106 protein-coding genes, 4 tRNA genes and 1 pseudogene (2 of these 111 running past the window's edge) are annotated in these 112688 nt (G+C 62.7%); 61 read left to right on the forward strand and 50 right to left on the reverse strand.

Annotated features, from left to right (window positions below):
* The 10 genes from ubiE to nudB form a co-directional block, all read left to right on the forward strand.
* Window positions 1-155, forward strand: the final stretch of a protein-coding gene (gene ubiE / locus BDD18_RS13605) for a bifunctional demethylmenaquinone methyltransferase/2-methoxy-6-polyprenyl-1,4-benzoquinol methylase UbiE (RefSeq protein ID WP_044399366.1). It extends 577 nt beyond the left edge of the window; 155 of the gene's 732 nt are visible here — the last part of the coding sequence; the start codon falls outside the window, past its left edge; the stop codon is at window positions 153-155.
* Between the two features lie 47 nt (window positions 156-202).
* On the forward strand, window positions 203-1207 hold the full coding sequence (locus tag BDD18_RS13610) for a Tim44 domain-containing protein (protein ID WP_142083727.1): 1005 nt from the start codon (window positions 203-205) through the stop codon (window positions 1205-1207).
* A 41-nt stretch (window positions 1208-1248) separates the two neighbouring features.
* Window positions 1249-1824, forward strand: coding sequence for a hypothetical protein (locus tag BDD18_RS13615; RefSeq protein ID WP_066699164.1), 576 nt, complete (start codon window positions 1249-1251; stop codon window positions 1822-1824).
* Window positions 1821-3386, forward strand: a complete 1566-nt coding sequence (gene ubiB / locus BDD18_RS13620) for a ubiquinone biosynthesis regulatory protein kinase UbiB (RefSeq protein WP_066699153.1) — start codon at window positions 1821-1823, stop codon at window positions 3384-3386. Before BDD18_RS13615 ends, ubiB begins: the two co-directional genes overlap by 4 nt.
* 145 nt (window positions 3387-3531) lie before the next feature.
* Entirely contained in the window at window positions 3532-4983 is a 1452-nt protein-coding gene (locus BDD18_RS13625; protein WP_142083729.1) for a high affinity choline transporter 1, read from the forward strand.
* A 91-nt stretch (window positions 4984-5074) separates the two neighbouring features.
* The gene (locus tag BDD18_RS13630; RefSeq protein ID WP_044399352.1) at window positions 5075-5380 is read left to right on the forward strand and encodes an FmdB family zinc ribbon protein; all 306 of its coding nucleotides are present in this window, start codon (window positions 5075-5077) and stop codon (window positions 5378-5380) included.
* A 9-nt stretch (window positions 5381-5389) separates the two neighbouring features.
* A complete protein-coding gene (locus tag BDD18_RS13635) occupies window positions 5390-6010 on the forward strand; it encodes a DUF502 domain-containing protein (protein ID WP_066788079.1) in 621 nt (206 codons plus the stop codon).
* Window positions 6011-6055: 45 nt separating this feature from the next.
* Window positions 6056-7870, forward strand: a complete 1815-nt coding sequence (aspS, locus tag BDD18_RS13640) for an aspartate--tRNA ligase (protein ID WP_044399346.1) — start codon at window positions 6056-6058, stop codon at window positions 7868-7870.
* A gap of 112 nt (window positions 7871-7982) precedes the next feature.
* Window positions 7983-8807, forward strand: coding sequence for a CsgG/HfaB family protein (locus BDD18_RS13645; protein ID WP_142083731.1), 825 nt, complete (start codon window positions 7983-7985; stop codon window positions 8805-8807).
* Between the two features lie 48 nt (window positions 8808-8855).
* Window positions 8856-9335, forward strand: a complete 480-nt coding sequence (gene nudB, locus BDD18_RS13650; RefSeq protein ID WP_142083733.1) for a dihydroneopterin triphosphate diphosphatase — start codon at window positions 8856-8858, stop codon at window positions 9333-9335.
* Between the two features lie 43 nt (window positions 9336-9378).
* Here the strand turns inward: nudB and BDD18_RS13655 are convergent, their stop codons facing one another.
* Window positions 9379-11163 (reverse strand): tetratricopeptide repeat protein, encoded by a 1785-nt coding sequence (locus BDD18_RS13655; RefSeq protein WP_142083735.1) that lies wholly within the window; start codon window positions 11161-11163, stop codon window positions 9379-9381.
* 123 nt (window positions 11164-11286) lie between these two features.
* Between BDD18_RS13655 and BDD18_RS13660 the strand changes: the two genes are divergently transcribed.
* From BDD18_RS13660 to BDD18_RS13705, 9 genes are all read left to right on the forward strand, one after another.
* Window positions 11287-12024, forward strand: coding sequence for an endonuclease/exonuclease/phosphatase family protein (locus tag BDD18_RS13660; RefSeq protein WP_142083737.1), 738 nt, complete (start codon window positions 11287-11289; stop codon window positions 12022-12024).
* Between the two features lie 38 nt (window positions 12025-12062).
* Window positions 12063-13292 carry a cardiolipin synthase ClsB gene (gene clsB / locus BDD18_RS13665; protein ID WP_142083738.1) on the forward strand — a complete coding sequence of 410 codons (1230 nt, stop codon included), beginning with the start codon at window positions 12063-12065 and terminating at the stop codon, window positions 13290-13292.
* Window positions 13293-13408: 116 nt separating this feature from the next.
* Complete coding sequence (gene folE / locus BDD18_RS13670; RefSeq protein ID WP_142083740.1) at window positions 13409-14137, forward strand: GTP cyclohydrolase I; 729 nt, start codon at window positions 13409-13411, stop codon at window positions 14135-14137.
* A gap of 2 nt (window positions 14138-14139) precedes the next feature.
* Window positions 14140-14562 carry a BLUF domain-containing protein gene (locus BDD18_RS13675; RefSeq protein WP_066692185.1) on the forward strand — a complete coding sequence of 141 codons (423 nt, stop codon included), beginning with the start codon at window positions 14140-14142 and terminating at the stop codon, window positions 14560-14562.
* Window positions 14563-14807: 245 nt separating this feature from the next.
* The gene (locus tag BDD18_RS13685) at window positions 14808-15689 is read left to right on the forward strand and encodes a DMT family transporter (protein ID WP_142083742.1); all 882 of its coding nucleotides are present in this window, start codon (window positions 14808-14810) and stop codon (window positions 15687-15689) included.
* Window positions 15690-15697: 8 nt separating this feature from the next.
* Window positions 15698-16564, forward strand: coding sequence for a DUF429 domain-containing protein (locus BDD18_RS13690; protein WP_420837321.1), 867 nt, complete (start codon window positions 15698-15700; stop codon window positions 16562-16564).
* Window positions 16561-16839: a hypothetical protein gene (locus tag BDD18_RS13695; RefSeq protein ID WP_338071820.1), complete on the forward strand. Its 279-nt coding sequence runs from the start codon at window positions 16561-16563 to the stop codon at window positions 16837-16839. Before BDD18_RS13690 ends, BDD18_RS13695 begins: the two co-directional genes overlap by 4 nt.
* A 214-nt stretch (window positions 16840-17053) precedes the next feature.
* Complete coding sequence (locus tag BDD18_RS13700) at window positions 17054-17701, forward strand: LysE family translocator (protein ID WP_142083746.1); 648 nt, start codon at window positions 17054-17056, stop codon at window positions 17699-17701.
* A 97-nt stretch (window positions 17702-17798) separates the two neighbouring features.
* A complete protein-coding gene (locus BDD18_RS13705; protein WP_142083748.1) occupies window positions 17799-18470 on the forward strand; it encodes a histidine phosphatase family protein in 672 nt (223 codons plus the stop codon).
* Between the two features lie 6 nt (window positions 18471-18476).
* Here BDD18_RS13705 and BDD18_RS13710 read toward each other — a convergent pair whose 3' ends face one another.
* A complete protein-coding gene (locus tag BDD18_RS13710) occupies window positions 18477-19163 on the reverse strand; it encodes an MOSC domain-containing protein (RefSeq protein WP_142083750.1) in 687 nt (228 codons plus the stop codon).
* A 319-nt stretch (window positions 19164-19482) separates the two neighbouring features.
* On the opposite strand from BDD18_RS13710, the gene tnpA (BDD18_RS13715) reads away from it, so the two are divergent.
* Window positions 19483-19914: an IS200/IS605 family transposase gene (gene tnpA / locus BDD18_RS13715; protein ID WP_026437438.1), complete on the forward strand. Its 432-nt coding sequence runs from the start codon at window positions 19483-19485 to the stop codon at window positions 19912-19914.
* Between the two features lie 201 nt (window positions 19915-20115).
* On the opposite strand, the gene BDD18_RS13720 is transcribed toward tnpA (BDD18_RS13715), so the two are convergent.
* Entirely contained in the window at window positions 20116-21468 is a 1353-nt protein-coding gene (locus tag BDD18_RS13720; RefSeq protein WP_142083752.1) for a tetratricopeptide repeat protein, read from the reverse strand.
* Between the two features lie 26 nt (window positions 21469-21494).
* Window positions 21495-22103 (reverse strand): hypothetical protein, encoded by a 609-nt coding sequence (locus BDD18_RS13725; protein WP_142083753.1) that lies wholly within the window; start codon window positions 22101-22103, stop codon window positions 21495-21497.
* Between the two features lie 390 nt (window positions 22104-22493).
* Between BDD18_RS13725 and BDD18_RS13730 the strand changes: the two are divergent.
* Window positions 22494-23828: pseudogene (locus BDD18_RS13730) on the forward strand (YdgA family protein); the annotation flags it as partial.
* A 113-nt stretch (window positions 23829-23941) separates the two neighbouring features.
* Here the strand turns inward: BDD18_RS13730 and BDD18_RS13735 are convergent.
* From BDD18_RS13735 to BDD18_RS13760, 6 genes are all read right to left on the reverse strand, one after another.
* Window positions 23942-25345, reverse strand: coding sequence for an amidase (locus tag BDD18_RS13735; protein ID WP_142083755.1), 1404 nt, complete (start codon window positions 25343-25345; stop codon window positions 23942-23944).
* A gap of 271 nt (window positions 25346-25616) precedes the next feature.
* Entirely contained in the window at window positions 25617-27107 is a 1491-nt protein-coding gene (locus BDD18_RS13740) for an ABC transporter substrate-binding protein (protein ID WP_142083756.1), read from the reverse strand.
* A 176-nt stretch (window positions 27108-27283) separates the two neighbouring features.
* A complete protein-coding gene (locus BDD18_RS13745) occupies window positions 27284-28168 on the reverse strand; it encodes an ATP-binding cassette domain-containing protein (RefSeq protein WP_142083758.1) in 885 nt (294 codons plus the stop codon).
* Window positions 28165-29208 (reverse strand): ABC transporter ATP-binding protein, encoded by a 1044-nt coding sequence (locus BDD18_RS13750; protein WP_142083760.1) that lies wholly within the window; start codon window positions 29206-29208, stop codon window positions 28165-28167. Before BDD18_RS13750 ends, BDD18_RS13745 begins: the two co-directional genes overlap by 4 nt.
* 200 nt (window positions 29209-29408) lie before the next feature.
* Window positions 29409-30344, reverse strand: a complete 936-nt coding sequence (locus BDD18_RS13755; RefSeq protein WP_233099960.1) for an ABC transporter permease — start codon at window positions 30342-30344, stop codon at window positions 29409-29411.
* Window positions 30345-30347: 3 nt separating this feature from the next.
* Window positions 30348-31310 (reverse strand): ABC transporter permease, encoded by a 963-nt coding sequence (locus BDD18_RS13760; RefSeq protein WP_066788129.1) that lies wholly within the window; start codon window positions 31308-31310, stop codon window positions 30348-30350.
* Window positions 31311-31483: 173 nt separating this feature from the next.
* Here BDD18_RS13760 and BDD18_RS13765 point away from each other — a divergent pair, with 173 nt between their 5' ends.
* Window positions 31484-31738 (forward strand): YfhL family 4Fe-4S dicluster ferredoxin, encoded by a 255-nt coding sequence (locus BDD18_RS13765; protein WP_044399600.1) that lies wholly within the window; start codon window positions 31484-31486, stop codon window positions 31736-31738.
* A 91-nt stretch (window positions 31739-31829) separates the two neighbouring features.
* Here the strand turns inward: BDD18_RS13765 and pth are convergent, their stop codons facing one another.
* The 7 genes from pth to BDD18_RS13800 all read right to left on the reverse strand — a co-directional run bounded on the left by pth (window position 31830) and on the right by BDD18_RS13800 (window position 37623).
* Window positions 31830-32441, reverse strand: a complete 612-nt coding sequence (gene pth, locus BDD18_RS13770; RefSeq protein WP_142083761.1) for an aminoacyl-tRNA hydrolase — start codon at window positions 32439-32441, stop codon at window positions 31830-31832.
* Between the two features lie 113 nt (window positions 32442-32554).
* The gene (locus BDD18_RS13775; RefSeq protein ID WP_044399594.1) at window positions 32555-33187 is read right to left on the reverse strand and encodes a 50S ribosomal protein L25/general stress protein Ctc; all 633 of its coding nucleotides are present in this window, start codon (window positions 33185-33187) and stop codon (window positions 32555-32557) included.
* 174 nt (window positions 33188-33361) lie between these two features.
* On the reverse strand, window positions 33362-34333 hold the full coding sequence (locus BDD18_RS13780) for a ribose-phosphate pyrophosphokinase (protein ID WP_044399591.1): 972 nt from the start codon (window positions 34331-34333) through the stop codon (window positions 33362-33364).
* 46 nt (window positions 34334-34379) lie between these two features.
* A tRNA-Gln gene (locus tag BDD18_RS13785) sits at window positions 34380-34456 on the reverse strand.
* 30 nt (window positions 34457-34486) lie between these two features.
* Window positions 34487-35344, reverse strand: coding sequence for a 4-(cytidine 5'-diphospho)-2-C-methyl-D-erythritol kinase (gene ispE, locus BDD18_RS13790; protein WP_142083763.1), 858 nt, complete (start codon window positions 35342-35344; stop codon window positions 34487-34489).
* Between the two features lie 9 nt (window positions 35345-35353).
* Window positions 35354-35890 (reverse strand): lipoprotein insertase outer membrane protein LolB, encoded by a 537-nt coding sequence (locus tag BDD18_RS13795; RefSeq protein WP_244939091.1) that lies wholly within the window; start codon window positions 35888-35890, stop codon window positions 35354-35356.
* Window positions 35887-37623, reverse strand: a complete 1737-nt coding sequence (locus tag BDD18_RS13800; protein WP_244939092.1) for a tetratricopeptide repeat protein — start codon at window positions 37621-37623, stop codon at window positions 35887-35889. Before BDD18_RS13800 ends, BDD18_RS13795 begins: the two co-directional genes overlap by 4 nt.
* Window positions 37624-37696: 73 nt before the next feature.
* Here BDD18_RS13800 and mutM point away from each other — a divergent pair, with 73 nt between their 5' ends.
* The 3 genes from mutM to mutY all read left to right on the forward strand — a co-directional run bounded on the left by mutM (window position 37697) and on the right by mutY (window position 41630).
* Window positions 37697-38509 carry a bifunctional DNA-formamidopyrimidine glycosylase/DNA-(apurinic or apyrimidinic site) lyase gene (mutM, locus tag BDD18_RS13805; protein ID WP_142083766.1) on the forward strand — a complete coding sequence of 271 codons (813 nt, stop codon included), beginning with the start codon at window positions 37697-37699 and terminating at the stop codon, window positions 38507-38509.
* Window positions 38510-38616: 107 nt separating this feature from the next.
* Window positions 38617-40584, forward strand: coding sequence for a dynamin family protein (locus BDD18_RS13810; protein ID WP_066698865.1), 1968 nt, complete (start codon window positions 38617-38619; stop codon window positions 40582-40584).
* The gene (gene mutY, locus BDD18_RS13815; protein ID WP_142083768.1) at window positions 40581-41630 is read left to right on the forward strand and encodes an A/G-specific adenine glycosylase; all 1050 of its coding nucleotides are present in this window, start codon (window positions 40581-40583) and stop codon (window positions 41628-41630) included. Before BDD18_RS13810 ends, mutY begins: the two co-directional genes overlap by 4 nt.
* A 58-nt stretch (window positions 41631-41688) precedes the next feature.
* Here mutY and rapZ read toward each other — a convergent pair whose 3' ends face one another.
* Genes rapZ through BDD18_RS13830 form a run of 3 tightly spaced genes read right to left on the reverse strand, consistent with a single transcriptional unit; the run spans window position 41689 to window position 45114 of the window.
* Window positions 41689-42552 (reverse strand): RNase adapter RapZ, encoded by an 864-nt coding sequence (gene rapZ / locus BDD18_RS13820; protein WP_142083771.1) that lies wholly within the window; start codon window positions 42550-42552, stop codon window positions 41689-41691.
* Window positions 42542-44218 carry a DNA repair protein RecN gene (gene recN / locus BDD18_RS13825; protein WP_142083773.1) on the reverse strand — a complete coding sequence of 559 codons (1677 nt, stop codon included), beginning with the start codon at window positions 44216-44218 and terminating at the stop codon, window positions 42542-42544. The genes rapZ and recN overlap by 11 nt, the downstream gene beginning before the upstream one ends.
* Before the next feature lie 2 nt (window positions 44219-44220).
* Window positions 44221-45114, reverse strand: a complete 894-nt coding sequence (locus BDD18_RS13830) for an NAD kinase (RefSeq protein WP_044399574.1) — start codon at window positions 45112-45114, stop codon at window positions 44221-44223.
* A 28-nt stretch (window positions 45115-45142) separates the two neighbouring features.
* Here BDD18_RS13830 and hrcA point away from each other — a divergent pair, with 28 nt between their 5' ends.
* Window positions 45143-46147: a heat-inducible transcriptional repressor HrcA gene (hrcA, locus tag BDD18_RS13835; RefSeq protein ID WP_044399571.1), complete on the forward strand. Its 1005-nt coding sequence runs from the start codon at window positions 45143-45145 to the stop codon at window positions 46145-46147.
* Between the two features lie 39 nt (window positions 46148-46186).
* Window positions 46187-46263 (forward strand) — tRNA-Ile (locus BDD18_RS13840).
* Between the two features lie 243 nt (window positions 46264-46506).
* On the opposite strand, the gene BDD18_RS13845 is transcribed toward BDD18_RS13840, so the two are convergent.
* The 8 genes from BDD18_RS13845 to istA all read right to left on the reverse strand — a co-directional run bounded on the left by BDD18_RS13845 (window position 46507) and on the right by istA (window position 52857).
* Window positions 46507-46758: a hypothetical protein gene (locus tag BDD18_RS13845; protein WP_142083774.1), complete on the reverse strand. Its 252-nt coding sequence runs from the start codon at window positions 46756-46758 to the stop codon at window positions 46507-46509.
* Complete coding sequence (locus BDD18_RS13850) at window positions 46745-47170, reverse strand: DUF5681 domain-containing protein (RefSeq protein ID WP_276490766.1); 426 nt, start codon at window positions 47168-47170, stop codon at window positions 46745-46747. Before BDD18_RS13850 ends, BDD18_RS13845 begins: the two co-directional genes overlap by 14 nt.
* Before the next feature lie 21 nt (window positions 47171-47191).
* Window positions 47192-47551 carry a VRR-NUC domain-containing protein gene (locus tag BDD18_RS13855; RefSeq protein WP_142083778.1) on the reverse strand — a complete coding sequence of 120 codons (360 nt, stop codon included), beginning with the start codon at window positions 47549-47551 and terminating at the stop codon, window positions 47192-47194.
* A 117-nt stretch (window positions 47552-47668) separates the two neighbouring features.
* Complete coding sequence (locus BDD18_RS13860) at window positions 47669-49660, reverse strand: AAA family ATPase (RefSeq protein ID WP_244939093.1); 1992 nt, start codon at window positions 49658-49660, stop codon at window positions 47669-47671.
* Window positions 49660-49878 (reverse strand): hypothetical protein, encoded by a 219-nt coding sequence (locus BDD18_RS13865; RefSeq protein WP_142083779.1) that lies wholly within the window; start codon window positions 49876-49878, stop codon window positions 49660-49662. Before BDD18_RS13865 ends, BDD18_RS13860 begins: the two co-directional genes overlap by 1 nt.
* A gap of 220 nt (window positions 49879-50098) precedes the next feature.
* Entirely contained in the window at window positions 50099-50278 is a 180-nt protein-coding gene (locus BDD18_RS13870; protein WP_142083780.1) for a hypothetical protein, read from the reverse strand.
* A 274-nt stretch (window positions 50279-50552) separates the two neighbouring features.
* The gene (istB, locus tag BDD18_RS13880; RefSeq protein ID WP_211360771.1) at window positions 50553-51338 is read right to left on the reverse strand and encodes an IS21-like element helper ATPase IstB; all 786 of its coding nucleotides are present in this window, start codon (window positions 51336-51338) and stop codon (window positions 50553-50555) included.
* Window positions 51331-52857 (reverse strand): IS21 family transposase, encoded by a 1527-nt coding sequence (gene istA / locus BDD18_RS13885; protein WP_142083781.1) that lies wholly within the window; start codon window positions 52855-52857, stop codon window positions 51331-51333. Before istA ends, istB begins: the two co-directional genes overlap by 8 nt.
* A gap of 1421 nt (window positions 52858-54278) precedes the next feature.
* Here istA and BDD18_RS13890 point away from each other — a divergent pair.
* From BDD18_RS13890 to greB, 6 genes are all read left to right on the forward strand, one after another.
* Window positions 54279-55112 carry a hypothetical protein gene (locus BDD18_RS13890; protein ID WP_142083782.1) on the forward strand — a complete coding sequence of 278 codons (834 nt, stop codon included), beginning with the start codon at window positions 54279-54281 and terminating at the stop codon, window positions 55110-55112.
* Window positions 55113-55420: 308 nt separating this feature from the next.
* Complete coding sequence (locus BDD18_RS13895) at window positions 55421-56143, forward strand: hypothetical protein (RefSeq protein ID WP_142083783.1); 723 nt, start codon at window positions 55421-55423, stop codon at window positions 56141-56143.
* Window positions 56144-56515: 372 nt separating this feature from the next.
* Entirely contained in the window at window positions 56516-56947 is a 432-nt protein-coding gene (gene tnpA, locus BDD18_RS13900; protein ID WP_142083381.1) for an IS200/IS605 family transposase, read from the forward strand.
* Window positions 56948-57120: 173 nt separating this feature from the next.
* Entirely contained in the window at window positions 57121-57588 is a 468-nt protein-coding gene (locus BDD18_RS13905; RefSeq protein ID WP_142083784.1) for a hypothetical protein, read from the forward strand.
* Window positions 57589-58791: 1203 nt separating this feature from the next.
* A tRNA-Arg gene (locus BDD18_RS13910) sits at window positions 58792-58868 on the forward strand.
* 80 nt (window positions 58869-58948) lie between these two features.
* The gene (gene greB, locus BDD18_RS13915) at window positions 58949-59509 is read left to right on the forward strand and encodes a transcription elongation factor GreB (protein WP_044401871.1); all 561 of its coding nucleotides are present in this window, start codon (window positions 58949-58951) and stop codon (window positions 59507-59509) included.
* 44 nt (window positions 59510-59553) lie between these two features.
* On the opposite strand, the gene BDD18_RS13920 is transcribed toward greB, so the two are convergent.
* The gene (locus BDD18_RS13920) at window positions 59554-61830 is read right to left on the reverse strand and encodes a RelA/SpoT family protein (protein ID WP_066698843.1); all 2277 of its coding nucleotides are present in this window, start codon (window positions 61828-61830) and stop codon (window positions 59554-59556) included.
* Window positions 61831-61995: 165 nt separating this feature from the next.
* Between BDD18_RS13920 and BDD18_RS13925 the strand changes: the two genes are divergently transcribed.
* A complete protein-coding gene (locus tag BDD18_RS13925; RefSeq protein WP_125958944.1) occupies window positions 61996-63327 on the forward strand; it encodes an IS4 family transposase in 1332 nt (443 codons plus the stop codon).
* Window positions 63328-63377: 50 nt separating this feature from the next.
* Here BDD18_RS13925 and rpoZ read toward each other — a convergent pair whose 3' ends face one another.
* From rpoZ to BDD18_RS13940, 3 genes are read right to left on the reverse strand one after another with little or no spacing between them, the layout of a single operon-like run.
* Window positions 63378-63581 carry a DNA-directed RNA polymerase subunit omega gene (gene rpoZ / locus BDD18_RS13930; protein WP_005794722.1) on the reverse strand — a complete coding sequence of 68 codons (204 nt, stop codon included), beginning with the start codon at window positions 63579-63581 and terminating at the stop codon, window positions 63378-63380.
* A gap of 16 nt (window positions 63582-63597) precedes the next feature.
* Entirely contained in the window at window positions 63598-64218 is a 621-nt protein-coding gene (gene gmk, locus BDD18_RS13935) for a guanylate kinase (protein ID WP_044401880.1), read from the reverse strand.
* Window positions 64219-64254: 36 nt separating this feature from the next.
* Window positions 64255-65157 carry a YicC/YloC family endoribonuclease gene (locus BDD18_RS13940; RefSeq protein ID WP_338071822.1) on the reverse strand — a complete coding sequence of 301 codons (903 nt, stop codon included), beginning with the start codon at window positions 65155-65157 and terminating at the stop codon, window positions 64255-64257.
* Window positions 65158-65247: 90 nt separating this feature from the next.
* Here BDD18_RS13940 and BDD18_RS13945 point away from each other — a divergent pair, with 90 nt between their 5' ends.
* The 5 genes from BDD18_RS13945 to hemW all read left to right on the forward strand — a co-directional run bounded on the left by BDD18_RS13945 (window position 65248) and on the right by hemW (window position 70154).
* On the forward strand, window positions 65248-66264 hold the full coding sequence (locus BDD18_RS13945; RefSeq protein WP_066698848.1) for a serine/threonine protein kinase: 1017 nt from the start codon (window positions 65248-65250) through the stop codon (window positions 66262-66264).
* A gap of 85 nt (window positions 66265-66349) precedes the next feature.
* A complete protein-coding gene (locus tag BDD18_RS13950) occupies window positions 66350-67252 on the forward strand; it encodes a PP2C family protein-serine/threonine phosphatase (RefSeq protein ID WP_142083787.1) in 903 nt (300 codons plus the stop codon).
* An 85-nt stretch (window positions 67253-67337) separates the two neighbouring features.
* Window positions 67338-68066, forward strand: coding sequence for a ribonuclease PH (gene rph, locus BDD18_RS13955; protein WP_142084117.1), 729 nt, complete (start codon window positions 67338-67340; stop codon window positions 68064-68066).
* Between the two features lie 65 nt (window positions 68067-68131).
* The gene (rdgB, locus tag BDD18_RS13960) at window positions 68132-68734 is read left to right on the forward strand and encodes an RdgB/HAM1 family non-canonical purine NTP pyrophosphatase (protein WP_142083789.1); all 603 of its coding nucleotides are present in this window, start codon (window positions 68132-68134) and stop codon (window positions 68732-68734) included.
* A gap of 172 nt (window positions 68735-68906) precedes the next feature.
* A complete protein-coding gene (gene hemW, locus BDD18_RS13965; RefSeq protein WP_142083791.1) occupies window positions 68907-70154 on the forward strand; it encodes a radical SAM family heme chaperone HemW in 1248 nt (415 codons plus the stop codon).
* 24 nt (window positions 70155-70178) lie between these two features.
* On the opposite strand, the gene BDD18_RS13970 is transcribed toward hemW, so the two are convergent.
* A complete protein-coding gene (locus tag BDD18_RS13970) occupies window positions 70179-70505 on the reverse strand; it encodes an I78 family peptidase inhibitor (protein WP_066698856.1) in 327 nt (108 codons plus the stop codon).
* A 290-nt stretch (window positions 70506-70795) separates the two neighbouring features.
* Here BDD18_RS13970 and BDD18_RS13975 point away from each other — a divergent pair, with 290 nt between their 5' ends.
* Together BDD18_RS13975 and BDD18_RS13980 are read left to right on the forward strand one after the other, a co-directional pair.
* Window positions 70796-72832, forward strand: a complete 2037-nt coding sequence (locus tag BDD18_RS13975; protein WP_142084119.1) for a bifunctional 2',3'-cyclic-nucleotide 2'-phosphodiesterase/3'-nucleotidase — start codon at window positions 70796-70798, stop codon at window positions 72830-72832.
* 208 nt (window positions 72833-73040) lie between these two features.
* Window positions 73041-74102 carry a sensor histidine kinase gene (locus BDD18_RS13980; protein WP_244939110.1) on the forward strand — a complete coding sequence of 354 codons (1062 nt, stop codon included), beginning with the start codon at window positions 73041-73043 and terminating at the stop codon, window positions 74100-74102.
* A 31-nt stretch (window positions 74103-74133) separates the two neighbouring features.
* Here BDD18_RS13980 and BDD18_RS13985 read toward each other — a convergent pair whose 3' ends face one another.
* From BDD18_RS13985 to radC, 3 genes are all read right to left on the reverse strand, one after another.
* On the reverse strand, window positions 74134-74778 hold the full coding sequence (locus tag BDD18_RS13985; protein WP_142084123.1) for a Smr/MutS family protein: 645 nt from the start codon (window positions 74776-74778) through the stop codon (window positions 74134-74136).
* Between the two features lie 293 nt (window positions 74779-75071).
* Window positions 75072-76286 carry an esterase-like activity of phytase family protein gene (locus BDD18_RS13990; RefSeq protein ID WP_142083793.1) on the reverse strand — a complete coding sequence of 405 codons (1215 nt, stop codon included), beginning with the start codon at window positions 76284-76286 and terminating at the stop codon, window positions 75072-75074.
* A complete protein-coding gene (gene radC / locus BDD18_RS13995; protein ID WP_142083795.1) occupies window positions 76286-76999 on the reverse strand; it encodes a RadC family protein in 714 nt (237 codons plus the stop codon). Before radC ends, BDD18_RS13990 begins: the two co-directional genes overlap by 1 nt.
* Window positions 77000-77124: 125 nt before the next feature.
* Here radC and BDD18_RS14000 point away from each other — a divergent pair, with 125 nt between their 5' ends.
* Together BDD18_RS14000 and ispH are read left to right on the forward strand one after the other, a co-directional pair.
* Window positions 77125-77589, forward strand: a complete 465-nt coding sequence (locus tag BDD18_RS14000) for an FKBP-type peptidyl-prolyl cis-trans isomerase (RefSeq protein ID WP_142083797.1) — start codon at window positions 77125-77127, stop codon at window positions 77587-77589.
* Window positions 77589-78584 carry a 4-hydroxy-3-methylbut-2-enyl diphosphate reductase gene (gene ispH / locus BDD18_RS14005; protein ID WP_142083799.1) on the forward strand — a complete coding sequence of 332 codons (996 nt, stop codon included), beginning with the start codon at window positions 77589-77591 and terminating at the stop codon, window positions 78582-78584. Before BDD18_RS14000 ends, ispH begins: the two co-directional genes overlap by 1 nt.
* 92 nt (window positions 78585-78676) lie before the next feature.
* On the opposite strand, the gene BDD18_RS14010 is transcribed toward ispH, so the two are convergent.
* Entirely contained in the window at window positions 78677-79372 is a 696-nt protein-coding gene (locus tag BDD18_RS14010; RefSeq protein ID WP_066698360.1) for a CBS domain-containing protein, read from the reverse strand.
* A 152-nt stretch (window positions 79373-79524) separates the two neighbouring features.
* Here BDD18_RS14010 and BDD18_RS14015 point away from each other — a divergent pair, with 152 nt between their 5' ends.
* The 6 genes from BDD18_RS14015 to BDD18_RS14040 all read left to right on the forward strand — a co-directional run bounded on the left by BDD18_RS14015 (window position 79525) and on the right by BDD18_RS14040 (window position 85598).
* Window positions 79525-80466, forward strand: a complete 942-nt coding sequence (locus BDD18_RS14015) for a threonine/serine dehydratase (protein WP_142083801.1) — start codon at window positions 79525-79527, stop codon at window positions 80464-80466.
* A 32-nt stretch (window positions 80467-80498) separates the two neighbouring features.
* Window positions 80499-81821, forward strand: coding sequence for a serine--tRNA ligase (gene serS / locus BDD18_RS14020; protein ID WP_142083803.1), 1323 nt, complete (start codon window positions 80499-80501; stop codon window positions 81819-81821).
* A 135-nt stretch (window positions 81822-81956) separates the two neighbouring features.
* Complete coding sequence (gene selD, locus BDD18_RS14025; protein WP_142083804.1) at window positions 81957-83024, forward strand: selenide, water dikinase SelD; 1068 nt, start codon at window positions 81957-81959, stop codon at window positions 83022-83024.
* The gene (gene mnmH / locus BDD18_RS14030) at window positions 83024-84139 is read left to right on the forward strand and encodes a tRNA 2-selenouridine(34) synthase MnmH (RefSeq protein ID WP_142083806.1); all 1116 of its coding nucleotides are present in this window, start codon (window positions 83024-83026) and stop codon (window positions 84137-84139) included. The genes selD and mnmH overlap by 1 nt, the downstream gene beginning before the upstream one ends.
* Window positions 84140-84194: 55 nt before the next feature.
* A tRNA-Ser gene (locus BDD18_RS14035) sits at window positions 84195-84284 on the forward strand.
* A 249-nt stretch (window positions 84285-84533) separates the two neighbouring features.
* Window positions 84534-85598 carry a metallophosphoesterase gene (locus BDD18_RS14040; protein ID WP_142083807.1) on the forward strand — a complete coding sequence of 355 codons (1065 nt, stop codon included), beginning with the start codon at window positions 84534-84536 and terminating at the stop codon, window positions 85596-85598.
* A 13-nt stretch (window positions 85599-85611) separates the two neighbouring features.
* Here the strand turns inward: BDD18_RS14040 and BDD18_RS22530 are convergent, their stop codons facing one another.
* The 8 genes from BDD18_RS22530 to BDD18_RS14070 all read right to left on the reverse strand — a co-directional run bounded on the left by BDD18_RS22530 (window position 85612) and on the right by BDD18_RS14070 (window position 92082).
* Window positions 85612-85881, reverse strand: coding sequence for an ATP-binding protein (locus tag BDD18_RS22530; protein ID WP_244939112.1), 270 nt, complete (start codon window positions 85879-85881; stop codon window positions 85612-85614).
* On the reverse strand, window positions 85763-86551 hold the full coding sequence (locus BDD18_RS22115) for a sensor histidine kinase (RefSeq protein ID WP_170207385.1): 789 nt from the start codon (window positions 86549-86551) through the stop codon (window positions 85763-85765). Before BDD18_RS22115 ends, BDD18_RS22530 begins: the two co-directional genes overlap by 119 nt.
* A gap of 75 nt (window positions 86552-86626) precedes the next feature.
* Entirely contained in the window at window positions 86627-87076 is a 450-nt protein-coding gene (locus BDD18_RS22120) for a response regulator (RefSeq protein ID WP_420837322.1), read from the reverse strand.
* Between the two features lie 135 nt (window positions 87077-87211).
* Window positions 87212-88129 carry a formylglycine-generating enzyme family protein gene (locus BDD18_RS14050; RefSeq protein ID WP_244939113.1) on the reverse strand — a complete coding sequence of 306 codons (918 nt, stop codon included), beginning with the start codon at window positions 88127-88129 and terminating at the stop codon, window positions 87212-87214.
* A gap of 312 nt (window positions 88130-88441) precedes the next feature.
* Window positions 88442-89740 (reverse strand): tryptophan--tRNA ligase, encoded by a 1299-nt coding sequence (locus tag BDD18_RS14055; protein WP_142083810.1) that lies wholly within the window; start codon window positions 89738-89740, stop codon window positions 88442-88444.
* Between the two features lie 39 nt (window positions 89741-89779).
* Window positions 89780-90448 carry a site-2 protease family protein gene (locus BDD18_RS14060; protein WP_066694242.1) on the reverse strand — a complete coding sequence of 223 codons (669 nt, stop codon included), beginning with the start codon at window positions 90446-90448 and terminating at the stop codon, window positions 89780-89782.
* A gap of 109 nt (window positions 90449-90557) precedes the next feature.
* Window positions 90558-91193, reverse strand: coding sequence for an L-threonylcarbamoyladenylate synthase (locus tag BDD18_RS14065; protein ID WP_044401933.1), 636 nt, complete (start codon window positions 91191-91193; stop codon window positions 90558-90560).
* A gap of 25 nt (window positions 91194-91218) precedes the next feature.
* Window positions 91219-92082 (reverse strand): 3',5'-nucleoside bisphosphate phosphatase, encoded by an 864-nt coding sequence (locus BDD18_RS14070; protein WP_142083812.1) that lies wholly within the window; start codon window positions 92080-92082, stop codon window positions 91219-91221.
* A gap of 151 nt (window positions 92083-92233) precedes the next feature.
* On the opposite strand from BDD18_RS14070, the gene BDD18_RS22835 reads away from it, so the two are divergent.
* From BDD18_RS22835 to BDD18_RS14085, 4 genes are all read left to right on the forward strand, one after another.
* Window positions 92234-92371, forward strand: a complete 138-nt coding sequence (locus BDD18_RS22835) for a hypothetical protein (protein WP_156451389.1) — start codon at window positions 92234-92236, stop codon at window positions 92369-92371.
* Between the two features lie 69 nt (window positions 92372-92440).
* Entirely contained in the window at window positions 92441-94009 is a 1569-nt protein-coding gene (locus tag BDD18_RS22760) for a methyl-accepting chemotaxis protein (protein WP_338071823.1), read from the forward strand.
* 413 nt (window positions 94010-94422) lie between these two features.
* Complete coding sequence (locus BDD18_RS14080; RefSeq protein ID WP_142083813.1) at window positions 94423-97152, forward strand: DEAD/DEAH box helicase family protein; 2730 nt, start codon at window positions 94423-94425, stop codon at window positions 97150-97152.
* A gap of 82 nt (window positions 97153-97234) precedes the next feature.
* Window positions 97235-99241, forward strand: a complete 2007-nt coding sequence (locus tag BDD18_RS14085; protein ID WP_142083815.1) for a site-specific DNA-methyltransferase — start codon at window positions 97235-97237, stop codon at window positions 99239-99241.
* A gap of 312 nt (window positions 99242-99553) precedes the next feature.
* Here BDD18_RS14085 and vapC read toward each other — a convergent pair whose 3' ends face one another.
* The 5 genes from vapC to BDD18_RS14110 form a co-directional block, all read right to left on the reverse strand.
* On the reverse strand, window positions 99554-99955 hold the full coding sequence (gene vapC, locus BDD18_RS14090; RefSeq protein ID WP_142083817.1) for a type II toxin-antitoxin system tRNA(fMet)-specific endonuclease VapC: 402 nt from the start codon (window positions 99953-99955) through the stop codon (window positions 99554-99556).
* Window positions 99952-100203, reverse strand: a complete 252-nt coding sequence (locus tag BDD18_RS14095; RefSeq protein WP_066697440.1) for an antitoxin — start codon at window positions 100201-100203, stop codon at window positions 99952-99954. The genes vapC and BDD18_RS14095 overlap by 4 nt, the downstream gene beginning before the upstream one ends.
* A 561-nt stretch (window positions 100204-100764) precedes the next feature.
* Window positions 100765-102489, reverse strand: coding sequence for a single-stranded-DNA-specific exonuclease RecJ (gene recJ, locus BDD18_RS14100; protein ID WP_142083818.1), 1725 nt, complete (start codon window positions 102487-102489; stop codon window positions 100765-100767).
* Window positions 102486-103448 carry a phosphoglycerate mutase gene (locus BDD18_RS14105; RefSeq protein WP_142083820.1) on the reverse strand — a complete coding sequence of 321 codons (963 nt, stop codon included), beginning with the start codon at window positions 103446-103448 and terminating at the stop codon, window positions 102486-102488. The genes recJ and BDD18_RS14105 overlap by 4 nt, the downstream gene beginning before the upstream one ends.
* A 101-nt stretch (window positions 103449-103549) precedes the next feature.
* Window positions 103550-105454, reverse strand: a complete 1905-nt coding sequence (locus BDD18_RS14110; protein ID WP_066787833.1) for an ATP-binding cassette domain-containing protein — start codon at window positions 105452-105454, stop codon at window positions 103550-103552.
* Window positions 105455-105527: 73 nt separating this feature from the next.
* On the opposite strand from BDD18_RS14110, the gene BDD18_RS14115 reads away from it, so the two are divergent.
* The 8 genes from BDD18_RS14115 to BDD18_RS14150 all read left to right on the forward strand — a co-directional run.
* Window positions 105528-106781 carry a lipoprotein-releasing ABC transporter permease subunit gene (locus BDD18_RS14115; RefSeq protein WP_066787821.1) on the forward strand — a complete coding sequence of 418 codons (1254 nt, stop codon included), beginning with the start codon at window positions 105528-105530 and terminating at the stop codon, window positions 106779-106781.
* Window positions 106774-107514 (forward strand): lipoprotein-releasing ABC transporter ATP-binding protein LolD, encoded by a 741-nt coding sequence (gene lolD, locus BDD18_RS14120; protein ID WP_067513526.1) that lies wholly within the window; start codon window positions 106774-106776, stop codon window positions 107512-107514. Before BDD18_RS14115 ends, lolD begins: the two co-directional genes overlap by 8 nt.
* 18 nt (window positions 107515-107532) lie before the next feature.
* A complete protein-coding gene (locus BDD18_RS14125) occupies window positions 107533-108366 on the forward strand; it encodes a TatD family hydrolase (RefSeq protein ID WP_142083822.1) in 834 nt (277 codons plus the stop codon).
* A 102-nt stretch (window positions 108367-108468) separates the two neighbouring features.
* Window positions 108469-109062, forward strand: a complete 594-nt coding sequence (locus tag BDD18_RS14130) for a DNA-deoxyinosine glycosylase (RefSeq protein WP_142083824.1) — start codon at window positions 108469-108471, stop codon at window positions 109060-109062.
* A gap of 4 nt (window positions 109063-109066) precedes the next feature.
* Window positions 109067-109831, forward strand: coding sequence for a class I SAM-dependent methyltransferase (locus tag BDD18_RS14135; protein ID WP_142083826.1), 765 nt, complete (start codon window positions 109067-109069; stop codon window positions 109829-109831).
* Between the two features lie 68 nt (window positions 109832-109899).
* On the forward strand, window positions 109900-111699 hold the full coding sequence (gene tfpB / locus BDD18_RS14140) for a type IV pilus assembly ATPase TfpB (protein ID WP_142083827.1): 1800 nt from the start codon (window positions 109900-109902) through the stop codon (window positions 111697-111699).
* A gap of 142 nt (window positions 111700-111841) precedes the next feature.
* Entirely contained in the window at window positions 111842-112330 is a 489-nt protein-coding gene (locus tag BDD18_RS14145) for a tripartite tricarboxylate transporter TctB family protein (RefSeq protein ID WP_066787809.1), read from the forward strand.
* A gap of 15 nt (window positions 112331-112345) precedes the next feature.
* Window positions 112346-112688, forward strand: partial view of a tripartite tricarboxylate transporter permease gene (locus tag BDD18_RS14150; RefSeq protein WP_044395903.1) — the start only. 1169 nt of this gene lie beyond the right edge of the window; the window shows 343 of its 1512 coding nt (coding positions 1-343); its start codon is at window positions 112346-112348; its stop codon lies off the right edge, out of view.

The raw sequence follows: 112688 nt of genomic DNA on the forward strand, positions 1-112688 counted from the left end.
ATGACGCCAGCTACCGTTACCTGGCAGAGTCCATTCGGATGCACCCCGGTCAGGAAGAACTCAAATCCCTCATGCAACAAAGCGGCTTTGGGCATGTGGACTATCACAACATGACTGGCGGAGTAGTGGCTTTGCATGTTGGAATCAAGTGCTGAGAGCAATGATTGCGCTCAACGCTGACGAATGACACAACGGAGATGACATGATGAAACTATGGTCTGTGGTTTTGGTCGCGCTGATGGCGGTGGTCCATGTGGACGCTGAAGCCAAGCGCATGGGTGGCGGTAAATCCGTTGGGCAGCAATCGAGCAACGTTACCCAGCGCGAATCCGCCGGAGGTGCTCCTTCGCAAGGTGGCGCCGCCACGAACAGCGCAGCCGCTGCCAAACCGGCAACGCCTGCTGCCGCTCCCGCCGCTGCTGCGCCCAAGCGCCCCTGGGGTGCCATGCTGGGTGGCTTGGCCGCTGGCCTGGGCCTGGCCTGGCTGGCCAGCTCGCTGGGCCTGGGCGCCGAGTTCGCTCAGTTCCTGTTGATTGCTCTGGTGGCCTTGGCCGTGGTGGCGGTCATCGGCATGGTGATGCGCGCTCGCCGCTCTGGCGCTGCCAACCAGTCGGGCGCTTCGCCTTTCGCCTTCCAGGGCGCTGGTGCTTCCAACCCTGCGGCAGCGCAGGCGCCTCACACCTATCGCCCTGAAAACGTCGGCAACGACGCATCGGCCCGTCCTTGGGAGCGCAGCAGTATGGCGTTTGACGCTTCGCGCCAAGCCCAGGGTTCGGGCGTGGTGATCGGTTCTGGCCTGGCAGGCTCGCAAAACTGGGGCATTCCAGCAGGCTTCGACGCCGAGGGCTTCGTGTCTGCCGCCAAGCGCAACTTCGTGACCTTGCAGGCCGCCTGGGATCGCTCGGACATCGCCACGCTGCGTTCCATGATGACCGACGGCATGCTCGAAGAAATCCGTGCACAGCTGGCCGAACGGGAGTCCCAACGGGGCGCTGAGCCCAACCACACCGACGTGGTGATGATCGAGGCGCAGCTGCTGGGCATTGAAGAGATGGACGATCGCTACATGGCCAGCGTGGAGTTCTCCGGCATGATCCGCGAAGAACTGTCTGCAGGCCCCAGCCCCTTCCGCGAGGTGTGGAACATGACCAAGAGCAAGTCGGGTAACGGCGGTTGGCTGGTGGCAGGCGTGCAAGCCTTGCAGTAAATACCGAAGGGCTTTCCCAGTTCAGGGAATAATCGGGGACTATGGCAACACAGTCCCCTTTTTCATTTCTGGACAGCATTTTTGATCGCGTCACCTCTGGGCCGCAGCCGCCTCAATGGCTTGTCCATGAAGTGCACCAGCGCGCCGTGCTGTTCATCAACCATGTCTTGATGCAAGAGCCCGAGGCCATGGAGCGCATGCGCCGCCAAAAAGGCCGCGTTGCCCTGGTGCAATGGCGCGCCTATTCGATGGCGCTGCTGGTGACTCCTGCGGGCCTGTTCAACGTGGCGCCCGAAGGCGTTTCGCCCGACTTGCGCCTGGAGGTGACCGAGCTGTCGCCCCTGGCCCTGGCGCAGAGTGCCTTGCGTGGTGACAAGCCCGCCATTCGCATCGAGGGCGATGTGCAGTTGGCGGCAGAGATCAACTGGCTGGTAGACCATGTCCGCTGGGATGTGGAAGAAGATCTGGCCCGCTTGATGGGTGACGCACCTGCGCACCAGGTGGCCCAGGTGGCCCGCCGCGCAGCGCAGGCCCTGCGGCAGTTTGTGGGCGCGCGCATGCCCACCGGCAGCGTGGTTCCTGCGCCTGTGACCAGCACGGAGCGGACGGCGGCATGAAGCGCTTTTTGCGCGGCTGCACCATTCTGTGGGTGGTGTTCCGATATGGGCTGGATGCCCTGGTGCTGGACAGCTTTCAAAAGCCCTGGTTGCGCACGTTCTCTCGCATCCTGTCCGTCGGGCGCAATCTGGACGCCCCGCGGGGCCAGCGCTTGCGCGAGGCGCTGGAGCAGTTGGGCCCGATCTTCGTGAAGTTTGGCCAGGTGCTGTCCACGCGTCGCGACCTGTTGCCGCCCGACATCGCCAACGAACTGGCGCTTCTGCAAGACCGCGTACCGCCTTTCGACCCTGGTGTGGCCATTGCCACCATCGAGCGCGCCTTTCAGAAGCCGGTGGATTCGGTATTTCTGTCGTTTGAGCGCACGCCGGTCGCCAGTGCATCCATTGCCCAGGTGCACTTCGCCACCCTGCTCGACAGGGACGGTGTGGAGCGTGAAGTCGCAGTGAAGGTCTTGCGGCCGGGCATGCTGCCCGTGATTGAAAAAGACCTGAGCCTCATGCGCATGATGGCCGGTTGGGTGGAGAGCCTGTCGGCCGACGGCAAGCGTCTCAAGCCCCGTGAGGTGGTGGCCGAGTTTGACAATTACCTGCACGATGAACTGGACCTGATCCGCGAAGCATCGAATGCTGCGCAGCTGCGCCGCAACATGGATGGCCTCGATCTGGTGCTCATTCCCGAGATTTTTTGGGACTTTTGCCGCCCCGAGGTGATGGTCATGCAGCGCATGACCGGCGTGCCGATCAGCCAGGTTGAGCGTCTGAAGGATGCTGGCGTAGACATCCCCAAGTTGGCCCGTGATGGCGTCACCATATTCTTCACCCAGGTGTTTCGCGATGGTTTTTTCCATGCCGATATGCATCCGGGCAACATCCAGGTCAGCCTGGAGCCTGAAACCTTCGGGCGCTACATCTCACTGGACTTCGGTATCGTGGGCACCCTCACCGAGTCTGACAAAGAGTATCTGGCGCAGAACTTCGTGGCGTTTTTCCGCCGCGATTACAAGCGGGTGGCCGAGTTGCACATCGAAAGCGGCTGGGTGCCGCCTGAAACCCGCGTCAACGACCTGGAGTCGGCTATCCGTGCGGTGTGCGAGCCGTACTTTGATCGTCCACTCAAAGAAATCTCTCTGGGCATGGTGCTGATGCGCCTATTCCAGACCTCCAGGCGCTTCAATGTCGAGATCCAGCCCCAACTGGTGTTGCTGCAAAAAACCCTGCTCAACATCGAAGGCCTGGGCCGCGAGCTGGATCCGGACCTGGACCTGTGGAGCACAGCCAAGCCCTTCCTCGAAAAATGGATGCTGGAGCAGATGGGCCCGCAGCGCTTTTGGCGTGAGTTGCGCGCCGAGGCGCCACATTACGCCAAGCTGCTGCCAGAGCTGCCGCGCCTGCTCTATGACGCGCTGCGTCAGCGGCCTGCGGACCAGCAACATCTGATCAAGGACCTGCTGGAAACCCAGAAGCGCACCAATCGGTTGCTGCAGTCCATCCTTTACGGCGGTGCTGGGTTTGTGCTGGGCTTGCTGGCCATGCAGCTATTCATACGGATCCGGGTTTTCTGAGGCGCGAAACTTGCCCTCATAATCCGCACCGACTTTTGTCACACATTTGAAAAGGGGGTTGAGCCCCTTGCTTTCCCTGGTGCAGTAGCGCGGCTCGCTGCGCGCCCTGTTTTTTCGCAACCCCCTTGGAGCTCCGGAGCAGCCCATGCTGTTGTCATTCATTGTTCTGTATCTGCTGGCCTCGATTGGTGTGGGGCTTTACGCCGCAACCCGCGTGCACAACACGGCGGACTATGCAGTGGCTGGGCGCAGTCTGCCCCTGGCTGTGGTGATTGCCACCACGTTTGCGACCTGGTTCGGTTCAGAGACGGTGCTTGGGGTCTCTGCCCGCTTCATTGATGGAAATCTTGGCGCCGTGGTTGAGGATCCCTTCGGGGCGTCGATGTGCCTGGTGCTGGTCGGCCTTTTCTTTGCCTACAAGCTCTACCAGAAGAACCTGATCACGCTGGGCGATTACTACCGCCAGCGCTATGGGCGGGTGATTGAGGTGTCCTGTTCGGCCATCATCATGTTCAGCTACCTGGGCTGGGTGGCTGCCCAGATCACGGCCCTGGGCCTGGTGTTCAATCTGCTCACCCAAGGGGCTGTATCGGTCACCATGGGCATGGTCATTGGCACGCTGGTGGTGCTGATTTACACCTTGTACGGCGGCATGTGGTCTGTGGCCATGACCGATTTCGTGCAGATGATCGTGATTGGCGTGGGCTTGCTGGCGATTGCCTGGTTTGCTGCCGACCTGGCAGGCGGTGCAGGCAAGGTGGTGGAATACGCCGCACGCGAGGGCAAGTTCCAGTTCTTCCCCAGCGGCGGAGTCAAAGAATGGACGTTCTTTATCGCTGCCGCTATCACGATGATGCTGGGCTCTATTCCCCAGCAGGACGTTTTTCAGCGTGTAATGTCTTCCAACAGCCCTGCCACAGCGCGCAAGGGCCCTGTCATCGGCGGTGTGCTGTACCTGCTGTTTGCCTTCATTCCCATGTTTGTCGTGACGGCCGCCGTGCTGGTGATGCCAGAAACTGCTCAGACTCTGCTCAAGGAAGATCCGCAGAAAGTGCTCCCGACCTTGGTGATGGAGCACATGCCGATCATGTTGCAGGTGGCTTTCTTTGGTGCGCTGCTCTCGGCCATCATGTCCACGGCCTCTGCCACCTTGCTGGCGCCCTCCACGACGTTTGTCGAGAACATCCTGCACAACCTGCGTCCCGGCATGACAGACCAGCAGACCCTCAAGGCCATGCGAATCTCTGTGCTGGTGTTCACGGCCTGCGTGCTGACCTACGCCATCACCATGCAGGGCACCTCGATCTATGAACTGGTGTCTGGCGCCTACCAGGTGCCGTTGGTGGGTGCGTTTGTGCCTCTGGTGTTTGGCTTGTACTGGAAACGTGCCACCACCCAGGGCGCATTGCTCGCGGTGACCATGGGCTTGGGAGTCTGGTTGCTGTTTGTGGCCAGCCCCATGCTCTCGGAGGCCTTCCCGCAGCAACTCGCTGGGGTGCTGGCTGCACTGGTGGGTATGCTGGGCGGCTCGCTGGCGCCACAGTGGATTGACGATCACAAGGGCCACGTTACTCACTACGAAGGCAGCGCCTGTTAACTACCCCGTCTCTGCGCTCATGGCGCAGGGGTTGATAGGTGGATGGGCCGCCTATAATTGAGGGCTTTGCACTTTCCCTCAACACACTGACATGCCTATTTACGCCTACAAATGCGGCACCTGCGGCCATGCCAAGGATGTGCTGCAAAAAATCTCCGACGCCCCGCTCACCACATGCCCCGCCTGCGGTGCAGAGGCTTTCTCCAAGCAGGTGACTGCGGCGGGCTTCCAGCTCAAGGGTTCCGGCTGGTACGTCACCGATTTCCGTGGCGGCAGCGGGGGTAGCTCCGCTCCAGCCACCGAAGCCAAGTCTGAATCTGCTGCGCCTGCCGCTGCACCGGCTGCGGCCCCCGCGCCAGCAGCCCCCAGCAGCACGCCATCGTCTTCTTCTACCTGACAGGCTGTAATGTCCGCTTTGCGCAAATGGCTGTTCACGGGTTTGCTGGTCATCGTGCCCGGCGTCATCACCGCCTGGGTGTTGAACTGGATTGTGAGCACGCTGGACCAGACCTTGCAAATCCTGCCGGGCGCATGGCACCCCGACAAGTTGCTGGGTATCCATATCCCCGGCTTCGGGGTGCTTCTCACCCTGCTCATCTTGCTGGTGGTGGGCGCCGTGGCCAGCAATTTTGCGGGTCGCAAGCTGGTGCAGTGGGGCGATGCCCTGGTACACCGCATCCCTGTGGTGCGTTCCATCTACTCCAGCGTCAAGCAGGTTTCCGATACCTTGTTTTCTGAAAGCGGCAACGCTTTCCGTACCGCGGTGCTGGTGCAGTGGCCGCGTGAGGGGGTCTGGACTGTGGCGTTCGTCACCGGGGCCCCGAACGGCGAAATTGCCGCGTATCTGCGGGATGAGTTTGTGAGCGTGTACGTGCCAACGACGCCCAACCCCACGGGCGGGTATTTTGTGATGGTGCGCAAAAGCGATTGCGTCGAGCTCGACATGAGCGTGGACGCGGCGCTGAAATACATCGTCTCGATGGGGGTGGTGGCTCCTGCCGACCCGACCCAGTTACCTCTCAAGTAATTTTCTTTTCATTCATTGCGCCACAGCGGCGCCGGAAGTAATGCCATGGCCATGCGCTCTCACTATTGCGGTCTTGTGACCGAAGCCCTGATGGGCCAAACCGTGACCCTGTCGGGTTGGGTGAATCGCCGCCGTGACCACGGCGGTGTGATCTTCATCGACCTGCGTGACCGCGAAGGCTACGTGCAGGTGGTGTGCGACCCTGATCGCGCCGAGATGTTCAAGACCGCCGAAGGCGTGCGCAACGAGTTCTGCGTGCAGGTCAAGGGCCTGGTGCGTGCCCGCCCTGAGGGCACCACCAACGACAGCCTCAAGAGCGGCAAGATCGAAGTGCTGTGCCACGAGCTGAATGTGCTCAACCCCTCGGTTACGCCTCCCTTCCAGATGGATGACGACAACCTGTCGGAAACCACACGCCTGACCCATCGCGTGATGGACCTGCGCCGCCCGCACATGCAGCGCAACATGATGCTGCGCTACAAGACGGCCATCCAGGTGCGCAACTTCCTGGACAAGGAAGGCTTCATCGACATCGAAACCCCCATGCTGGGCAAGAGCACGCCCGAAGGCGCGCGTGACTACCTGGTGCCCAGCCGCGTGCATGACGGCCAGTTCTTCGCGCTGCCCCAGTCGCCCCAGCTCTACAAGCAGATGCTGATGGTGGCTGGCTACGACCGCTACTACCAGATCACCAAGTGCTTCCGCGACGAAGACCTGCGCGCTGACCGCCAGCCCGAGTTCACGCAGATCGACTGCGAAACCTCGTTCCTGGACGAAGAAGAAATCCGCGCCATCTTCCAGCGCATGATCACCGAGGTGTTCCAGACCCAACTGGGTGTGGACCTGGGTGAGTTCCCGATCATGACGTATCAGGAAGCCGCTCACCGTTTTGGCTCCGACAAGCCTGATCTGCGCGTGAAGCTCGAATTCACCGAGCTGACCGATGTGATGAAGGACGTGGACTTCAAGGTGTTCTCTGGCGCCGCGAACATGAAGGGTGGCCGCGTGGTGGCCCTGCGCGTGCCCGGTGGCTCTGCCGAAAACGGCGGCATCAGCCGTGGCGAGATCGATGCCTACACCGAGTTCGTCAAGATCTACGGTGCCAAGGGTCTGGCTTACATCCGTGTCAATGAACTGGCCAAGGGCCGTGACGGCTTGCAGTCGCCCATCGTGAAGAACATTCACGACGCTGCGCTGGCCGAAGTGCTCAAGCGCTCTGGCGCGCAGGATGGCGACTTGCTGTTCTTCGGTGCCGACAAGGAGAAGATCGTCAACGACGCCATCGGTGCACTGCGCATCAAGATCGGCCATAGCGAATTCGGCAAGAAGAATGGCCTGTTCGAAAACCGTTGGGCTCCCCTGTGGGTGGTGGACTTCCCCATGTTCGAGCACGATGAGGAAGAAGACCGCTGGACGGCTGTGCACCACCCTTTCACCAGCCCCAAGGATGGCCACGAGGACCTCATGGACACCGACCCAGGCAAGTGCCTTGCCAAGGCCTACGACATGGTGCTCAACGGCTGGGAGCTGGGCGGCGGCTCGGTGCGTATCCACCGTGCTGATGTGCAAAGCAAGGTGTTCACAGCACTCAAGATCACGCCTGAAGACGCGCAGGCCAAGTTTGGCTACCTGCTCGACGCCCTGCAGTACGGCGCGCCTCCACACGGTGGGCTGGCCTTTGGCTTGGACCGCCTCATCACGCTGATGACAGGTGCCGAATCGATCCGCGACGTGATCGCCTTCCCCAAGACCCAGCGTGCCCAGGACCTGTTGACCCAGGCCCCCTCGCCAGTGGACGAGAAGCAACTGCGCGAGCTGCACATTCGTTTGCGCAACCCAGACGCTGTCAAAGCCAACTGATCGGGCGCAAAGTACCCCCTGTTGCATGATGTAGCAGGAGCCAAAGCGGCACAGACTTCAGGTCTGGGCCGCTTTTTTGTTGGAGCGTTCAAAAGAATACAGGGAGTAAAAAATGAAGAATTCTGTGTATGGCACACCCCCAAGACTGAGTGCTGTGGCTTTGCTGGTGGCGGCCTTGGTGGTAGCGGGTTGCGGTGAGAAAAAGACCGAGTTGGGGGAAGGTGGCTCGGTCGTCTCCGGCTCTGCCGGCCCTGCCGGGGCGCAAGGTGCCGATAAATCCCTCACCCGGTGCGACGCTCCGGTGGCCACGCTGGCGCTGGCAGAGAACCCGAACGGCTATACCGTCTCCAGCGCCTACCACCTGCCTGCGTCTCCAGTGCCGCTGATTCGACTGATAGCCCAGCAAAGCGGTTGTTTTCGGGTGGTAGACCGATCTGCTGGGTTGCGTGCCACCGTCCGAGAGCAAGAACTCAAGGAGGCCGGGGTGCTGCGGCAGAAATCTACGGTGGCCAAGGGGCAGGGTTATGAGGCGCAGTACACCCTGGTGCCCAGCCTCACCTTCAGCGAGCAAGATGCCGGGCGCAGCATTGCGGGGGTGATTGCGATGATTCCTGTACTGCGTGACATCGCGGGGCTGATTGGCTTGGCGGAGCAGGTCAAGCTCAAGGAGGCGCAAACCGCGCTGCTGTTGACCGACAATGAAACCACCGAGCAGGTGGCGGCCGCTACCGGCTCGGCACGCACCACCGACCTGGGCGCTGCTGGCGCATTGTTTGGGCGCCTGGGCGGTGGAGCGGGTGCGGGCTGGAGCAATACCAACGAGGGTAAAGTGATTGCCGCGGCCTTTCTTGATGCCCACAACAAGCTGGTAGCCCAGGTGCGCATGTTGCAGGCGAAGGGGCTTCCACCGCCCGTGGCCACTCAACGTCGGCCCTGAGGCGGGGCCTCCTTCTTTCTTCACGTGGGAGCGATGGCGCGGTTACACATGGTTCACAAGCCTTACAAGATTCCGGAGTCGGTGCTGGTGGTCATCCACACGCCCGCGCTGGAGGTGTTGTTGATCCAGCGTGCGGACACGGCGCAGGGGGTGGAGCATTGGCAATCGGTCACGGGTAGCAAAGACCACTGGGGTGAGCCGTGGGACGTCACGGCTGCCCGTGAGGTGCAGGAAGAAACCGGAATTGATGTGCAGGCGCCCGGTTGCAGGCTCACGGATTGGGGGCTGGAGAACCATTACGACATCTGGCCACAGTGGCGCCACCGCTATGCGCCTGACGTGTCGCGCAACCGCGAGCGGGTGTTTGGCTTGCGCGTCCCTGCTGCGGTGCCTGTGGTGCTCAATCCACGCGAACACGTGCGCTTTCAGTGGCTGCCTTGGCTCGATGCTGCCGACCTGTGTTTTTCTGCTTCCAATGCCGAAGCCTGCCTCTGGTTGCCGCGTTTGTCGGTGGTGGATGTAGGCTAACTTCTCTGGCTACAACCAGCGATTCCTTGTAGGAACCGCTGTGTCAGTTGGGGCGCAGACGAAGTTTGTCGAGGGGATCTGCCGGGTCGGGTGGCGGCTGTTTGCTGTCTGCGCCCGAGGTCTGCACTGTGCCAGCGCGCTCGGCGCGCAAACGTTGCTGGGCGGCGATGTCGCTGTCGGCAGAGCGGGCGCGGGTTCGAATAACAACTCCGCCGGGGTGCCGTTCACTGTCTTGCCCCAGGACGGCCTTGGTGGGCGCCGCGCCGCACCGCTCGCGCAGCGCGTCAATTTCCTGCTGAAGGGCTTCTTGCTCTTCAATGCGGTCGCGGTGGCGCAGCAGCACTTGCTGCGACAAGTCCACCAGCTTCGTGTTCAGCGTTTGTGCGCCATAGCGTAGCAAGCTGCGCACGGCGCCGGTTGCGTCGCCCGAGAGGCTGCGCGCCATGGCTTTTTCGGCCGTTTTGTTGATTTCCAGCAGGCATTCCCGGATGGACTCTGAATACGGCGGGAACATGTTGCACGCGTTGGCCATCAGCTCACACAGCCCGCGCGTGTTGGCGTAGCGCATGCCCAGCGACCTGATCCATACCGCGCCTTCGCTCAAATCAATCGACGTTGTGGTCAGCACGGCCAGCAGGCTGCCAAGGTTGCAGGCCGCCTCAAAATCAAAGCTGCTGGCATTGATCTCGTTGGCCATGGTTTTGACCGCTTCCACCGCCTGTGAAATCTGCCGCTGCTGGATGAGCTGCAGCGTACGCGATACCTCCACAAAGCGCAGGATGCGGGGGCTGTCGGTGTTTTCGTGGCGCTCCAGCAGCCGCGCAAAGTCGGCCATGCAGCGCTCAATGCCCTTGCGATCGTTATCGGCAAAGTACGCGAAAGTGAGCAGCACCAGCGACTGGCAGTCAAACAGCTTGGAGTCCAGCCCCAGCATCGCGGCGCGCGACAAGACACGGGTGGCGGTGGCCCGCTCTCCCATGTAATACGACATCATCCCCAGCTTTTGCAGGCGCACCACTGAGTCGGGCGTGAGTTCGCTGGCGGTGCGGTAGGTCTCGATGGCTTCCGCAAACTGCCCCAGCTCCACCTGCGCGCGGCCCAGCACATCGTAGGCGTCGGCAAACGAGGCGTCTTCACCCAGCAGGCCCTGCAGGGTGGTGATGGCCCGCGCTGCCTGGCCGGATTCGATCTGCGCACGCGCCACGCCCAGCTTGGCCCAGGGCAGGGCGCGTGCGGCGATCACGGCTTCAAACAGCGTGCGTGCCTGCGCGTGGCGGCCCAGCCGCAGCAGCAGTTCGGTGCCAATGCGTGCGGCGTAAAGCCAGTAGGGCTGGCGTGCTTCAAAGCGCTCGGTGCACAGGGCTGCGGCCGTTTCAAAGTCCTCCTGCTCAATGGCATCGAAGATCGGCTTGAGGTGGACTTTTCGCAGCCGGGCCAGGCTCAGCCGCTCGAACAGTGTGCTGGGGGTGAAGGGCTTGAGCAAATAGCCGTCCAGCGCCGACTCGGCGGCTTCCGCCACTGCGGCATACGAGGACTCGGCGGTGACCATGAAAAACACGGTGGAAAAGGGCAGCAGCTGCGCGCGGCGAAGGTCGTCCAGCAGGGTTTGGCCAGAGTGGTTGGACTCGGTGAAATACTGCTCGCACAGCACGTAGTCGAACACCGTGTGCTCCAGCCGGCTGCGGGCGTCGCGCACCCTGCTGCACTGAACCACCTTGGTCACCCCGTATTCACGCAGTTGTGCCACCAAAATGCTGCGTGAGGTGGCGTTGCTGTCAATGACCAACGCCTGGACTTCTTGTGGTTCCGAATCTTTGCCTGTGGCCATTGACGGCTGCGGTGTCCTGTAGGCACACCAATGTGGGGTGAATTCGCGCTAGTGTAGGCCCATTGGGGCCCTGCGGCGGATGCGGGAAAGCCCGTTGTCCCGGGTTGCGACACAATCGGTGGCATGGAGCACACCGATATTTTGCGCGTCGCCACATACAACATCCACAAGGGTGTGCAGGGCCTGGGCCCTGCGCGCAGGCTGGAGATCCATAACCTAGGCCTGGCCGTGGAGCAGCTGGACGCTGACCTGGTCTGCCTGCAAGAGGTGCGCAAGCTGCACCGGCGCGAACAGCGCTACTTTCACCATTGGCCTGAACTGCCCCAGGCCGACTTTCTGGCCCCGGAGGGCTACGAAGCCGTCTACCGCACCAATGCCATCACCAAGCATGGTGAACATGGCAATGCGCTGCTGACCCGCTGGCCGGTGGTGGGGCACCAGCACGAAGACATCTCGGACCACCGTTTCGAGCAGCGCGGCCTGCTGCATGTGCAGGTGCAGGTGCAAAACCGCCTGGTGCACGCCATCGTGGTGCATCTGGGCTTGATCCCGGGCAGCCGGGTGCGGCAGGTGCAGCGCCTGCACCAATTCATCGAGCGTGAGGTGCCCCCAGGCGAGCCCGTGGTGGTGGCCGGAGATTTCAACGACTGGGGCCCTCAGCTCAAGCGCATTCTGGGGGGCTATGGGCTGTTGGAATTTGAGGCGCCCAGGGCCTACACCTACCCGGCCCGGTTGCCGCTGGCGCAGCTGGACCATGTGTACGCGCGGGGGCTCACGCCTGTGAGCCTGCATGTGCCGCGCGGGCGCATCTGGTGGCGCATGTCCGACCATTTGCCGCTGATTGCCGAATTCCGGCTCTGATGTGTGCGCGTTGATCCCCTGGGGCGATTTGCAAGGCCATGAGTCCCACGCCTGAGTTTGCGCATGACCACGATGTGCGCCTGTACCAGGGCGCACAGGAGCTGTTCCCGGCGCTGGTCGAAGCCATGGATGCAGCCCTGTCTGACATTCAATTTGAAACCTACATCTTCGACTTCACCGGCGCGGGCAGCAGCGTGGGTGAAGCGCTGGCCCGTGCGGCGCAGCGCGGCGTGCGCACGCATCTGGTGGTGGACGGTGTAGGCACCGGTCGCCTGCCTGCCCTCTGGGCTGCCCGCTTCACTGCGGCCGGTGTGCAGTGGCGGGTGTACTCCCCCCTGGGCCGACTGGGCCTGCTGCTGCCCAGCCGCTGGCGGCGCCTGCACCGCAAGCTGTGCGTGGTGGACGGGCGGGTGCTGTTTTGCGGCGGCATCAACGTGCTCGATGATTTTCACGACCCCAACCACGGCGCGCTGGACGCCCCGCGCTTTGACTTTGCGGTGCGTGCCACCGGCAGCCTGGTGGTTCAGGCCAGCGATGCCATGGAGCAACTGTGGTGGCGCATGCAGGCCGTGCGCGATGTGCGCAAGCGCCGCCTGCCCGAAGCCCTGCAGGCGCTGCGCACCGCCAGCGCCCAGCGCCATGCCGAGCAGCAAATCGGTCAGCTGCGCGGCAGCGGTGCCAAAGTGCGCGCAGCCCTGGTGCTGCGCGACAACGTTCGCAACCGCGCCCGTATTGAAAAGACCTACCTGCGTGCGATTGGCTCCGCGCGGCACGAGGTCATCATCGCCAACGCCTACTTCGTGCCGGGCCGCAAGCTGCGCAAGGCCTTGCTGATGGCGGCCCGCCGGGGCGTGCGGGTGCGCCTGCTGCTGCAGGGGCGTTACGAATACTTCATGCAGTACCACGCAGCGCGCCCCGTGTATGGGCCGCTGCTGGAGGCGGGGGTGGAGATCCACGAATACGCGCCGAGCTTTTTGCACGCCAAAGTGGCAGTGGTGGATGCGCTGGGCGATCGGCCCTGGGCCACGGTGGGCTCGTCCAACCTGGATCCCTTGAGCCTGCTGCTGGCCCGCGAAGCCAACGTGGTGGTGGAAGACACGGCCTTTGCCCGCGACCTGCGCCAGCGCCTGGTGCACGCAATGCAGCACGCCGGCCACCGCATGGACCCCGCCCGCTACGCCGGTCGCCCCCTGCGCCAGCGCGTGCTCGACCGGCTGGCCTTTGGCTTGATGCGGTTGGCCCTGTGGCTCACCGGCCACCGGTACTGATCGGTCCAAAAACCCTGTTGCTATTGATTTGATAGCTGCTGGCGCTTGTTGGTAAAGCGCTAGAGGCCTAAAACCCTTGCAACGCCTGCCCATCCGTTCGCTGTTACGATCTGCCCATGTCCAGTCAACCCGCCGCCGTTATGACGACCACCTTGCCGGATGAAGAAGGCACCCCCGTTTCCGTGAAGATCCGCGAGCGGATCAACGCCGCACGCAAACGCTTTAACGCCAACGACAACATCGCTGAATTCATCGAGCCCGGCGAGCTGGAAAAGCTGCTGGACGAGGTGGAAGAGAAGATGCAGGGCGTGCTCGACAGCATGGTGATCGACACCGCTGGCGACCACAACACCAACAACACCGCGCGCCGCGTGGCCAAGATGTACCTGGGCGAGGTGTTCCGCGGCCGCTACGTGGCGCAGCCGCCCATCACCGAATTTCCGAACGCCGAGCACCTCAACGAGCTGATGATCGTCGGCCCGCTCACCGTGCGCAGCGCCTGCAGCCACCACTTCTGCCCTGTGATCGGCAAGATCTGGATCGGCGTGATGCCCAACGAGCACACGAACGTGATCGGCCTGTCCAAGTACGCCCGCCTGGTGGACTGGATCATGGGCCGCCCGCAGATCCAGGAAGAAGCCGTGGTGCAACTGGCCGACCTCATCATGGAAAAGACCCAGCCCGATGGCCTGGCCATCGTGATGGAGGCTAGCCACTTCTGCATGTCCTGGCGCGGCGTGCGCGACATGGACAGCAAGATGATCAACTCGGTCATGCGTGGCGTGTTCCTCAAGGACAGCGCCCTGCGCCGCGAATTCCTCTCCCTCATCCCTGGAAAGAACTGAACATGTTGGTACGCCTGCTTTACGCCAGCCGCGCGGTAGACACCTCGGCCCAGGCCATCGAAGCCATCCTCACGCAGTCTCGCCAGCACAACCCCGGCTCGGGCATCACCGGCGTGCTCTGCTATGGCGGCGGCGTGTTCCTGCAAGCCATTGAAGGCGGCCGCTCTGCGGTGAGCGAGCTGTACGGCCACATCCAGCGCGACCCACGCCACAAGAATGTGGAGCTGCTGCACTACGAAGAAATTGCCGAGCGCCGCTTTGGTGGCTGGACCATGGGGCAGGTCAATCTCTCCAAGATCAACCACTCCATCTTGCTCAAATACTCTGAAAAGCCCGAGCTGGACCCGTACACCGTGTCGGGCAAGGTGTCGTTTGCGTTGCTCGAAGAGCTGATGGCCACGGCCTCCATCATCGGAAGGGCATAGAGATCACCCCCCTGAGGCGCTGCGCGCCTTCCCCCCGCTCTCGCACCGCTGCGCGGTGCGGGCAGGGGGACGCCACCAGTGCGGCGGGGCGGCCCTTGCACGGTGGCCTCCGGCTTGGGCCGCGCCAGTGGCGTATGCCTTGAGCGGCATGCAGCCCCTCAATCGTTAGGTCCTTTCACGCTACACCGAGCCGCAGCCCACAGGCGCTGCGGCTTTTTGCATTCAAGCTGCGCTTTTTTCCACCCGTGAGTCTCAACGCCTTCGCCCTCATCATCCTCGCCGGGCTCATCCATGCCTGCTGGAACATCGCTGCCAAAAAGGCGGGGGGCGACTCGCGGTTTGCGTTTTTTACCTCGGTGCTCATGATGTTCTTCTGGGCACCGCTGGGCTGGTGGCTGGGGCGCGATGCCGTGCCGCTGTGGGGCGCGGTGGAGTGGGGCTTTGTGGTGGCCAGCGGCGTGCTGCATGTGGTGTATTACGTCATCTTGCTGCGTGGCTACCGCAAGGCAGACCTCACGGTGGTGTACCCGCTGGCGCGGGGCTCGGGGCCGCTGTTGTCGTCGCTGGTGGCCATCACGCTGTTGGGTGAGCAGATTTCAGCGCTGGGGGCTTTGGGCATTGCTGGTGTGGTGGGCGGGGTGTTTCTGATTGCCGGTGGCCCCGGGCTGCTGCGCGCCGCGCACGACCCTGCCGCGCGCCAGCGGGTGCACAAGGGCATCGCCTACGGGCTGCTCACGGGGGCGTTCATCGCCAGCTACACGGTGGTGGATGGCTATGCCGTCAAGGTGCTGCTGATGTCGCCCATCCTCATCGACTACATGGGCAACTTCGTGCGCGTGGGCCTGCTGGCCCCCGTGGTGCTGCGCGACTTGCCCACGGCCCGCACGCTGTGGCTGGCGCAGTGGCGCTTTGCTTTGCTGGTGGCTGTGGTCAGCCCGGTGGCCTATGTGCTGGTGCTGTATGCCATGCAGCAGGCACCCCTGTCGCACGTGGCCCCGGCGCGTGAGGTGTCCATGCTGTTTGCCGCGCTAATCGGCGGGCACTTGCTGGGCGAGGGCGACCGGCTGGCGCGCGTGTGCGGGGCGGTGTGCATTGCCGCAGGCGTCACGGCGCTGGCCTTAGGATGAGCGCTGCCATGTCTTCCGCCGTTGTTTTTGATTTGATCGGCTGCGACTTCTCCAGCAGCCCCAGCCGCCGCAAACCCATCGTGCTGGCACTGGGCCGCCGCGATGGTGCGCGCGTGCAATTGCTGGGGTTGGAGCGCATCGAGACCTTGCCTGCTTTGGCCCAGTGGCTGGCCCAGCCCCAGCCCTGGGTGGGCGGGTTTGACTTGCCCTTTGGCCTGCCGCGCGAACTGGTCACCACGCTGGGCTGGCCCACCGATTGGCGTGCTTGCATGCAGCACTACCGCAGCCTCACGCGCGAGCAGATCCGCGAGGCCTTTGCAGGGTTTTGCGATGCCCGCCCCGTGGGCGGCAAGTTTGCCCACCGCGCTACAGACGGCCCCGCGGGTTCCAGCCCCTCGATGAAATGGGTGAACCCGCCCGTGGCCTACATGCTGCACGCCGGCCTTCCGCTGTTGCTGGATGCCGGCGTTTACCTGCCGGGCCTGATGCCGCCCGGCACAGGCGATGCACAGCGTGTGGCGCTGGAGGCCTACCCCGGCCTGCTGGCGCGCGAGGTGCTGCGGCGGCGCAGCTACAAAAGCGATGACCGCGCCAAGCAGACGCCTGATCGCCTCATTGCCCGCAAGGACCTGGTGAACGCGCTGGAACTGGGCCAGACCCGGCTTGGCCTGCGCCTCAAACTCAGCCATGCCCAGCGTGATGCGCTGGTTCAGGACGCCAGCGGCGACAGCCTGGACGCCGTGCTGTGCCTGCTGCAAGCCGCGTGGGCACAGCAGCAGCACGATCAAGGCGATGCTTTGTACGGCCTGCCACCGCGGCTGGATGCGCTGGAAGGCTGGATCGTGACCGCGCCCTGGGGCGCATCCGGCGCATGAAGCCCATCAAACCCCTCGGCTGCCGTGCAGCCCGTTCTGGGGGCCGCACCCGCCGCTCGCCCGCTGCCTTGCTCGTATTGGCCGCGTGGTTACTTTGGCTGGCGCTACCCTTGCACGCCGCCCCAGCACCTTGGTATTACTGGCGCAGCAAGGTCGATGGGGCACGGGTGTGCGCCCAGACCTCGCCCGGCCCCGGCTGGGAGCGCGACAGCCCGCCTTACGAGGGGCCTGGCTGCCAGCCGCGCACCAAGGTCATCGTGGTGCGCATGCGCTGAGAGCGCCTAACACCACCCCCCTGGCGTTGTCGTCCCGTCTTGTCGCACTACGCGTACTGCCTGCGACGGAACACTTGGCCAGGGCCAGCTTCGCTGGGGCGTGTTAGTCGCTCAACCCCTCCGCCGCCTCCCGCGTTGGCCCGTAGCCGCATGGCACCGCACACCCGGCACAATGGTTGTCTGTTTGTGTCACCTGCCTTTGCCAACTTTCGCCATGCCTTCTGCCGATACCCTGATTGCCTTTTTGGGCGTGTCCATCCTGCTGGGCCTCACTCCCGGGCCCGACAACATTTTTGTGCTGCTGCAGTCGGCCCAGCGTGGCTGGCGCGCCGGCATGGCCGTGGTGGTGGGTCTGTGCTGCGGGCTGGTGGTGCACACGGGCGCGGTGGCGCTGGGTCTGGCTGCGGTGTTTGCGGCGTCGGCCGTGGCGTTCACCGTGCTCAAGCTGCTGGGGGCGGCCTACCTGGCGTACCTGGCGTGGCAGGCCTTGCGGGCACCGTTGTCGTCTGCCGGGCCTGATGCTGGCGCGCAGGGCACTGCGCCCACAGCCGCACCCAGCCTGTGGCGCATGGTGGGGCGCGGCATGGCGATGAACCTCAGCAACCCCAAGGTGCTGGTGTTCTTCCTGGCCTTCCTGCCCCAGTTTGCTGACCCCGCGCGCGGTGCCATGGGCGGCCAGCTCATGGTGCTGGGCTTGGTGTTCATCGTGGCCACCTTGCTGGTGTTTGGGGCCATCGCCTGTTTTTCGGGCGTGTTCGGGTCTTTGCTGCTGCGCTCGCCGCGCGCGCAGCAGTGGCTCAACCGGGTGGCGGGGGTGGTGTTCCTGGGGCTGGCCGTGCGTCTGGCCACATCGCAACGCTGATGGTCTCTTTTGCTATGAAAAGCATAGCTTCTGGCGCTTTTTCCAATTGCGCTAGAGCCGTTTTTTTCTTGTAATAAGCGCACTGCACCATTCCACCATGACCGAACTCATCCTCATCCGCCATGGCGAGACCGACTGGAACCGCGAGCTGCGCTTTCAAGGCCAGGTGGATGTGACGCTGAACGCCACGGGCCGGGAGCAAGCCCGCCGCGTGGCGCAGCGGTTGCTGGCTGAGCGGTTCGGTGTGGAGCACCTGGTGTGCAGCGACCTGCTGCGCACGCGGCAGACGGCCGAGCCTGCGGCGCAGGCGCTGCTGCCCCACCTGTCGCTGGACGCCGTGGGAGACCCCGGGCTGCGCGAGCAAAACTTTGGCATTGTGGACGGGCTGCGTGTGCAAGACGTGAAAACCGATTACGCCGAGGCCTGGGAGCGCTGGGTGCGCTTTGAAGCCGACTACGGCATGCCCGGTGGCGAAACCACCCGCCAGTTCCACACCCGCGTGATGGACGCCGTGCAGCGCATTGCGCAGCAGTACGCGGGCAAGACGGTGCTGGTGGTCACGCACGGCGGCGTGCTCGACATGGTGTGGCGCACCGCCCAGGGCCTGGGGCTGGACGGGCCCCGCCAAAGCGATATTCCCAACGCAGGCCTGAACCGCGTGCGCGTGCAGGGCGGCGCTATCGAAGTGCTGCACTGGGCCGACACGCGCCACCTGCAGGACTTGCCCGCACAGCCGGTGTACGACCAGACCAAGCTGGTGGTGCGTTAGCCCTGTCTACCCCTGCAGGCGCGCAGACCAATCTTCGGCCTGCCCCTGATCGCGCCGCCGGGTGAACAGCTTGTGCCAGGAAGGCGGCAGCGGTAGCGCCAGCACTTCGTTGAGCACGGCGGGGTGGCATTCGCGGTCGCGGATCAGGGCCAGCAGGCGCTGCACCGTCCAGCCGGGGTGGGGCCGCTCCAGCAGTTTCAGTGCGTCCCCTGCCTGCACCACGCCGTCTTGTAGCGTGCGGCAGTACCAGCCCGCGCGCAGCGTGTTTTGCACGCGTGCCGACATGTCGGGCACGCCAAAGCGCAGGTTCAGCTTCCAGCAGGGCTGGCGGCCCTGGGTGACTTCCAGCACCGCGCTCCCTGCGCGCCAGTGGTCGCCAATGCAAACGCCCGCTTCGTCCAGCCCCGCCACCGCCAGGTTCTCGCCAAACGCGCCTGGCGCTTGCAGCACCGGGGCAGCGCCCAGTTCTGCGCGCCATGCTGCGTAATGTGCCCAGGCGTACAGGTGCACCGCCTTGTCGGGCCCGCCGTGCACGCGCAGGTCGGCCTGTGCATCCCCCTGCAGCCCCAGCGGGCCGATGGCCACTGGGCCAGCCACCGGCTGCTTGGCAATCGCGCTGGTTTTGCCAGTCGCGCCCAGCGGGGCCACGGTGCCGGTGAGCACTTGCAGGATATGGGGGGAGGCGGAGGTCATGCAGCGTCCAATGTCATCAGGGTTCTGTGGCAAGTATCGGCGGTGCCTGCGTCACGCTCGGGCCCGGCACCAACATTGCTGTGGAGTCGGTGTTGGGCCAGTGGGCGTCTGAAGTAATTTTGCTATTGAATCAATAGCTGGTGGCGTTTATCCCATAAGCGCCAGGTGCCAAAATCAGGCTCTTCTAGCGAATGCTAGCTACCAAAAGGAGGCCCCCCGGCTCTGCCGGGGAGGCAGTAGAAGTTTGACTTTTCAGGAGGTTGTCCACCGTAGAGACTTTCAATCGTGAGCCGCCAAGCAAACGAAAGGAAGAAACACGATGGACAAGTATGAAAGTTTGAGTCACACGGCCTGGGATTGCAAATATCACGTGGTCTTCATCCCCAAGTGTCGAAGGCGAACGCTGTACAAGCAGCTACGCGAACACCTGGGTGAGGTATTCAGAAAGTTGGCCGCGCAAAAGGAATGCAGGGTTGAAGAGGGGCATCTGATGCCCGATCACGTGCACATGATGCTGTCGATCCCACCGAAGTACTCGGTGTCGCAGGTGGTGGGCTTTATCAAAGGCAAGAGCGCAATCCACCTTGCGCGGGTGTACGGAGAGCGAAAGCGCAACTTCGTGGGTCAGCACTTCTGGGCGCGAGGGTACTTCGTCTCGACGGTGGGACGCGACGAAGCGGTGATACGGGAGTACATCCGAAACCAGGAGAAGGAAGACGAGAGGTTGGACCAACTCGGTCTATGGAGGTGAGTAGCCACCGATAGGTGGCCCCAAGAATGAGGGGCCGCGTTAGCGACCCCTTACAGCCGCTTTGAGCGGCTCACATCCCGAATGCCCCCGGCTTTGCCGGGGGATGGTTACTGATGCACTCGATAAATGTCGTACGTCGAAATCGTCGTTTACAGACGTGCGGCGATTTCCATCACTACTATTCGCTAGAAGAGCCCAAAATCATTCAAAATCTGGAGGCGTGGGGTCAGGCAAGCCCAGCGCCTGGTTCACCCGCCGCACCTGCCTTGCCAGGCGTGCGGATTGCGGTTGCGCGTTGCACAGCGGCTGCAGCAGGTTCTGCCCCGCGGCCCACTGGCCGTTGCGCTGCAGCGCGTCCAGCCTGATCTGGTGAAACAAATCCCGCTGCGCGTGGCTACCGCCAATCTCCACCAGCCGGGGCAGGGCCACGCCCAGCTGCTCCACGGCAGTAGCCCAGTCGCCCTGCGCATGGGCCAGCAGGCCGTGGGCGGTGGGCACACATACTTGCTGCCACACAGTGCGTTCGTGCGCCTCGGTGCGGGTGGCGGCGTGGGTGGTGGTGTTATCAAGCAGCGCGCGTGCTGCCACTGTGCGCCCGGCGCGGGCCAGGCCGTAGAGGTATTGCAGGTCTAAAAAGGGCAGTACATGGTCTGCCAGGCGCAGGGCCAGGTGGTCGGCCACCTCGGCCCAGCGCGGCCCCACATCCACGCCCGCCAGCTCCAGCCGGGCCAGGAGCGAGATGGCGTTGATCTGGTCTTGCGTGTACTCCTTGACCACGCCCCAGACCTGCTGGTCGTACAGCGCCAGCACCTCGGCGTGGCGGTCCTGCTCCAGCAAAAACAGCGCCTGGTGCCACCAGTTGTGGGTGACCATGAAGGAGTTCAGCCCCGTCCAGGTGTCGCTCACGCTAGCCATGAAGTCGATGCCTTCCGCAATACGGCCCTGGGTCAGCATGACGTGGGCCAGTGCGTGGTGGGCCCACGGCTCTTTGCGGCACCGGTGGATGGCGTGGCGGGCGGCGGCTTCGGCTTCTTTGAGCCGGTGGCATTGTTCCCAGCCAAAGGCCAGCATGCCGTGCAGGTAGGGCACATCGGCAGCGGCGTGCTGCGCTTGCAGGGCCAGCCGCAGCATGGCGGGCGAGTCGCCGCGGTTGAAGCAGTGGTATTGCCCCAGCTTGAGCGAGGCCAGGTCGCGCGGGTGCAGGCGGGCCTGTTCTTCGTGCAGGGCGATGGCGCGGGGCAGGTCGCCATCGACCCACGCGGCCACAGCAGCCACAAAGCGCTGCTCGCGTTCGCTGGCCTGGTGCGCGTGGGCCCGGGCTTGTTCGATGAAGGGCCGGGCGTTGCGGGGTGCGTCGGCCGATTCGGCAAACATGTGCAGCGCCGCACAATAGGCATGCACCAGCGGGCTGGCATCGGCCTGTGCTTGCAGCACATTCACGGCCCGGGCTTCGCAGGCGATGAAGCCCTCCACAAAGTCGTTGATGGCCGCGAGGCTGCTTTCATCCCGCAGCGTGACGGGGTTGCCCAGGCTGTCGGTGAGGGGTGCGGTCATGTTGCAACCGGTAGGGCCTTGCAGCCTTAGTGGCCCTGGATCAGCGCCAAGTAGGCCTTGCGCGTGGGCTCGGACACCGAGTTGACCAGCTGTTCGTGCGGCGTCTGGTGGCGGGCCATCATGCGGGCGGAGGCGATGGTCTTGGACTTGCAGTACCAGTGGCAGGTGTGCTGCATCAGGAACAGTTCGGCCGTCATCATGTAGGCCCGGTCTTTGGCGCTGAGGTGGCCGGTGTTCTGCATCACATGGGTGATGCCTTTGGCATGGATGGCCAGCGCCTTGCGCATGTCAAACGTGGCGGCAGGAAACAGCTTGTCGGCAAAGGGCAGGGCGATGGGCAGGCGGCTCACGCGTGCATCTTCGTCGCTTACTTTGGCAAAGTCGGCGGCAAAGCGGTTGAATTGTTCGCAGAGCTGCTGCTCGGTGGTGCTCAGCAGGGCCCACACCTGGTCGCGCCGCTCCGGGGTGTTTTCGCCAAGCGCGCGCAGGTAGCCCTCGGTCAGCGCTTCCATGAGCTTTTCGATTTGGTATTGGCTCAGGTGCATCCCCAGAATGGCGATGCGCTTGCGTTGCTCTTTGGCATTGAGCATGTAGGTGCCAGAGGCGATGAGGATCGCCATGAGAAGAAGGTCCATGGGGTGGCTGGATGGGTGAAAGGGGGAGACAAGTCGCCCGGCCATGCCGGGCTGCAGGCCCAAAGATAGCGGATATTGCCACCGAGTCAACGCAAGCCGTTTCAAAGAAGCCCCAGCGCGTTAAGTGGGGCTCTGCCCATGGGGCTGCGCTGCGCGGCCGGATTTTGGCAGCGCAATGCCTACAAATGCACATCTGCTTGCACAAGTTTGCAGGGGCAGAGGTGTGGGAATGGGAGGCGCTGGTATTCTCCCGCGCACCATCCGAGGGGGGTGGGGTTAACTACATCAAGCAATCCAATGAATAAGAAAACAGCTTTGGGCGCCGCTGTGGCGCTGGCAGTGGTGGCCTATGGGGGAGCCACCTGGTACCTGTGACAACGGGCACAGGCCAGTTACCAGGAAGCCCTGGAGGAAGTGCGCAAGGTGCTGGGCGCCGAGACCGTGGTGTCTCAGGACTATCAAAAGGGATTTTTCACATCGCAGGCCAAGGTGGTTTTGCAGTGGACGCCGCCTGCCTCGGCCGATGCCAGCGAGCCAGCACCCCAGCCTTTGCGCGTGGTGGTGAACAGCGCGGTACGCCACGGCCCCCTGGCGGGTGGCGCGCTGGCCGCCGCCGTGGTGGAGTCGCGCTTTGCGCTGGAAGGCCTGGACGCAAAGGCGGGCACCCTGCTGGCCAAGGCGCAGGCCCCCACGCTGACCACCGTGCACGGCCTCACGGGCAGCCACAACATGAAGCTGATAGTGCCTGCGGGCGAGCTGGGTGACGAAGAAGTGACGATGCGCTGGCAGGAGATGAAGACCGAGTTCTCCGTCAGCGGTGACCGCACGCAGGTCAAAGGCAACTTCCAGTGGCCTGAGCTGGCCTTCTCGGGCGTGAAGAAGGCGTCGGACGAGGAAGAAGCACAGGACGAAGCACCCAGCCGCTTCGCCATGTCGTTCAAGGGCATGAACGGCGATTTCGAGAGCCAGATCATCGACGACCTGTGGATGATGGCGCCCGGCAAGGGGTCTATCCGTTTTGCGCAGATTGATGCCAGCAACACCCCCCAGGGCGGCACGGCCAGCACCCTGCTGGCCCTCAAGGATTTGCTGGGCACCACCACCATCGAGCGCAGCGGCAAGTTGTTGAGCATGGCGTCCTCGCTCAAGGGCAAGGGCCTGGTGGGGCCGGTGGATTTTGAATCGATCGGCTTTGAAGAAAAGTTCCAGCGCATTGATGCCGACGTGGTCAAGACCCTGCAGGTGGCGATGGTGGAGAGCTACCGCAAAGACGGCCTCAAGGCCATGGCGAGCGAAGAAGACAGCGGCAAGTTGTTCGGCCTGCTGGCGGACAACGCCCAGCGCCTGGCGGCTGCGCTGCCCGCGTATTCCATGAAGTTTGTGGCCACGCTGGGCGGGCAGCAGGGCGAGGTGTCCTACGGCGGCGAAATCACCCGTGCTCCTTCCGCAGAAGAAGTGACCCAGGCCGGCTGGGGACCGGTGCTGCTCAAGAACGCGACCTTCCATGCCGACGTGCGCCTGCCCAAGGCCTGGCTGCCCCAGCTGGCCAAGGCCGCAGGCCAGGAGGAGTTCAAGAGCGAAGACGTGGACGGCATGATCGGCATGGCCCAGGCGGCAGGCTATGTGCGCCAGGAGGGCGACAACCTGACCAGCTCACTGAAGATGGAAGGCGGCCAGGCCAAGCTCAACGGCCGCGTGATGGACTTGCCCAACTTCATGCGCTGATCTGACGCGATGAGCTTGCGCGAGGGGCGCTGAATACGCCCTTGCCCCACAAAAAAAGCCCCGGTGGCCATGCAGGTTGCCGGGGCTTTTTGCTGCCTTGCGCGAAGAAGTTTTCAGCTCTGGGGCGGCTGCGGCCAGGGGCGTTGCGGGCCGCGGATCTGCTCGAAGGCGTGCGCCACCTGCAGCACGCCCAGGTCGTCAAAGCGTGCGCCGGCAATCTGCAGCCCGATGGGCAGGCCGCTGGCGGTGTAGCCGCAGTTGACCGAAGCAGCGGGTTGCTCCGACATGTTGAACGGCACCGTGAAGCCAATGTGCTCCAGCGGGCGCAGCGGGTCGTTGGTGGGGGAGGGCAGCTCGGCCGCGAATGCGGGCATGGGGGCCACGGGCGAGAGCACGTAATCAAACCCGCTGCACGCCTTGACGGTGGCCACGCGTGTGGTGTGGAACTGCTGGCTGGCTTGGAAGACCTGGGTGCCAGTCATGCCCGCAGCGCTCTCGGCCCAGGCGCGGATGTAGGGCAGCACCTTGGCGCGCTGCGCTTCGGGCAAGGCCTGCAGGTCAGTGTACGAGCGCATGCGCCAGAAGTGGTCCATGCCGTCGAGCATGGCCTGGGTCATGAAGGGCTGCATCAGGCTCACCTGGGCACCGGCCTGCTCGAACAGGCGGGCGGCATGCTCCACAGCGGCGCGCACTTCGGCCTCTACTGGCAGGCCGCAGCCAGCGTCCAGCAGCAGGCCCAGGCGCAGGCCGCGCAGGCGTTGCACGCCCTGGTCGTATTCGCCCCAGGCAATGGGCTGGTAGGGCAGGCTCATGCTGTCGCGCGCATCGGGCAGGCTCAGCACCTGCATCACCAGCGCGGCGTCTTGCACGGTGCGTGTCATGGGGCCCGCTGCGCGGCCGGTGTAGGGTGGGTCGATGGGAATGCGCCCCAGGCTGGGCTTGAGGCTGAAGATGCCGCACCAGCTGGCGGGCAGCCGCAGCGAGCCACCGATGTCGGTGCCAATGTGCAGCGGCCCATAGCCTGCCGCCGCGGCAGCGCCACCACCGGCGCTGGAGCCGCCCGGGCCCTTGCTCACGTCCCACGGATTGCGCGAGAGGGGGTGAAAGCTCGACAGCCCGGAGGACAGCATGCCGTAGTCGGGCATGGTGGTTTTGGCCACCATCACCGCGCCCGCTTCGCGCAGGCGGGCTGCGGGGGGCGCATCGGCTGCGGCAGGCACCAGCGGCACGGCGGCGGTGCCCAGCGGTGTGGGGTCGCCCTGGGTGGCGATGTTTTCCTTGATGGTGACGGGCACCCCGTCGAGCAGCCCCTGGGGCTCGCCGCGCTGCCAGCGGGCTTCGCTCTGGCGGGCCTGCGCCAGCGCGTGCTCAGGCCGCAGCAGGTAGGTGGCGCGGATGTGGGGCTCCCAGCGCTCCATGTGTGCCAGCACAGCCTGCGTGACCTCCACGGGGGACAGCGTGCGCTGGCGGTAGGCGGCCAGCAGGTCTTGGGCGGGCAGGTCGTGCAGTGCGGTCATGGCTGGGGAAGTTTTCAATGAAAATGGCCGCTAGCACTTATTAATAAAGCGCTTGTAGCTATTATTTTGGTAGCAAATGATTCTGGTTATCCATTGCGCCGCGCACCACCCGTGGCCTGTGAAACTGGCGCGACCCATGCGCGGGCAGCCGAGCAAGGGCCTACGCCGGCCGCACCGCCCCGCAGCGAGGGCTGCGTCCCCCTGCCCGCGTGGCGCAGCCAGGCGAGAGCGGGGGGAAGACGCGGAGCGGCTCAGGGGGGTGTTGCTCATCTCAGGACCAGGACAGTGCCGAGAGGTCGTTCACGAACACCGGCATGTCCTTCCACAACCCCTTGAGGTTCTTGTTCGCCACGGTGATCCACTGCGGCTGGTACAGGAAGGCGTGCACGGCGTTGTCGGCCAGCAGCTTTTGCGCCTCGCCCAGCAAGCGGGCGCGGTCTTGGGGGCGCGCGGCATTCTTGATCTGGTTGAACAGGTCGTTGAACTTGGCCGACTGGTAGCCCCAGTAGTAGTCGGGCTTGGCGAAGTTGGCCAGGTCAAACGGCTCCACATGCGAGATCAGCGTGAGGTCGTAGTTCTTGTTGCCGTAGGTACCGCTGAGCCACTGCGCCCATTCCACGTTCTGCGTCTTGGCCACGATGCCCACCTTGGCCAGCTGGGCCACGATGACTTCGCCACCCTGGCGCGCGTACGGCGTGGGCGGCAGGGTCAGCGTCAGCTCCAGCGGGGTCTTGATGCCCGCTTCGGCCAGCAGCTTCTTGGATTTTTCAATGTCGAACGGATTGACGCCCGTGGTGTCCACATAGCCAAACGCTCCGGGCACGTAGTGGCTGCCGATGGGGGCGCCGTAGCCATCGCCCGCACCCTCGATCACGGCCTTGCGGTCAATGGCGGCTGCGATGGCGCGGCGCACGCGCACATCGTCCAGTGGCTTTCTGGCGTTGTTGATGGCCAGGATGGTCTTGGCGCGCGAGCCACTGACCAGCACCTGAAAGCGCGGGTTGGTCTTGAACTGCGGCACGCTACGCGGCGTGACGCGGGGGAACAGGTCCACATCGCCCGCCAGCAGGGCGGCGACTTGCGCAGCAGGGTCGGAGATGAAGCGGAAGGTGGCGCGGCGCAGCTTGATGGTGCTTGCCGCCCGGAAACCATCCCAAGCCGTCAGCACCACCGAGGAACCCTTGTTCCACGCGCCCAGCTGGTAGGGGCCGGTACCCACGGGCTTGGTGGCATTGGTATCGGCGCTCTTGGGTTCCACGATGATGGCCGTGGCCTGGCCCAGGGCGAACAGCAGGTCGGGGTCGATGTCTTTGTTCAGCACCACCAGGGTGTGTTCGTCCACCACCTGCGTGGTCAGGTTGGCAAAGGTGCGCTTGTCTTTGTTGGTGCTTTTCTCGCCGCCAGCACGGTCGTAGGAGAACTTGACCGCAGCGGCGTTGAAGGGCTCGCCGTTCTGGAACTTGACGCCCTTGCGCAGCTTGAAGGTGTAGGTCTTGAGGTCGGGTGAGACTTCCCAGCTCTCGGCCAGCAGGGGCGAGACCGAGCCGTCGGGGTTGATCTTGGTGAGCGTTTCAAAAATGTTGTACTGCACGATCTCGGCAATGGCCGATGCCGCACCTGCCGTGGGGTCCAGGCCTGGGGGCTCCAGGGTCATGGCCAGCACCACCGCATCTTTGCGGTTTTGCGCCAGGGCACCGACGGGCGCGGCCAGAGGAATGGCAGCCAGTGCGCCAGTGGCAAGAACGGATCGGCGATTCAGCATGTTCAACGACTCCTGACAAAGAGCAGACTTGGAATTCAGTCAACACCTGCGCGCATCGGGGCAGAAGGCTGCAGGCAATGTGCAAAAGCGCTTTGTACACCATTGATTGCGCACAGCACGCGGTATCCCATGGCGTACTGACTGCTACGCGACTTCAGCGGCCGCCTTGGCAAGCCCTACGGGTTGCCCGATGCCATCGCTGCTACAGCCATGCGCCGCGCACGGGCCCGCCCTGGCTGCACATGGGGCACCGCAGCCACCAGGGCCTGGGTGTAGGGGTGCTGCGCGTGGTGGAACAGATCGGACGGTGCCCCGCGCTCCACGATTTGCCCTTGGTAGAGCACCACGACCTCGTCGCACAGGTGGTTCACCACGGCCAAATCGTGGCTGATGAGCAGGAAGCTCACGCCAAATTTCTGCTGCAGGTCTTGCAGCAGGTTGAGCACCTGGGCCTGCACCGACACGTCCAGCGCGCTCACGGGCTCATCGGCCACGATGAGCCGGGGCCGGGTGATCAGGGCGCGGGCAATGGCAATGCGCTGGCGCTGGCCGCCGGAGAATTCGTGCGGGTATTTGTCCAGGTCTTGGGGGCGCAGGCCCACCTGGGCGAGAACTTTAGCGGCTTGCTCACGCTGCTGTGCCCGCGTGGTGTGGCCCTGGGCTTGCAGCGGTTCGCTCACGATCCGCGCCACGGTCTGGCGTGGGTCCAGCGATCCGTACGGGTCCTGGAACACCATCTGAAAGTCGCGCCGGGCTTCGCGCAGCGCGGCCGCTGGCAACTGGTGCAGATCGCGCCCCAGCAGGCGCACGCTGCCGGAGGTGGGCGCGTCCAGCGCCATCACGGTGCGCGCCAGGGTGGATTTGCCAGAGCCCGATTCACCCACCACGCCCAGGCTGCGCCCACCATGTAGCGTGAAGCTTACGCCCTTGAGTGCCTGCACTTTGGCGGGCGGGCGCAGCAGGTGCTCGCGGGGCAACGTGTATTCGCGAACCAGGTCGGTCACTTCCAGCAGCGGGGCTGTAGGCGCTTGCGAGGCTGGGGTGTGCGGGAGCGAAGTCATGAACGGGAATGCACGGGCAGTGCGCTCTCTACAACGTGGGCAGGGGTTGCGGCGGGCACCATGGCTTCGGGGCGCAGGCAGCGCACCAGGTGGTCGCCATCGGCATCCTGGGCGACCAGCGTGGCCTCAGGCCGGGTGTGGTGGCAGGCCTGTGCGGTGAAGGCGCACCGCCCGGCAAACGGGCAGCCAGCGGGCAGGTCCACCAGCTCGGGCACCGTGCCTGCAATGGTCGATAGCCGCACGGGCTGCGCTGTTCGGGGCGCCAGTTGCGGCCGCGCCGCCAGCAGGCCCCTGGTGTAAGGGTGGGCCATGGCGGCAAAGACCGATGCGGTGGGCCCGCTTTCGACCACGCTGCCGCCGTACATCACCAGCATGCGATCCACGTTTTGGGAGATCACCCCCAGGTCGTGCGAGATGAGGATGAGCGCCATGTTGCGCTCGGCCACCAGGTCGCTGATGAGGTCGAGGATCTGCTGCTGGATGGTCACATCCAGCGCCGTGGTGGGTTCGTCGGCAATCAACAGGTCGGGCCCGCAGGCCAGCGCCATGGCAATGGTGATGCGCTGGCGCTGCCCGCCCGAGAACTGGTGGGGGTAGGCATCAAAGCGCTGCGCTGCCTGGGGAATGCCGACGCGGTCCAGCAGCGCAATCGCCCGCTGCCGTGCGGTGGTCTTGTCCAGGCCCAGGTGCAGCCGCAGGGGCTCTGCCACCTGGCGGCCAATGGTGTGCACGGGGTTGAGGGCCGTCATGGGCTCCTGAAACACCATGCCGATGCGGTGGCCGCGCAGCCGGCACATTTGCGCGTCGCTGGTACCTACCAGTTCCTGCCCGTCAAAGCGGATGCTGCCGGAGACTTCTGCGCTTTCAGGCAGCAGGCCCATGAGTGCCATGGCGGTGAGCGACTTGCCGCAGCCCGATTCGCCAATCAGGCCCAGGGTTTCGCCGCGTTCCAGCGCAAAGCTCACGCCGCGCACCGCATCGGCCGGGCCGCGGTGGGTCTGCAGGCGCACGCGCAGGTTGGATACTTCAAGCAAAGGCATGGCTGCAGGTTTTCATCGGTTGCGGTACTTCATGCGTGTGTCTACTGTGCATGAAACTGGCGGGGCGTATTGCGCGGCGGCCGCGCAAGGGCCGCCAACCCGCGCAGGCGGCGTACGGCTTGCGTGCGCTGGCTGCGTCCCCCTCCCATAGCGCGCAGCGCGTAGAGAGAGGGGGAAGGCGCGAAGCGACTCAGGGGGAGTCATCTTTTTCTCGCCAGGCGGGGGTCAAGCAAATCGCGCAGGCCATCGCCCAGCAGGTTCAGCCCCAGCACGGCCAGCGCAATCGCTACACCGGGCCACACCGCCAGCAGGGGGGCCTGGAACATGAGGGTCTGCGCCTCGCTCAGCATGCGGCCCCACGAGGGCTCTGGCGGCTGCGTGCCCAGCCCCAGGTACGACAGCGCCGCTTCGGCCAGGATGGCCAGCGCAAACTGGATGGTGGCCTGCACGATCAGCACCGAGAGGATGTTGGGCAGCACATGCTCCAGCGTGATGCGCCAGGGCCCTTTGCCGCAGGCACGCGCGGCCAGAATGTATTCGCGCGCCCACACTGCGTTGGCCGACGCCCGTGTGACCCGCGCAAACGTCGGGATGTAGAAAATGCCAATGGCGATGATGGAGTTGACGATGCCCGCCCCGAACACGGCGGTGAGCATGATGGCCAGCAGCAGGGCAGGGAAGGCAAACGTGAAGTCGGCCAGGCGCATGATGGCTTCTTCCACCCAGCCCTTGCGTGCCGCCGCCAGCAGCCCCAGCGCCGTGCCCACGCCCATACCGATGCCCACGGCGATCACCCCCACCAGAATGGAATTGCGCGCACCCACCATGAGGAGCGAGAGGATGTCGCGCCCGAACGCATCAGTGCCCAGCCAGTGGACTGCCGAAGGGGGCTGCAACTTGGCGGCCAAGTCCACCTCGTAGGGCGACCAGGGCGTCCACACTAAGGAGATGGCGGCCATGCCCAGCATGAGCATCGTCAGCACGGCACCCAGCACAAAGCTGCGGTGGCGCAGGGCCCGATGCCAGCCTTGCCGCCCACGTGAGCTTGCACCCGCCGAAGGCACCTGCCCTAAGGAGGTGGAGGCGGCGGAGGCAGAGGCGGGGTCCATCGCAGAGGAGTCTTTCAACAGGCTCATGGCTCAGATATCGCTGGCTTTGACGCGTGGATCGATCACCGCGTACAGCACGTCCACCACAAAATTCACCACGATCACCATGGCGGCCAGCAGCATGACGCAGTTGCGCACCACGATGAGATCGCGGTTGGAGATGGACTGGAAGATCAACCGGCCCAGGCCCGGCAGGTAGAACACGTTTTCCACCACGATGGTGCCTGCCAGCAGCGATGCAAACTGCAGCCCCATCACCGTGACCACCGGGATCATGGCATTGCGCAGCACATGCCCCCACAGTGCCGCGCGCTGCGACAGACCTTTGGCACGCGCAGTACGCACAAAGTCTTCACGCAGCACTTCCAGCACGGCAGAGCGTGTGATGCGCGCCAAGATGGCCGCCTGCACGACCGCCAGGGCAATGGCCGGCAGCAGCAGGGCCTTGAGCGCTTCGAGTGGGCTGCCGCCACTGGCTTGTGTCCAGCCCGGAAAGCCACCGGCGGAAAACCATTGCAGCTTCACCGAAAAGAGCAGGATCAGCAAAATGGCAAACCAGAAGTTGGGGATGGCAATGCCGATCTGCGCCAGGGCCATCACGCCCACATCCCCCCAGCGGTTGTGGCGCGATGCGGCATACACGCCCGCCAGCAGGGCCAGCACAGCGGTGATGACCATGGCCAGCAGCGCCAGCGGGATGGTGAGCGCTAACCGCTCCAGCACCAGGTCCAGCACCGGGGTGCTGTAGGCGTAGCTCTCGCCCATGTTGCCCACCAGCAGCCCGCCAATCCAGTCGCCGTAGCGCTGCAATGCCGGTTGGTCCAGACCCAGTTTGGTGGCCAGGGCCGCCACGGCCTCGGGCGATGCATCGGGGCCCATCAGCATCTGCGCCGCATTGCCCGGAAGAATTTCCAGCACCAGGAACACCACCGCCGAGGCTCCCAGCAGGGTGGCCATGAGGGTCAACAGGCGTTTGAGGAGAAACAGGCCCATAGAGAAGTGGAGTGGTCGTTGACGGGGAGGTGCTGGTTCGTGTGCATGCGCAGCATACCGGCAAAGCACCCCTGCTGCGGTCAGTGGGTTGCGGGGGCGGTTTGGCTGTGGGCGCGGGTGCGCGGGATAATCGAAGGCATGAAGTCCGTACTGACCCTGCTGGAGACCTGCGCATGGCGTTGATGATCACCGATGAATGTATCAACTGCGATGTCTGCGAGCCTGAGTGCCCCAATGATGCGATTTATCTGGGGCAGGAGATCTATGAGATCGACCCCAGCAAGTGCACCGAATGCGTAGGGCACTTTGACGAGCCGCAGTGCGTGCAGATTTGCCCTGTGGCCTGCATACCGGTGAACCCCCAGCATGTCGAAAGCCGCGAAACCCTGTGGCAGAAGTTTCAGCGACTGCAAGCCGCGAAGTCGTGAATGGACAGGCGTCAGTAGTTCACAGTGTTTTAGGGCTCTAGCGCTTATACAGAAAGCGCTAGCAGCTATCAAAAAAATAGCAAATCAATCGTCAACCTGCTGCAGCGGGGCGTGGTGGCTTGGGCCGTTGCGGCTTGGTGGTGTGCACCAGCAAGGTGGCCTTGTCCATGTCACCTGCGAGCATGGCCGTGTGTGCCTTGAGCGAATGGGCAATGCTGTCTTCGATCAGCGTGCGTTGGTCGGGCGCGGGTTTTTTGAGCACCCAGTTGGCAACTTCTGATTTTTCGCCGGGGTGTCCAATGCCAATGCGCAGGCGCCAGTAATTGGGCGAACCCAGCTGGGCGTGGATATCACGCAGTCCGTTGTGCCCCGCGTGGCTGCCGCCGCGCTTGAGTTTGACCTGCCCGGGGGGCAAGTCCAGCTCATCGTGCACCACCAGAATCTCTTCCGGCTGGATCTTGAAAAAGCGTGCCAGCGAGGCCACTGACTTGCCCGACAGGTTCATGAAGGTCTGCGGCTGGAGCAGCCACACGCTTTGGCCATTCACGCTGGTGCGGCCCGCCAGCCCGTAATAGCTGCGCTCGGGTACCAGGTTCACCTTCAACTCGCGGGCCAGCGCATCAATCCACCAGAACCCGGCGTTGTGGCGCGTGGCCTCGTAATCTGGCCCGGGATTGCCCAGGCCCACAAACAGCTTGATCATGCGAACAATTATCGGTGGTGGTGCTCAAAAAAAACGGCCCACCGAGGTGGACCGTTTTGATGGCCAACCCCGCGAAGAGGTTGGCACAGGAGGATTCAAGCAGAAGCCGAGGCTTACTTCTTGCCCTTGCCCTTGCCCTTGGCATCGGCTGCAGGAGCGGCGTCAGCAGGGGTTTCCACCACAACCACTGGAGCCACCACGGACACCAGCACAGGGTTTTGCTTGTTGCCGCGGATCACAGCGCTCACGCCCTTGGGCAGCTTGATGTCCTTCAGGTGCAGGGAGGTACCCTTTTCCAGCTTGGACAGGTCCACCGCGATGAACTCTGGCAGGTCGGAAGGCATGCAGGTCACGTCGAGTTCGTTCACGACGGGGTTGACCATGCACTTGTCCACCTTCACGGCTGGGGACTCTTCAGCGCCGCTGAAGTGCAGTGGCACCTTCATGTGCAGCTTGGTCTTTTCATCCACGCGCTGGAAGTCGATGTGCAGCACCAGTTGCTTGAAGGGGTGGTATTGCACGTCGCGCAGCAGAACCTTGGAGGTCTTGCCGTTCAGTTCCATGTCCAGCACGCTGGAGTGGAACGCTTCCTTCTTGAGGGCGTGCCACAGAGCGTTGTGGTCCACTTCGATCAGTTGGGGTTCGGCGGAACCACCGTAGACGATACCAGGCGTGCGGCCCGAAATACGCAGACGGCGGCTCGCACCCGTACCCTGCTTGGCGCGCTCAAAAGCGACGAAGTTCATAGTTAGCTCCTGAAAAGGGTCGACCGCGACCAGTCGTTCCCTGTTTAAAAAAGGCTTGTTGGCGTATGGACGCTGTACAAGCCAGGGGTTGTTCCCGAACAGACAAGCCTCCCGAAGGAGGCTTGGTGCAACACCGATGCTGCGTGCCGCCCGCCATGGGGAAGCACCACAGTGTCAACTGTCGTCTTGCTCGGAGAACAGGCTCATCACCGACTCGCCCTTGGCAATGCGCTGGATTGTTTCTGCAATCAGCGGCGCCACAGACAGTTGGCGAATTTTGGTACATCCCTTGGCAGATTCGCTCAGGGGAATGGTGTTGGTCACCACGATTTCATCCAGGGCAGAACCCTTGGAGATGCGTTCGATGGCAGGGCCCGAGAAAATGGGGTGCGTGCAGTAGGCGTACACCTTCTTAGCGCCACGCTCCTTGAGCACTTCAGCGGCTTTGACCAGTGTGCCCGCCGTATCAATCATGTCGTCCATGATGACGCAGTTGCGACCTTCAATCTCACCGATCACATGCATCACTTCGGAGACGTTGGCCTTGGGACGACGCTTGTCGATGATGGCCAAATCGCAACCCAGTTGCTTGGCCAAAGCGCGTGCGCGTACCACGCCTCCAACGTCAGGCGACACGACGATCAGGTCTTCGTAATTCTTTTGACGCAGATCGCCCAGCAAGACTGGCGAAGCGTAGATGTTGTCGACCGGAATGTCGAAAAAGCCTTGAATCTGGTCAGCGTGCAGATCCATGGTCAACACACGCGCCACACCCACAGCTTGCAGCATGTTGGCCACCACCTTGGCGGTGATTGGCACACGTGTGGAGCGAGGACGACGGTCTTGGCGAGCGTAGCCGAAATAGGGGATCACGGCGCTGATGCGCTCAGCCGATGCACGCTTGAGCGCATCAACCATGATCAGCAATTCCATGAGATTGTCGTTCGTAGGAGCGCAAGTGGATTGCACTACGAAGACATCGCGAGCACGGACGTTTTGTTTGATTTCGACGGTGACTTCACCGTCAGAGAAGCGACCCACATCGGCTGCGCCCAGTTGGGTGCCTAGGTGTTTGGCGATTTCAGCTGCCATGCCAGGATTGGCATTGCCGGTGAAAACCATGAAGTCGGGTTGGTTGGCTTGCATGAGCGTCCCAGCAGTCTGAAAAAAAAGCCCGTACGCGAAAGAAATTTGGCAGGGGAAGAAGGATTCGAACCTTCGCATGCCGGAATCAAAATCCGGTGCCTTAACCAGCTTGGCGACTCCCCTACACAGGTCAACTGTCGATGACAGTCAGCCTTAATTTGACTCTGCAACCCACCCTGCCAGAGGATGAATCATCAGATTGCCGCACGTTTTAATTTTCCATGCGCTTGGCGCATCTTGAAAATTAACTTCGTTTGGCATTTGTGCAAACACTGCACTACCCGAGCCCGTCATTCTAGCATGTAATCCTTTGGATTTAAGCCAGTTGATGACTTTTTTTACCTCAGGGCACAGACTTTCTGCGACTGGCTGCAAGTCGTTACGACCGAAATCGTAGTGTGCTGCAGCAAAGCCTAAGATTGTAGCATGATCAGAATCACGTTTTAGAAGCTTGGAAGAAAAAATTGCTTTTGTCTCCAATCCCGCTTCTGGCTTGATCACCACAAACTGGCTGCTGGGCGGCTGTTCATGCTTCTCAAGCGGGCGGATTGTCTCACCAATTCCTTCCACCCAGGCGTTCTGACCTCGCAGAAAGAACGGTACGTCGGCGCCCAGCGTGAGGCCAATACGTTCAAGCTCCGACCCCGTTAGTTTCAACTTCCACAAACGATTCAGTGCGATCAGGGTAGACGCCGCATCGGACGAGCCGCCACCCATGCCTGCTTGGGCGGGGATGCTTTTGTGGACTCCTATGTGCGCGCCAGTCCGGCAGCCTGTGGCTTCCTTGAGCGCGTGGGCGGCACGCAGCACGAGATCAACGGGTGGCAGTGGCGTATTGATGTCTTCCCGGCTGAGTTGCCCGTCAGCGCGGATCTCAAAGTGAAGCGTGTCGCACCAATCAATCAGCATGAAGACAGATTGCAGCAGGTGGTACCCATCGTCTCTGCGGCCTGTGATGTGCAGGAACAAATTCAGTTTGGCGGGGGCTGGGACGTCGTAAAGCGCAAGCATGAGAAAAGACTAATGGGAAAAGGCGATGCGCAAGATAGCCTTGGGCTTGGGGTCTGAACGTTGTGCGGTGATGCGCCCTTGCGAGAGTGCGCTCAGATCGGCTACCCAACCAGCTGCATTCGTCTCGATACCGCGTAGCCAATCAAAAATCGCCTTGATTGGGATGGCTTCTCCCGTAACCTGGGTGAGCAGTGCATCCAATGAGTGCGAGGCCTGTTGCTGTTGGCCTGTCTGTAGCGTTGCGCCAAATGCGCTCCACTTAAATTTACCAAGGGTGTTTCCGAGGGGGCTCAGCAAGATCAATTCGCCTTGATCTTCCGAGCCCTCAAGTTCAAACAAGGCGGAAAAAGACTGCGCGCTTTCCTCTTCTATCTGCAGTGCAAGGCGCCCAGACCAATAGGGCCGCTCGGGCTTCGCGACCAAGCTCGCAGAGGTGCAGCCGAATAGACCCAGCCCCAGCAGACCGGCCGTGCCTGCTGCGAGGAGCGTACGCCGTTGCTGGGCTGAAGACCGCTTGCCGTGTTCGGTGGCGTGAGCTGGGGTCAAAGCGACACTCCGAGGCGCTTGAGCGTGCCCTTCAGTGTTGAATTGTTTGGGTTGAGTCGCAAACCTTCTTGCCAGATGGCTTTTGCTTCGCTCGTGTTTCCTTGGCTCCAGAGAACTTCGCCCAGATGTGCAGCGATCTCTGAATCAGGCTTTTTCGCAAAAGCGAAGCGCAAAAGGCGCGCTGCCTCGGCCTTGTTTCCCAGTCTGAACTCGACCCAGGCCAGACTGTCGGTGATGAAGGGGTCCTCCGGCGCGAATTCCAATGCCTTTTGAATCAGTCGCTTGGCTTCTTCCAGTCTTACTCCTCGGTCGGCAAAGGAATACCCCAGGGCGTTGTACGCATGATGGTAGTCAGGCTGGCGCGCGATCACTTGCCGCAGCAGCGTCTCCATCTCGTCCAGCCGGCCAGTCTTTTCCGCAAGCATGGCTTGGTCGTAGACCAAATCGTTGTCCTCAGGGGTGAGGGCAATCGCTTCGCTTTGCAGTCTGTATGCTTGCTCATTCTCCCCGCTGTCCTTGAGCAGTTGCACTTCCGCCAAAAGTTTCAGGCGACGTTCGTCTGCCGTACTGCCAGGTAGATTGCGCAAAAGCGTCCGTGCTTCAGAGATTTGGCCCTGTTTGGCAAGCAGGGAAGCGCGCTGCCGTTGCACGCTGAAGATCTCGCCAGCGTTTTCAATCCGATCCAGCCAGCTGCGGGCGGCCTCCAAATCGCCTTGCTTTTCGGAAATTTGCGCTGCAAGCGCATAGGCTTGTGTCATCAGCCGTTGGTTGCGTTGAGCCTCTCCCGCGGCATCCGTCAGCTCAAAAAATTTTCGCAATGATCCTTGTGCGCGTTGCATTTCCTGGTTCTGGGTCTGCAAGCTTGCAAGCAAGAGCCAGGCTTCCGGCATATCGGGCTTTTCCTGCGTCACCTTGGTGAGCTGGTCGGATGCTGCAGAGAAATTTGAACGGCTCAGCAGTACCCTCGCATACAGCATGCGAATCTCTGTATTGGAGTGCTTCTCCAAATACTGTTGCACGAAAGGCTCGGCCGCGCTGATTCCTTCGTCCATGAGTTCCAGCGCGAGTCGTGCTTGGCCCTCATAAGCCGGATCCATGGCTTTTGATTTGGCAAGGCTCTGCAGGGATCCGGCTTTGTCATCGGCGGCAAGTTGCAGGCGTCCTAGTGAGATCCATGCAGCAGCTCCAGTGGAACGGTTTTCCAGTTCGCCTTTAAACGCTTCTTTCACAGCGCTCACTGCGGCAGCCTTGTCTGCGATACGTCCGTACATTTGCGGTACGGCACTCAGAATGCCCGCTCTGTTCGGAAGCGGTGCTTGCTCAATGAACTGGCGCAGAGGGCCTGCTGTTTCTCCCACCTTGTTGAGTGCAATCAGTATCTGTAGTACGTAGCGGTTGGCCTCTCGCGATTGGGGATGGTCCTCCTGCCATGCTTTTGCTGCTGCCAGGGCGTATTCGCCAGAGCGTGACTGCAGAGCAATGTCCGCAGCTCTTTGGTAGAGTTGTTCGCTTCTAGAACGCCGTGCCGCGTCCAGAATCAAAGCATAGCCAGCCCCCGGGTCCCCGGTTCGTGTAGTTACTTCACCCAGCAAAATTTCGTAGAAAAGATTGCCATCCAGTTTGGCGTTAGGTGGTGGCGGATTGGATCCGTTTGAAGTAGGTGAGGCGGGCGGGTTTGCCTGTGCTCCGCCGAAAGCTGTCGCGAAGGACAGGGCAACAACCACGGGGATCATTCGAAAGCGATGAGTATGCTCCATCGAACCATAATAATCCACATGTCTGTCTCTTTGCTCGTCGGGGGCGCCTATGCCTGAGTTGCCCGAGGTAGAGGTGACGCGCCGCAGTTTCGCCGAGGCGATTGCGGGTGCACGTATCCTGGCAGTTCGTTTGGGGAAGCCGCTTCGTTGGCCCTTGGGCTGCCCGGCCGAGTCATTGGTGGGCTTGAATGTCGTGGGGGTTCGCCGCCGCGGTAAGTATCTGTTGATTGATCTTGATCGGGGGCTTTTGCTCGTTCACTTGGGGATGTCTGGCAGCTTGCGATTTTCCGGTAGTCAGCCAGAGCCGGGTAAACACGATCACTGGGATCTACAGACCTCGGCGGGCACGCTTCGCTTGCACGACCCGCGCCGTTTCGGAGCTGTTGTTTATGCCCAGGAAGAAGAAGCCCCTGTGGCTAAAAAGCTTTTGGGTGGGCTGGGTATGGAGCCTCTTGGGCCTTCGTTCTCCCTGCAGACTTTTCATCAGGGCGTCAAAGCCAGTCGCCTACCCGTCAAGCAATTATTGTTGGCGGGGAAGTTGGTGGTAGGCGTTGGCAATATTTATGCATCCGAGGCGCTTTATCTTGCGGGAATCCGTCCCACGGTTCGGGCATCCTCTCTGGGGCCAGTGCGTATCCAGCGGCTGTATCAAGCCATAGGGCAGGTTTTGGGCAAGGCGATAGAGCTGGGAGGAAGCAGTCTGAAAGATTTTTCAAGTGCCGACGGATCTTCAGGGCATTTCCAGAACGCTGTTCAGGTGTACGGCCGGGCGGGATTACCGTGTTACGTTTGCGGCACCCCCGTGAAAATGGTCAGACAAGGGCAGCGCAGCAGCTTTTATTGCGCGAGTTGCCAACGTTAGTTGCGCCTCTGTCCTAGGTTGCCAGTCCAAGAGTGAGCTTGTGGACGGTCGGTGCTATATTTTGTTCATGTCTGCTTGCAGACCGACCATTGCATTCCGGGAGCAAAGTGGGACCCTCATTCAACGAACAGTTCGACCAGCATGGCGCGTGGCGTCGCGCCTTTGCACAGCAGCTCAAGCAACTTGCAGAGTGGATGTCGAACCATGACCTTATGGACGCAGCAGTCCAAGAGCGACTGCAGCGCCTTGAAGGACAGGTGCGCACAGACAAAGTCATGGTTGCGTTTGTCGCTGAGTTTTCTCGAGGTAAGTCGGAGCTCATCAACGCGATTTTCTTCGCCGATTATGGGCGGCGCATCATGCCTGCCAGTGCTGGACGCACGACGATGTGTCCAACCGAGCTGGGTTACGACTCAGCACTGCCTCCGAGCCTTCGGCTGCTTCCCATTGAAACGCGCCTTCAAATGCAAGGTTTGGCAGATTGGCGTCTGAAGCCTGAGCGTTGGGTGGAGATCGCATTGGACGTGAACAACGCGGACCAAATTGCGAAAGCCTTAGAAAAGGTATCTGAAATTCGGCGGGTTTCCATTGAGGATGCCCGTGCTTTGGGTTTCTGGCATGACGATCTGACGGACGAGAACCCAGTTCCAGATGTTGACGGTTTGGTTGAAGTGCCCATGTGGCGCCATGCGCTGATCAATATTCCACATCCCCTGCTCAAGCAGGGTTTGGTGATACTGGATACGCCTGGATTGAACGCCGTGGGTGCAGAGCCAGAACTTACGGTGAACCTCATTCCGCAGGCCCATGCGGTAGTGTTTATTTTGAGTGCAGATACGGGCGTCACTCGCTCGGATCTCTCAATATGGCGAGAACACCTGGCGACCTCCACGGACAGCATGGATGCGCGGTTGGTGGTTCTCAACAAGATTGATACGCTCTGGGACTCGCTGAACTCGCCTGAGCAGGTTCAAGCCCAATTGGGCAGGCAGTGCCGGACCTCTGCAGAGATGTTGGGCATCCCTTTGGAGCAGGTGGTACCTGTTTCGGCTCAGAAGGGCTTGGTCGCAAAAATTGCCTGTGACGATGTGTTGCTGGAGTCCAGTGGCCTGCCAGCGTTTGAGGAAGTCCTGGCACAGGGTGTGATGGGACGCCGCCAAGCGATCTTGCGGGCCGCCGTTGCTACCGGTGTTGCCAATCTGCGAGCCGAAACATCCCGTGTCATCAACATCCGGCGTCGCGATCTCGATGACCAGATGGCTGAGTTGCGGAGTCTGCGTGGGAAGAATGCTTCTGTCATCGAGAGCATGCGCCATCGGATTGAGCAAGAGCAGGAGGAGTTTGACCGCAGTGCCGCGAAGATTCAGGCAGTTCGTGCGGTTCACCTCAAACTGTTGCGCGAAGTCTTTCAGCAGCTGGGCTCCAAAGCGCTCAAGACTGAACTTACGGAACTGTCCAAATTGCTGCAGCAAAAGGGCTTGAAGCTCGGAGTGCGAAAAATCTACCTGGAGACCTTTGACAAGCTCAAAGGCACTGTCGATAAGGCTCAAGCTTCTGGCGTGGAGATCCAGGCCATGCTCGCTGGCACCTTTCGTCAGTTGAACGCAGAGTTTGGATTTTCTCTACAGGTTCCACCAGCGCCACAGCTGGAGCATTTTTTGCAGGATTTAGCTCATATTGAGCAGAGCCACCTGCAATATCTGGGCGTCAGCAATGCGCTGAAACTCGCTCAGCCAGAGTTCTCTGAGCGTTTGGTGCGTGCTTTGGGAACCCGCCTGCGTACCGTCTACGAGTCTGCTGCCAATGATCTGGAGCTGTGGAGTAAGTCTGCGACGGCGCAGCTGGATGCGCAATTGAGGGAGCGTCGTCGTAGTTTTTCGCGACGCATTGAGGCGGTAGACCGTATTCAACAGGCTGCAAGCGGCCTGGTCGAGCGTATTGCCGAAATTGAGGCGGGTGAAGATGAACTGATTCAACTGGAGCAGCGGTTGCAAGAGCTGACTTCGCAGTTGATCGAGCTACCAGAACAAGAGTCTTCCCAAAAAGATACGCCCGTGGACTTTCTGTTGGCATGAGCGAGTCTTTGGAGTCCGTAGCCACTCGGGTTGTGCGGTGGCAGGCGAGTCATGGACGCAGTCATCTCCCCTGGCAGCAGACCCGCGACCCCTACAGGGTTTGGTTGTCGGAAATCATGCTGCAGCAAACCCAGGTGAGCACCGTGTTGGGTTACTACGCACGTTTTCTGGAACGATTCCCGGATGTGGACGCACTTGCCAGCGCTTCACAGGATGAGGTGTTAGGCCTCTGGAGCGGCCTGGGTTATTACAGTCGTGCCCGAAATTTGCATCGGTGTGCGCAGCTGGTTGTTGCGGAGCACGGCGGGGTTTTTCCTTCGTCTGCTGAACTCTTGGCGAAGTTGCCGGGAATCGGTCGCTCCACCGCAGGAGCGATTGCCGCATTTTGTTTCTCCCAGCGAGTACCGATTCTCGATGCCAATGTGCGTCGTGTATTGACCCGAGTGGTCGGATTCGATGGTGATTTGGCGGTAGCCAAGAATGAACGAGCGCTTTGGGAGCATGCAGAGGCCTTGCTTCCCGTCTCTGACCTTGCTGCAGCAATGCCACGCTACACCCAGGGGATGATGGACTTGGGTGCGGGGGTGTGCACCCCTAAAACTCCACAATGTCTGATTTGCCCTTTGATGGGCGTGTGCGTGGCACAGAAGGAAGGCGCTCCAGAGCGGTACCCCGTCAAAACACGAAAGCTAGTCCGCAGGTCGGAGTCTTGGTGGTTGCTCTTGCTCATACGGTTGGATGGAGCCGTTTGGCTTGAAACTCGCCCATCCACTGGCATATGGGCGGGCTTGCAATGCGCGCCGATTTTTCCTGATCGTGAGACCGCAGCCAATGCAGCTGCCGCAATCGCACCTTTGGCTTCGCTGCGTGAGCACGCTGCTTTTTTACATGTGTTAACCCATCGCGACTTGCATCTTCATCCTCTGGCAATAGCGGTGGATCACGAGTGCCGGCCTAGCGAGACTGGGCGGTGGTTCCAGGCAACGGAATGGCCACAAGCCGGGCTACCTGCACCCATGCGCAAGATCCTTGAGGACTTGGCATAAGGCCGCTGCAGCATTCAACGACGCCTGATATGGGAGTCCAGGGCATGACAGTGCCTGTCTAGCGACCATCCATCTCTCTATGGCGCCGGAGGACTTTCCAACGTTGCTCGAAACGACGTGCCAATTGTTCTACCAAGTAGACAGATCGGTGTTGTCCACCTGTGCATCCGATAGCCACCGTGACGTAGCTTCGGTGGTTCTGCTCAAGCACATCCAGCCAATAGGCCATGAATTGCTCAATGTGCTGTTCCATGGTGACTACCTCTGGCTGTTGTGCCAAAAACTCTGCCACAGGCGCATCCAAGCCGGTCAAATCTCTCAGGGAGCTTTCGTAGTGTGGGTTGGGTAGCATCCGCACGTCGAACACGTAATCGGCATCCACGGGAATTCCCCGCTTGAACGCAAAAGACTGGAACACCAGCGTCATTCCTCCTGCGGCAACCGACAGCAGTCCTTTCACATAGCTTTGAAGTTGTGACGACCTGATGTGGCTGGTGTCGATCACGTGAGACTGCTCGCGAAGGTCTGCAAGAAGTTCTCGTTCGAGTTCAATGATTTGAACCAAGGCTTGGCGTCCTTGTAGTAATTCGTCGTTGGATAGCGGATGACGCCGTCTCGTTTCCGAAAATCGACGAATCAATGTGCCTGTAGTGGCATCGAGAAAAAGCGACTGGACGACGATGCCTTGTGACTTGAGACGATCGAGTTCTTTGGGAACCTGGGGTAATGAGGTAGCACTGCGCACATCCATGGCAATCGCTACACGGTTGCCATGGTACTTGTGTTCAAGATCCACGAATGCAGCGAGTAACTCTGGTGGGAGATTGTCCACGCAGTAGTAACCAGCATCTTCCATTGCATGCAGGGCGACCGACTTGCCTGAGCCTGACATACCCGTGATCAATACGATTTCAAGTGCCATTGCTGTCCCCGCGTTCAGACCCGGCAACCTCCAGCATTTCCTTTGCATGGGCCAGGCTCGTTTGTGTTGGGCGTTCTCCGCCTAGCATTCTTGCAATCTCAGCGACCCGAGCGCTGCCGGTCATGCTTTGCACGGTGCTGGTCGTACCTGCTTTGGACCGCAGTTTGGACACTTGCAAGTGGTGGTGTGCACAGGATGCAACTTGAGGTAGGTGGGTGACGGCTAGAACCTGCCGATCTGCACCAAGCTGTTGCATTAACCGCCCAACCGTTTCTGCAACGGCGCCGCCCACCCCGGAGTCCACTTCATCAAATATCAGGGTAGGGGCACGTCCCAACTCGCTCGTTGTGACTGCAATCGCCAGGGATATGCGAGACAACTCCCCCCCCGAAGCCACCTTGCCTATTGGCTTAGGCGTTGCGCCCGGATGCCCTGAGACCAAGAAGGAGATTTCATCCAGCCCATGCGATGCAGGTTCAGTCAATTTTTTGATCTCAACCTCAAACTTTCCTCCTTGCATTCCAAGGCCGTGCATGGCCTTGGTGATCGATGAGGACAATCGTGGTGCTGCCTTTGACCGTTGCACCGACAAGGCTCTTGCTGCAGCGTGGTAAGCGCGTTCGCTCGAATCGGCCTTTGCAGTCAATGCTTCAATATCCCTTGAAGCATCGAGTTGCTGCAGTGACTGTTTCCACTCCTGCAGCAGCAGCGGCAAGTCGGCAGGTGGACGCTTGTATTTACGCGCCAAGTTCAGCCACAGGGAAATTCGAGTGTCCAACTCTGCTAGTCGTTCTGGGTCTACTTCTGTCCTGCGTAAATAGCTGTGCAGGGAGTGAGCGACGTCACCGGCTTGCGCCAGGCAAGACGACAGTACATCCGACATCGCGCTGAAATCCGCTTCAACATGTTCCTGGTTCTGTAGCGCCGTATGGGCTTGAGACAACTGGTCCAAGGCGCCGTTGTCTTCGTCTTCCAATATTCGAAGGACACGTTGTGCCGCCTCAATCAGTGCATTGGCGTTGGATAACCGCCTATGGGCCGAGTCCAGCTCCTCCCACTCATCTCTTTGTGGTGCCAGCTTTTCCAGTTCGGCAATTTGCCACTGAAGTCGGTCACGTTCTTGCTGCAGAGTCGCCTGTGCCTCGCGAGCTTGCTGTAGAGCCTTTTGCGCTTGTCGCCATTGGGTCCAACGTGCCATGGTGTCGGTTGGATTGGTTCCTGCGTATGCATCCAGCAGGTTGCGTACTGATTCTGGGCGAGTCAAGCTCTGCCAAGCATGCTGACCATGGATGTCCAACAACTGCTCGCCCAGAGATCTCAACTGAGTTGCTGTCACTGGCACTCCGTTGATCCAGGCACGGCTTTTACCTTGGTTGTCTACGGTACGCCGCAAAAGTATCGCAGCTTCCGCATCAATGCCTGCTTCTTCCAACCATGGTGTAACGTGGTCAGGAACATCGAACTCCGCGCAGATATCGGCTTTGGCTGCGCCCTCCCGTACAACGCTGGTGTCAGCCCGTGCGCCCAGCACGATCTGAAGTGCATCGATCAAAATGGATTTACCTGCCCCTGTTTCTCCTGTCAGAACGGTAAAGCCAGGTTGTAATTCGAGGTCTAGTGACTCCACGATCACGAAATCGCGTAGCACCATGCGCTTGAGCGCCATGCTCAGGACCCCCCCTCATTCCAGCGGAGCTTTCGCCGCAAGGTCGCAAAGTAATTCCAACCAGCAGGGTGGAGGAAGCGCACACAGTGTTCTGAGCGTCGCACCAAGATTCGGTCGCCATGCTGAAGTGAAGCTAAAGATTGCATGTCAAAGTTGGCACTGACGTCCCGCCCACTGACCACCTCCACGGCGACTTCTGTCGCGTCCGAAAGAACGATCGGGCGGTTGGAGAGTGTGTGCGGTGCGATGGGAACCAAAACCCAGCCTGGAATAGCGGGGTGCAGCATGGGGCCCCCTGCGGACAGTGAATATGCAGTGGACCCTGTCGGCGAGGCGATGATCAATCCGTCCGCTCTCTGGTTCGAGACAAATCGGCCCCCCACCTCAACACGCAACTCCACCATTCCCGATGTTCCGCCGCGATTGACCACCACATCATTCATGGCGAACGCTTCGAACACCATCTCTTCGCCTCTCATCACGCGTGCATGCATGAGGGGCCTTGAGTCTTCCTCATATTCGCCGCGCAACATGGGGCCCAAGGTAGTCTGGTACGCTTCAAAGGGGATGTCGGTGATGAAGCCCAATCTGCCTTGATTGATGCCAATGAGCGGTACCCCATGGCGTGCCAGCCTACGTGCGATGCCTAGCATCGTGCCGTCCCCGCCGACCACCAGCCCCACGTCGCAAGTGGCCATTTCCTCCACTTGAATTGATTGAAATTCTGTAAGCCCAGTGTTCTGCGCTGTCTCTGCTTCCAGCAATACCTCGCAGCCCAAGTTCGTCATGAAGTCAGCAATCTTCTCAAGGGCCAGCAAGCTACTCTCGGACATGCCTGGAGCCGCAGAGGGTTGGTATTTGCCGATGAGCGCGACACGACGGAATTTCAGAGTCATTTGGAAATTACATCATTAAAATCAAACCATGCTCGATGACCGTGCCAAGTTGTTGCTCAAAGCGCTGGTCGAGCGCTACATCGCAGACGGCCAGCCCGTAGGCTCACGCACGCTTTCTCGGGCCTCCGGGCTGGATTTGTCTCCTGCCACCATCCGCAATGTGATGGCGGACTTGGAAGAGTTGGGGCTTATTGCAAGTCCCCACACCTCGGCAGGGCGTGTACCTACAGCCCGAGGCTACCGCTTGTTCGTGGACACCATGTTGACGGTGCAGCGGGACGGGCTGGAGGCTCCGCAGTTGATGCCCGAGCAGCCGCAAAAAGTGATCGCGAATGCGGCTCATCTTCTGTCCAGTCTGTCTCAGTTTGTCGGTGTGGTCATGGCACCCCGCCGCAGTTCGGTATTTCGTCACATAGAGTTCTTGAGACTGTCAGAACGCCGGTTTTTGGTGATCATCGTTTCGCCTGAGGGCGATGTTCAAAATCGGGTCATCTTCACTGATTCCGACTATTCGCAATCCCAGCTTGTCGAAGCTGCCAACTTTCTCAACGCGCACTATGCAGGTTTGGAAATGGAGCAGGTCAGGGAGCGCTTGAAGTCGGAGGTGGATTTGTTGAGAGGCGAGATCGCCTCTTTGATGCAGGCTGCGGTCAACGTGAGTTCTGAGGCGTTATCGCAAGCCCAGGATGAAGTCGTGATTTCAGGGGAGCGGAATCTGCTGTCAGTGAGCGATTTTTCCAGTGACATGGGGAACCTTCGCCGGGCGTTTGATCTGTTCGAGCAAAAGACGCAAATCCTGCGCTTGCTCGATATCTCGAGCCAGGCCGAAGGCGTGCGCATCTACATTGGGGGCGAGAGTCAGGTGGTTCCTTTCGAGGAGCTGTCCGTGGTCAGCGCTCCTTATGAGGTCGATGGCAAAGTTGTCGGAACGTTGGGGGTGATCGGCCCGACGCGCATGCCGTACGACAAGATGATCCAGATCGTGGACATCACTTCCAAGCTGGTTTCCAACGCGCTCAGTTACCGCAAATAAACGCCTTACAATCCGTCGTCCTGAGAAGCAGGCTGGTTTGGGGCGTTAGCTCAGTTGGTTAGAGCAGAGGACTCATAATCCTTTGGTCGCGGGTTCAAGTCCCTCACGCCCTACCAATACAGACAAGGGTTCATTGCTATAAAAACAGTAGTGAACCCTTTTTCTATTCTGGGCTTGTAGGCAATCTGTAGGCAACTTGCCCGAATGCAGCCCAGCACCAGACAAAAGAAAAGCCCCACACGGGGGCTCTTAGGGGTCTGACAAAACAGGGGGGCTCTCGCGCACGCGCGCGGAACGTTCCAAAAAGAAAAAACCCAGCGGGTAAGGCTGGGTCTGTTCGGGGGGGGTGCGGTCAGGCTTCACTTGCCAGCCATCAGCAAAGCACAGCCCGGCCTGTTGCGCGTCACCTCGCGGGATGCCCGGTCTATTAGCTCTTGCTCAGTCTCTCCAGGCTGGCGCGTCCATCGCTGGCTTCCATTCTGGTCATGCAGTTCCTGCACTTCTTCATCAAGGTTTCCACGCCTCAGGGGTTGAATAACGATGGTCGTAGGCCCTTCATCCATCGAAACCCCCTTTTCCAGCTCGGCAATTCTCTTTTCAAGGCTTTGCATTCTTTTCCTCCAGCACCTCGATACGGCGCGCCAGTTCGTCAATCTCAGCCACTCGGGCTAGCGTACCAATAGCACCCAGCAGCGCGGCACCTTGTCCGGGTGCAAGCTCTCCAGCGGCCACGGATGCCAGCACGGCGCGTCCTTGTTGGGTTAGGGTGCCATCGGGCAGGCTCAGGGCTTGAGACTGTTCAGCGGCCTTCAATGGGGCTATGGCACGCTCCAGCAGCAGGCGGGCGGCTCCCACATCGCCATCAAGGGCGCGGGCCATCATCGCGGCCAGTAGTTCGGGCACGCGGTCTGCAATAGCGGCTCGCAGCTTTGCCACTTCACCCGTCCCAGCCGGGCGGCCCTTTGGGTTTCCAGACTGGCCCGGCTTCCATGCAGCGGCGGGCGGATTTCTTCTTGTCGCCATCGGTGTTCCTTTTGTGCTTTTTCAGTTGTTGAGTTGTTCGCGCACATCGCGGCAGTCACGCGCCACAAAGGCAACGCCACCAGCGCAGCGGATGCGCTCCAGGAATAGGGCTTGCTCGGGGCGCAGGCGTCCGGCCTGGGCTTTCACTTCCACACCCAGCAAGCGGCCATCCTTCAATTGCCCCAGCACATCGGGGCAGCCCTTGAACCCAAAGCGGATAAAGCGGCCTTCCACCTTGGCAGCCCCGGTATTCATGCGCTCACACCACGCCACGGCGGGATGCGTTCTCAGCGCCTTCAATACTTCCACCAGGGCGGCAGCTTCGGGGCGGCGGTTGGCTCGGGGTGTCTGTTGTTCCAGGCCGAAAAGGTCAGCATTCATTGCCAAACCTCCCCACCGAAAAAATCACCGAACTTCCACCCCCTATATATAGGGGGCGGTGAATTTCGGTTACGGATTTCACCGAAAACAGACGGAACGGTGAATTTCGGTTATTCATCACGCCAGCCATAGCCACCCCTCATTGCAGCCAACAACCCCACGGGCCACCAGTCCAGTGATTGCCTCTCTGGTGCGTGTTGCGCGGCGGTCGGTCTGGCATGTCAGCTTTGCAGCGCCAGCAGATACAGCGGCCTCCAGTTCAATGCAGGGGCGCAGCGGCGGGGCTCCAGGCTTGCCCGTGGTGCCATCCTTGAACATCGGGCGCAGCGCATCAAGAATCACCCGCTGATTTCCACCCTGGGGCAGCTTCACGGCGCGCACATCCTCCACGGCGGTATCACGCACCACCACGCAGCTTGTAATGGCCTCGCCGGTCGGCTCTGTGCCCAGTACCTCCACGGCCAGCTTGAACGGGCAAGACTCGCCATCAATGCCGTCTTTGGATTTCGCCACCTTCCATTCCCGGCGGTCGCCTTCGCGTGAAACCTCGATTGCGGCATCCATCGCAGCGAATAGCGAACTGTGCCCACGCAGGCCAGCGGCGGCATTCTTGCCCGTGTGGTGAACCAGCACCACCAGCCCACCGGTCAGGGTTTGCAGGGTCTTTGCTGCCTCCAGAATCTCGCCCATGTCGCGTGAACTGTTTTCGTCGGCAGTGGGCGCGGCGCGGTTCAAGGTGTCCACCACCACCACAGCGCCAGCAGGCACCACGGCGGCAAGGTCTAGCACGTCCTGCCCATCGGTCAGCTTGAACGGTTGCAGCATCATGCGCAGGCCATCGGGCAGCGCACGGCCCCGGCTCACTTCCCATGCCTGGGCGCGCAGCTTGAACCCGGCTTCACCTTCCAGCGCGGCATACACCACGGGCGCAGCCTCCACCCGGCAATCAAACCAGCGTTGCCCCTCGGCAATCGCGGCGGCCATGTCAAAGGCCAGGAATGATTTACCGGATGCGCTCGGCCCATACAGCGCAGCAAGCCCCACGGCAGGCAGCACACCACGCACACGCCACGCCAGCGGCGGTAGTTCGCGCAGTTCATCGGCTCCCAGCAGCTTGTAACGGGGTGCAGGCTTTGGGGGCTCGCTCGCAGCCTCCAGCAGTTCGGCCAGCACATCGGCCCCGTCACGCTGGGCCAGGTCGTTTGCGTCGAAGTTCTGCACCTCGCCCTGGGGCATGTAGGCCACGGCGCATTGCAGCGCCTGGGCAATTTCTGCTGCGCTTTCTTCCTTGCCCACATCAGGCACCAGCACCAGCCGGGCGGCGGCGTCACGCTTGCGCAGGGCTTCGGCCACCTTGCCCACGTTGCCCCAGCCAAAGCACGCCACGGCAGGATGCCCGGTAGCCTGCCAGCAGGCCCACGCCTGCCCGATACCCTCGCACAAAGCCACGGGCGCACCGGGCACCACCTCGCCCACGGTGAAGGATGCCCCGGCCATCGCTGCGCCGGGCAAGTTCAGCTTAGGCTTTTTCCCCTTCGCTTTCAGACGGGCAGCAGTCTCGCCAGTAGTTACACATTGCAGGCTCTGCAAACTGCCATCAGGCGCAAAGGCGGGCACCACCAGCGCCCCGGCCATGCTCTCGCCTTGAATGCGCAGCGGGTCACCAGCAGGCACCACGCGCAGGGCATCCAATGGCACCCCGGCGGCAGCTTTTGCCATGATGTAGGGATGCGCAGCGGTTGCGGGTTCGCAGCGTTTCCACACCTCGGCAGGGCTCATGCCTGGGGCGGGCTTGCGCGCGGGCTCTGTGGCCTTTCTGGGGGTTTGCTGCTGGCGTTGCTGGGGCTTGCCTTCACCCATGCGCCAGCCATGCTCTGCGCCCACGCGGTACAGCGTTCCAGGGCCAATACCCTTGCCCGGCTTGATAGATTTCCACACATCGCGGGATGCTGCGGCGTCGTAATTTCCAGCCCCGGCGCTCCAGGCGTCGAAGGTGTCGAAGTCAAGGCCAGCGGCGTGTGCAGCCATGCCCACCCGCACCCATTCATCGCGGGGCAGGTCGGGCGGGATGCTGTGCAATGCGTCGATTGCTTTTGCGGTGTCTGCCATCACGCGGCACCCCCATTCATCGCCAGGGCTTGCGCGGTGTATTTCCCGTCAAGGCGGTACAAGGCAATCACGCGGTCGGGGCTGTGTTCCGTGGGGCTTGGAACCTCGATGGTTTCCACCGGCCAGCCCAAAGCGCGCAGCGTGAAAATCACGGCTCCCAGTCGCCAGGATTGCGTGCTGTCCTGAAACTCGGGATGGTCAATCAGGCGGCCATCCATCAGCATTCCAAGCGCACGGTCTGCCAGGGTTCCACGCTTGGGCCATGTCGGGCAGAATGGCGGGGGCGGCAGAAACGAAAGTTGTTCACCGTGAGCCCCTTGCGTCTTGGTCGGTGCGGGGGCTTTTCCTTTTGGTGTCGTCATGGGCGGCCCCCCTTGCGAAACCAGCGGGACGGCGCGGCGCACCACAGCGCCAGCATCAGGCGATTGATAGCGGCGCTCATTGCTTCGCCTCCACTTCATCGGCCAGCGCCAGCAGCTTTGCAGCCACATCGCGCAGGCCATCGGGGCCAATGGGCAATGAAACGGCGGTGCCCTCGCTTGTGCAGGCGGTCAGCAGGCCAGCGCCAACCGTGATTTCGTGTCCGTCGGGGTGGGCATAAATGATGGCGGTGCTCATGCTGTCACCCCCAGCACGCGGCGCAGTTCCGACACGTTCCAGGCCAAACGGCCATTAATGCGGATGGGGCGCAGTGGTGTTGGCGCCGATTCAAAATTGAGCCACCGTGCCGATTGAATTTTGAGCCAGGGCTATTGGCCAACCGGTGAAGGCTGGCTGTGGATAAGTGTAGTGCCTTGAGTTGGTTTGGGTCTCCTTGGTGAACGGCCTCGGTGGTCGTCGTTGAGGGCAAGCCGCGCAGGGCGAAGCCCGTAGCGGCTTGCCCTTGAACCGCTCAGAACGGCTCAGCCTTCTTGGCCTGTTCGCGTGCCTTGATGCGTTTCTTGGCCACGGCTGTGCTGTGCATGAACCTGTGGGACTCGTTGCCCGTCTCGACGATGTGGCAGTGGTGCGTGAGTCGATCCAGCAGTGCCGTGGTCATCTTGGCGTCGCCGAACACGCTGGACCATTCCTTGAAGTCCAGGTTGGTGGTGATCATCACGCTGGTCTGCTCGTAGAGCTTGCTCAGCAGGTGGAACAGCAAGGCGCCGCCTGCCTGGCTGAAGGGCAGGTAGCCCAGCTCATCAAGGATGACCAGGTCCATGCGCTGCAAGCTCGCTGCGATGCGGCCTGCCTTGCCTTGGGCCTTCTCCTGCTCCAGTGCGTTGACCAGATCCACCGTGGAGTAAAACCGCACGCGTGAGCCATGGCGCGCGATGCCCGCCACGCCGATGGCCGTGGCCAGATGCGTCTTGCCCGTGCCGGGGCCACCCACCAGCACCACGTTGTGCGCCTGCTCGGTGAACGCCATGCTGGCCAACTGCTCGATGAGCTTTCTGTCCACGGGCGAGCATTCGAAGTCGAAGCCCGCCAGGTCGCGGTGCACGGGGAACTTCGCCGTGTGCATCTGGTAGCTCACTGAGCGCATGGCTCTGTCCGTGACTTCCGCTTGCAGCAGGTGCTCCAGCAGCCAGCGCGAGCTCTCCAGCGTGGTGTGGCCGCCTTGCTTGACCAGGTCCTCCCAGGCCCCGGCCATGCCGTACAGGCGCATCTCTTTGAACTCCTTGTCCAGCTCACGCATGATCGGCCTCCTGCATGTCGCTGCCAGCGCGCAGGCTGTCATAGCGCGCCGTGTCGGCCAGGGGTGTCTGGCTCACTTGCAGGTTGGTCGCAACCGTCTCGGGCAGGGGCTGCGCTTGCAGGCGGCCGAGCACGTTGATGACGTGCTCGGTGCTCACCCGCCCCGATGGCGGCGCACTCTCCAGGGCCAACTCCACCGCCACCAGCACGGCGTCCAGCCCTTGCTTGGGCACCTCGGCCAGTACCTGCGCCATCACCCTGTCGCCGCCCTCCTGGTGCAGCAAGCCTTTGCGCATGCGCTGCAATGGCTCGGGCAGGTCTGCAAAGGGCGCGCCGTTGCGCAGCGCGCCCGGCTTGCGCTCGATCAGCGGCACGTAATGCTGCCAGTCGTAGCGGGTCTGGTTGCGATCGCTCAGGCGCTCGTGCGTGGCCACCATAGCATCGCCGGCCACCACCACGATCTGCGCCGGGTACAGGTGTGTGCTGACCATTTGCCCCGCCCATTCGCAGGGCACCGAGTAGCGGTTGCGCGCCACCGTCACCAGGCAGGTGCTGCTCACCTTCGCCGGGTTCTCAACATAGCCATCAAAGACCACCGGCATGGGCATCAGGTGGCTTTGCTCCAGCTCCAGCATCTCGGCGATGCTGAACGCTTTGTGCTGGGGGTGGCGCAGCTCCTGCCACAGGGCCCGGCAGCGCTCGCCCAACCACGCGTTGAGCTCGGCAAAGCTGCCAAAGCGCCGCTGCCCCGCCTCCACCCAGATCCGACGGCGGCTGTCTTGTACGTCCTTCTCCACTCGACCCTTCTCCCAGCCGCTGGCACGGTTGCAAAAGTCAGGGTCGAACAGGTAGTGCGCGCACATGGCCGCAAAGCGCGCGTTGACGACTCGTCCCTTGCCCTTCTTGACCTTGTCCACTGCCGTCTTCATGTTGTCGTAGATGCCACGGCGCGCCACACCGCCCAGAGCCGCGAAGCTGCGTGTGTGCGCATCGAACAGCATCTCGTGGCCCTGGCTGGGGTAGGCCACCAGCCAGAACGCCCCGCTGGCGCACAGCTTCATGTGCGAGACCTGCATGCGGTAGTACACCCCGCCCACCAGCAAGCCGTCTTCGCTCCAGTCGAACTGGAAGGCCTCGCCCAGCTCGAAGGTCAATGGCACAAAGGCTTTGGTGCTCGCCTGTTGGCCTTCACCTTGGCGCCACTTGCGGATGAAGTCCGTTACCCGTGTGTAGCCGCCCTCGTAGCCCGCTGCCTTGATCTGCGCGAACAAGGCCTTGGCCGTGCGCCGCTCCTTCTTGGGCCGCTTGGCATCGGCCTTCAAGGCTTGCATGAGTTCGGCCTCGTACGCCGACAGCTTGGTGGCCTTCGCCGCCTCACGGCGGTACTTGGGCTCGACCGGCTGCGCCTCATCCAGCCACTTGGCCACCGTGTTCCTCGACAGGCCCGTGGCCCTCGATATCTCCCGCTTCGTCTTCTTGTCTCGGCGATGCATCCGCCGAATCTTGCCAATCATGTCCATGGTGATCACCTTCTTCTTCCCACTGCCGCAAAAAGCAGCAGGGTAGGTAAAACACCTGGCTCAGTTTTGGATCGGCATCACCCAAAAAAGTGGCTCAGTTTTCGGTCGGCGTCAACAGAATCAAGAAATCATGAATCACGGAAACACAATTCCTCGACCCAATACTCCCCGTGGCTGGCTTTCTGGCCAGCGCCGTGCGGCTCTCACCCCGCACGGCAGGTTTGACATCAGCTCGGACAACGTCTCCCGACGTGGTCATCTCACACAAACATCAGCGCCTCGGATAGCGCCCCGCTCCCGTCTTTCGACCCTTCCCACATCCAGCAAGTCTGCAGGGGGGCTCCCACTCACCGGTCCGTCGCGCTGTGCGAACGGCCCAGTTGTGGCTACTCAACAAGTCTCCCAGTCGTAGCTCAACGCCGGTTTCTCAGGCCGGCGAGCCTTAGACTTTCCCAAGTTCTCTCAAAACGCGCGAACACATCGAACGCGAGCTCTGGTTGCTGCATACATGGCGGAACATCCACCTCACCCCCCGCGCGCATGGCGTGGGTAGGTTTTCAGGGGCCCAGGATTCCGTAACGGCTCCCTTACCTGCATCAACCTTCATCGCTCTCTTGCTTGTCGCCGCTGTTGCGGCGATACGCCCTATGTGTCCAGTCTGTTGCACCAGTTCGTCACGAGCCTTCCGGCCCGGGTGCTTCACCGCCAAGCTATCCGCCGACCCCTCGTGAGCTGCGCACCATGCGCAACCCTCAGGGCCGCCACCTTCCAATCTCTCTCAGGTGGCCTGCGTCCTTTCGGAACGCCTCAGGCGTGTCGGTTCAGACACGGGTTCAGCCCTCTCGAGCTGCCCCCGCCCGCGCATCGCTGCACGGTATCGAGTTGAGCGCCAACCCTGGTTTCCATCGCCTGAGCGATGTTCCCCCAGGGCCAGCGTGCCCTTGTCGCCCAATCCTGGCATTGACCAGTCCTGGGAATGGAGTCGTCGGGCGGGAGTTGCAGTCTCCCTTCCGAAATGAGGTCGCTGCCTTCAAGCTTTCCAGCCTGTTGGATACGACCACCCGCGCTCCGTTGTTTGCCGCGCCAGCACTGTTAGATGCACGCGGCTTCCGCAGTCCACCAACCGGATGAGATGTCCGGTGGGGGGCTCGTGTGAGATTTGAGCTGTAGGGGGCCTCACGCCCCGATGGTTTCCTGGGGAGCATCGCTCGACCCAGGGGATACGAGTGATGCGCCGGTAGGGGGTGAGAGTCCCGCTTGCCAGCATCGAATCTGCTTTGTATAGCTACCTGCCGTGGAACTCGACGGGGCCCCCGTCTTCGCCTTGGAATCCTTTTTAGTGCGGTCGCCGACGGCGACTGGCCAGAGCGCCTGCTTTCCAGTGCCTACACGTGGCATCCCTGTTATGGAGTCGCCAGTTCATGCCACGCCCCGCCACCTACAACCCCACCGTCCTCATCGCCAAGACTGTCTTCCTTCAGCGCATTCAGGAAGCCGTCGGTGACGGCTACCGCTACTACGCCACTGGAACAATTCCGCCGCACAGAGCCCTTGGCCTCGTGCGGAAGTTCGCCGAGGCCTATGGCGTTCACTGGGACAAGAACGAGCGGTATCGCCGCAAGGCCGCAGGCCTTGGCAACGCGCGGCTGGTGCTCGGCCTCAACCAAGAGATGACGGTCGACTTCTTTCTGTTGGTCTCGCCAGGGGAGCACGTTGCCCATCAACTCGAACGATTGGCGGATGCGACCAAGCTTCCGATTCGATACCGCGAGTTCGAGCTGGTCACGATGACACTCAAGGGCCGTGACAAGCCCGGCCTCACTTGGCGCCTTGATGCTGCCACGGTCAGTGCCTGGCGCGAGCGCCTGCATCTGCACACGGCGCACTACAACCGCGCGGCACTCTTCCAAGACTGGTTCAGTCTTTACCGCGTGCCCGGTTTCGCGGGCGTGCGGCGACAGGTTGGCGACCTGGTCGCATTCTGGCGCCGCGATTGGAACAAGCTTCGGGGAGCCGACCCGTGTCCGCTGAGCTATCCGCACGACGAGCCAAGGTACCGCGCGATTCCGGCTGTCACCAAAGGCGAAGACGGCATGTACTGGCCGGCACGAGGTTTTCCAACTACGCGACAGCTGCCGACGCTGTTCTATGTCCGCAAACAGAAGGACGTTGGCGAACCGCTGCGACGACTCGTGCGACGCCTGCAAGATGCCTCTGTGACCGCCCAGCACACCCCCGGCAGTGAGTCGGCCTAGGTAGGGGGAGGGCGAACCCGTGCCGCCACAAGTGCCGCGCTATTCAAGCCCAAAGCCTGGCTGACGCGCGCAGCAAGACGTCACGGCGCCTGCCTCGTGCCTGGTCAGGACTGGACCAAGCCCGAGACGCGGCGGCGTCAGTGTCGTCCCCGGAACCGTCACTGCACCGCCCTGATGCTTGCCTGTGGGCTGAAGGTGCGCCAAACGCTAGGCCCCCTTACTGTTGGCGCTTGGGATTCACCGTGCCGGTACTGCGCCGGCACTGTTCGCTACACGAGACCTCACCACAACTCTCTGCGAACAGCATCATGAAAAAATTGGTCGGCATCAAATCCCGCGACGGTGGAAAATCCGCGTCCCTCACCTATCCGGTCCCCGTCAAGTCGGCGCGCAGAGTCCAGAAAGTTCGGCTGCCGGTCGGCGCCATCCGTATCGACGACGATGGAGAAAGCCAGACCTTCGGCGTCGGCTTCATCAAGTTCGTCAGCGGCTACAGCCTGAGCCTGCTCAACGATGCGGACCAAGCGGCGGCACAGGCTTGGCTCGAGCAGGCCGCAACCCGCTGCGCGGAAGGTGGCGCAGCGCCAGCCAGGGTGTCTCTGCTCGATGTGGGCGCCAAGCTGGACGAGCTGCTTGAGCTGATGAGGGTCAGTCGTGCTCAAGCTGACTGCGCCAGCACGCTCGGTCCGGTTCTGCCACCGGCCGTGCCTGCTTCAGTCTATGTTCTGCCCGAGGGGCCTGCGCCAGACGAAGATTCAGAGGGCAAGCTTCTGCGTCTGCTCAGAACCTTCAACGCGGCGGCGGCCGAAATCGTGCCCATGATGCCCAAGGCAGCTGGTGTGTTTCACATCAAATACAAGTTCCGTCCCGAAACCGTCGAGGAGGTTGAACGCTCCTGGGTGCTGTCAGCGACGATGGACAAACGTCTGAACGGTCGTGGTCAGCTCAAGCGGACTGGACCGCGCGAGGAGCAAGCGCAGGCCCGATTTGGAGTATTGGATTCAGTCGTGGACGCGGCAGACACGGAGTAATCGGCGGGGCCGTTAGAGCGATTCCGCTCGCCAAATGGGATTTTTTTGAGGCCTGCATCGCTGCCGAAAAAACAAGACAAGACCAAGAGCAGGTGCTTGGCGATGTGCCTTGGTGGGGGCCTCAGATGTGGAAATCACAAGCGACGCAAGATGAGTGCGACCGGATGTCTCAACCAAAAATCAAGGACTGCTCCCTGTTTGCGATGAGATTCCTTTAGCTAAAAAGCAGCGGTTTACGCCCATGAACCTAGCTACCAAAAGGAGGCCCCCCGGCTCTGCCGGGGAGGCAGTAGAAGTTTGACTTTTCAGGAGGTTGTCCACCGTAGAGACTTTCAATCGTGAGCCGCCAAGCAAACGAAAGGAAGAAACACGATGGACAAGTATGAAAGTTTGAGTCCCACGGCCTGGGATTGCAAATATCACGTGGTCTTCATCCCCAAGTGTCGAAGGCGAACGCTGTACAAGCAGCTACGCGAACACCTGGGTGAGGTATTCAGAAAGTTGGCCGCGCAAAAGGAATGCAGGGTTGAAGAGGGGCATCTGATGCCCGATCACGTGCACATGATGCTGTCGATCCCACCGAAGTACTCGGTGTCGCAGGTGGTGGGCTTTATCAAAGGCAAGAGCGCAATCCACCTTGCGCGGGTGTACGGAGAGCGAAAGCGCAACTTCGTGGGTCAGCACTTCTGGGCGCGAGGGTACTTCGTCTCGACGGTGGGACGCGACGAAGCGGTGATACGGGAGTACATCCGAAACCAGGAGAAGGAAGACGAGAGGTTGGACCAACTCGGTCTATGGAGGTGAGTAGCCACCGATAGGTGGCCCCAAGAATGAGGGGCCGCGTTAGCGACCCCTTACAGCCGCTTTGAGCGGCTCACATCCCGAATGCCCCCGGCTTTGCCGGGGGATGGTTACTGACTACACAAGAAAGCAGTCGCATTTCGCAGACGGCATTTTCAACCCACTAAGGAAATATCATGGCAGACCAAAAAAACCACTTTCCATCTACGATTTGGCATGGTGTCGAAATTCGCGGCAACTACCTTTGCCTCTTTGAATCGATTGACAAGGGGCGCGTGAAGTACCTCACGCTCCAGCAGGAACATCTCGATGAAGCGGCCGAGGCATGTGACGAATTCGCATTGGATAGTCGTGAGCGAGTCAGTGCGTTCCAGGACATCATCGACTCTCGCGTCCATGAGTGGTGCGAAATTCTGACCCCTGAATTTTTCCTCGAATCCTTCACGAACCAGGTCTATAGCTTCGAGAAAGACTTTGTTCCGAAGTTGACGGGCAGTTTTGAAGATTTCATGGAGGCATACGACACGTATTGGGATGTCGTGAATGAGTACATTTCGAGAACGCCGTTCGACGAGGCTCCCAGTGAGGCTGCTCTTCGAGAACGGCATCGCGAGTTGTCGGCCTACCTGGCCCGGCACCTTTGAGGCCGGCATGAGGGGGGTGTGCTAAGCGCCCCAAAAAAATGGCGCTGGTTGCCTCTCGGCCGGCAGCGCTTATCAACAATTCATAACAGGGTGTGACCGAGTCACCCCCTGTTTTTTTGCTTAGTTCCCTCAGTTTTCGCACTCGAACTCTCAAGGTGAAGGGGAATCCTCGAGTGGTTAGGTTTCGGAAGTTCAGGGCCCAGAGGTGGCCTCGTAGATGCGCCTCCAAGACGCATGTATTTTTTGGGCCCGATGTCGAGCATCAGGTTACCTGTTTGTGGCAGCTGCTTGAGTGGAGCGATGACCTCTCGACACACAGATTGCTTGTGCGGTTGTCCCTTCGTTGTGGTTCTGCTTCAGTGTCCTGCCCGAGTGCCCTGGGCCGCACGACGAATCAGAGGCCAAGCTTCTGCGTCTGCTCAGAACGTTCAACGCGGCGGCGGCCGAAATCGTGTCCATGATGCCCAGGGCCGCAGGCTGGTTCCACATCAGTACAAGTTCCGCCTCGAGACCGTCTAGGAAGTGAAATGGTGATGGGTACGAGTGGTGACCACGGACAAAACGCTTACAGGGTCTCAGTTAGCTCAAGCGGGCCCGGCCACGCGAGGAGCTGGCGCATGCACGGCTTGGGACAGTGGACACGATGGTCGACGTTGCAGACGCGGATGAGTCCGTTGGGTCGTGAGTCCGTATGAGTCGCTACACACTGGGAGCTGGTCGCTGCAACTGGCCGACTCGCAGTGGTGCCAGTTGGCCGTGCTGCTCGGCCTACCCGCTGTAGCGCCCGAAGGTGTCCGAAATGGGGTGTTTGACTAGGCTATGATGCTGCCGTCGGGCTTCCGGAGTGGCAGAAAGTTATGCCAAATCTATGCCAAACCAGTTGCCGATGGGTGCAAGTGCTTGCCAGCGACCGCTCGTAAGTGCTTGATTTTGCTGGCCCCTGCTGGACAAGAACACCCGTCAGAGCCCTTGAATTGCTCTCATAATCCTTTGGTCGCGGGTTCAAGTCCCTCACGCCCTACCAAAAGGCCTGCTGCGAATGCAGCCCACTTTTTCATAAAAAGTGGCATTTTTCAAAAAATGCAGTCTGGCGTGTATTACAATCTCAGTCATGCGATGAAGCTGATGTCTTCGCTAAGAAGACAAAAGCAAGTTGCATAAATTTTTAAAGTTCTAAAAATTTATGCTATAATTCAAAGCTTAGCGGCTGTAGCTCAGCTGGATAGAGTACTTGGCTACGAACCAAGGGGTCGTGGGTTCGATTCCTGCCAGCCGCACCAATGTTTAAAGCCTGCAACTGAAAAGTTGCAGGCTTTTTCATTTGTCCAATCGCTTTATTCTTTTCGGAGATGAATGCGCCATGAGCAAAGCCTTCACCAAAGAGACGGATGGTGATGAAGATGACGAGGTGTCGTTGCCTCCCTTGGCCAAAGGTGCCAAGAACTACATCACTCCTGCAGGATACGCACGCCTTCGTGCGGAGTTGCTGGACCTGATTGACAACGAGCGTCCTAAAGTCGTCGAGGCAGTGCACTGGGCTGCCAGCAACGGAGATCGTTCCGAGAATGGCGATTACCTTTACGGCAAAAAGCGGCTGCGGGAGATTGATCGTCGCATCCGCTTTTTGACAAAGCGTCTAGAGATCGCTGAGGTGGTTGACCCTAGCCTTCACGCGGGTAGCGATCAGGTGTTTTTTGGCGCCACCGTGACCTATTGTGATGATGAGGGAGTGGATCGAACCATCACCATCATGGGCATTGATGAGGCGGACAGTCACGCGGGGCAGGTGAGTTGGATTGCGCCCGTAGCCCGGGCATTGCTCAAAGCCAGGGTGGGGGATGAGGTGGCGCTTCCGACTCCAGCAGGCACCCGCATGCTGGAGGTGAGATCCGTCTGCTATCCCGACCCTGTAAAGTCTTGAGTTGTGGCTCTCCTGCCATCGCTGCTCTGGATGGCAGGGCAGAGTCACGTCGCTTGCGGCGTGATTCTGTTGGCACGAATCACCGCCTGGGTGCGGCGCAAATTCCGCAGAGCCGCCTCCAGATGTGCCTGGTCACGTACCGCAACAACGAACCTAAGGTCAGTGGTGTCCAGGGCGGCCTCGTCATCCATGTCCACATGGGTGATGTCCGCTTCGGAGTTGGCCAACTCCTGGGCGATCCGTGCGAGTACGCCCTTGCCGTTGATGACGGTCACAACCACCCCGGTTTCGAACAGGCGTGTCGGTTCGTCTGCCCAGTCCACGGCAATGAAGCGTTCGCTGTCTTTGTGCTGCAAGCGCTTGGCTACACTGCAATCCGCGTTGTGTACGACCAGCCCCTCGCCGCGGCCCAGGTAGCCGACGATGCGATCACCCGGCACCGGGCGGCAGCAAGGTGCATATTGTACGGAAGCGTTTTCACTACCATCCAGAGTGACTGCGCCCTGGGAGAGGGTCTCGTGTGAGGTGTACCGCTCGCGCGTGAGCAGCAGTGCATCGGGACGATGGCCGTGCTCGCCCAGCAGTACCACCAGCCGTTTTGCCACGATGCTGGCGATACGTTTGCCCAGTCCCAAATCCGTCAGCAATTCACTGCGGTTGCGGTTGCCTGTGAAGCGCAACAGCTTTTCCCAAAGAGCATGCGTTTCGCCTTCGTCGGGCGGGAGCTGTTCCAGGCCTTCCGCGCGAATTGCCTGGATGAGCAGTTTTTCGCCCAGGCTTTCGGACTCGGTGTGGGCCAGTGTTTTGAGGTAGTGGCGTATCTTGGAGCGTGCGCGCCCAGTGCGTACGAACCCCAGCCAGGCGGGGTTCGGTGTGGAAACAGGCGTGGTGATGATCTCGACCACATCCCCATTTTTCAGCTCAGTGCGCAAGGGCACTTGCTCGTTGTTGATTTTGGCGGCAGTGGTTCGATCGCCCACATTGCTGTGGATGGCGTACGCGAAATCCACCACTGTGGCTCCGCGCGGCAATGCCATGATCTGGCTCTTGGGTGTGAAAACATAGACCGCGTCCGGGAAGAGATCCACCTTGACATGGTCCCAGAACTCCGCGGCATCCCGGGTTTCGTTCTGGATGTCCAAAAGCGATTGCAGCCATTTGGTACCCAGTCGCTCCGCTGATGAGCCGTCAGAGTCTTGCGCCTTGTAGAGCCAGTGCGCTGCCACGCCGGCTTCCGCAATCACATGCATCTCGTCTGTGCGCATCTGGAATTCGATGTTGATTCCAGATGGCCCCACCAGCGTGGTGTGCAGAGACTGGTAGCCATTGAGTTTGGCAATGGCGATGTGATCCTTGAACTTGCCTGGGACAGGCTTGTACATCTGGTGCAAAACACCGAGTGCGGTATAACAGTCCGTGATGGTGGGTACGATGACGCGAAAGCCGTAGATGTCCGTCACCTGGGCAAAGCTCAGGTGCTTGAGGTGCATTTTTTGGTAAATCGCGTACAGCGTTTTCTCGCGCCCCGCCAGGCGAACTTTCATGCCTATGCGATTGAAGGCTGCGTCTACCTCGGCTTGTACCTTTTGCACCAGATCCCGCCGCCGGTTGCGCGACTTGTTGACCGCCTTCGATAGGGTGGCGTAGCGCCAGGGGTGCAAATGCCGAAACGCAAGGTCTTGCAACTCGCGGTAGGTCTGGTTCAGCCCCAGGCGGTGAGCAATAGGCGCGTAGATTTCAAGCGTTTCGGAGGAAATGCGCCCCCACTTGCTGCGGGGCATGTCCGACAGTGTGCGCATGTTGTGCGTACGGTCGGCCAGCTTGATGAGGATGACCCGCACATCCCGCGCCATCGCCAGCAGCATCTTGCGAAAAGACTCTGCCTGGTTTTCTTCCCGGGTGTTGAACTGGAGCTTGTCCAGCTTGGTCAGTCCGTCCACCAGCTCTGCCACCGGGGCGCCGAACCGGTCAATCAGATCGGCCTTGGTCACGCCGCAGTCTTCCATGGCGTCGTGGAGCAGGGCGGCCATCAGGGCCTGTGCATCCAGCTTCCAGGCGGCGCATTGCGCCGCCACGGCAATGGGGTGGGTGATGTAAGGCTCACCGCTGTTGCGCAGTTGCCCCAGGTGCGCTTCGTCAGCGAAGCGATAGGCCTGCCTTACCTGTTCAATGCTGGCTGCGTCCAGGTAGCTGAGGTTTTCCGTCAGCGCAGCAAAGCTGGCCGCTGCGGCGTTGGCTGCGGCGGCGGTAGGGCTGGCTGTAGGCTGGGCATCGCCAGGTCGGGTCTGCGTTGCAGAAGGTAAGTTGAGCACCGCGGTCATGCCTTAAATGTAGCGCGGGAGTGGGAGGGCTGGCAGAGAAGCAAAAAAAAGCACCGCATAGCGGCAATGCCAGTAAGTTAAGCAAAGGCCCTTCGGGGTCTTTGTTGTTTGTACAGTGCAGGCTTGATCAATTGAGCTTTGGCCATAGAGGTCAAGCGATAGCCAATGCTGCTGCAAGAGTACCTGAACGATACCCATGAGTTTGCGAGCCCCGAACAATGGGGTGTCGTTCAAAGCAACATACCCCAGCAGTGGATTGAACAGGCCTTGCAGATGACGGGTGTAGCCACGCTGCGCAAGCGGCGACTGCCCATGGAGCAGGCACTTTGGCTGGTATTGGGTGTGGCCTTGCTTAGAGACCGCTCCATCGTGAACGTGGCCGAGGTACTGGAGCTGGCACTGCCTGGGCAGCACAATGAACCCATCAGCTCCAGCGCGCTGAGCCAGGCGCGCCAACGGCTGGGCAGTGAGCCCCTGCAATGGCTGTTTCGCCACACTGCTGCCCATTGGGCGCACCAGCAGGCCGCTCGCCACCGCTGGCAAGGCTTGGCGCTGTACGCATTGGATGGCGTGGTCTGGCGTACCCCCGACACACAAGACAACCGCCAGCACTTTGGTTGCCAGCGCAACCACGCAGACCACCAAAGTCCCTTCCCCCTGGTGCGCATGGCCTGCTTGCTCGATGCCAGAGCTCGTTTATTGGTAGATGCCAGCCTGGATGCCTACGACACCAGTGAGTACGCATTGGCTGAACGCTTGTGGCCGAAGTTGCCGCCTGACTCGCTGGTGATTGTGGACAAAGGGTTTTACTCGGCAAGTCTGCTGTGGCCGCTGCAACACCGCCAGGGACGTCACTGGCTGATCCCTGCGCGTGCCGGACTCAGGGGCGAGGTGGTGCAAACGCATGGCCCTGGCGATGTGAGCTTGCGCATGAAGGTCTCGCCCCAAGCTCGCAAGAAAGACCCCGGCTTGCCGCTCACGTGGGAGGTGCGCGCCATCACCCGTGAACTCGATGGCAAACCCAGAACCTTGTTCACGTCCCTGATGGATCCGGCACGCTACAAGGCCGAGGAGGTGTTCGCGCTGTACCACGAACGCTGGGAGATTGAGCTGGCCTATGGAGAGATGAAGACGGACATGCTGGGCCAGGCGATGACGTTGCGCAGCCAGCAACCCGATGGGGTCAAGCAAGAGCTGTGGGCAACCTTGTTGATGTACAACCTGATCCGCTTGGAGATCACGCGCATCGCAGACGAGGCCAAAGTGCAGCCCTGTCGCATCAGCTTCATCACGGCGCTGCGCTACATCGTGGATGAGTGGCTGTGGAGTTCAGGATCACACACCCCTGGGGCCATCCCGGCCAAGCTTGCGGCCATGAGAAAGAACATCCGCCGCTTCGTGCTGCCGCCTCGCAGATCCCACAGGCGGTATCCGCGTGAGGTTCGTATGACCAAGACCCAGTATCCCGTCAAAAAAATGCCGCTCAGACTTAACTGAGCGGCATTGCCGCATAGCGGTGCTTATTTGGGGGCATTGCCCGACAAAAATCAACCTGGAACTTTTTTCAGCATTTCCAGGCCAACCTTACCTTCAGCGATTTCGCGCAAGGCAGTCACGGCGGGCTTGTTGCGGCTTTCGATGCGCGGGGCGTGGCCCTGGCTCAGCATGCGAGCGCGGTACGTGGCGGCCAACACGAGCTGGAAGCGGTTGGGGATCTTTTCCAGACAGTCTTCTACGGTGATGCGTGCCATCGTTTTACTCCGGGATTCAGGTGATATTGAGCGACTTGAAGGTGTCTGCACGGGCGCGGCGTTGCGCGGCGTACTTGAGTCGCTGGGCGTGAACGACCGCTTTCAGATCAAAAAGGGCGCTCTCGAACAACTCGTTGATTATAACGAAGTCGAATTTATCGACCTGCGCCATCTCGATCGCGGCGTTCTTGAGGCGCAGCTCGATGGTTTCGGCCGAATCTTCGCCACGGCGCTCCAGGCGCGAGCGGAGTTCTTCCCAGCTGGGGGGGAGGATGAACACCAGCACTGCGTTGCTGAACGCCTGCTTCACCTGCAATGCGCCCTGGAAGTCGATCTCCAGAATCACATCGGCGCCTTGGGCAATGCGTTCTTCAATCGCCTTCTTGGAAGTGCCGTAACGGTTGCCATGCACATGCGCCCATTCCACGAAGGCATTGGCCTGCACCATGGCATCGAATTCTGACTGCGACGCAAAAAAGTACTCGCGGCCATGCTTCTCTTGCCCGCGCGGGGCGCGCGTGGTGTGAGAGATGGAGGGGCTGACGCGAGAGTCCAGCTCCAGCAGTGCTTTGACGAGGCTGGATTTGCCAGCACCGCTGGGCGCCGCAACTACAAAGAGATTTCCGGGGTAGTCCATAGCAGATAAGCGCAAGGCGCTATCAAAAAATGAGTGTTATTCGATATTTTGCACTTGCTCGCGCATTTGCTCGATCAGGACCTTCATGTCCACGCTGATGCGGGTGAGGTCCAGGACGGCAGATTTGGAGCCCAGGGTGTTGGCCTCACGGTGCAACTCCTGGATGAGGAAGTCCAGGCGTTTGCCGACTTCGCCGCCCTTTTTCAGCAGGCGTTCTATTTCATCCAGATGCGACTCCAGCCGCGTGATTTCCTCTGCCACGTCGATGCGAATGGCAAAAGCGGTGGCTTCGGTCAGTGCGCGGTCGCGGGCGGCCTCGGGCAGGACGGCGCCATCGGTGAGGGCCATGGCTTCCTTCCAGCGCTCCATGAAGCGCTGGCGTTGCTGCTCGACCAGTAGCGGCACCAGCGGCACCGCTTGCTGGGCCAGCGCACGCAGTTGCTTGGCGCGGTCCAGCACCATGGCGGCCAGGCGCTTGCCTTCACGTTCGCGGGCGGACAGCAGCGCCGTGAGGGCTTCTTCGGCCAGCGCAGGCACGGCTTCGCTCCAGTCGTGCGAACTGGTATTGGCGTTGGCGCACAGGCGCAGCGCATCGGCCACGCTCAGCGGCGCAGCGCCGGGCAGCCACGCCTTGACGGAGTCTTGCAGGGTGTTGAGGCGTTGCAGCAAGCGCGCTGGTGGGTCTTGCAGGGTGTTGCTGTCTTCGTTTTCGATGGCGGCACGCACCTCCACCTTGCCACGCTTGAGGCGGGCTGTGAGCAGGCTGCGCAGCGTGGGTTCCAGCGCGCGCAGGTCGTCAGGAAGGCGGAAGGACAGGTCCAGAAAGCGGCTGTTGACCGAACGGATTTCCAGGCCCAGCCTGCGATTTTGGGGGGCGCGGCCCTCGGCTTCAGCGCCAGTGGCAGACGCGCCTTGCTGCGCGCTGGCGTATCCGGTCATGCTGTAAACTGGCATTGGACTTTTTGATGGTTGCTTGCGATCCGGCGATTATCCGGGTTCCGCCTAACCCCCGAGTCATCTTCGCAAAATATGTCAAAAATCAAGCCCGCACCATTGCCACCAGATACGTTGCTCGGTGGCTATCGCGTGGTGCGCAGGGTCTCTTCTGGCGGCTTCGGCGTGGTGTACCTCGCTGTGGATTCCGAAGGCCAGCAGGTCGCCATCAAGGAATACCTTCCTTCATCATTGGCCACGCGCGCACCTGGCGAGTTGCTGCCCAAGGTGCCGCCTGAAAAACTCTCGCTGTACCGCCTGGGGCTCAAGAGCTTCTTTGAAGAAGGGCGTTCGCTCGCGCAGATTTCGCACGCCTCGGTGGTCAGCGTGCTCAACTTCTTCCGCGAGAACGAAACCGTCTACATGGTGATGAACTACCTGGAGGGCGCGACTCTGCAGGATTTCATCATCACCGCGCGCGACCTGAAGACGCAGAAGGTCTTCCGCGAATCCACCATCCGCTCATTGTTCGATGAAGTGCTGCGCGGCCTGCGCATCGTGCACCAGCACAAGATGCTGCACCTGGACATCAAGCCCGCCAACATCTTCATCACCGATGACAACAAGGCTGTGCTGATTGACTTTGGCGCGGCGCGCGAGGTGCTGAGCAAGGAAGGCAACTTCATCCGCCCCATGTACACCCCCGGTTTTGCTGCGCCCGAGATGTACCGGCGTGATTCACAGATGGGGCCGTGGACCGACATCTACGCCATAGGTGCCTGCATCTATGCCTGCATGCAAGGCTTTCCGCCCAATGAAGCGCCTCAGCGCATCGAAAAAGACCGCCTTTCGCTGGCATTGACCAAGCTGCGCGGTGTGTACTCGGACAACCTGATCGAAGTGGTGGAATGGTGCATGGCGCTGGACCCGCTCTCGCGCCCGCAATCGGTGTTTGCCTTGCAAAAGGAACTGAGCCGGGAGGGTGAGCGCCGCTACACCAAGCTCTCGGTGGCTGAAAAAATGCGCCTGCAACTGGACACCCTGGTGTCTGACACCAAGAAAAACGTGCAAAAGGTGGGTGAAGCCACCGGCATCGGAGCCAAGCCCAAATGAACACGATCCACGCCAAGCGGGTCTGCGGGGCAAACGGCCTATTCATTGACGATGCCTGTGCGCATCCCTGTTTGCGTGAACCACTATGAAATTCTCGGTTTTCCAGATCAGCCGCCGCGGCGGCCGCGAAAAGAACGAAGACCGCATGGGGTACTGCTACACCCGCGAGTCGGGGCTCTTTGTGCTAGCCGACGGCATGGGCGGGCACCCTGAGGGCGAGGTGGCCGCGCAAATCGCGCTGCAAACCGTCTCGGCCCTGTTCCAGCGCCAGGCCAAGCCCCAGATCCAGGATGTGCAGGAATTCCTCTCGGGCGCGCTGCTCGCCGCCCACCACCAGATTCTGCGATATGCCTCTGAGAAGGGCATGATCGACACGCCGCGCACCACGCTGGTGGCAGCAGTGTTGCAGGGCGGAGCCGCCTCGTGGGTGCACTGCGGTGATTCGCGGCTGTACATGGTGCGCGACGGAGATTTGCTGACCCGCACGCGCGACCACTCGTACCTGGAACTGCGCAACGCGCCCCCACCGGGCATGGACCGGGTGAACCGCAACGTGTTGTTTACCTGCCTGGGCTCGCCCACCAAGCCCATCTACGACATCACCGGGCCTGTGTACCTGGTGCAGGGAGACCGCCTGTTGCTGTGCTCAGACGGCCTGTGGGGCACCTTGAGTGATGAAGAAATCACCAAGCAGCTGGCCCGCCAGCCCGTTTCTCATGCGGTGCCTGAACTGGTGGAGGAAGCCTTGCGCAAGGCGGGCGACAGCAGCGACAACGTGACCGTGGTGGCGCTGGAGTGGGAGACGCCCGATGCATTCGAGTCCACCCAGGGCGTGTCCACCGACAGCATCAGCGACGATGTGTTTGCCTCCACCATTCAGGCCGGCCCGCTCGATGGCCTGGCCGACGATTTGGACGATGCGGCCATTGAGCGCTCGATTGCCGAAATCAACGAAGCCATTCGCAGGTCGGCCGCCCGCCGCGGATGAGGCACTGGCCCTGAACCCTGTGGACACGGGCCCTTCACGGGCCCGTCTGTTTTGAAACTCTTTTTGCGATGTGATCGCCCCTGAAATGACCACCTTCCAACGCTCTGGCCAACGCGCCGCCGACCAGTTGCGCCCCGTGCGCATCACCCGCCACTACACCATGCACGCCGAAGGCTCGGTGCTGATCGAGTTTGGCAACACCAAGGTGCTGTGCACCGCGTCGGTAGACGAGAAAGTGCCCCCGCACAAGCGCGGCAGTGGTGAAGGCTGGGTGACGGCGGAATACGGCATGCTGCCCCGTGCCACCCACACCCGCAGCGACCGCGAGGCCGCACGCGGCAAGCAAAACGGCCGCACGCAAGAGATCCAGCGCCTCATCGGCCGCTCGCTGCGTGCGGTGTTTGATTTGAAGCTGCTGGGCGAGCGCACCATCCAGCTTGACTGCGACGTGATCCAGGCCGATGGCGGCACCCGCACCGCCGCCATCACCGGCGCGTGGGTGGCTGCGCAAGATGCGGTGAACACGCTGATTGCTGCGGGCAAGATCACCCAGTCGCCCCTGCGCGAGCCCGTGGCCGCCATCTCGGTGGGCATCGTGCAAGGCACGCCGCTGCTCGACCTGGAATACGTGGAAGACGTGGACTGCGACACCGACATGAACGTGGTGATGACCGGTGCGGGCCACTACGTGGAAGTGCAGGGCACGGCCGAAGGTGTGGCCTTCACCCGCAAGGAAATGGACCAATTGCTGGCGCTGGCCGAAAAAGGCATTGCCGAGCTGATCCTGTTGCAGCAGCAGGCCCTGATAGCCTGATTTGTTTACTATTGATTTGATAGCTGCTGGCGCTTGATCAATAAGCGCTAGAGCCTGATTTGACTATGAAACTCGTATTGGCATCCAACAACCAGGGCAAGCTCGCCGAGCTGCAGGCCATGTTTGCCCCGCTGGGCGTGGAACTGGTGCGCCAGGGCGACCTGGGCGTGGGCGAGGCCGAAGAACCCTTTCGCACCTTTGTCGAAAACGCGCTGGCCAAGGCCCGCTTTGCTTCGCAACACACCGGCTTGCCCGCGCTGGCCGACGATGCGGGCATGTGCGTGGACGCCTTTGGCGGCCTGCCGGGTGTGGACACGGCCTACTACTGCACCCAGTTCGGCTACGAAAAAAGCGACGCCAATAACGTGCGCGCGTTGCTGGAACAAATGCAGGGCGTCACCAACCGCCGCGCCGCCATGGTTAGCACCCTGGTGGCCGTGCGCAGCCCGCAGGACCCCGAGCCGCTGATTGCCGTAGGCCGCGTGGTGGGCGAGATCACCACCGAGCCGCGCGGCAGCAACGGCTTTGGTTTCGACCCGGTCATGTTCATCCCCGAATTTGGCAAGACCTTTGCCGAGCTGCCCGTGGAGGTGAAGAACGCGCACAGCCACCGGGGCCGTTCCGCCGCGCAAATGCTGGCCCTGATGCGTGAGCGCTGGTTTGGATGAAGTCCCCCCTGAGTCGCTTCGCGCCTTCCCCCCAAGGGGGGACACCGCCAGCGCACGCAAGTGAAACGCAGCTGCGCTGCCGCGGCGGCCCTTGCGCGGCGGTCGCTCGCATGGCAGTGCCTCTTGCTAGCCACCGCTGCGATGGAAGCGCTCCTATTTTTTTGAGCTTTGAATGGCTATTCCCATAATTCCTGCTAGTGCCGATGACGCGCCCGCCGTGGTGCGCGACATCCAGCACTACATGCGCCCCGGTCTGCTGCAGCTGGCCAGCCTGCCGCCTCTGTCGCTGTACGTGCATCTGCCCTGGTGCCTGAAGAAGTGCCCCTACTGCGACTTCAACTCGCACGAAGCGCGCGGCGGCAGCGCGGCGGGTGAGGTGCCCGAGCAGCGCTACATAGACGCGCTCATGGCCGACCTCGAAGCCGCGCTGCCGCTGATCTGGGGCCGTTCGGTGCACAGCATCTTCATCGGTGGCGGCACGCCCAGCCTGTTCGCACCGCAGGCCATAGACCGCCTGCTCAGCGACATCCGCGCCCGCCTGCGGCTGGAGGCTGACTGTGAGATCACCATGGAGGCCAACCCCGGCACCTTTGAGAAGGACCGGTTCCGTGCCTATCGCAGCGCGGGCGTCACGCGCCTGTCTATCGGGGTGCAGAGTTTCAACGACGCGCACCTCAAGGCCCTGGGCCGCGTGCACGACCGCGCCCAAGCCCTGGCGGCGGTGGCGGAGGCCGCCAGCGCATTCGACACCTTCAACCTCGACATCATGTACGCCCTGCCAGGCCAGACCCTGGCGCAGATGGAGCAGGACATGCAGCAGGCGCTGCAACTGGCGCCGCCGCACATCTCCATCTACCACCTCACCATCGAGCCCAACACCTACTTCGCCAAGTTTCCGCCCGCCATTCCCGAGGACGACCTGGCCTATGCCATGCTCGACCGCATCACCGAGATGACGGGTGCGGCCGGGTTGGCGCGGTACGAGATTTCCGCCTACGCCCGCGCGGGCCACCAGTGCTTTCACAACACCAACTACTGGCAGTTTGGCGATTACCTGGGCATTGGTGCGGGCGCGCACAGCAAGCTGAGCTTTGCGCACCGCGTGGTGCGACAGGTGCGCTTTCGCGACCCGGCCCGCTACATGGACAACGCCCTGGCAGGCCACGCCGTGGCGCAGGACGACGATGTGCGCCGGGCTGATTTGCCGTTTGAATACATGCTCAACGCGCTGCGCTTGCGCGGCGGCTTTGCGCTGACCGACTTCACCGAACGCACAGGCTTGCCGATCAGCGCCATTGCCAAGGCGCTGGATGCTGCGCAAAGCAAGGGCCTGATCGTGCGCGAGGGCGGGCAGGTGCGCCCCACCGAGCGGGGCTTTGACTTCTTGAGCGATCTGCAAGAGCTGTTTCTGGCCGACTAAGCGCGGCCCCTGCAGGGCCGCGCGTCAGCCGCAGCGCACGGCCGTGATGCGGCCGTTGTCGTCCACCACCAGGTTCAGGCGCTGTGCGTTGTATTCCTTCGTGATCATCTGGCCGGGGCGCAACACCCGCGCCATGTGGGCACCCGACTGCACCCGCGCCGCCTCGATCACGCTGGCGGTGCTGTCTTTGCCCACAAACGACTGCGCTGGCGCAGCATTGCATTGGCCACCCACGGGGGGCTGGCCTGCTGGGGTGTTTGACGCGCCAGCACCTGGGTTGGGCGCAGCGCAGCCCGCCAGGATTCCTGCAGCTACGGAAGTGCCTGCCAGGGTCCAGAGAGAGTTTTTCATGCAAAGGCTCCTTGAGTGATTCAGTGGATGGAAAGGCTGCGTACAGAGCCCATGCCTGCACGATAACCCAGCCCGTGGTGGCTGACCGTGTCTGTGCGTAACGCGCGGGCGGTGGCCCCGAAAAGATCTTGAAAAGGCTCTCAAGCCTCTGTCGCATGCACGACGCCGGGCAGCGTGTGCCACACACCCGTCACACCGGTGTCAAACGCGGTTCCCACACTCGCGGTTTTGTTTTTCTTGGGTTGCCCATGTTGATCAAGACCTCTGTTTTCCGCTCCGCAGGCTCCGGCATGCTGGGGCATGTGTCGCGCCGCACTGCCACGCTGGGCGTGGTGGCGCTGGCTGCATCCCTGGCCGCTTGCGGCGGCAGTGATGGCGACAGCAATACCAATGCAGGTGCCACAGCCACGCTAGCGGTGCTGGAGACCACCGACCTGCACTTCAACGTGCGCAGCTACGACTACTTCAAGCTCGCTGAAGACAAGACCTACGGCTTTGAGCGCACCGCTACGCTGGTGCGCGCCGCGCGCAAGGAATTCGCCAACACCCTGCTGGTAGACAACGGCGACACCATCCAGGGCACCGCGCTGGCTGACTACGAAGCCACCATCAGCCCCATCCCCTGCACGCAGCAGCTGTCCATGTACAAGGCCATGGGCGCGCTGGGTTTTGACGCGGGCACGCTGGGCAACCACGAGTTCAACTACGGTCTGCCCTTTTTGAACCAGGTGCTGGGCGGTGGGCTGGACGTGGACGGTGTGGACCCCACCAAGAAATGCGCTGGCGCGGGCTACCCCGCCGTGCTGGCCAACGTGTACAGCAGCAAGACCAAGAAGCCGCTGGTGCAGCCCTACACGCTGCTGGAACGCACGCTGGTGGCCAAGGGCACCGATGGCAAGGAAGTGAAGTTGCCCATCAAGATCGGTGTGATCGGCTTCACCACCCCCGGCATCATGAACTGGGACAAGCGCTACCTCGAAGGCAAGGTCTACACCGAAGGCGCGGTGGAGTCGGCCACCAAGTACGTGCCAGAGCTGCGCGCCAAGGGCGCCGACATTGTGGTGGCGCTGCTGCACGGCGGGCTCGATAGCGCGGCGTACTCGCCCACCATGGAAAACCCCGGCCTGCACCTGTCGAAGGTGGCGGGCATCGATGCGATGGTGATGGGCCACCAGCACGGCGTGTTCCCCGACACGGCGGCCACCCCCAGCTTCAACCTGCCCGGTGTGGACCACAAGGCAGGCACCGTCAACGGTGTGCCCGCTGTGATGGCCAGCTCGTGGGGCAAGGCCCTGGGCGTGGTGCAACTGGCGCTGCAGTGGGACGGCGCCAAATGGGTGGTCAACAAGGCTGCCAGCAAGAGCGAGCTGCGCAACATCCAGAGCAAGAATGCAGCGGGCGCGAACGTGTACGTAGAACCCGACGCCACCATCGCTGCGCTGATCGAGACGCAGCACCAGGCCGCGATCAAGTACGTGAAGACGCCCATCGGCCAGACCGACTTCCGCATGAGCACGCTGTTTGCCGATGTGGGCGACCCCGGCGCGATCCAGATCGTGAACCAGGCGCAGCAGTCTTATGTGGCCGCCTACATCAAGGCCAACCTGCCGCAATACGCAGCGCTGCCCGTGCTGTCGGTGAGCGCACCGTTCAAGAGCGGCTTCCAGGGCGGGGCGGACTACACCGACGTGGCGGTGGGCCCGCTGGCCATCAACAACGCGGCCGACCTGTACCTGTACCCCAACACCGTGTACGCAGTGAAGGTGAACGGTGCGGACATCAAGAACTGGCTCGAAGCCGCTGCCAAGCGCTTCAACCAGATCGACCCTGCCAAGACCACGGAGCAGCAGCTCATCAGCACCTTCCCTGGGTACAACTTCGACATGTTCACCACGGCAGACGTGCAGTACGAAATTGACGTGACCCAGCCCGTGGGCAGCCGCATCAAGAACCTGACGTACCTGGGCAAGGCCATCGACCCCGTGCAGGAGTTCGTGATTGCCACCAACAACTACCGCGCCACCAGCGGCAAGAGCTTTATCGACAAGCTCGATGGCTCGGGCACCATCTGGGCTTCGCCCGATGCGAACCGCGATGTGGTGATCGACTTCATCCGCAAGAACCCCGCTGTGAGCCGCACCGCCAACGGCGCTGCCAAGAGCTGGCGCTTTGCCAAGGCCACCGTGGCGGGGCCGGTGGTGTTCACCTCGGGTGCCAACGCGCTCAGCGTGGCGCAGGCTGCGGGCCTTGCCAATGTGAGCCTGGTGGCTGCAGACGACGGATCGGGCAAGGGCACGTCGAAGTACAGCGTCGATTTGTCGAAGTAATTTCGCCACGCGCACCGGCAGCCCACGGCAGGTGGGCGCGGCCGGGGCCATGAAAAAAAGCCCGCCTGGGGTGAAGCAGGCGGGCTTTGCTATTTAAAAGATAGCTGGTGGCGCTTATTGGATAAGCGCTAGAGGCACTTTTTGCTTAAAAGGTGCAGTGCCGGGTTGAAACGCTCAACGCTCCAGCTTCTCGCGCACCACCTTGCCGGTGGTGCCGTTGGTGGCGCTGGGCATGGCGGGCGAGCCGCCCCAGCCTGTTCGCCTGACGGTGTACGGCCCCGCCGCGGCCACCTGGGCCAGCCTGCAGCGCATCGACCAGACCCTGGCCCTGGCAGGTGCCGCGCTGGTCTTGCTGGCGGTGGCGCTGTGCTGGCTGCAGGTGCGTGTGGGCCTGGCCCCGCTGCGCCGGCTGGAGGCCTTGCTGGCCACCATCCGCAACCCCATCAGCGCCGCGCAGGAAGGCGCATTGGTGGATGTCCAGGCCATGCTGGCGGCGCCCACGGGCCGCGACTTGCAGCCCCTGCAGGCCGAGCTGGCCAGCCTGTGGGAGCACAACGCCCGTGTGGTGGCGCGTGCCCGCGCGCATGCGTCGGACTTGAACCATGCCCTCAAGAAACCACTGGCCTTGCTCAGTGCCCAGGCCAGCAGTGATGCCGCCGTGCCTGCGGCCGATGTGCAGCGGCAGGTGCAGGCCATGGCGCAGGTGATTGACCGCTGCCAGGCGCGCACCTTCAGCGATGTCCTGCACATGCAGGCGGCCATGCACCCCGCAACGGCTGCCCAGCCCGTGGACGTTGCCCAGTGCGTGGCCGAGGTGGTGCGCATGATGGAGCGGCTGCACGCTGATCAGGCGCTGGAGTGGGCACTGCAGGTGCAGGATGGCACCACCCCGCTGTGGCGCGGTGAGCGCACGGATCTGGAAGAGGTGCTGGGCAATCTGCTGGACAACGCGGGCAAATGGGCAGCCTCGGCCGTGCGCATTGGCCTGGCGATGGAAGAGGGCGATGCCGCCCAGCCGCCGCAAGTGGTGCTGCAGATTGAAGATGATGGCCCAGGCATGGCGCCCCACCACTTGCAGGCCGCAGGCCAGCGCGGTTTGCGGTTTGATGATTCGGTGCAGGGCTCGGGGCTGGGGCTGCACATTGCCACGCAGATGGTGCAGGCCTACGGCGGTGAGTTGTCCCTGGGCAAGAGCGCCTTGCTCAAAGGGCTTTCGGTGCGCGTGGTGCTGCCCGGGGTTCAGGCCGCGCAGCGCCAGCGCAAGGCCTAGCGAGCCGCAGTCCGCGCCTCGTTGGGCTGGGTCAGGCGCTGCGGGCAGGCTGCAGCAGCACCAGCAACGCGCCCGCGCCGCCGTCGATGGGGCGGGCTTGCACAAAAGCCAGCACCTCCTTTTTTTGCACCAGCCAGCTCTGCACACGGCCTTTGAGCACCGGGCTTTTGCCGGGTGAACCCAGGCCCTTGCCATGCACTACGCGCACGCAGCGCAGCCCCAGCTTGTGCGCGTGGCGGATGAATTCGCCCAGCGCTTCGCGCGCTTCGTCCACGCGCAGGCCGTGCAGGTCCAGCTGGCGCTGAATGCTCCAGTGGCCAGAGCGCAGGCGGCGCGTGATCTCCACCCCGATGCCGGGGCGGCGAAAGCTGAGCTGGTCGTCGGTGTCGAGCAGGCTGCTTACGTCAAAGTCGTCGCTGATGGATTCCATCAACACCCGTTCTTCGTCCAGCCAGTGCTGCAGCGGCAGGGGCTCGGGTGGGGTGGTGGGCAGCTCCGCCAGGTTGCGGTCGGTCAATGGGTGCACTTGCCCTACGGCGCGGCTGAACAGCTGGCGCTCTGCTTCCAGCCGGGCAGCGGCTTCGCGCCGGGATTTTTCTTCGGCTTCGGCGCGCTCGCGCTGCTCACGCAACTGGCGGGTGATGGTGGCCAGGTCTTGCAGGCCGTCCACACGCACGCCGGGGCGGCGCGGTTTGGGCGCTTTCCGTGGTCTGGGGACTGGTGCGGGCGTGCCTTCTGCCCGGGGCGTGGGTGCAGTGCGGAGTTTTGGGGCTTGCCACGCAATGGCAGGTACGCGGCGTGCGGCACGGGGAGGCGGTGGTGCCGCGGGTGCTGGGGGCTGGGTGGGCCGCAAGGTGCGAGCCAAGGCCGCTGCCAGCGCGCCGGTCAGCTCTTGCCTCGGTTTGTCTGATGGCTGGCTGCTTGGTGTGTCGCCGGGCAGCGGCGCCCCTGCGGATGGATGGCGGCGATTCATGCGGGGGCTCCAGGGGGCGGCGGCGCACAGGCGGGGCTGTGCTGTGGTGGAGCGCTCTCAGCGGGCGGATAGGCCAGGGCCAGCCACTGCGTGCTTTGCGCGGCATTGAAGTTGTCGTCAGACACCAGCACCAGCACCCGTTCGCCGCTGGGTAGCGGCGCGGCCCAGGCCATGCCTTCGAGGTTGTCCACGGTGACAAGGCCCAGCGTTGCAAAGTCGAGCAGCAGGGTCTTTTGCAGCGGGGTGTGGTTGCCTGGTTGCAGTGCCTGTACGCCCAGTGTGTCGCTGCCGCTGCGCAGGTCGGCGCGGTACAGGCGGGCGCCAAAGCCTGCGCCCGCGCTGTAGTCGCGTTCCAGCACCAGCAGGTGGTGTGGGCCATCGGCCAGAATTTCGCTCACTCCGTTGACCTCAGGGCCCCACGGCAGACGGCGGGCGCGGGGAACGGCGTCCGGGGTGTAGGCCCGCTGCTGCTGTGCCTGGCCTGTGGCCACGTCCAGTGCGGTGATGCGCACGGGCCCACCAGCGGTCTGCACGGTGGGGCGGGGGCCATCTTGTACCCACGCCATTTCCATCGCCAGCCAGGCGGTGCAGCCGTCGTCAGAAAAGGCCAGTCCTTCCAGGCTGGCGTTGGGGCGCGGGCCGGTGCGCTGGGGCTGCAACGTGGGGGTGAAGGCCGGTGGCAGGGGAATATTGCGCGCCGATTGCCCGGTGGGCAGTGCTTCGCGCAAACGGGGGATGCCACCGCGTGCCCAGTCGCCCTCGCTCGTCCACCACAGGCGCTGGCGGCCCGCGTGCCAGCGAATGGCTTCTGCGTCGGGCACCTCGGCGTTGGAGCCAGCGCGTTGGCGGGGCGATGGAAACGGCTGGCCTTGCTCGGTGAGCAGCGTGAAGACGCCCGTGATGTGGGGCGGTTGCGTAGGCTGCTGCGCGGGCGACCAGCGCGCGGTGTAGATGCGCGCAGGTGCTTGGGCAGAGCGGTCGTCGCTGATGAGCCAGAACTGACCGGATTGGGCGTCGTAGTCAATGCCCGAGATGCCGCCCCACGGGGTGCCCAGCACCTCGGTGCCGGCGGCGATGTGGGCCTGCGCCAGCAGTCGGATACGCGCATCCGTATTCCCTGCAGAGGGTTGCTTGGGCGCTGCGCAGCCCCCCAGCACCAGGGCGGCTGTCAGTGTGGCAACCAGCGTCTGCGAATGGCGCAGCAGGGGCATCACAGCAACCCCTCCTCTGCCATCGACAGTGCCTGGCCGGGCGCGACGATGACATGGTCGAGCACGCGCACATCGACCAGCGCCAGGGTGGTTTTCAAGGTCTGCGTGAGGGCTTCATCCGCCCGGCTGGGTTGCACGCTGCCGCTGGGGTGGTTGTGCGCCAGCACCACACCGGCGGCTTGGTGGTGCAGGGCGCGCAGCACCACCTCGCGCGGGTACACGCTGGTTTGCGTGAGCGTGCCGCGAAACAGCTCTTCCATGGCCAGCAGGCGGTTTTGCGCATCGAGAAACAGTACGGCAAACACCTCGTGCCCCTTGGCGGCCAGGTGCAGCTGCAGGTAGTGCTTGACGGCGTTGGGTGAGTCAAACACCTCGCGTTCACGCAGTTGCTGGGCCAAGGCGCGGCGCGCCAGTTCCAGCACGGCCACCAGCTCCGCGCGCTTGGCGGGGCCCAGGCCTTTGATGCGTTCCAGGTCGCTGGTGCTGGCATGCAGCAGCCCGGCGATGCCGCCAAATCCGCCGCTGACCTTGCCGCTGGCAGGGTCCAGCACGGGCGGGTTCAGCAGCTCTTGCGCCATTTGCAACACGCCTTTGCCCACGATGCCGGTGCGCAGCAGGATGGCCAGCAGCTCTGCATCGGCCAGGGCTGCGGGGCCACGGGCCAGCAGTTTTTCGCGGGGCTGGGCTTCGGTGGGCAGGTTCTTGATGGCCATGGTGCAGGGGGCTTTGGAATCAGGTGGGCTGCCGGGTCGGCACGGGGCAGCCAGGGTGGCGGGGCGTACACCCCAGTAGGGGTTTGCCCGGTTTTCTACAATCGCGGCAGTTTATCGGGACTTACATGACCACTACCGCTGCCCCACTTCCCACCGTTCAGCCCGGCTCTTTCCTCACTTTGCACTACCGCCTGGCCGGGCCTGCAGGTGACGTGATCAACACCTTCAATGACAAGCCCGCTACGCTGTCGCTGGGCGCGGGCGAGTTGTCGCCCGCCATGGAGCAGCGCCTGCTGGGCTTGCCAGAAGGCACGCGCACCAGCTTTGAGCTGGTGGCGGGCGAGGCTTTTGGTGAGCGGAATACCGACATGCAGCAATGGGTGGCCCGCAAGCTGCTCAACGAACTGGGCGACCCTGACGAAAAGTACAACGTGGGCGATGTGGTGCAGTTCCCCACACCCGACGGCCTGGGCAGTTACGCGGGCGCTGTGCAGCAGGTGCGTGACGACGGCGCCGTGCTGTTCGACTTCAACCACCCGCTGGCGGGCCAGCCGGTCACGTTTGAAGTGCACGTTATCGGTATTTTGTGATGAGCGCACCCCAAGAGATCCTGCTGGCCGAGCCCCGGGGCTTTTGCGCCGGGGTGGACCGCGCGATCGAGATCGTCGAGCGCGCCATTCAGAAGTTTGGCGCGCCCATCTACGTGCGCCATGAAATCGTGCACAACACCTATGTGGTCAACGACCTCAAGGCCAAGGGCGCGATCTTCATCGAAGAACTGTCGGACGTGCCGCCCGGTTCCACGCTGGTCTTCAGCGCCCACGGCGTGAGCCGCGCGGTGCAGCAAGAGGCCGAGCAACGCGGTTTCAGCATCTTTGACGCCACCTGCCCCCTGGTCACCAAGGTGCACGTGGAAGTGGCCAAGCTCGCCAAAGAAGGCTACGAGTTCATCATGATTGGCCACAAGGGCCACCCCGAGGTAGAAGGCACGATGGGGCAGCTGGACCACGGCATTCACCTGGTGGAAGATGTGGCCGATGTGGCCCGCGTGCAGCCCAGCCAGACCGAAAAGCTGGCCGTGGTAACCCAGACCACGCTGAGCGTGGATGACGCAGCCGAGATCACGGCCGCCGTGCGGGCGCGCTTCCCATCGGTGCGTGAGCCCAAGCAACAAGACATTTGCTACGCCACGCAAAACCGCCAAGACGCCGTGAAGGTGCTCAGCCCGCAGGTGGATGTGCTGGTGGTGGTGGGCAGCCCCACCAGCTCCAACAGCAACCGCCTGCGCGAACTGGCAGCGCGCCTGGGCACCGCCGCCTACATGGTGGATAGCGCGGACGAACTGCGCACCGAATGGTTCGACGGCGCCGTGCGAGTGGGGCTGACGGCGGGGGCCTCTGCGCCAGAAATTCTGGTGCAACAGGTCATTGATCGCATCAAGGCGCTGGGCGCTGTGTCGGTGCGCACCATGTCGGGCATTGAGGAAACCATCAAGTTTCCGCTGCCCAAGGGCCTCAAGATCGACGCCGCCACGGGGCTGGAGATCACCCAGCGCAACCCGGAAACGGGCCCTGGCGCCCACTGATGTGGTATTTGCTATCGAATAGATAGCTGCTTGCGCTTATGCGCAGGGCGCTAGAGCCTTATTTGGCGTTAAATGCTGCAGCGACGCGATGTTCATGCCTGCGGCGCAGGCCCGCTCCACAAGTCCAGCGGCGGGTCGGCTGCCACGGCGCGCAGGATGTCGGTGCGGGAGATGAACCCGATCAGCACCCCCGCCTCATCCGTCACCGGCAGGCCCGGCAGGCCCGTGTCCAGCAGCACCCCGGCCACGCGGCGCAGGGCCGTGTCGGGGGCCACGGCAGCGACGGGGCTGTACATCACTTCTGACACCGGCCTGCGGGCCAGCTCAATCGCTTCCTTCACGGCTCCCGGCTCGGGCAGCAAATCCAGCGGTGCCATGTCGGCACGCAGCAGCAACCCGATGACCCGGCCCCGCTCATCCACCACAGGGGCCTGGGCCACCCGGCTCTCGGCCAGGGTTTGCCACGCATCGTTGACCCGCATGTCGGGGGGCACGCTCAGCGCGTCGTTGCTCATCACATCCCGCACCAGGGTCAGGGGCTCACGCCGCTTCTGGGGGCCTTGCCCGGTCTGGAGGTAGGCGGCCACGGCATCCTGCAGCCGCAGGTTGACCACCGGAGCACGTTCGCGAGACAGAGGCGCTGGGGTGGTGGCAGTGTCCTGGTCCAGATCAAGAGTGCGCGTGCGCAGCGCCTGTGGGCGGTCCACGCGCCGCACGGCTGCGATCTGGCTCAGGTTCTCCGGCCCGCCTCGGTACATCTGGCCTGAAGGGCCGAACACAAAAAACATCACCACCTCCTGTGGGCTGCGCACAGGCGCCACCCCTGTTTCCATGGTATCGGCATGCGGGCGTGGGGCTGAAGCCTGCGGTGCCAGCACAAGCCCTTTGCAGAGGGCGAACGCTCTACACTGCAAGGCCATTTTGCAACGGAGCCTTTTGCATGATCGACCGCGCCGCCATCTCTGCTGCCCGCCAGCGCCTGGCCTCTCAGCCCCATTTTTTGCGCAGCACGCCGCTGCTGCATTTGCCCGGCGTCGCCCTGGGGGTGGACTGTGCAGAGGTCTGGCTGAAGCTGGAGCATTTGCAGGTGGGCGGCAGCTTCAAGGCGCGCGGCATGCTGTACCGCTTGCTGGCCAACCCGGTGCCCGACAGCGGCGTGATCATCGCCTCGGGCGGCAACGCCGGTATTGCCGTGGCGGCTGCGGCCCAGGCTCTGGGCGTGCGCTGCGAGGTGTTTGTGCCCGAGGTGTCGCCCGAAGCCAAGCGCGCCCGCCTGCGCGCATTGGGGGCCGAGGTGGTCGTGACCGGCGCGGCCTACGCCCAGGCTTATGAGGCGTGCGTGGCCCGCCAGCAAGCCACTGGCGCCTTGCAGGCCCACGCCTATGACCAGCCCGAGGTGTTGGCAGGGGCGGGCACCCTGGCATTGGAGCTGGAAGAGCAAGCGGGCCGCTTGCCCGACACCTTGCTGGTCAGCGTGGGCGGCGGTGGCCTGATCGGCGGCGTGGCAGCCTGGGTGGAAAGCCGCGCCCATGTGGTGTCGCTGGAGCCGGAGCGCGCGCCCACGCTGCACGCCGCGCGTGCGGCGGGCCAGCCGGTGGATGTGGATGTCAGTGGCATCGCGGCCGATTCCCTGGGGGCCAAGCGCATCGGCGCCATCGCCTGGCAGGTGAGCCAGCGCCACGTGCACGATGCCCTGCTGCTGCCCGATGACGCGATCCGTGCCGCCCAGCTATGGCTATGGCGCGAGCTGAAACTGGCGGTGGAACCGGCCGCAGCGCTGGGCTTGGCAGCCCTGCAAACGGGGGTGTACCGCCCCCAGCCGCAGGAAACCGTGGGCCTGGTGCTGTGCGGCGCCAACTTCGACCCGGCCAGCCTGGCCTGAGCAGGCGGTGGTCGTCCCTCTAAAATCACGCCATGCTTGACATTCTTCTTCTCCGCAAAGACCTCGACACCGCGATCGCGCGTCTGGAAACCCGCAAAAAGCCCCAGGCCTTCCTGAACGTGGAAGCGTTCCAGGCCCTGGAATCCGAGCGCAAGACGCTGCAAACCCGCACGGAGGAGCTGCAAGCCCAGCGCAACCAGCTGTCCAAGCAAATTGGCATGCTGATGGGCAAGGGCGACAAGGAAGGCGCCGAAGCCGCCAAAGCCCAGGTGGCCGCATCCAAGGTCGAGCTGGAGCAATCCGCCGCCCGCCTGGAGCAGATTCAGGCCGAACTGCAGGCCATGCTGGTCGCTGTGCCCAACCTGCCGCACGAATCGGTGCCTGTGGGCAGCGACGAATCGGGCAACGTGGAAGTGCGCCGCTGGGGCACGCCCGCCAGCTTCGCCTTCGAGGTGAAAGACCATGTGGACGTGGGCACGCCGCTGGGGCTGGACTTCGACATGGGTGTGAAGCTCTCGGGCTCACGCTTCACGGTGATGAAAGGCCAGATTGCCCGCCTGCACCGTGCGCTCAGCCAGTTCATGCTGGATGTGCAGACGCAGGAACACGGCTACACCGAGTGCTATGTGCCCTATGCCGTGAACGCCGATTCGCTCAAGGGCACCGGGCAGCTCCCCAAGTTTGAAGGCGACCTGTTTGCCGCGAAGAAGGGTGGCCAGGACGGCGAGCCCGTGCCAGACAACGCGGCGCTGTACCTCATCCCCACCAGCGAAGTGCCGCTGACCAACTTTGTGCGCGATGTGGTGGTGGCTGAGGCGGATCTGCCCATCAAGCTGACCGCGCACACCCCCTGCTTCCGTTCCGAAGCCGGTAGCTACGGCCGCGACACGCGCGGCATGATCCGCCAGCACCAGTTCGACAAGGTCGAAATGGTGCAGATCGTGCACCCCGACAAGAGCTACGAAGCGCTGGAAGAAATGACACGCCACGCCGAAGCCGTGCTGCAAAAGCTGGGCCTGCCATACCGCGTGATGAGCCTGTGCACCGGCGACATGGGCTTTGGCGCCGCCAAGACCTATGACCTGGAAGTGTGGCTGCCTGCCCAGAATACCTACCGTGAGATCAGCTCGGTGAGTAACTGCGAAGCCTTCCAGGCCCGCCGTCTGCAAGCCCGTTTCAAGAATGCCCAGGGCAAGAACGAGCTGCTGCACACCCTGAATGGTTCCGGCCTGGCCGTGGGCCGCACGCTGGTGGCGGTGCTGGAAAACTACCAGCAGGCCGACGGCAGCGTGGTGGTGCCCGAAGTGCTGCGCCCCTACTTGGGTGGTATGTCTGTATTGGCACCTGCGGCCTGATCGTCACCGCTGTACCCTGCGCCCCACCAGGGGCGCTACGCCAGGGCCTGCACATGATCGAAAGAATCGTGTGCAGGCCCTGGTGTTTTGTGCATCTGCTATGGCAGCAACCTGCCAAACCGGGACAATGCAGCCATGACCTCTCCCAACTCCACCCCTGAATCCTCCGTAGGCGTGCCTATTCGCCTCACCCAGTACAGCCATGGCGCAGGCTGCGGCTGCAAGGTCAGCCCCAAGGTGCTGGATGTGATCCTGGCGGGCAGTGGCGCCCAGCACCTGGATCCACGCCTGTGGGTCGGCAACGCATCTCGCGATGATGCGGCTGTGTATGCGCTGGACGACGAGCGCGGCGTGGTTTCCACCACCGACTTTTTCATGCCCATCGTGGACGATCCATTCGACTTCGGGCGTATTGCCGCTACCAATGCCATCAGCGACGTCTACGCCATGGGTGCCGACCCGCTCATGGCCATTGCCATACTGGGCTGGCCCGTGAACGTGCTTCCGCCCGAAGTAGCCCGCGAAGTGGTGCGCGGCGGCCGCGCGGCGTGCGATGCCGCAGGTATACCGCTGGCGGGTGGTCATTCCATCGACGCGCCTGAGCCCATCTTTGGCTTGGCCGTCACGGGCGTGGTGAACAAGCAGCACATGAAGCGCAACGACACTGCCACCGTAGGCAGCCGGCTTTATCTCACCAAGCCACTGGGTATTGGCATCTTCACCACCGCTGAGAAAAAGGCTTTGCTGCGGCCGCAGGATGTCGGCGTAGCTCGCGACGTGATGTGTACGCTGAACAAGCCGGGTAGCCGCTTTGGCAAACTGTCTGGTGTGACGGCAATGACTGACGTGACCGGCTTTGGTCTTCTAGGGCATTTGGTAGAGATGGCCGATGGCAGTGGGCTTACGGCCGTGATTGACACCACGGCCGTACCGCGCCTGCGCGGCGTAGCGCATTACCTGGAGCAGGGCTGCGTGCCCGGTGGCACCCTGCGCAACTTCGACAGCTATGGCGCGCGCCTCGCCCCGCTGTCTGATGCACACAAGCACTTGCTGTGCGACCCGCAAACCAGCGGTGGCCTTCTGGTGGCGGTGTCCCCGCAAGGCGAGGACGAGTTCCTTGCCGTGGCCCGCGAACTGGGCCTGCAGTTGCACCCTATTGGCGAGTTGGTAGCCCAGCGACCGTTGGCCGTCGAGTTCCGCTGATGCCCGAGAACCTCAGCGACTTTCGGCACATCTTCTTGAATGATGTGCCCATGATGGACGTGCGCGCGCCCATTGAATTTGCCCAAGGAGCCTTCCCTGGTGTGGTGAATCTGCCGCTGATGAATAACGAAGAACGGCAGAAGGTTGGCACCTGCTACAAGCAGCGCGGTCAGGAGGCCGCCATTGCGCTCGGCCATTCTTTGGTGTCGGGTGAAACCAAAAATGGGCGGATTGCGGCATGGGCTGCATTTGCCAAGGCGCATCCGCATGGCGTGCTGTACTGCTTTCGTGGAGGTTTGCGCTCGCAGATCACGCAGCAGTGGCTGCAATCCGAGGCGGGCATCGCGTACCCGCGCGTCATCGGCGGCTACAAGGCCATGCGCACGTTTTTGCTGGAGACCACGCAGGTTGCTGCGCAGGAGTGCGATTTCATCGTGCTCAGCGGCTCTACCGGCACCGGTAAGACGGAAGTGATTGCGCAATTGCCCCACGGCATTGATTTGGAAGGCCACGCCAACCACCGTGGCTCCAGCTTTGGACAACGTATTACGGGTCAGCCCACGCAGATCAATTTTGAAAATCAGCTGGCCATCGACTTCCTCAAGAAGCGTGCGCTTGGTCATGCCTTGTTCGTGCTGGAGGACGAGGGCAAAAACGTGGGCAGCTGCGCTGTGCCCTTGCCGCTGCGCGAACGCTTGGCGCAGGCTCCGGTGGTTTATCTCCACGATGGATTTGAAGCGCGGGTGGAGCGCATTCTGCGGGACTATGTGGTGCGGCAGCATGCGGAGTTTGTCGCCGCCTGTGGCAGCCAGGAGCGCGGTTTTGAGTCCTATGCAGCTCGAATGCTTGCCAGCTTGGACAAAATCGAGCGCCGCTTGGGCGGTGCGTTGCACCAACAGTTGCGCCAGAGCATGGCGAATGCCCTGCAGCGACAGGAAGAGTACGGCGATGTAGCCAGCCACCGGGGCTGGGTTGCGGCTTTGCTTCAGCACTACTACGACCCCATGTACGCCTACCAGCGACAAAGCCGTGCCCAGCGCATCGTCTTTGAAGGTGCACGTAGCGAAGTCATGGCTTACCTGGGTGAGTGTGGTGCCAGTACCGCCGCGAAGTGAGTCATGTGCGGATGCGCTGTTGAAATCTGGCTATAATCGCAGGCTTCGACACACAGGAGAGGTGGCAGAGTGGTCGAATGTACCTGACTCGAAATCAGGCGTAGTGGCAACACTACCGTGGGTTCGAATCCCACCCTCTCCGCCAGTATCAAGGCCCGGCAGCTATCAAATCCATAGCACCGGGCCTTTTTCTTTTGTGCGATGGGTAAATGCCGGATTACAGGTCAGTTTGCCCAGCGTGGATGCTTAGGGCCGAATGCATAGCTGACAGGGCTGCCGCAAAAAATGGTCTGTGAGCGACTGGGCGTGCCGCTCGGTGTGGCCTCAAAATATAAGGACGGGTAGGCGCTGCTGCGCAGCGCACTCTCATAGCCCTTGAACCACCTGCCATCCCATGAGCCTCATTCAATCGCTTCCCGAAGGACCGCTGGATATCGTGGGTGATATCCATGGCGAGTTCGATGCGCTGCTCGCGCTGTTGAGCCATTTGGGCTACGACCTGCAAGGACACCATCCACAGGGCCGTACGCTGGTGTTTGTGGGCGATTTTTGCGATCGTGGGCCCGACAGCCCGGCGGTCTTGGCGGTGGTGCAAAAGCTGGTGCAGTCGGGCCGCGCAGCTGCGGTTCTGGGCAACCACGAAATCAACCTTTTGCGTGAGGATGCCAAGGACGGCTCTGGTTGGTTTTTTGATGCGCGTGTGGTGCGTGACCATGAAAAATACGCGCCGTTTCAGCGGCCCACCCCGCAAGAGCGCCAAGACATCGTCCAGTTTTTATCGACGCTGCCCATCGGTCTGGAACGTGCCGACTTGCGTGTGATTCACGCGGCATGGCAGGACGAGCAGATCGAAGCGGCCAGACGTCTGCCACTGGGCTCGGTGCGAGCAGAGTATGACCAGTGGGAGCACATTGCCCAGCAGCAGGCGCGTGAGACTGCGCTGGCCGAGCGCATGGCCCGCGAATTGGAGCAATGGGAGCACGGGCTGGAAAACAGCCAGCGCCAGCCGCCGTTTTTGCACGCCCATGCCGAGTACGAATCCAGCAAGCAGATGCTGAACCCGCTGAAGGTGCTGACCTCGGGTGTGGAGCAAAAGGGCTCGGTGCCGTTTTTCTCGGGCGGCAAGTGGCGCTTTGCACAGCGCATGCCGTGGTGGGATGCCTACACAGAAGCAACGCCGGTGGTCGTTGGCCACTACTGGCGGCGGGTCCACAAGATCGACCGGGGGGCGGTGGGTAAGGGCGACGCGGACCTGTTTGCCAGCACCCATCCGTTCGCTTGGCACGGCCAGCGGGGCAATGTGTTCTGCGTGGATTTTTCAGCGGGCGGGCGCTGGTTGGAGCGCAAGTCAGGAGCTGTGGTGGGCCACGATTTCAAGCTGGCTGCACTGCGCTGGCCTGAGCGGGTGTTGCAGTTTGACGATGGGCACGTTCAGACCACGACGGGCTTTGGCGTATAGCCGCGCCTTGTGCTCAATCGCTGGCAGAGGCAGGCAGCACCAGTCTGAATTCAGCGCCCTGGCCCACTGCACTTTCCACCTCCAGTGAGCCGCCGTGGCGTTTGACCACGGTGTGTACCAACGCGAGGCCCAGGCCCACTCCAGAAATGTTGGGGTGGGTCAGGTCATGAAGGCGAGAGAAGGGTTTGAACAGTCGGTCTTGCTGAGCGGGGTTGATGCCTGGGCCTTCGTCGCGAACGCTGATGATCCAGTTGGGGCCTCTCGCGCACAGGCTGCACTGCACCGTACTTTGGGCGGGACTGTATTTGATGGCGTTGTGGAGCACGTTGGCCCAGGGCCCGCGCCACCAAGGGGCGGTCGCCCAGACAGGGTGCTGAGCCAGGAGTTTGGAAGATAGTGACGCTCACCCCCTGATTGCGGGCCTGTGTACAGGCGTCGTCCACGGCATCCTGCAGCACGGATGCCAGGTCCAGCGGCGCCACGCGGTATTCGTGGCTTTGGGCGCTGGCCAGCCGCACAAAGCTCTCGGCCATGCTGAGCGATGCTTGTGCATATTTTTCGATGCGCTTGAGGAGCTCGTCACCCTGCGGAGGCTCGATGCTGTTGCGTTGCATCTCCAGCAGCGTGAGGATCGAGGCGTTGGGCGCGCGGATGTCGTGCGAGATGAAGTGCAGAGCCTGGTCGCGTTGTTGCAGTGCCCGGCGTATCTCCGTCATGTCTACCAAGGTGATGAGCCAGCCCACGTTGGTAAACTCGGTGAAGGGCTTGCACAGCATGAGCAGGCTGCGCCCGTGCGCATCGTGACCTTCGCTTTGGGCGGGAATCTGTCCGGCCAAGAGCTTATCGGGGCTCAACAGCGGTTGCAGGGTGTGGGCATCTTGCAAGTCTTGCAGCACGAGGAAGATGGATTTGCCTTGCAGCGCAGATTGCGGGTCAAAAGGGCCCAAACCCACATGGCGCAGGGCAGCAACATTGGCCAGGAGGATGCGGCCCTGTGCATCACAGACAAAGTTGGGGGCTGGCAGTTGCTACAGGCTGTTGCTCACAAACTGGTGCAGATCCCGCAGTTGGCGCGAGGCGGCTTCCACCGCGTTGATGCGCCTTTCCAGGAAGTCGCCGCGCCGTGCCCATGAGCTATTGCGCACGGGTTTGGTCATGAAGTCATCAGCCCCGCAACCCAGGCCCTCCACCATGTCGCGCTCTTCCTGCCGGTGGGGCACGAACAGAATGGGCATTTCCAGCCCCACATGTTGGCGCACCCAGCGCACCACCTCCGGCCCCGTGGTGTCCGGCAAATGCCAGTCCACGATGAGCAGGTCGAAGCGCTCGCTCTGCAAGCTGTGCAGCAACTGCGCTCCGGTCAGGTAGGTGTGGCAGGTGTGGCCCATGGCGTGCAGGGCCTGTTTGAAAAGATCGAGCTGAAGCGCATCGTCGTCTAACGCGGCTATGCGCATGTTTCTCCCTACGGCTTTGTCCATGGACCATTATTCCCGAGGGGTGCCCGGCTTGGGCGCGAGCCTGAGCCCGTTGGCAGGTCTAGTTGACGTTTGTTGATGTTTTGATACTGGGGTTGGCTTGGTGAGGCGCGAGCCCAACCGGGCGCAATCCAGGGCTCAGTCCGGCTTGGTTGCCGCTGGGGCCCACTCGCGCAGCAGGCGCATGCCCACCAGCGTGTAGCGGGTTTGGGGGCTGTTCCAGTTGCGGTAGCTGCAGCGTGCATAAAAGGCCCAGGTGTGCCACGAGCCGCCACGGCGCACGCGCACGGAGCCTGTTTCGGGCCCTTGCGGATCGGTAGTGGGGGATTGGGCGTAATAGCCCTCGTCGTGCCAGTCAGACACCCATTCCCATACATTGCCCTGCATGTCGTGCAGGCCCCAGGCGTTGGGTGGGTAGCTGCCCACGGGCGCGGTGAACACATAGCCGTCGTTGCCAGGCAGGGCATGTTGTTTCCACTGGGGCCACAGCGGCGCTGTGGATTGGTCGAACACATTGGCGTACTGCGTGAGTGCGGCGGGGTCGTCCCCGTGGGGGTAGCGTGTTCGAGTCTGGGCCCGGCAGGCGTATTCCCATTCGGCCTCGGTGGGCAGGCGGTAGCGCACGCCTTCGCGCTGGCTCAGCCACTGCGCCAGGGCCTGGGCGTCGTTCCAGGTGACGTTGACCACGGGGTGGTCGTCGGCTTGTGCAAAGCCTGGGTTGCGCCATGAATAGCGAGGGTCGCGCCCTTCAAAGGCATCGCCTCGCTGGGTGGCGGCTGGGTCGTATTGCGGGTTGTAGCCGTAGCCGCCGGTGCCGTCAGACACCGATTCCGGCTGGTAGCCCGACAGGGCCAGAAACCGCCGGAACTGCCCCACGGTGACTTCGTGCTGGCCCAGGTAAAACGGGCGGCTGATATGCACCTCATGCACGGGGGCTTCATCGCTGAGGGCGGCAAAGCGTTCCGCTTCCAGCAGGGGGTAGGCTTTGGCCAGTTCTCGCGCCGGTTCAGCGCTGCCCATCCAGAAACGGCCAGCGGGGATAGCCACAAGCCGCATGCCCAGTGAATTGACCACAACCTGCGGGTGGTCGTTGGCAGTGGCAGGAGGAGACGTGGGCGAGGTGATGGTGCTGCAACCGGCCAACAGGGTGGTTACAGCCAACAAAACAGCAGCGGAGCGGAGTGCTTGCATGGGCGCCTCAAAGCAGTGGGCCCAGTGTACGGCAAGGTTACAGAGGCTTGCCTTGGCGCAGAGGCATGCTCAGCAAGCCTGCATGTCTGTGATAAGTGATTTCTAATGAAAATAGCCGCTAGCGCTTGATAAATAAGCGCCAGCAGCTATGTTTTTGATAGTGAAATAGGGCGGACTTCAACCGTTATTGGCAGCGGCCAGTGCTTGCAGGGCCGCTTGCACATCGGCAGTGTCCACGCCTTCCACGGGTGCCAGATGCTGCGCCAGTTGGGCGAGGGCGTCTGCCTGGGTTTGCAGTTGGGCAATCGCCTGGCCAGCCTCTTTGGGCGCCGCGAAGCCCGTGCTTTGCAGCAGCAGGCGGCCATCTGCGGCCAGCAGCTTGAAATAGAACTTGCCATCGGCCTCGCGGTATTGCTTGAACGAGGGCAGGGCCACCTTGGCTGCCTTGGTGCTTTTGGCCGTGCTGGTTTGCGCCAGGCTGCGCAGGCCCACGGCCGAGCGCAGTTCTTTGATGAACGGTGTGGCCAGGGCGCGTGCCCGCTCTGCGCCCTGCAGCAGGATCTGCTCAATGCGCTCAGGGTGGTTGATCAGCGATTCATACTGCTCGCGCATCGGTGCGATCACCTGGTCCACCCGCTCCAGCAGCACTTGCTTGGCATCGCCCCAGGCAATGCCCTCGGCATAGGCGCGGCGCAGGGCTTCGGTTTCTTCGGGGGTGGCAAAGGCCTGGTAGATCTGGAACAGCGCAGAGCCTTCGGTGTCCTTGGGCTCGCCAGGGGCGCGCGAATCGGTGAGCAGGCTGCCGATGAGCTTCTTGAGCTGGTCGCGCGAAGAGAACAGCGGGATGGTGTTGTTGTAGCTCTTGCTCATCTTGCGGCCGTCCAGCCCCGGCAGGGTGGCCACGTTGTCGTCAATCACCGCTTCTGGCAGCACAAAGTGCTCGCCATACAGGTGGTTGAAGCTGCTGGCCATGTCGCGTGCCATTTCAATGTGCTGCACCTGGTCGCGGCCCACGGGCACCTTGTGGGCCTTGAACATCAAAATGTCGGCACCCATCAGCACGGGGTACATGAACAGGCCAGCGGTCACGCCGTCATCGGCATCGCGCCCGGCTTCCAGGTTTTTGTCCTGGGATGCTTTGTAGGCATGGGCACGGTTGAGCAGCCCCTTGCCGGTCACGCAGCTCAGCATCCAGTTCAGCTCGGGAATCTCGGGGATGTCGGACTGGCGGTAAAAGGTCACCTTCTCCGGGTCGAGCCCGGAGGCCAGCCAGCTGGCAGCAATCTCCAGCGTGGAACGCTGGATGCGCACCGGGTCTTCGCACTTGATGAGTGCGTGGTAGTCGGCCAGGAAATAAAAGCTTTGCACGCCAGGGCGCAGGCTGGCGGCCACCGAAGGCCGGATGGAGCCCACAAAGTTGCCCAGGTGCGGGGTTCCGGTGGTGGTGATGCCGGTGAGAAAGCGCGTGGTGCTCATGGAAACAAGGTCTGCAGGAAGAAGAGAAAAAGGCGGAATTCAGCGCAGCAAGGCGGTGAGCGGCGTGAGCAGCAGGTTGATGGTGCTGTAGCCCAGGCTCATCAGCGGACGCAGCCACAAACTGCCGACCACGCCTGCGATGACCAGTGCCATCACGATGAAAAAGCCCCAGGGCTCGATGCGCGACACCATGTGGGCCTGCTTCCAGGGCAGCAGGCCCACCAGAATGCGCCCGCCGTCCAGCGGCGGCAGCGGGAACAGGTTGAACGCCCACATGACCAGATTGACCTGCACGCCGGCGCGCGCCATTTCGATGAAGAAGCGCTCATCGACACCCATGCCCACCATGGTGATCAGCACCACGCCCCAGGCCACCGCCTGCACAAAGTTGGACGCAGGCCCGGCCAGCGCCACCCACACCATCTGCTGTTTGGGTTTGCGCAGATTGCCAAAGTTGACCGGCACAGGCTTGGCATAGCCGAACAGGAAGGCGCCCGACGTGGCGAAGTACAGCAACAGCGGCATCAGGATGGTGCCGACGGGGTCGATGTGCTTGGCTGGGTTGAGCGTGATGCGCCCCATCATGTACGCCGTGTTGTCACCGAAGTGGCGGGCCGCATAGCCGTGGGCCGCCTCGTGTACGGTGATGGCGAACAGCACGGGCAGTGCGTAGATGAGGATGGTCTGGATGAGATTGGAGGTGTCCACCTGCGTATTGTCTCAGACAGCGGCGGATTCCCCGGGGCCATGGCGTAGATGGCCGGACAGCGAGCCGGGTGGGGCGGAGCGATTCAGACCGGTGGTGGTCAGGGCCGGCTCAAAGCCCCAGGGCCTGCAGGCTACCGCGCCCCTCGCGCACAACCTCTGGGTCGCCGCCAGTGCCCATGGGGGTGAGGTCCACCACCGTGGTGGGTTCTTGCGGGCAGCCGCCTGCGTCCACGATGGCGTCCAGCACTTTTTCATAGCGTTCGCGGATCTCTTCGGGGTCGTTCAGGGGTTCGCTTTCGCCTGCGGGGATGAACGTGGTGGCCAGCAGCGGCGCACCGTGCAGTTCCAGCAGCAGTTGCAGGCCCTTGCGGTCAGGCACCCGCAGGCCGATGGTCTTGCGAGACGGGTGACTCACCCGGCGCGGCACTTCCTTGGTGGCTTCCAGGATGAAGGTGTAGGGGCCGGGCGTGCCCAGTTTCAGTAGCCGGTACTGGCGGTTGTCCACGCGGGCGTAGTTGGCCAGTTCCGACAGGTCGCGGCACAGCAGCGTGAGGTGGTGTTTTTCATCCACCTGGCGAATGCGGCGCAGGCGGTCTGCCGCGTCCTTGTCGTCCAGGTGGCAGACCAGGGCATAGCTCGAATCGGTGGGCACGGCCACGATGCCGCCCTTTTGCAGCAGCGCAGCGGCCTGCTTGAGCAGCCGGGGCTGCGGGTTGTCGGGGTGGACTTCGAAATACTGTGCCATGGCAAGGCCTGCTGCGTTGAAGGGGTCAGGTGGCGGGCCGCACGCGATCGGCCAGCGTTTCCCAAATGGGGGTGAGGTGGCCCGGCAGGTAGGGCAGGGTGCCCAGGTCAGTGTGGGACTCGTCCGGGCTGTGGAAGTCGCTGCCGCGCGAGGCTGCCAGCCCAAACTCTTCGGCCATGGCGGCATAGGTTACGTACTCTGCGGCAGTGTGGCTGCCCGTCACCACCTCCACACCCGCCCCGCCGTGGGCCTTGAATTCGGAGAACAGGGCGTATTCCTCGTTGGCAGTGAACTTGTAGCGCGCCGGGTGGGCAATCACGGCCAGGCCACCGGCCTCGGTGATCCAGCGCACGGCATCGCCCAGCGTGGCCCAGCGGTGGGGCACGTAGCCGGGCTTGCCTTCGGTGAGGTATTTGCGAAAGACCTCGTTCGTGTCGCGGCACACCTGCGTCTCTACCAAAAACCGCGCAAAGTGCGTGCGGGAGATCAGCTCGGGGTTGCCCACAAACTTGAGCGCACCTTCGTAGGCGCCGTGGATGCCCACTTGCGCAAGCTGCGCCGCCATCTCCTGCGCCCGTTCGCCCCGCCCGGCGCGCGTGGCGGCCAGCCCCTGGGCCAAAGCCGTGTTGTCGGGGTTGAAACCCAGGCCCACGATGTGCACCGTGTTGCCCGCAAACGTGACGGAAATTTCGGTGCCCGTGAGGTAGGCCATGCCCTGGCTGCGTGCCGCAGCGGCGGCGCGGTGCTGGCCGCCAATTTCGTCGTGGTCGGTCAAGGACCAAAGCTCCACGCTATTGGCCTTGGCGCGGGCGGCAAGTTCTTCGGGCGTGAGGGTTCCGTCTGAGACCACGGAGTGGCAGTGCAGGTCAGCGTTGAGGTAGGTAGTCACGGTTTCATTCTACGGGTTTGCCTCAGACCGCGAGGGTGGCATAGGTTTTATCATTTGTTTAAATAAAATAAATGATAAATCTGATTTATTCCTCAGTCCCGTAGCCTTTCGGCCGGTAGCGGTTCCTCTTTTCCCTTCATTCCTCCAAATCATGAAATTCAACGACCTGCGTGTGGCACACAAGATGTGGAGCGTGATCCTCGGCCTTTTGTTGCTGATGTTGGCAGCTGCTGTGAGCACCCAGCTGTACAGCCGCAGCGTGACCGATAAGACTGAGGCTTTGGTGTAGAAGTATGAGAGAGCCATCACCACCGCCGTAAGCTGGCGTGGGCTGGCAGAGTTGGCCGTGACGATGTCAATGGCGAGCTTTGTCACCACCGATACCAAACTCAAAGAAGACTTTGACGCCCGTGTGCCCGCGCTCACTGCACGCATCACCCCAGTGCAGGAAAAGATCAACAAATCTGCCATTTCAGATGCCGACAAGGCCGCACTGGCGGCTGTCGCTGCTGCACGCGCAGACGTGCGCGGCCAGGGTGACAGGCTCAAGGAGCTGGTGGATGCGGGTGATGCTGCAGCCAAACAGGCATTCCTGGAGACTGTGTATCGCCCCAAGATCATGTTGTACCTAGAGTCGATCGACAAGTTTGTAGCGTTGCAAGAGCGTCAACGCGATGAGGCTGTGCAGGCTGCTCAGGTCGCAGGAACAAAGATGGTGTGGGTGGCGGCCACCGTGGTTGTGGTGTTGATCTTGCTGGGCATGGGTTTGGCTGCCCTGCAGGTGCGTTCTGTCACCGAGCCTCTGGACCGCGCCGTGGACACCGCCAACGCCATCGCCGCAGGCGACCTGACCCGCGAGCTGCAAACCAGCCGGAAAGACGAACTCGGCCAGATGCTGCGCGCCCTCTCTGACATGTCGGCCCGCCTGCGCGGGGTGGTGAGCGAAGTGCGCCCGGGCGTGGACTCTGTGTCTTCCGCCTCCATCGAAATCGCCAACGGCAACCACGACCTCTCGGCCCGCACCGAGCAGACTGCAGCCAACCTCGAAGAAACCGCATCGAGCATGGAGGAACTCACCGCCACCGTCACCCAATCAGCCGACACCGCCCGCCAGGCCAACCAGCTCGCAGGCACTGCAGCCCAGGCCGCCGCCCGCGGTGGCGAAGTGGTGGGCCAGGTGGTCACCAGCATGCAGCAGATCACCGAAAGCACCCGCAAGATCAGCGACATCATCGGCGTCATTGACGGCATCGCCTTCCAGACCAACATCCTGGCCCTGAACGCCGCCGTGGAAGCGGCCCGCGCAGGCGAACAAGGCCGCGGCTTTGCGGTCGTCGCCAGCGAAGTACTCAGTCTGGCCGGGCGCAGCGCCGAAGCCGCCAAGGAAATCAAGCCCCTGATTGGCAAATCGGTGGAAAACGTGGAAAGCGGCTCCGAGCAAGTCGCCCAGGCGGGCCGGGCCATGGACGAAATCGTTTCCAGCGTGCGCCGCGTCAGCGACCTCATTGGCGAAATTACCGCATCGTCCACCGAACAGCGCGACGGCATTGCCCAGGTCAACCAAGCTGTGGCCAACCTGGATCAGATGACCCAGCAAAACGCTGCGCTGGTGGAAGAATCCACGGCGGCCGCCGCCTCCATGCGCGACCAGGCCCAGCGCCTGGCCGAAGTGGTGGCCGTGTTCAACGTGGGGGGCAGCACCCGGGCCGCAGCGCCAGCCCCCCGCCCAGCCGCCCAGGCTGCGCTTGCCGCACGCCTCGCACCAACACCCGCCCCCGCCCCAGCGCGGGCAGCGGTTCGGGCTGCAGTGGCAAGCGGCCCCAAGGCAGCCCCTGCCGCCAAGCTCGCGCACAGCGCCCCAGCCAAGGCTGCAGCGCCTGCACCCGCAGCGGCCCAGGGCAATGATGATGAGTGGGAGAGCTTTTGAATAATAGCCAAGCTGCAGTACGCGGCCTAAATGCTATGTAAGTGATAGCTGCCAGCGCTTAGAGGGAAAGCGCTGGAGCCAGTTTTCTCGATATCCTTAAAGTGGCAGCGTCAGCGTTATCCACTTACTGGCAAGGCGATAAACTTTGCCGATGCAAGTTGCATCAGCCTCCACTCATCCTCCAAAAGACTCCCTACCGTTTTATGCACTGCACGGTCACGAGCCTCTGTGGCCGCAAGATGCTGGACCGAGCGACTGTGATGCGGGCATTCAGACTGTCTGGCTCTCCATCGACTGATGGCTCATCAGAGAAATGCCTTGACTTGAAGTTTGCGTGCGTGGGTTAGTCAAAAACGACGGCTAGCCCGTGATCCCGCGGCGAAAATGACGGGTTACCAAAAAATAGAAAGCCAATGACGTATCTGTACCAAGCGCTCTCCCAGCGCGTAGACGCATGGCGCACCGCCAACTATCCGTGCGACGAATTCCCCGCCATCCGAGAGATTCTGGAGTTCGCGCTGGAAGAAGGCGACTCTGGCCAACTGCGCTATCTGCGCCGGGCCCAACTGCGTGCCCTGGAAACCTACTGGTACCTGCGCCTGGTGTTGGGCACCCCCAAAGTGCCCGAGCTGTATGAGCAACTATTTGAAGACCTGCCCGACCGACTCGACGCCATGGGCGTCAATGAAAAGCTGTTCAAGGAAGCCAAGTACAACTACAGCGCCTTGATCCAGCGGGTGCGTGAAGACAACCAGTTTGTCCGCGACAACCATCTGGAAAGCTTGCGCGAATCCCTGACGCTGGACTACGCCAGCTACATCCTCGCGCTGGCCATGGGTGCGGGCAAAACCATTCTGATGGGCTCCATCGTGGCCACCGAATTTGCCATGGCCATGGAATACCCCGAAGGCCCGTTTGTGCAAAACGCGCTCATCTTCGCGCCCGGCAAAACCATCTTGAGCTCGCTGCGCGAACTGGCCGACGTGCCTTACGACAAGCTGCTGCCGCCCCGCATGCACAAGCCCTTTGCGGCCAGCCTCAAGCTCACCTTCACGCGCGACGGCGACAAGCAAATCCCCATCGTCTGGGGCAGCACGTTCAACGTCATCGTCACCAACACCGAAAAAATCCGCATCCAAAAGCCCAACGTGCGCGCCAATGCCCAGCAAGCGCGTTTGTTTGCGGGCACCAAGGCGGAAGAGCAAACCGAGCTGGCCAACCTGCGCCTGCAGGCCGTGGCCTCGTTGCCGCACCTGGCCGTGTTCTCGGACGAAGCTCACCACACCTATGGCCAAAAACTGCTGGGCAAGTGGGAGAAGGACAAGGAAACCGGCGAGCTGGTGTTCAAGGACGACGGCATTAAAAAAGTGCGCCGCACCATCGACTACCTGGCCGCCGAGACCAACCTCGTCGTCGTCATCAACGCCACCGGCACGCCGTATTTTGAACGCCAGCCCCTGCGCGACGTGGTGGTGTGGTACGGGTTGGGCGAAGGCATTCGTGACGGTGTGTTGAAAGAGCTGGCCAACAACATCAAGGTGTTTGACCTGGGCGATGGCGAGGCCGACACCCTGGTGGCCAACGTGATTGAGGACTTTGTGCGCGATTACTGGGCCGTGCGCTTGCCGCCTGTGGGCGGCAACCCCGGCGCGCCCGCACGCCTGGCCCTGTACTTTCCCAACATCGAAACCCGCGACGAACTGCGCGGTGCGGTGGAATCGGCCCTGGCCCTGCGCGGCATTGGTACTGACACCATCTTGGCGGTGGACGGCAAAAGCAGCGAAGCCACGCGCCGCCAGTTTGAGGCCGTGGCCCGCAACCCCGACGCTCCCGAGCGCGTGCTGCTCTTGGTCAACATGGGCACTGAGGGCTGGAACTGCCCCAGCCTGTTTGCCACCGCCTTGGTGCGCAAGCTGGCCAACAGCAACAACTTTGTGCTGCAAGCCGCCACACGCTGCCTGCGCCAGGTGCCCGGCAATACCGTGCCCGCCCGCGTGTACCTGACCGACAGCAACAAAAAAACGCTCGAATCCCAACTGGCCGAAACCTACGGCACATCGCTCAAAGACCTGGGTGCCCAGCAGGCCGAGCGGGTGGAGCGCGAAATCGTGCTGCACCGGCCCCACCTGCCGCCGCTGCTCATCAAAAAGCGCGTGCTTCGCTACCGCCGCAAGGTGGGCGACCCCGCCAGCACCGCGCCGCTGCACTTCACCGTGCCCACCGATGTGGCGGCCCCCGCAGGCATCACGGTAGAAACCTTGACACCCGTGCAAACCGCATCGGGCAACACCACGCTGCAAAAGGTAGACGGCGGTGGTGACCAGCTGCCCGCCCCGCCGCCCGAGCTGGACGCCTACACCGCAGCCGCCGAGCTGGCTGCCAACTACCACCTGCCCACCGCCGAAGTGTTGGCCGCCCTGCGCCAAGCCTACGGTGCGGGCGCCGACGTGCCCAACTACCACCTCGACGCCCTGGGCCTGCAAATCGAGGCGCAGCGGGCGCAGTACGAAGCCCACTTCGAAGAAATCGACGTGGCCATTGCCTTGGTGAAGGCCGACGGCTTTGACCGCACCGAGCGCGGCGGCCACAGCGTGTACACCGCCCGCATCAGCTTTGCCAAAGATAAAGAAAAGCTCTACCTCAGCGCCGCAGACACGGCAGACGCCACCCATGCACTGGCGCGCAGCTTTCACTACGAGGGCTACAACTTTGACTCGCTGCCCGAGGCGGGCTTTTTGCAGTGGACGCTGGGCCAGTTGCAGAACGAGGCCCACCAGATCGAAGGCGTGTGGTTTACCGGCGGCATCACCGACCCCGCCAAGACCGACCTTTACGCTGAATACCTGGGCGACGATGGCCGCTGGCACCGCTACACCCCCGACTTTGTGCTGCGCAGCGCCGACGGCAAACACCTGGTGGTCGAGATCAAACGCGACAGCTTCAGCCCCGACATCACCGCCGACCTGGCCCGCCTGGGCCGGGGCGAAGCCCCGCAAACGCTGGAAGGCAAAAAAGCCGTGGCCCTGAAGCAGTGGGAGGGCCTGAACCCCGACAAGCTGGCCTACCACGTCATGTTTGCCGACGGCAGCGAGCTGAAAACCGAGGGCTACGCCCAGGTGCGCGACTTCATTCGCGGCGCTTGAACACAGACGCCGATACCGAAACAGCCACTGCTACGCCCCTCACCTGACCGCTGCGCGCCCGCACCCCCGAACACATACCGCCATGACAGAGAACACCAAACAGCCCAAAGACGTCACCATCACCAAAGCCAAGGGCCGCCCCATGCTCACCTGGGTGGGCAAAAAGCCCCTGGCCCGCGTGCGCGCCTACCCAGCGCAGCCCATCGAGCGGTTTGACGCTACCAGCGGCCAACCCGCCGCTTTGCATGCGGCGGACTGGAGCGACTGGCCCCAAGACCTGCCCCAGGGCGGCTTGCTATACCACGGCGACAACAAAGACGTGCTGGCCCACCTGCTGGCCAACGGCTTTCGCGGCAAGGTCAAGCTCATCTACATCGACCCGCCCTTTGACAGCGGCGCCGACTACGTGCGCAAAGTGCAACTGCGCGGCGCCAAGGGCACGGTCAAGATCGATGGCGAGGACTACACGCTGGGCGAGCAGGTGCAGTACAGCGATATTTGGGCGAACGACAACTACCTGCAGTTCATGTATGAGCGGTTGTTGATGTTGCGGGAGTTGCTTAGCGAGGACGGTGCGCTATATCTGCATTGCGACTGGAATAAGGCGCACCACTTGCGCTGCGTGATTGAGGAGGTGTTTGGGCAAGACGGATTCAAGAATGAGATCGTGTGGCAGCGTGTTGCAGCGCGCAGTGATTCCGTGACTTACAACCATGTTCATGATGTGATCATGTTCTGTACGAAGGGTGCTGATTTTGTTTGGAACCAGTTGCACCACAAGTTCAACGAGGAGTACTTGGAAGTTAAGTACGCAAGGACGGATGCAACTGGACGTCGCTATCGGTTGGACAACATCACAAGTCCAAATCCGAGGCCGAAGATGATGTACGAGTGGATGGGACATGCACCTCCAGAAAAGGGCTGGCGTTATGAGCGTGCGACGATGCAGCGCCTTCATGACGAAGGCCGAATCTGGTATCCAGACTCGAAGCAAAAGCGACCTCAGTTAATCCGCTACTTAGACGAGTCAGATGGCGTTCCGCTTCGCAGCATCTGGACGGACATCAACCCCGTGAATAGCCAGGCGGATGAGCGCTCCGAATACCCGACTCAGAAGCCCGTCACGCTGCTGGAGCGGTTGATCGAGACATCAACCAATCCAGGCGACCTGGTTCTAGACGGTTTCATTGGTTCTGGCACAACAGCCGTTGCAGCCCAGCGCCTGGGCCGCCGCTGGATCGGATGCGACATCAACAAAGGCGCCATCCAAACCACCGCCAAACGCATTCAGGAGCTGATGCGTGCCCAGGCCGCTACCGCCACTGCGCCCCAACAAGTTGACTTGGTAGAGGGTGGCAACACCCCGCAGCGCCCCAGCCAGCTCGGCTTTGCCACCTACCGCGTCAACGACTACGACCTGCACATCCAGCACAACGAGGCGGTGGAGTTGGCCTGCCAGCACCTGGGTGTGGCCCGCACGCGCACCGATGCGTTTTTTGACGGTACGCAGGGTGGGCGGCTGGTCAAGATCGTGCCCTTTAACCACCCCTTGACCCCCTTGGACCTGGAGGCCGTGCGCGACGAGCTGAAAACCCGCCCCAGCGAAGAGCGCGATGTGATGGTGGTGTGCCTGGGCTGGCAGCTGGACGCCCGTGCCTGGGTGGACGCCTACAACCGCAACCGCCCGGTGAACAAGCTGCATGTGGTGGAGCTGCGCACCGACCGCAAGCTGGGAGGCATCATCAAACACGAACCCTTGGCGGTGCAGGCCAGCGCCCGGCGCGAGGGCGATCAACTGGTGGTGGAGGTGCAGGACGTGGTGTCGCCCACCATCATGCAGCGCCTGAACCTGGAGCAAGGCGTGTTCCGCGCGCAGATTACCGACTGGCGGGCGGTGGTGGACTGCATCTTGATCGACCCCGCGTACAACGGCCAGGTGTTCCACGTGGCCCTGGTCGATGTGCCCGAGCGCAAGCAAGACCTGGTGGCGGGCCGCTACGAACTGCCCGCGCCGCCCGCAGGCAGCACCGTGGCGGTGAAGATCATCGACATGCTGGGCGAGGAGCTGGTGGTGACGCTGCCAGTGTGAGCTGGTGCGTGCTCCCCGCGCTTCGTTGGGGAGTGGCTGGAGTTTGTTTGCTACAAAAATAGTAGCTGCTAGCGCTTGATCATCAAGCGCTAGAGGTCAAATAGGCCTGATTGACGACCTGCCTCAGACGCTTTCTCTTCCCCACCCGTTCGGGCTGAGCCTGTTGAAGCCTTGCACGCACGCTGCAAGCCCTGGCTTCGACGGGCTCAGCCCGAACGGATGCAGGGGTATCTGAGACGGGTAACCAATCAGGCAAATAGGTTTGAAATTTCCCAGCCGTGGGGCGAACCCAACGCCCTGGCTTCAACAAATTCAATCTGCGTCCACCCAGTTATCCAACAGCAAGCCAGGCACCTTCGCAAATTCGCGGGTGTTGTTGGTGACCAGCAGGGCGTGCTGGCTCAAGGCGTGGGCGGCGATCAGGGTGTCTAGCGCGCCGATGGGGGTGCCGCTGCGCTCCAGGGTGGCGCGCAGGTCGCCGTAGGCCCACACGGCGGCGTTGTCGAACGGCAAAACGGTGAGCGGTGCCAGAAACATCTCCAGCGCCTGGCGGTTGCGGGCCGAGCCGCTTTTGGCCACGCCGTAGGCCAGCTCTGCCGCTACCACGCTGCATATCCCAATGTCGCCCATGCGGTATTGCTGAAACCGCGCCAGCACGGCGGGCGGCCTGGCGTTGATGATGTAGATGCAGATGTTGGTGTCGAGCAGGATCATGGGTTGATCTCTGCACGCGCTTGGATGGCTGCGCGTTGCTGTTCTTCGGGCTGCTCGCGGGCGAGGGTGAAGCCGGGTTCAAAGGCATCGAGCCCGGCTTGCAGGGTTTGCCAGGGGTTGTCTGCCGGCAGCAGCAGCACGCCGTTGCCAAAGTGCTTGACGACGACTTCGGTGCCTGCAAAGCGGTATTCCTTGGGCAGCCGCACGGCTTGGCTGCGGCCAGATTGGAAGAGGCGTGCGGTGTCCATGGCGGGGCTCCTGAGTGGGGGTGGTGGTTACCAATGGTAGCTACCGACGGGTGGTTTTGTCCAGCGTGGAGGCGGCAGGTTTTGAGGTTGCTATGATTTAAATAGCTGCTTGCGCTGGATCATTAAGCGCTGGAGGCCTATTTGGCTTGATAGATTGATAGCTTTATGGCTTGACTCGTATGGGCCGGGGGGGGGGCTGGATCGTACCGAAGTGGGCCAGATGCGCGCCCTGGTTTCGACAAGCGCAGCCCGAACGGGCGGGGGGGCCTGGCTTCGACAAGCTCGGCCCGAACGGGCTGGGGTTGGGTTTGGGGTGGGAGTGGGAGTGGGAGTGGGAGTGGGAGTGGGAGGTCAAGTGGCCTGGATGCAGGACGGTCCTGTACACCCCCGCCCCGTTCGCCCTGAGCTTGTCGAAGGGCTGCGCCGGCGGCGCGCCCTGGCTTTGACAGGCTTAACCCGAACGGATTTTTCAAGTTCAAAGATGCCGACTCAATAACGGGCCTTTGAATCAAGCGTCCTGGCTGCGACAGGCTCAGCCCGAACGGTTGGTGTGGTGCATGGTTACACCTGCGCACCCTCCACCAGAAACTGCACCTTGCGCTCGCCCTTCCATTCGTTCACATCGAGGCGGAAGGCCAGCAGCACGCGTGCGGGCAGGGGCTCGGTGCGGCCGAACCAGATGGCGTCCACCGGGTTGCCCTGGTGAATGAGCTTGAGCGAGAGGTGGTTCTTGGCCTCGCCGACCAGACGCTGGCTCAGTACCTGTACCTCTTCGCTGAAGGTAGGCGGCAAAAAGCCCTGGCCCCAGACTTCGCGGTGCAGGGTGTCCACGATGTCGGCGCGGCAGTATTCAGGGGCCAGCGGCCCGTCGGTTTCGATCTTGCGGGTGAGGGTGGCGGCGTCCAGCCACTCCTGGGCGACCTGGGCAAAGGCCTGCTCGAAGGTGTCGAAGGCGTCGGCGTCCACGGTGCAGCCTGCCGCCATGGCGTGGCCGCCGAATTTGAGGATGACGCCGGGGTGGCGCTTGGCCACCAGGTCCAGCGCATCGCGCAGGTGAAAGCCGGGGATGGAGCGGCCCGAGCCTTTGAGTTCATGCTCCTTGCCCGGCGCGCTGCTGGCCGCAAACACAAAGGTGGGGCGGTGCAGCTTGTCTTTGATGCGGCTGGCCACGATGCCCACCACGCCTTCGTGAAAGTCGGGGTCGAACACGCTGATGGCGGGCGGGGGCTCCTCGCTCTCGTCAAACAGGCTCTCGGCCATCAGCATGGCCTGTTCGCGCATGCCGCTTTCGATGTCTCGGCGCTCGCGGTTGATGCCGTCCAGCGTGGCGGCCAGCTCGGCGGCGCGGGCGGCGTTGTCGGTCAGCAGGCATTCGATGCCCAGCGTCATGTCGGCGAGACGCCCTGCGGCGTTGATGCGCGGGCCCAGGGCAAAGCCAAAGTCGAACGTGGTGGCCGCAGCCGCCTTACGGCCTGCCGTGTGGAACAGGGCGGCCATGCCCGCAGGCATTTGGCCTGCGCGGATGCGCCTCAAGCCCTGGGCCACCAGGCGGCGGTTGTTGGCGTCGAGCTTCACGACGTCGGCCACGGTGCCCAGAGCGACCAGGGTGAGCAGCGGGTCGAGCTTGGGCTGTGTCGCGGCGTCAAACACACCGCGTGCGCGCAGCTCGGCGCGCAGGGCCAGCAGCACGTAGAACATCACGCCCACCCCGGCCATGGACTTGCTCTCAAACGTGCAGCCCGGCTGGTTGGGGTTGACGATGGCGTCGGCCGCAGGCAGCGCGGGGCCGGGCAGGTGGTGGTCGGTGACGAGCACTTGCAGGCCCAGGGCCTTGGCCTCGGCCACGCCTTCCACGCTGGCAATGCCGTTGTCCACGGTGATCAGCACATCGGCCCCGCGTTCCTTCACGCGGCGGGCGATGGATGGGCTGAGGCCGTAGCCGTCAGCCACGCGGTCGGGCACCAGGTAGTCCACGTTCTGCGCACCCAGCAGGCGCAGGCCGCGCACGCCCACGGCGCAGGCGGTGGCACCGTCGCAGTCGTAGTCGGCCACGATGACGAGACGCAGGTTCTGCGCCATGGCATCGGCCAGCAGGCGGGCGGCGGCGTCAATGCCCTTCATGCCTTTTTCGCCGCTGGGGGGCAGCAGGCGCGCTAGGCCGTCGTCCAGCTCTTCTTTGCTTTGTACGCCGCGTGCGGCATACAGACGGGCCAGCAGCGGGTGCACGCCTGCTTGCTCCAGCGCCCAGGCGGTGCGGGGGGGAATGTCTCTTGCTACTATTTTCATAGCTGCTCGCGCACGTCCATAAAGCGCTGGGGCCTTAAAAAGCGTTGAATGCGTTGCACCAGCCCCAGGGGCGCGGTGTGGAAGGACTGCGCGCTGTGCTCGCCGCTCAGCGTCAGCCTCACGGGCTGGCCCTGTTCGGCCTGCTTCAGTAACTCGGCCACGGGGCCTGCGTCCAGCGTAGCCCACGCGCTGGCCCATGCGCGCCAGTCTTCGCGCAGGGCGGGGGCGCGCAAGGCGTCTGCCACCTGCGGCGGCTGTGCGGGCGCTGTCAGACCTGCGGGCAATGCGCCGGTGCCGTGTACCCAGAACGAGTTGACGGCGGGCAGCCCCTGGGCCCCGCGCGCGTCGTTGAAGGGGTGGGTGTAGAGCAGCATCTGCATTTCGCTTTGCAGGCGGTGCAGGGTGCGGGCCTCGCGCGCGTTTGGCATCCAGGCGCGCACGTCGCGGCCCTGCACGCGTTCAAGCGAGGCGGTGGCCAGCGTGGCAAACAGGGGGCTGCTTGCCAGCCAGCGGGTGGGCTGGTCGTAGTGCAGGGTGATGCCGTCCTCGGCAAACCACGGGGCCACGATGGCCAGCAGCTCACGCGAGGCGGCTTCGTCCAGGCCCAGGCGGGCCGGGTCGTGCAGGGTGATGTGGTCGGTGGTGACTTGCCACTGGCAGGGCGTGATGAAGGCCCAGGCCGCATTGCTGGGTGCTTCGCCCGTTGGTTGCCCTTGCTGCATGTGGTGCCAAGCAGCCCAGGGGATGAGCCCGTCTTGTGTGCCCAGGCCCAGCGCTTGCGCCAGCGCGCGTTCGTGCGGGGGCGTGAGGCTGGTTTCCTCGCCAGGGCTGGCGTCTGCCGTGCTCAGGCGGGCCAGCAGGCGGTCCAGATGGGGCAGGGTCAGGCCCTTCAGGGCCTCTTGCGCGCCAGGGGCGCGGCTGGCGGCGTACGGGATCAGCAAATGGTGCGGTGCGGGCATGGGCCGTATTTTCGTGGGTGCGGCAGCGGGCGGCTGCATGGCAGCCGCAGGGGCGGTGGTTCGGCAGTGGCGTGGGCAGCGGGGCCGGGCCCCGCCATCGCTCAGGGGGCCAGGTCGGTCCAGCGCTCCAGTGCGGCCAGCAGTTCTTCTTCGATCACGCCTTCGCGGGCGTGCAGAGCCGTGGCGCGCTGCGGGTCGCGGGTGTAAAGCGTGCCATCGGCCAGCTCTTGCTGGATGGACTGCTGCTCGGCTTCCAGCGCGGCGATGCGGTCGGGCAGTTGCTCCAGCTCGCGCTGCTCCTTGTAGCTCAGCTTCTTCTTGGGGGCGGCGGCTTGTTCGTCTTTGGCCGCAGCGTTGCCGCCCTTGCCTTCTGTGGCGGGTGCTGCCGTGGCTGCGGGCGGTGTGTTGCGTTGATCGCGCAGGGCCTGGCTGCGTTGGGATTGCTGCAGCCAGTCTTCCACGCCCCCCTCAAACTCGCGCCACACGCCATCGCCTTCGTAGGCAATGGTGCTGGTGACCACGTTGTCCAGAAAGGTGCGGTCGTGGCTGACGAGGAACACGGTGCCGGGGTAGTCCTGCAGCAGCTCTTCCAGCAGGTCGATGGTTTCAATGTCCAGGTCGTTGGTGGGCTCGTCCAGCACCAGCACGGTGGCGGGGCGGGCGAACAGGCGGGCCAGCAGCAGGCGGTTGCGCTCGCCGCCCGACAGCGACCGTACGGGCGAATGCGCGCGGGCGGGCGAGAACAGAAAGTCGCCCAGGTAGCTGCGCACATGCTTGCGCTGGCCGTTGATCTCGATCCACTCGCTGCCGGGGCTGATGAAGTCTTCCAGCGTGGCGTCCAGGTCAATCGCGTCGCGCAGCTGGTCGAAGTAGGCCACCTGCAGGTTGGCGCCGCGGCGGATGGTGCCGCTGTCGGGTTCCAGCTCGCCCAGAATCATCTTCAGCAGCGTGGTCTTGCCCGCGCCGTTGGGGCCCAGCAAGCCAATCTTGTCGCCGCGCAGCAGCGTCGCGCTGAAGTCGCGGGCAATCACCTTGTCGCCAAAGGCTTTGCTCACGTGCTGCAGCTCGGCAACGATCTTGCCCTGGTAGTTGCTGTCGCCCCCGGTGCCCACTTCCATCTTCACCTTGCCCACCACGTCGCGGCGGGCGGCGCGGGTTTCGCGCAGCTTTTCCAGGCGGCCGATGCGGCTTTGGCTGCGGGTGCGGCGCGCTTCCACGCCTTTGCGCACCCACACTTCCTCTTGCGCCAGCAGCTTGTCGGCCTTGGCGTTGATGACGGCTTCCTGCGCCAGTTGCTCTTCCTTTTGCAGGCGGTAGGCGGCAAAGTTGCCGGGGTACGAGCGCAGCTGGCCCCGGTCCAGTTCAACGATGCGGGTGGCGATGCGGTCCAGAAACGCCCGGTCGTGGGTGATGGTGACCACGCTGCCCTTGAAGTCGATGAGCAAATCCTCCAGCCAGCGGATGGAGTCCAGGTCCAGGTGGTTGGTGGGCTCATCGAGCAGCAGCACATCGGGCCGGGCCACCAGGGCCTGCGCCAGGGCCACGCGCTTTTTGGTGCCGCCAGACAGGTCGCCCACGCGGGCGTCGGGGTTCAGGTGCAGGCGCTGCAGGGTTTCTTCCACGCGCTGCTCCCAGTTCCAGGCGTCGGCCGCTTCGATCTGGGTTTGCAGGGCGTCCAGGTCCACGCCATCGGCGTGGGCCAGGTATTGTTCGCGCAAGGCAATCACCCCTGCCAGCCCGGCAGAGGCCGCCTGGAAGATGGTGGCGTCGGGGTCGAGTGCGGGCTCCTGCTCCACAAAGGCGATGCGTGTGCCTTGCTGCACTTGCAGCGTGCCGTCGTCGGGTTTGGCCAGGCCGCCGAGAATTTTGAGCAGCGAAGACTTGCCCGCGCCGTTGCGGCCAATCAGGCCGACGCGTTCATTGGTTTCAAGAGAAAAGCCGGTGTGGTCCAGCAAAGCGACATGCCCGAAAGCCAGCTGGGCATTGAGTAGGGTGATAAGAGCCATGGGGGGATTATCCGGGGGGCGCCCTGGCGGGTTGTCCAGAAGGGCTTCCACCCAATGCCACAATCGCGTTTCCATGCAAATTCCTTACGAACTGGCTTTGGGCTGGCGCTACACCCGCGCTGGCCGCGCTACGCGGCGCAACGGCTTCATCTCGTTCATCTCGGGCGTGTCCATGCTGGGCATTGCGCTGGGGGTGGCGGCGCTCATCATTGTGCTGAGCGTGATGAACGGATTTCAAAAAGAGGTACGCGACCGCATGCTCAGCGTGGTCTCGCACATCGAGATTTTTGCGCCCCACGGGACGGCGATGCCCGACCCCGCGCTCACCCTCTCCGAGGCGCAACGCAACCCGAACGTGGTGGGGGCTGCGCCTTTTGTATCGGCCCAGGCCCTGCTGGCCCGTGGCGAGGACATGAAGGGAACGCTGGTGCGCGGCATTGATCCGGCCCAGGAAGGCGCGGTGACCGACCTGGCCGCCACCAACGCCGAGGTGCTCAAGCAACTGGTGCCTGGCGAGTTCCGCGTGGTGCTGGGGCGCGAGCTGGCCCGTTCGCTCGGCGCGCGTGTGGGCGATGCCATCACGCTGATTGCCCCGGCCGGGCAAGTCACCCCCGCAGGCGTGGTGCCCCGCCTCAAGCAGATGACGGTGGCAGGCACGTTTGACTCCGGCCACTACGAATACGACTCGGCCCTGGTCATGCTGCACCACGAGGATGCGCAGCGCATCTTCCGGCTGGAAGGCCCCACGGGCGTGCGCCTGAAGCTCAAGGACCTGCACCAGGCCCGCGAGGTGGCGCAGCAACTGGCGGGCAGCCTGAGCGGCGACCTGCTGATCCGCGACTGGACGCAGCAAAACCGCACCTGGTTTGCCGCCGTGCAGCTCGAAAAGCGCATGATGTTCATCATCCTCACGCTCATCGTGGCGGTGGCCGCCTTCAACCTGGTGAGCACGCTGGTGATGACGGTGACCGACAAGCGCGCCGACATCGCCATCCTGCGCACCCTGGGCGCCAGCCCCAAAAGCATCATGGGCATCTTTGTGGTGCAGGGCGCCATGGTGGGGGTGATTGGCACCTGCGTGGGCCTGCTGCTGGGTTTGGGCATTGCCGCCAACATCGACGTGATCGTCCCGGCCATCGAGCGGGCGCTGAACGCCAGCTTCTTGCCCAAGGACATTTACCTCATCAGCAAGATGCCGAGCGAGCCGCAGGCCAGCGACATCGTGCCCATTGGCGTCATTTCTTTGGTGCTGGCTTTTGTGGCCACGCTGTACCCCAGCTGGCGTGCCAGCCGTGTCAATCCTGCAGAGGCACTCCGCTATGAATAATGTAGCTGCTCGCGCTTATTCAGAGGGCGCTGCAGGCCAAAATGGCCAAAATTCTCTGGGCGGTGAAGTGGTGCTGGAAGCCAAGGGCCTGACCAAGCGCTTCACCGAAGGCCGCCTGGATGTGACCGTGCTGCACGGCGTGGACCTGCAAATCCGCGCAGGCGAAACGTTGGCCATCGTCGGCGCTTCGGGCTCGGGCAAAAGCACGCTGCTGCACCTGCTGGGCGGGCTGGATGCACCCACGGCGGGCACCGTGCGATTGAAGGGGGCGGAGATGTCGGCCCTTTCGCCCGAGCGGCAGGGCCAGCTGCGCAACCAGCACCTGGGCTTCATCTACCAGTTCCACCACCTGCTGCCTGAGTTCAGCGCGCTCGACAACGTGGCCATGCCCCTGCGCATTCGCCGCCTGCCGCTGGCCCAGTGCCATGCGGAGGCCGAACGCGTGCTGGCCTCTGTGGGCCTGGCCGGGCGCTTGCAGCATCGCCCGGCTGAGCTGTCGGGCGGCGAGCGCCAGCGTGTGGCCATTGCCCGCGCCCTGGTCACGCGCCCGGCTTGCGTGCTGGCCGACGAGCCCACCGGCAACCTCGACCGCAGCACGGCCGACGGCGTGTTCGACCTGATGCTGCAACTGGCCCGCGACCAGGGCACCGCGTTTGTGATGGTGACGCACGACGAATCACTCGCTGCGCGCTGCCACCGGGTGGTGCGGCTCACCTCTGGCGTGCTGCGCTGATCGGTGCACTTGCGGCCCATGGCCTGGATTGACACCCACGCCCACCTGGATGCGCCCGAGCTGGCGCACGATGTGGACGCGGTGCGCGAGCAGGCCCGGGCCCAGGGCGTGGTGCATTGCGTGCTGCCCGCGGTAGAGCGCAGCAACTGGGACAGCGTGCGCCTGCTGGCCCACCGCCATGGCGACAGCTACGCCCTGGGCATTCACCCCCTGTACACCGGCCGCGCGCAGGACGAAGAGCTGGAGCTGCTGGCCCACACCCTGCAGCAGCACCGCGCTGACCCGCGCCTGGTGGCCGTGGGCGAAATCGGGCTCGACTACTTTGTGCCGGGGCTGGACGCCGAACGCCAGCAGCGCTTTTACCGCGCGCAGCTGGTGCTGGCGCGGCGGTTTGATATGCCCGTCATCCTGCATGTGCGCCGCTCGGCCGACCAGCTTTTGAAGGTACTGCGCCAGGTGAAGGTGCGCGGGGGCATCGCCCACGCTTTCAATGGCAGCCTGCAGCAGGCCCAGGCGTTTGTTGCGCTGGGCTTCAAGCTGGGGTTTGGCGGGGCGGTGACGTACGACCGCGCCCTGCAACTGCGCCGCCTGGCCACCGAGCTGCCGCTGGGCAGCCTGGTGATGGAAACCGATTCGCCCGACATTCCCCCGCACTGGCTCTACACCACCGCGGCTGACCGGGCTGAGGGCCAGCCCCAGGGCCGCAACACCCCTGCCGAGCTGCCCCGCATTGCGCAGGTGGTGGCTGATCTGCGCGGCATGGCTGTGGCGGACCTGGCCCAGGCCACCACCGCCAATGCCTGCGCCGCCTTGCCGGGGTTGCAGAAGTTATTGCATCAAAATGGCCTGTAGCGCTTATCTATCAAGCGCTTATTGCTATTGAATTAATAGCTGAAACTCCCTAGCGGTGCCTGGATACATTCTGGATACACAGGCCGTTCACAATCCTCCGCCATGACCACCCCGCAGGAACCCGCACCCTTGGCCGACGGCGCTGCAACCCCAGCCAGTGAGGTGCCGACGCGGCTGGTGGGCTTGCCCCCGGTGGTTTCGGATCGCACCGTGGTGCTGGTGCTGGGCAGCTTTCCTGGGGCCGCGTCGCTCAAGGCGCAGCAGTATTACGGGCACCCGCAAAACCACTTCTGGCGCATTCTGCAAAGCCTGTGGCCCCAGCACCCCTTGCCGCCCGCCGGGCCGCAGCACTACGCCCAGCGCTGCGCTTGGCTGCTGGAGCGCCGCCTGGGCCTGTGGGACGTGTACGCCAGTTGTGAGCGCGAGGGCAGTCTGGACACCAGCATCCGCAACGCGGTGGTCAATGATTTTGCGCAGTTGCTGCGCGAATGCCCTGGCCTGCGCGCCATCGCCCACAATGGTGGGGAAAGCTTCAAGCACAGCGCGGCGGTGCGGCAACAATGGGCGGGCGCCTACCCTGGCGCCCAGGTGCAGTCGGTGCGCCTGCCCTCTACCAGCCCTGCCAACGCCAGCTGGAGCTTTGAACGTAAACAGACTGCCTGGGCCGAACTGATGGCCGCGCACGGATTGCTTTGAACCCATGACCCGCAAGAAAAATACCCTCCCCGAGCTGCCGGAAGTCAGCGTTTCTGACGATGGCGAAGTGCGCCACCTGCACCTGGGCACCCCCTGGATTCAGGGCTCCATGCGTGTGGACGACCCCTTCGCGCTGGAGCTGGAATACGTGCAGCGCATGATGGCCTGGCTGCTGTTTGTGGAGCCCACCTCCGTCACCAAGCGGCACGCCATGCAGCTCGGCCTGGGGGCCGGGGCCATCACCAAGTTCTGCCACAAAAAACTGCGCCTGTGCGCCACCGCGATTGAGCTGAACCCGCAGGTGCTGGCCGTGTGCCGCCAGTGGTTCAAGCTGCCGCCCGATGGGGCCAAGCTGCGCGTCATCCTGGGCGATGCCGCCAAGGAAATCCGCGACCCCATGTGGCTGGGCACGGTCGATGCCCTGGCGGTGGACCTGTACGACCACGAAGCCGCCGCGCCCGTGCTCGACAGCCCCGACTTCTACGCCGACTGCCGCGCGCTGCTGTCGGAAGACGGGTGCATGACGGTGAACCTGTTTGGCCGATCGTCCAGCTTTGAGCGCAGCCTGCAAAGCATGGCCACGGCGTTTGGCGAAGAGGCGCTGTGGGCCTTCAAGCCCACGCGCGAAGGCAACACCGTGGTGCTGGCCCAGCGCACCCCTTCGCGCCCCAAGCGCGCCGAGCTGATGGCCCGCGCCGAGGTGGTGCAGGAGCGCTGGGGCCTGCCTGCCACCAAGTGGCTGCGCGTGTTCAAGCCCGTGGTGGCTTGAAGAAGGCCAGGGCGGCACTGGTGTGCGGCCCGGGTTGTTGATGTTGTCGATTCCAGCAGGTTTGTCCCATGTCCACCGTTCCTCCCGCCGTTCCCCGCGCTTCTTCGCCCGCTGCGTTCACAGGCCCCCTGGTCTGGCGCAAGGTGGTGGACTGGCTCAGCGCCGATGGCGTGATTTCGGCCGACGAGGCGCAGCGCACCATTGCGCGCTGTTCGCAGGCCGAAAGCGCCCAGAACCCGCTGGTGCGCCTGTCCAACGTGGCCATGGCGCGCGCCAGCGATGGCCGCCCGCTGGACATCGAGGCACTGACCGAATACCTGGCCCAGCGCGCCGGCCTGCCGTACCTGCGCATCGATCCGCTGCGGGTGGATGTGGGCCGCGTGGCCGACACCATGAGCGCCACCTATGCCGAGCGCCACAAGGTGCTGCCTGTGCAGGTCACGCCCACCGAAGTCGTGGTGGCCACAGCCGAGCCGTTCATGACCGACTGGGTGGCCGAGGTGGAGCGCCAGTCGCGCCGCACGGTGCGCCGTGTGGTGGCCAACCCGCAAGACATCCACCGCTTCACCGCCGAATTTTTTGCGCTGGCCAAATCCGTGCGTTCGGCCCAGAAAGCCGGTGGCGCCAGCGCCGGGAGCAGCTTTGAGCAGCTGGTGGAGCTGGGCAAGACCAACAAGCAGCTCGACGCCAACGACCAGGGCGTGGTCAAGGTGGTGGACTGGCTGTGGCAATACGCCTTCGACCAGCGCGCCAGCGACATTCACCTGGAGCCACGGCGCGAGCAGGGCGTGATCCGCTTTCGCATCGACGGGGTGCTGCACCCGGTGTACCAGATGCCCATGGGCGTGCACAACGCCATCATTTCGCGCATCAAGCTGCTGGGCCGCATCGACGTGGTGGAAAAGCGCCGCCCGCAGGACGGTCGCATCAAGACCCGCAACCCGCGCGGTGAAGAGGTGGAAATGCGCTTGTCCACCCTGCCCACGGCGTTTGGCGAAAAGATGGTGATGCGGATTTTTGACCCCGACAACGCCGTGAAAGACCTGGACGCGCTGGGCTTTTCGCAGCACGACGCGCAGCGCTGGGAGTCGCTGGTCAAGCGCCCGCACGGCATCATTTTGGTGACGGGGCCCACGGGCTCGGGCAAGACGACCACGCTGTACTCCACGCTCAAGCGCGTGGCCACCGAAGAGGTGAACGTCAGCACGGTGGAAGACCCCATCGAAATGATCGAGCCCAGCTTCAACCAGACCCAGGTGCAGCCGCAGCTCGACTTCAACTTTGCCGAAGGGCTGCGCGCCCTCATGCGGCAGGACCCGGACATCATCATGGTGGGCGAAATCCGTGACCTGGAAACGGCCGAGATGGCCATTCAGGCGGCGCTGACAGGGCACTTGGTGTTCTCCACCCTGCACACCAACGATGCCCCCAGTGCCATCACCCGCATGATGGAACTGGGTGTGCCTTCGTACCTCATCAACGCCACGCTGCTGGGCGTGCTGGCGCAGCGGCTGGTGCGCACGTTCTGCAAACAGTGCAAGCAGCCAGACCCCACCGCGCAGCGCGAGGCCTTGGCCGAGGTGGTCAAGCCCTGGAAGCTCAACGGTGCCTACCAGCCCTACAAGGCCGTGGGCTGCGTGGACTGCCGTATGACCGGGTTTCAGGGGCGCATGGGGCTGTATGAACTGCTCACGGTGACCGAGCCGCTCAAGGACAAGATCAACCAGGCACCGTCCATCGAGGCGCTGCGCCGCCAGGCCGTGCAAGACGGTATGCGCCCGCTGCGTTTGGCAGGCGCGCTGCGGGTGGCGGAAGGGGTAACTTCACTCGAAGAGGTCATTGCGGCTACGCCACCGCTGGAGGCGTAAGTGTTCTCCACATCGGGGTTTTCCCTGGAATTTCGGTGCCCACCATAGGCGCGTTACGGAATGTAGGTGGAATCCACATCGAGTGCCCCGAACCTTGGAACCACAATCGCCCGATCCGGATTTCCGTAAAGGGGACAAACTCGTGAAAATCAAGAGTCAGAAAGACTTTTTTGCCGGCCTCATGTTCATGGGCGTAGGCACTGCGTTTGCGTGGGGTGCCACCACGTACAACATTGGCACTGGCGCCCGCATGGGCCCTGGCTACTTTCCATTGATCCTGGGGATCTTGCTGGCCATCATCGGCTTGGTGATCACCTTCCAGGCCACCACGGCCGAAACCCCCGATGGGGACAAGATCGGCAAGTGGGCCTGGAAGCCGCTGTTCTTCATCCTGGCAGCCAACTTCACCTTCGGTATTTTGCTGGGTGGTCTGCCCAGCATCGGCGTTCCGGCCATGGGCCTGATCGTTGGCATCTACGCCTTGACCTTCATTGCCAGCCTGGCCAGCAATGAGTTCAACGCCAAGGGCGTGTTTGTGCTGGCCACCATTCTGGCAGCAGGCAGTTATGTGGCTTTCGTGTGGGCGCTGAAGTTGCAGTTCCCGGTGTGGCCTAGTTTCATTTCGGGTTAAGGCAGGAGCACCACCATGGAATTGTTCGATAACCTGGCGCTCGGCTTCGGCGTCGCCTTCACGTTTCAAAATCTCGTTTACTGCTTTGTTGGCTGTCTGCTGGGCACGCTGATTGGCGTGTTGCCTGGCATTGGCCCCGTGGCCACTATCGCGATGTTGCTGCCCGCCACCTATGCACTGCCCCCTGTGGCTGCGCTGATCATGCTGGCCGGTATTTACTACGGCGCGCAATACGGTGGATCGACCACCGCCATCTTGGTGAACCTGCCGGGCGAATCGTCGTCGGTGGTGACCGTGATCGACGGCTACCAGATGGCGCGCAAAGGCCGTGCAGGCCCTGCGCTGGCCGCTGCGGGTC

The sequence above is a fragment of the Acidovorax temperans genome (assembly GCF_006716905.1).
GTDB classification, from domain to species: domain Bacteria; phylum Pseudomonadota; class Gammaproteobacteria; order Burkholderiales; family Burkholderiaceae_C; genus Acidovorax; species Acidovorax temperans.

Excerpts from the sequence above, each read along its gene's own strand:
- mnmH (WP_142083806.1), top strand. The coding sequence starts at position 83,024 with ATGCCCGAGAACCTCAGCGACTTTCGGCACATCTTCTTGAATGATGTG.
- vapC (WP_142083817.1), bottom strand. The coding sequence starts at position 99,955 with ATGATCCTGCTCGACACCAACATCTGCATCTACATCATCAACGCCAGG.
- mutY (WP_142083768.1), top strand. The coding sequence starts at position 40,581 with ATGAGCGAGTCTTTGGAGTCCGTAGCCACTCGGGTTGTGCGGTGGCAG.
- BDD18_RS13740 (WP_142083756.1), bottom strand. The coding sequence starts at position 27,107 with ATGCTGAATCGCCGATCCGTTCTTGCCACTGGCGCACTGGCTGCCATT.
- rpoZ (WP_005794722.1), bottom strand. The coding sequence starts at position 63,581 with ATGGCACGCATCACCGTAGAAGACTGTCTGGAAAAGATCCCCAACCGC.
- tfpB (WP_142083827.1), top strand. The coding sequence starts at position 109,900 with ATGTCCACCGTTCCTCCCGCCGTTCCCCGCGCTTCTTCGCCCGCTGCG.
- BDD18_RS13775 (WP_044399594.1), bottom strand. The coding sequence starts at position 33,187 with ATGAACTTCGTCGCTTTTGAGCGCGCCAAGCAGGGTACGGGTGCGAGC.
- lolD (WP_067513526.1), top strand. The coding sequence starts at position 106,774 with ATGAATAATGTAGCTGCTCGCGCTTATTCAGAGGGCGCTGCAGGCCAA.
- BDD18_RS14015 (WP_142083801.1), top strand. The coding sequence starts at position 79,525 with ATGATCGACCGCGCCGCCATCTCTGCTGCCCGCCAGCGCCTGGCCTCT.
- BDD18_RS13765 (WP_044399600.1), top strand. The coding sequence starts at position 31,484 with ATGGCGTTGATGATCACCGATGAATGTATCAACTGCGATGTCTGCGAG.
- BDD18_RS13870 (WP_142083780.1), bottom strand. The coding sequence starts at position 50,278 with ATGAGCACCGCCATCATTTATGCCCACCCCGACGGACACGAAATCACG.
- tnpA (WP_142083381.1), top strand. The coding sequence starts at position 56,516 with ATGGACAAGTATGAAAGTTTGAGTCCCACGGCCTGGGATTGCAAATAT.
- gmk (WP_044401880.1), bottom strand. The coding sequence starts at position 64,218 with ATGGACTACCCCGGAAATCTCTTTGTAGTTGCGGCGCCCAGCGGTGCT.
- BDD18_RS14130 (WP_142083824.1), top strand. The coding sequence starts at position 108,469 with ATGACCACCCCGCAGGAACCCGCACCCTTGGCCGACGGCGCTGCAACC.
- ubiB (WP_066699153.1), top strand. The coding sequence starts at position 1,821 with ATGAAGCGCTTTTTGCGCGGCTGCACCATTCTGTGGGTGGTGTTCCGA.
- BDD18_RS13940 (WP_338071822.1), bottom strand. The coding sequence starts at position 65,157 with ATGACCGGATACGCCAGCGCGCAGCAAGGCGCGTCTGCCACTGGCGCT.
- BDD18_RS13990 (WP_142083793.1), bottom strand. The coding sequence starts at position 76,286 with ATGCCCCTGCTGCGCCATTCGCAGACGCTGGTTGCCACACTGACAGCC.
- rapZ (WP_142083771.1), bottom strand. The coding sequence starts at position 42,552 with ATGGCACTTGAAATCGTATTGATCACGGGTATGTCAGGCTCAGGCAAG.
- hrcA (WP_044399571.1), top strand. The coding sequence starts at position 45,143 with ATGCTCGATGACCGTGCCAAGTTGTTGCTCAAAGCGCTGGTCGAGCGC.
- BDD18_RS13710 (WP_142083750.1), bottom strand. The coding sequence starts at position 19,163 with ATGACCTCCGCCTCCCCCCATATCCTGCAAGTGCTCACCGGCACCGTG.
- tnpA (WP_026437438.1), top strand. The coding sequence starts at position 19,483 with ATGGACAAGTATGAAAGTTTGAGTCACACGGCCTGGGATTGCAAATAT.
- BDD18_RS13700 (WP_142083746.1), top strand. The coding sequence starts at position 17,054 with ATGCCTTCTGCCGATACCCTGATTGCCTTTTTGGGCGTGTCCATCCTG.
- BDD18_RS13865 (WP_142083779.1), bottom strand. The coding sequence starts at position 49,878 with ATGGATGGCCGCCTGATTGACCATCCCGAGTTTCAGGACAGCACGCAA.
- BDD18_RS14085 (WP_142083815.1), top strand. The coding sequence starts at position 97,235 with ATGACAGAGAACACCAAACAGCCCAAAGACGTCACCATCACCAAAGCC.
- BDD18_RS13945 (WP_066698848.1), top strand. The coding sequence starts at position 65,248 with ATGTCAAAAATCAAGCCCGCACCATTGCCACCAGATACGTTGCTCGGT.
- BDD18_RS13755 (WP_233099960.1), bottom strand. The coding sequence starts at position 30,344 with ATGAGCCTGTTGAAAGACTCCTCTGCGATGGACCCCGCCTCTGCCTCC.
- BDD18_RS13630 (WP_044399352.1), top strand. The coding sequence starts at position 5,075 with ATGCCTATTTACGCCTACAAATGCGGCACCTGCGGCCATGCCAAGGAT.
- BDD18_RS14055 (WP_142083810.1), bottom strand. The coding sequence starts at position 89,740 with ATGAGCACCACGCGCTTTCTCACCGGCATCACCACCACCGGAACCCCG.
- BDD18_RS13780 (WP_044399591.1), bottom strand. The coding sequence starts at position 34,333 with ATGCAAGCCAACCAACCCGACTTCATGGTTTTCACCGGCAATGCCAAT.
- BDD18_RS14010 (WP_066698360.1), bottom strand. The coding sequence starts at position 79,372 with ATGTTTTTTGTGTTCGGCCCTTCAGGCCAGATGTACCGAGGCGGGCCG.
- BDD18_RS13615 (WP_066699164.1), top strand. The coding sequence starts at position 1,249 with ATGGCAACACAGTCCCCTTTTTCATTTCTGGACAGCATTTTTGATCGC.
- ispH (WP_142083799.1), top strand. The coding sequence starts at position 77,589 with ATGAGCGCACCCCAAGAGATCCTGCTGGCCGAGCCCCGGGGCTTTTGC.
- BDD18_RS22120 (WP_420837322.1), bottom strand. The coding sequence starts at position 87,076 with ATGGACAAAGCCGTAGGGAGAAACATGCGCATAGCCGCGTTAGACGAC.
- BDD18_RS13660 (WP_142083737.1), top strand. The coding sequence starts at position 11,287 with ATGGAGCACACCGATATTTTGCGCGTCGCCACATACAACATCCACAAG.
- recJ (WP_142083818.1), bottom strand. The coding sequence starts at position 102,489 with ATGAAAATAGTAGCAAGAGACATTCCCCCCCGCACCGCCTGGGCGCTG.
- BDD18_RS13705 (WP_142083748.1), top strand. The coding sequence starts at position 17,799 with ATGACCGAACTCATCCTCATCCGCCATGGCGAGACCGACTGGAACCGC.
- BDD18_RS14080 (WP_142083813.1), top strand. The coding sequence starts at position 94,423 with ATGACGTATCTGTACCAAGCGCTCTCCCAGCGCGTAGACGCATGGCGC.
- BDD18_RS13760 (WP_066788129.1), bottom strand. The coding sequence starts at position 31,310 with ATGGGCCTGTTTCTCCTCAAACGCCTGTTGACCCTCATGGCCACCCTG.
- BDD18_RS22835 (WP_156451389.1), top strand. The coding sequence starts at position 92,234 with ATGAAATTCAACGACCTGCGTGTGGCACACAAGATGTGGAGCGTGATC.
- BDD18_RS13745 (WP_142083758.1), bottom strand. The coding sequence starts at position 28,168 with ATGACTTCGCTCCCGCACACCCCAGCCTCGCAAGCGCCTACAGCCCCG.
- BDD18_RS22760 (WP_338071823.1), top strand. The coding sequence starts at position 92,441 with ATGGCGAGCTTTGTCACCACCGATACCAAACTCAAAGAAGACTTTGAC.
- BDD18_RS13895 (WP_142083783.1), top strand. The coding sequence starts at position 55,421 with ATGAAAAAATTGGTCGGCATCAAATCCCGCGACGGTGGAAAATCCGCG.
- BDD18_RS13855 (WP_142083778.1), bottom strand. The coding sequence starts at position 47,551 with ATGAATGCTGACCTTTTCGGCCTGGAACAACAGACACCCCGAGCCAAC.
- nudB (WP_142083733.1), top strand. The coding sequence starts at position 8,856 with ATGGTTCACAAGCCTTACAAGATTCCGGAGTCGGTGCTGGTGGTCATC.
- istA (WP_142083781.1), bottom strand. The coding sequence starts at position 52,857 with ATGGACATGATTGGCAAGATTCGGCGGATGCATCGCCGAGACAAGAAG.
- BDD18_RS13635 (WP_066788079.1), top strand. The coding sequence starts at position 5,390 with ATGTCCGCTTTGCGCAAATGGCTGTTCACGGGTTTGCTGGTCATCGTG.
- BDD18_RS13860 (WP_244939093.1), bottom strand. The coding sequence starts at position 49,660 with ATGGCAGACACCGCAAAAGCAATCGACGCATTGCACAGCATCCCGCCC.
- istB (WP_211360771.1), bottom strand. The coding sequence starts at position 51,338 with ATGCGTGAGCTGGACAAGGAGTTCAAAGAGATGCGCCTGTACGGCATG.
- BDD18_RS13905 (WP_142083784.1), top strand. The coding sequence starts at position 57,121 with ATGGCAGACCAAAAAAACCACTTTCCATCTACGATTTGGCATGGTGTC.
- BDD18_RS13750 (WP_142083760.1), bottom strand. The coding sequence starts at position 29,208 with ATGCCTTTGCTTGAAGTATCCAACCTGCGCGTGCGCCTGCAGACCCAC.
- BDD18_RS13720 (WP_142083752.1), bottom strand. The coding sequence starts at position 21,468 with ATGACCGCACCCCTCACCGACAGCCTGGGCAACCCCGTCACGCTGCGG.
- clsB (WP_142083738.1), top strand. The coding sequence starts at position 12,063 with ATGAGTCCCACGCCTGAGTTTGCGCATGACCACGATGTGCGCCTGTAC.
- BDD18_RS13850 (WP_276490766.1), bottom strand. The coding sequence starts at position 47,170 with ATGGCGACAAGAAGAAATCCGCCCGCCGCTGCATGGAAGCCGGGCCAG.
- recN (WP_142083773.1), bottom strand. The coding sequence starts at position 44,218 with ATGGCGCTCAAGCGCATGGTGCTACGCGATTTCGTGATCGTGGAGTCA.
- BDD18_RS13890 (WP_142083782.1), top strand. The coding sequence starts at position 54,279 with ATGCCACGCCCCGCCACCTACAACCCCACCGTCCTCATCGCCAAGACT.
- BDD18_RS13845 (WP_142083774.1), bottom strand. The coding sequence starts at position 46,758 with ATGCAAAGCCTTGAAAAGAGAATTGCCGAGCTGGAAAAGGGGGTTTCG.
- serS (WP_142083803.1), top strand. The coding sequence starts at position 80,499 with ATGCTTGACATTCTTCTTCTCCGCAAAGACCTCGACACCGCGATCGCG.
- BDD18_RS14105 (WP_142083820.1), bottom strand. The coding sequence starts at position 103,448 with ATGCCCGCACCGCACCATTTGCTGATCCCGTACGCCGCCAGCCGCGCC.
- hemW (WP_142083791.1), top strand. The coding sequence starts at position 68,907 with ATGGCTATTCCCATAATTCCTGCTAGTGCCGATGACGCGCCCGCCGTG.
- BDD18_RS13830 (WP_044399574.1), bottom strand. The coding sequence starts at position 45,114 with ATGACTCTGAAATTCCGTCGTGTCGCGCTCATCGGCAAATACCAACCC.
- rph (WP_142084117.1), top strand. The coding sequence starts at position 67,338 with ATGACCACCTTCCAACGCTCTGGCCAACGCGCCGCCGACCAGTTGCGC.
- selD (WP_142083804.1), top strand. The coding sequence starts at position 81,957 with ATGACCTCTCCCAACTCCACCCCTGAATCCTCCGTAGGCGTGCCTATT.
- BDD18_RS13690 (WP_420837321.1), top strand. The coding sequence starts at position 15,698 with ATGTCTTCCGCCGTTGTTTTTGATTTGATCGGCTGCGACTTCTCCAGC.
- BDD18_RS14125 (WP_142083822.1), top strand. The coding sequence starts at position 107,533 with ATGGCCTGGATTGACACCCACGCCCACCTGGATGCGCCCGAGCTGGCG.
- folE (WP_142083740.1), top strand. The coding sequence starts at position 13,409 with ATGTCCAGTCAACCCGCCGCCGTTATGACGACCACCTTGCCGGATGAA.
- BDD18_RS13950 (WP_142083787.1), top strand. The coding sequence starts at position 66,350 with ATGAAATTCTCGGTTTTCCAGATCAGCCGCCGCGGCGGCCGCGAAAAG.
- BDD18_RS13645 (WP_142083731.1), top strand. The coding sequence starts at position 7,983 with ATGAAGAATTCTGTGTATGGCACACCCCCAAGACTGAGTGCTGTGGCT.
- greB (WP_044401871.1), top strand. The coding sequence starts at position 58,949 with ATGAGCAAAGCCTTCACCAAAGAGACGGATGGTGATGAAGATGACGAG.
- BDD18_RS14050 (WP_244939113.1), bottom strand. The coding sequence starts at position 88,129 with ATGCGGCTTGTGGCTATCCCCGCTGGCCGTTTCTGGATGGGCAGCGCT.
- BDD18_RS13725 (WP_142083753.1), bottom strand. The coding sequence starts at position 22,103 with ATGGACCTTCTTCTCATGGCGATCCTCATCGCCTCTGGCACCTACATG.
- BDD18_RS13655 (WP_142083735.1), bottom strand. The coding sequence starts at position 11,163 with ATGGCCACAGGCAAAGATTCGGAACCACAAGAAGTCCAGGCGTTGGTC.
- mutM (WP_142083766.1), top strand. The coding sequence starts at position 37,697 with ATGCCTGAGTTGCCCGAGGTAGAGGTGACGCGCCGCAGTTTCGCCGAG.
- BDD18_RS14095 (WP_066697440.1), bottom strand. The coding sequence starts at position 100,203 with ATGGACACCGCACGCCTCTTCCAATCTGGCCGCAGCCAAGCCGTGCGG.
- radC (WP_142083795.1), bottom strand. The coding sequence starts at position 76,999 with ATGGCCATCAAGAACCTGCCCACCGAAGCCCAGCCCCGCGAAAAACTG.
- rdgB (WP_142083789.1), top strand. The coding sequence starts at position 68,132 with ATGAAACTCGTATTGGCATCCAACAACCAGGGCAAGCTCGCCGAGCTG.
- BDD18_RS13970 (WP_066698856.1), bottom strand. The coding sequence starts at position 70,505 with ATGAAAAACTCTCTCTGGACCCTGGCAGGCACTTCCGTAGCTGCAGGA.
- BDD18_RS14065 (WP_044401933.1), bottom strand. The coding sequence starts at position 91,193 with ATGGCACAGTATTTCGAAGTCCACCCCGACAACCCGCAGCCCCGGCTG.
- aspS (WP_044399346.1), top strand. The coding sequence starts at position 6,056 with ATGGCCATGCGCTCTCACTATTGCGGTCTTGTGACCGAAGCCCTGATG.
- BDD18_RS14115 (WP_066787821.1), top strand. The coding sequence starts at position 105,528 with ATGCAAATTCCTTACGAACTGGCTTTGGGCTGGCGCTACACCCGCGCT.
- pth (WP_142083761.1), bottom strand. The coding sequence starts at position 32,441 with ATGATCAAGCTGTTTGTGGGCCTGGGCAATCCCGGGCCAGATTACGAG.
- BDD18_RS14110 (WP_066787833.1), bottom strand. The coding sequence starts at position 105,454 with ATGGCTCTTATCACCCTACTCAATGCCCAGCTGGCTTTCGGGCATGTC.
- BDD18_RS13625 (WP_142083729.1), top strand. The coding sequence starts at position 3,532 with ATGCTGTTGTCATTCATTGTTCTGTATCTGCTGGCCTCGATTGGTGTG.
- BDD18_RS13925 (WP_125958944.1), top strand. The coding sequence starts at position 61,996 with ATGCTGCTGCAAGAGTACCTGAACGATACCCATGAGTTTGCGAGCCCC.
- BDD18_RS13675 (WP_066692185.1), top strand. The coding sequence starts at position 14,140 with ATGTTGGTACGCCTGCTTTACGCCAGCCGCGCGGTAGACACCTCGGCC.
- BDD18_RS13920 (WP_066698843.1), bottom strand. The coding sequence starts at position 61,830 with ATGACCGCGGTGCTCAACTTACCTTCTGCAACGCAGACCCGACCTGGC.
- BDD18_RS13735 (WP_142083755.1), bottom strand. The coding sequence starts at position 25,345 with ATGACCGCACTGCACGACCTGCCCGCCCAAGACCTGCTGGCCGCCTAC.
- BDD18_RS14000 (WP_142083797.1), top strand. The coding sequence starts at position 77,125 with ATGACCACTACCGCTGCCCCACTTCCCACCGTTCAGCCCGGCTCTTTC.
- BDD18_RS13800 (WP_244939092.1), bottom strand. The coding sequence starts at position 37,623 with ATGATCCCCGTGGTTGTTGCCCTGTCCTTCGCGACAGCTTTCGGCGGA.
- BDD18_RS14040 (WP_142083807.1), top strand. The coding sequence starts at position 84,534 with ATGAGCCTCATTCAATCGCTTCCCGAAGGACCGCTGGATATCGTGGGT.
- BDD18_RS13695 (WP_338071820.1), top strand. The coding sequence starts at position 16,561 with ATGAAGCCCATCAAACCCCTCGGCTGCCGTGCAGCCCGTTCTGGGGGC.
- ispE (WP_142083763.1), bottom strand. The coding sequence starts at position 35,344 with ATGCTTGCGCTTTACGACGTCCCAGCCCCCGCCAAACTGAATTTGTTC.
- BDD18_RS13610 (WP_142083727.1), top strand. The coding sequence starts at position 203 with ATGATGAAACTATGGTCTGTGGTTTTGGTCGCGCTGATGGCGGTGGTC.
- BDD18_RS14135 (WP_142083826.1), top strand. The coding sequence starts at position 109,067 with ATGACCCGCAAGAAAAATACCCTCCCCGAGCTGCCGGAAGTCAGCGTT.
- BDD18_RS13975 (WP_142084119.1), top strand. The coding sequence starts at position 70,796 with ATGCTGGGGCATGTGTCGCGCCGCACTGCCACGCTGGGCGTGGTGGCG.